This window comes from Antribacter soli, from assembly GCF_021568775.1.
Lineage (GTDB): Bacteria > Actinomycetota > Actinomycetes > Actinomycetales > Cellulomonadaceae > Antribacter > Antribacter soli.
In genome coordinates this window covers 1-106,752 of sequence record NZ_JAKGSG010000050.1, presented here as the reverse complement: position 1 = coordinate 106,752, position 106,752 = coordinate 1, and the positions used below count along the sequence as shown (strand labels likewise).

Annotated in this window: 85 protein-coding genes and 1 pseudogene; 23 read left to right on the top strand and 63 right to left on the bottom strand. The window is 73.2% G+C overall.

Going from position 1 to position 106,752, the window contains the following annotated elements:
* Positions 1-117 precede the first annotated feature (117 nt).
* The 8 genes from L1785_RS18220 to L1785_RS18185 form a co-directional block, all read right to left on the bottom strand.
* Complete coding sequence (locus tag L1785_RS18220; RefSeq protein ID WP_236090711.1) at positions 118-660, bottom strand: DivIVA domain-containing protein; 543 nt, start codon at positions 658-660, stop codon at positions 118-120.
* 5 nt (positions 661-665) lie between these two features.
* Positions 666-1,760: a dual-specificity RNA methyltransferase RlmN gene (rlmN, locus tag L1785_RS18215; RefSeq protein WP_236090722.1), complete on the bottom strand. Its 1,095-nt coding sequence runs from the start codon at positions 1,758-1,760 to the stop codon at positions 666-668.
* A gap of 122 nt (positions 1,761-1,882) precedes the next feature.
* The gene (locus L1785_RS18210; RefSeq protein WP_236090721.1) at positions 1,883-2,680 is read right to left on the bottom strand and encodes a phosphatidate cytidylyltransferase; all 798 of its coding nucleotides are present in this window, start codon (positions 2,678-2,680) and stop codon (positions 1,883-1,885) included.
* 605 nt (positions 2,681-3,285) lie between these two features.
* Complete coding sequence (gene frr, locus L1785_RS18205) at positions 3,286-3,843, bottom strand: ribosome recycling factor (RefSeq protein WP_236090710.1); 558 nt, start codon at positions 3,841-3,843, stop codon at positions 3,286-3,288.
* Between the two features lie 88 nt (positions 3,844-3,931).
* The gene (gene pyrH, locus L1785_RS18200) at positions 3,932-4,657 is read right to left on the bottom strand and encodes a UMP kinase (RefSeq protein ID WP_236090709.1); all 726 of its coding nucleotides are present in this window, start codon (positions 4,655-4,657) and stop codon (positions 3,932-3,934) included.
* A 349-nt stretch (positions 4,658-5,006) separates the two neighbouring features.
* Entirely contained in the window at positions 5,007-5,849 is an 843-nt protein-coding gene (gene tsf / locus L1785_RS18195; protein ID WP_236090708.1) for a translation elongation factor Ts, read from the bottom strand.
* Positions 5,850-5,945: 96 nt separating this feature from the next.
* The gene (gene rpsB, locus L1785_RS18190; RefSeq protein ID WP_236090707.1) at positions 5,946-6,893 is read right to left on the bottom strand and encodes a 30S ribosomal protein S2; all 948 of its coding nucleotides are present in this window, start codon (positions 6,891-6,893) and stop codon (positions 5,946-5,948) included.
* Between the two features lie 338 nt (positions 6,894-7,231).
* The gene (locus tag L1785_RS18185; RefSeq protein ID WP_268915449.1) at positions 7,232-7,870 is read right to left on the bottom strand and encodes a YoaK family protein; all 639 of its coding nucleotides are present in this window, start codon (positions 7,868-7,870) and stop codon (positions 7,232-7,234) included.
* Positions 7,871-8,038: 168 nt separating this feature from the next.
* Here L1785_RS18185 and L1785_RS18180 point away from each other — a divergent pair, with 168 nt between their 5' ends.
* Positions 8,039-8,680, top strand: a complete 642-nt coding sequence (locus L1785_RS18180) for a M23 family metallopeptidase (protein WP_236090704.1) — start codon at positions 8,039-8,041, stop codon at positions 8,678-8,680.
* Positions 8,681-8,691: 11 nt separating this feature from the next.
* On the opposite strand, the gene L1785_RS18175 is transcribed toward L1785_RS18180, so the two are convergent.
* The 38 genes and pseudogenes from L1785_RS18175 to L1785_RS17990 form a co-directional block, all read right to left on the bottom strand.
* Positions 8,692-9,645 (bottom strand): tyrosine recombinase XerC, encoded by a 954-nt coding sequence (locus tag L1785_RS18175; protein WP_236090703.1) that lies wholly within the window; start codon positions 9,643-9,645, stop codon positions 8,692-8,694.
* Between the two features lie 167 nt (positions 9,646-9,812).
* The gene (gene dprA, locus L1785_RS18170) at positions 9,813-11,183 is read right to left on the bottom strand and encodes a DNA-processing protein DprA (RefSeq protein ID WP_236090702.1); all 1,371 of its coding nucleotides are present in this window, start codon (positions 11,181-11,183) and stop codon (positions 9,813-9,815) included.
* Positions 11,176-12,708 (bottom strand): YifB family Mg chelatase-like AAA ATPase, encoded by a 1,533-nt coding sequence (locus L1785_RS18165; RefSeq protein WP_236090701.1) that lies wholly within the window; start codon positions 12,706-12,708, stop codon positions 11,176-11,178. Before L1785_RS18165 ends, dprA begins: the two co-directional genes overlap by 8 nt.
* Positions 12,709-13,095 carry a YraN family protein gene (locus L1785_RS18160; RefSeq protein ID WP_236090700.1) on the bottom strand — a complete coding sequence of 129 codons (387 nt, stop codon included), beginning with the start codon at positions 13,093-13,095 and terminating at the stop codon, positions 12,709-12,711. It abuts the gene before it with no gap.
* Positions 13,096-13,313: 218 nt separating this feature from the next.
* A complete protein-coding gene (locus L1785_RS18155; RefSeq protein WP_119137991.1) occupies positions 13,314-13,613 on the bottom strand; it encodes a DUF2469 domain-containing protein in 300 nt (99 codons plus the stop codon).
* The gene (rnhB, locus tag L1785_RS18150) at positions 13,610-14,566 is read right to left on the bottom strand and encodes a ribonuclease HII (protein ID WP_308113371.1); all 957 of its coding nucleotides are present in this window, start codon (positions 14,564-14,566) and stop codon (positions 13,610-13,612) included. The genes L1785_RS18155 and rnhB overlap by 4 nt, the downstream gene beginning before the upstream one ends.
* On the bottom strand, positions 14,563-15,357 hold the full coding sequence (lepB, locus tag L1785_RS18145; protein WP_236090699.1) for a signal peptidase I: 795 nt from the start codon (positions 15,355-15,357) through the stop codon (positions 14,563-14,565). Before lepB ends, rnhB begins: the two co-directional genes overlap by 4 nt.
* Before the next feature lie 228 nt (positions 15,358-15,585).
* A complete protein-coding gene (gene rplS, locus L1785_RS18140; RefSeq protein ID WP_236090697.1) occupies positions 15,586-15,939 on the bottom strand; it encodes a 50S ribosomal protein L19 in 354 nt (117 codons plus the stop codon).
* A 238-nt stretch (positions 15,940-16,177) separates the two neighbouring features.
* The gene (trmD, locus tag L1785_RS18135; RefSeq protein WP_236090695.1) at positions 16,178-16,966 is read right to left on the bottom strand and encodes a tRNA (guanosine(37)-N1)-methyltransferase TrmD; all 789 of its coding nucleotides are present in this window, start codon (positions 16,964-16,966) and stop codon (positions 16,178-16,180) included.
* A gap of 1 nt (position 16,967) precedes the next feature.
* Positions 16,968-17,624 carry a ribosome maturation factor RimM gene (rimM, locus tag L1785_RS18130; RefSeq protein ID WP_236090694.1) on the bottom strand — a complete coding sequence of 219 codons (657 nt, stop codon included), beginning with the start codon at positions 17,622-17,624 and terminating at the stop codon, positions 16,968-16,970.
* Between the two features lie 206 nt (positions 17,625-17,830).
* Complete coding sequence (locus L1785_RS18125; RefSeq protein WP_236090693.1) at positions 17,831-18,070, bottom strand: RNA-binding protein; 240 nt, start codon at positions 18,068-18,070, stop codon at positions 17,831-17,833.
* A complete protein-coding gene (rpsP, locus tag L1785_RS18120; RefSeq protein WP_236090692.1) occupies positions 18,070-18,489 on the bottom strand; it encodes a 30S ribosomal protein S16 in 420 nt (139 codons plus the stop codon). The genes L1785_RS18125 and rpsP overlap by 1 nt, the downstream gene beginning before the upstream one ends.
* Positions 18,490-18,738: 249 nt before the next feature.
* Entirely contained in the window at positions 18,739-19,860 is a 1,122-nt protein-coding gene (locus tag L1785_RS18115) for an amidohydrolase family protein (RefSeq protein ID WP_236090691.1), read from the bottom strand.
* Positions 19,861-19,992: 132 nt separating this feature from the next.
* Complete coding sequence (gene ffh / locus L1785_RS18110) at positions 19,993-21,615, bottom strand: signal recognition particle protein (protein WP_236090690.1); 1,623 nt, start codon at positions 21,613-21,615, stop codon at positions 19,993-19,995.
* A 45-nt stretch (positions 21,616-21,660) separates the two neighbouring features.
* Positions 21,661-23,451, bottom strand: a complete 1,791-nt coding sequence (locus L1785_RS18105; RefSeq protein ID WP_236090689.1) for a [protein-PII] uridylyltransferase — start codon at positions 23,449-23,451, stop codon at positions 21,661-21,663.
* Between the two features lie 9 nt (positions 23,452-23,460).
* Positions 23,461-23,799: a P-II family nitrogen regulator gene (locus L1785_RS18100; RefSeq protein ID WP_236090688.1), complete on the bottom strand. Its 339-nt coding sequence runs from the start codon at positions 23,797-23,799 to the stop codon at positions 23,461-23,463.
* Positions 23,800-23,836: 37 nt separating this feature from the next.
* Positions 23,837-25,087 (bottom strand): ammonium transporter, encoded by a 1,251-nt coding sequence (locus L1785_RS18095; RefSeq protein WP_236090687.1) that lies wholly within the window; start codon positions 25,085-25,087, stop codon positions 23,837-23,839.
* Positions 25,088-25,424: 337 nt separating this feature from the next.
* Positions 25,425-26,615: a signal recognition particle-docking protein FtsY gene (gene ftsY, locus L1785_RS18090; protein ID WP_236090685.1), complete on the bottom strand. Its 1,191-nt coding sequence runs from the start codon at positions 26,613-26,615 to the stop codon at positions 25,425-25,427.
* A gap of 91 nt (positions 26,616-26,706) precedes the next feature.
* A complete protein-coding gene (locus tag L1785_RS18085; RefSeq protein WP_236090684.1) occupies positions 26,707-27,150 on the bottom strand; it encodes a hypothetical protein in 444 nt (147 codons plus the stop codon).
* 151 nt (positions 27,151-27,301) lie between these two features.
* A complete protein-coding gene (smc, locus tag L1785_RS18080) occupies positions 27,302-31,072 on the bottom strand; it encodes a chromosome segregation protein SMC (RefSeq protein WP_236090683.1) in 3,771 nt (1,256 codons plus the stop codon).
* Positions 31,073-31,148: 76 nt separating this feature from the next.
* Positions 31,149-31,622, bottom strand: a complete 474-nt coding sequence (gene ndk, locus L1785_RS18075; protein ID WP_236090682.1) for a nucleoside-diphosphate kinase — start codon at positions 31,620-31,622, stop codon at positions 31,149-31,151.
* A 59-nt stretch (positions 31,623-31,681) separates the two neighbouring features.
* A complete protein-coding gene (locus tag L1785_RS18070) occupies positions 31,682-32,128 on the bottom strand; it encodes a DUF4233 domain-containing protein (protein ID WP_236090680.1) in 447 nt (148 codons plus the stop codon).
* A pseudogene (locus L1785_RS18065) lies at positions 32,125-33,800 on the bottom strand (MDR family MFS transporter). The gene L1785_RS18070 and the pseudogene L1785_RS18065 overlap by 4 nt, the downstream one beginning before the upstream one ends.
* A 112-nt stretch (positions 33,801-33,912) precedes the next feature.
* Positions 33,913-34,524, bottom strand: coding sequence for a TetR/AcrR family transcriptional regulator (locus L1785_RS18060; RefSeq protein WP_236090679.1), 612 nt, complete (start codon positions 34,522-34,524; stop codon positions 33,913-33,915).
* A 94-nt stretch (positions 34,525-34,618) separates the two neighbouring features.
* Positions 34,619-35,401, bottom strand: a complete 783-nt coding sequence (locus tag L1785_RS18055) for an HPr family phosphocarrier protein (RefSeq protein WP_236090677.1) — start codon at positions 35,399-35,401, stop codon at positions 34,619-34,621.
* Positions 35,398-36,084 carry a dihydroxyacetone kinase subunit DhaL gene (gene dhaL, locus L1785_RS18050; RefSeq protein WP_236090676.1) on the bottom strand — a complete coding sequence of 229 codons (687 nt, stop codon included), beginning with the start codon at positions 36,082-36,084 and terminating at the stop codon, positions 35,398-35,400. Before dhaL ends, L1785_RS18055 begins: the two co-directional genes overlap by 4 nt.
* Before the next feature lie 94 nt (positions 36,085-36,178).
* Entirely contained in the window at positions 36,179-37,174 is a 996-nt protein-coding gene (gene dhaK / locus L1785_RS18045) for a dihydroxyacetone kinase subunit DhaK (protein ID WP_236090675.1), read from the bottom strand.
* A gap of 128 nt (positions 37,175-37,302) precedes the next feature.
* Positions 37,303-38,658, bottom strand: coding sequence for a bifunctional folylpolyglutamate synthase/dihydrofolate synthase (locus L1785_RS18040; protein WP_236090718.1), 1,356 nt, complete (start codon positions 38,656-38,658; stop codon positions 37,303-37,305).
* A 208-nt stretch (positions 38,659-38,866) separates the two neighbouring features.
* The gene (locus L1785_RS18035; RefSeq protein ID WP_236090674.1) at positions 38,867-40,210 is read right to left on the bottom strand and encodes an HNH endonuclease signature motif containing protein; all 1,344 of its coding nucleotides are present in this window, start codon (positions 40,208-40,210) and stop codon (positions 38,867-38,869) included.
* Between the two features lie 121 nt (positions 40,211-40,331).
* Positions 40,332-41,504: a MarP family serine protease gene (locus L1785_RS18030; protein WP_236090673.1), complete on the bottom strand. Its 1,173-nt coding sequence runs from the start codon at positions 41,502-41,504 to the stop codon at positions 40,332-40,334.
* 623 nt (positions 41,505-42,127) lie between these two features.
* Positions 42,128-42,436 (bottom strand): hypothetical protein, encoded by a 309-nt coding sequence (locus tag L1785_RS18025; protein WP_236090672.1) that lies wholly within the window; start codon positions 42,434-42,436, stop codon positions 42,128-42,130.
* A 346-nt stretch (positions 42,437-42,782) separates the two neighbouring features.
* Positions 42,783-43,616 carry an aldo/keto reductase gene (locus L1785_RS18020; protein WP_236090670.1) on the bottom strand — a complete coding sequence of 278 codons (834 nt, stop codon included), beginning with the start codon at positions 43,614-43,616 and terminating at the stop codon, positions 42,783-42,785.
* A gap of 265 nt (positions 43,617-43,881) precedes the next feature.
* Positions 43,882-44,400, bottom strand: coding sequence for a TrmH family RNA methyltransferase (locus tag L1785_RS18015; RefSeq protein WP_236090669.1), 519 nt, complete (start codon positions 44,398-44,400; stop codon positions 43,882-43,884).
* 229 nt (positions 44,401-44,629) lie between these two features.
* Positions 44,630-47,968, bottom strand: coding sequence for an isoleucine--tRNA ligase (gene ileS, locus L1785_RS18010; protein WP_236090668.1), 3,339 nt, complete (start codon positions 47,966-47,968; stop codon positions 44,630-44,632).
* Between the two features lie 289 nt (positions 47,969-48,257).
* Positions 48,258-49,697: an MFS transporter gene (locus tag L1785_RS18005; protein WP_236090667.1), complete on the bottom strand. Its 1,440-nt coding sequence runs from the start codon at positions 49,695-49,697 to the stop codon at positions 48,258-48,260.
* 103 nt (positions 49,698-49,800) lie between these two features.
* Positions 49,801-51,435 carry a molybdopterin-dependent oxidoreductase gene (locus L1785_RS18000; protein ID WP_236090664.1) on the bottom strand — a complete coding sequence of 545 codons (1,635 nt, stop codon included), beginning with the start codon at positions 51,433-51,435 and terminating at the stop codon, positions 49,801-49,803.
* A gap of 91 nt (positions 51,436-51,526) precedes the next feature.
* Positions 51,527-52,285, bottom strand: coding sequence for an SDR family oxidoreductase (locus L1785_RS17995; protein WP_236090663.1), 759 nt, complete (start codon positions 52,283-52,285; stop codon positions 51,527-51,529).
* Between the two features lie 9 nt (positions 52,286-52,294).
* A complete protein-coding gene (locus L1785_RS17990; RefSeq protein ID WP_236090662.1) occupies positions 52,295-53,656 on the bottom strand; it encodes an aspartate aminotransferase family protein in 1,362 nt (453 codons plus the stop codon).
* Between the two features lie 247 nt (positions 53,657-53,903).
* Between L1785_RS17990 and L1785_RS17985 the strand changes: the two genes are divergently transcribed.
* From L1785_RS17985 to L1785_RS17965, 5 genes are all read left to right on the top strand, one after another.
* Positions 53,904-54,917: a putative F420-0 ABC transporter substrate-binding protein gene (locus L1785_RS17985; RefSeq protein WP_236090661.1), complete on the top strand. Its 1,014-nt coding sequence runs from the start codon at positions 53,904-53,906 to the stop codon at positions 54,915-54,917.
* A 56-nt stretch (positions 54,918-54,973) separates the two neighbouring features.
* Positions 54,974-55,975: a putative F420-0 ABC transporter permease subunit gene (locus L1785_RS17980; protein WP_236090716.1), complete on the top strand. Its 1,002-nt coding sequence runs from the start codon at positions 54,974-54,976 to the stop codon at positions 55,973-55,975.
* Positions 55,972-56,805, top strand: coding sequence for a putative F420-0 ABC transporter ATP-binding protein (locus L1785_RS17975; RefSeq protein WP_236090660.1), 834 nt, complete (start codon positions 55,972-55,974; stop codon positions 56,803-56,805). Before L1785_RS17980 ends, L1785_RS17975 begins: the two co-directional genes overlap by 4 nt.
* A gap of 59 nt (positions 56,806-56,864) precedes the next feature.
* Complete coding sequence (locus tag L1785_RS17970) at positions 56,865-57,275, top strand: PNPOx family protein (protein WP_236090659.1); 411 nt, start codon at positions 56,865-56,867, stop codon at positions 57,273-57,275.
* Positions 57,276-57,453: 178 nt separating this feature from the next.
* Complete coding sequence (locus L1785_RS17965; RefSeq protein WP_236090658.1) at positions 57,454-58,917, top strand: AAA family ATPase; 1,464 nt, start codon at positions 57,454-57,456, stop codon at positions 58,915-58,917.
* Positions 58,918-58,924: 7 nt separating this feature from the next.
* Here L1785_RS17965 and L1785_RS17960 read toward each other — a convergent pair whose 3' ends face one another.
* Positions 58,925-59,485 carry an AMIN-like domain-containing (lipo)protein gene (locus tag L1785_RS17960; RefSeq protein WP_236090657.1) on the bottom strand — a complete coding sequence of 187 codons (561 nt, stop codon included), beginning with the start codon at positions 59,483-59,485 and terminating at the stop codon, positions 58,925-58,927.
* 210 nt (positions 59,486-59,695) lie between these two features.
* On the opposite strand from L1785_RS17960, the gene L1785_RS17955 reads away from it, so the two are divergent.
* A complete protein-coding gene (locus L1785_RS17955) occupies positions 59,696-60,262 on the top strand; it encodes an HhH-GPD-type base excision DNA repair protein (protein WP_236090656.1) in 567 nt (188 codons plus the stop codon).
* Positions 60,263-60,278: 16 nt separating this feature from the next.
* Here the strand turns inward: L1785_RS17955 and L1785_RS17950 are convergent, their stop codons facing one another.
* Positions 60,279-60,731 (bottom strand): anthrone oxygenase family protein, encoded by a 453-nt coding sequence (locus L1785_RS17950; protein WP_236090655.1) that lies wholly within the window; start codon positions 60,729-60,731, stop codon positions 60,279-60,281.
* A 114-nt stretch (positions 60,732-60,845) separates the two neighbouring features.
* Positions 60,846-61,220, bottom strand: a complete 375-nt coding sequence (locus L1785_RS17945) for a VOC family protein (RefSeq protein ID WP_236090654.1) — start codon at positions 61,218-61,220, stop codon at positions 60,846-60,848.
* Between the two features lie 52 nt (positions 61,221-61,272).
* Here L1785_RS17945 and L1785_RS17940 point away from each other — a divergent pair, with 52 nt between their 5' ends.
* From L1785_RS17940 to L1785_RS17925, 4 genes are all read left to right on the top strand, one after another.
* Positions 61,273-61,869 carry a DUF4126 domain-containing protein gene (locus tag L1785_RS17940; RefSeq protein ID WP_236090653.1) on the top strand — a complete coding sequence of 199 codons (597 nt, stop codon included), beginning with the start codon at positions 61,273-61,275 and terminating at the stop codon, positions 61,867-61,869.
* A 169-nt stretch (positions 61,870-62,038) separates the two neighbouring features.
* Complete coding sequence (locus tag L1785_RS17935) at positions 62,039-62,842, top strand: amino acid ABC transporter substrate-binding protein (RefSeq protein ID WP_236090652.1); 804 nt, start codon at positions 62,039-62,041, stop codon at positions 62,840-62,842.
* Positions 62,843-63,058: 216 nt separating this feature from the next.
* A complete protein-coding gene (locus L1785_RS17930) occupies positions 63,059-63,718 on the top strand; it encodes an amino acid ABC transporter permease (RefSeq protein WP_236090651.1) in 660 nt (219 codons plus the stop codon).
* Complete coding sequence (locus L1785_RS17925) at positions 63,705-64,502, top strand: amino acid ABC transporter ATP-binding protein (RefSeq protein ID WP_236090650.1); 798 nt, start codon at positions 63,705-63,707, stop codon at positions 64,500-64,502. The genes L1785_RS17930 and L1785_RS17925 overlap by 14 nt, the downstream gene beginning before the upstream one ends.
* A 180-nt stretch (positions 64,503-64,682) precedes the next feature.
* On the opposite strand, the gene L1785_RS17920 is transcribed toward L1785_RS17925, so the two are convergent.
* On the bottom strand, positions 64,683-65,924 hold the full coding sequence (locus L1785_RS17920; protein ID WP_236090649.1) for an FAD-dependent oxidoreductase: 1,242 nt from the start codon (positions 65,922-65,924) through the stop codon (positions 64,683-64,685).
* A gap of 112 nt (positions 65,925-66,036) precedes the next feature.
* Between L1785_RS17920 and L1785_RS17915 the strand changes: the two genes are divergently transcribed.
* The 3 genes from L1785_RS17915 to L1785_RS17905 are packed head-to-tail and all read left to right on the top strand — an operon-like array spanning position 66,037 to position 67,887.
* On the top strand, positions 66,037-66,486 hold the full coding sequence (locus L1785_RS17915) for a TIGR03668 family PPOX class F420-dependent oxidoreductase (RefSeq protein WP_236090648.1): 450 nt from the start codon (positions 66,037-66,039) through the stop codon (positions 66,484-66,486).
* A 44-nt stretch (positions 66,487-66,530) separates the two neighbouring features.
* Positions 66,531-67,343, top strand: a complete 813-nt coding sequence (locus tag L1785_RS17910) for a DUF8814 domain-containing protein (protein WP_236090647.1) — start codon at positions 66,531-66,533, stop codon at positions 67,341-67,343.
* Positions 67,344-67,395: 52 nt separating this feature from the next.
* A complete protein-coding gene (locus L1785_RS17905; protein ID WP_236090646.1) occupies positions 67,396-67,887 on the top strand; it encodes a YbaK/EbsC family protein in 492 nt (163 codons plus the stop codon).
* Positions 67,888-67,889: 2 nt separating this feature from the next.
* Here L1785_RS17905 and L1785_RS17900 read toward each other — a convergent pair whose 3' ends face one another.
* The 3 genes from L1785_RS17900 to L1785_RS17890 all read right to left on the bottom strand — a co-directional run bounded on the left by L1785_RS17900 (position 67,890) and on the right by L1785_RS17890 (position 69,961).
* Complete coding sequence (locus tag L1785_RS17900) at positions 67,890-68,654, bottom strand: hypothetical protein (protein WP_236090645.1); 765 nt, start codon at positions 68,652-68,654, stop codon at positions 67,890-67,892.
* Positions 68,655-68,821: 167 nt separating this feature from the next.
* The gene (locus L1785_RS17895) at positions 68,822-69,190 is read right to left on the bottom strand and encodes a DUF1232 domain-containing protein (RefSeq protein ID WP_236090644.1); all 369 of its coding nucleotides are present in this window, start codon (positions 69,188-69,190) and stop codon (positions 68,822-68,824) included.
* Between the two features lie 84 nt (positions 69,191-69,274).
* Positions 69,275-69,961 (bottom strand): YdcF family protein, encoded by a 687-nt coding sequence (locus L1785_RS17890; RefSeq protein ID WP_236090643.1) that lies wholly within the window; start codon positions 69,959-69,961, stop codon positions 69,275-69,277.
* 209 nt (positions 69,962-70,170) lie between these two features.
* Here L1785_RS17890 and L1785_RS17885 point away from each other — a divergent pair, with 209 nt between their 5' ends.
* A complete protein-coding gene (locus L1785_RS17885; protein WP_236090642.1) occupies positions 70,171-70,536 on the top strand; it encodes a PH domain-containing protein in 366 nt (121 codons plus the stop codon).
* A gap of 131 nt (positions 70,537-70,667) precedes the next feature.
* Here L1785_RS17885 and L1785_RS17880 read toward each other — a convergent pair whose 3' ends face one another.
* Positions 70,668-70,907, bottom strand: coding sequence for a helix-turn-helix transcriptional regulator (locus L1785_RS17880; RefSeq protein ID WP_236090641.1), 240 nt, complete (start codon positions 70,905-70,907; stop codon positions 70,668-70,670).
* Positions 70,908-71,083: 176 nt separating this feature from the next.
* Here L1785_RS17880 and L1785_RS17875 point away from each other — a divergent pair, with 176 nt between their 5' ends.
* Genes L1785_RS17875 through L1785_RS17865 form a run of 3 tightly spaced genes read left to right on the top strand, consistent with a single transcriptional unit; the run spans position 71,084 to position 76,568 of the window.
* Positions 71,084-72,463: a DUF3375 family protein gene (locus L1785_RS17875; RefSeq protein ID WP_236090640.1), complete on the top strand. Its 1,380-nt coding sequence runs from the start codon at positions 71,084-71,086 to the stop codon at positions 72,461-72,463.
* Positions 72,460-73,206, top strand: coding sequence for a DUF4194 domain-containing protein (locus tag L1785_RS17870; RefSeq protein WP_236090639.1), 747 nt, complete (start codon positions 72,460-72,462; stop codon positions 73,204-73,206). The genes L1785_RS17875 and L1785_RS17870 overlap by 4 nt, the downstream gene beginning before the upstream one ends.
* Positions 73,203-76,568 carry an ATP-binding protein gene (locus L1785_RS17865; protein ID WP_236090638.1) on the top strand — a complete coding sequence of 1,122 codons (3,366 nt, stop codon included), beginning with the start codon at positions 73,203-73,205 and terminating at the stop codon, positions 76,566-76,568. Before L1785_RS17870 ends, L1785_RS17865 begins: the two co-directional genes overlap by 4 nt.
* Positions 76,569-76,613: 45 nt before the next feature.
* Here the strand turns inward: L1785_RS17865 and L1785_RS17860 are convergent, their stop codons facing one another.
* From L1785_RS17860 to L1785_RS17850, 3 genes are all read right to left on the bottom strand, one after another.
* Positions 76,614-86,609 carry a calcium-binding protein gene (locus tag L1785_RS17860; protein ID WP_236090637.1) on the bottom strand — a complete coding sequence of 3,332 codons (9,996 nt, stop codon included), beginning with the start codon at positions 86,607-86,609 and terminating at the stop codon, positions 76,614-76,616.
* 259 nt (positions 86,610-86,868) lie between these two features.
* Positions 86,869-87,690 carry a coenzyme F420-0:L-glutamate ligase gene (gene cofE / locus L1785_RS17855; RefSeq protein WP_236090636.1) on the bottom strand — a complete coding sequence of 274 codons (822 nt, stop codon included), beginning with the start codon at positions 87,688-87,690 and terminating at the stop codon, positions 86,869-86,871.
* Between the two features lie 70 nt (positions 87,691-87,760).
* Complete coding sequence (locus L1785_RS17850) at positions 87,761-88,753, bottom strand: TIGR03557 family F420-dependent LLM class oxidoreductase (protein ID WP_236090635.1); 993 nt, start codon at positions 88,751-88,753, stop codon at positions 87,761-87,763.
* Between the two features lie 125 nt (positions 88,754-88,878).
* On the opposite strand from L1785_RS17850, the gene L1785_RS17845 reads away from it, so the two are divergent.
* From L1785_RS17845 to valS, 4 genes are all read left to right on the top strand, one after another.
* Positions 88,879-91,257, top strand: a complete 2,379-nt coding sequence (locus tag L1785_RS17845) for an FdhF/YdeP family oxidoreductase (protein ID WP_236090634.1) — start codon at positions 88,879-88,881, stop codon at positions 91,255-91,257.
* Between the two features lie 13 nt (positions 91,258-91,270).
* A complete protein-coding gene (fdhD, locus tag L1785_RS17840; protein WP_236090715.1) occupies positions 91,271-92,071 on the top strand; it encodes a formate dehydrogenase accessory sulfurtransferase FdhD in 801 nt (266 codons plus the stop codon).
* Between the two features lie 80 nt (positions 92,072-92,151).
* The gene (locus L1785_RS17835; RefSeq protein ID WP_236090633.1) at positions 92,152-95,730 is read left to right on the top strand and encodes an ATP-binding cassette domain-containing protein; all 3,579 of its coding nucleotides are present in this window, start codon (positions 92,152-92,154) and stop codon (positions 95,728-95,730) included.
* Positions 95,731-95,864: 134 nt separating this feature from the next.
* Positions 95,865-98,618 carry a valine--tRNA ligase gene (gene valS, locus L1785_RS17830; RefSeq protein WP_236090632.1) on the top strand — a complete coding sequence of 918 codons (2,754 nt, stop codon included), beginning with the start codon at positions 95,865-95,867 and terminating at the stop codon, positions 98,616-98,618.
* 282 nt (positions 98,619-98,900) lie between these two features.
* Here valS and L1785_RS17825 read toward each other — a convergent pair whose 3' ends face one another.
* The 3 genes from L1785_RS17825 to L1785_RS17815 all read right to left on the bottom strand — a co-directional run bounded on the left by L1785_RS17825 (position 98,901) and on the right by L1785_RS17815 (position 101,403).
* Positions 98,901-99,410, bottom strand: a complete 510-nt coding sequence (locus L1785_RS17825; protein WP_236090631.1) for a DUF1877 family protein — start codon at positions 99,408-99,410, stop codon at positions 98,901-98,903.
* A gap of 300 nt (positions 99,411-99,710) precedes the next feature.
* A complete protein-coding gene (locus L1785_RS17820) occupies positions 99,711-100,910 on the bottom strand; it encodes a baeRF2 domain-containing protein (protein WP_236090630.1) in 1,200 nt (399 codons plus the stop codon).
* A 160-nt stretch (positions 100,911-101,070) separates the two neighbouring features.
* The gene (locus L1785_RS17815; RefSeq protein ID WP_236090629.1) at positions 101,071-101,403 is read right to left on the bottom strand and encodes a chorismate mutase; all 333 of its coding nucleotides are present in this window, start codon (positions 101,401-101,403) and stop codon (positions 101,071-101,073) included.
* Between the two features lie 185 nt (positions 101,404-101,588).
* On the opposite strand from L1785_RS17815, the gene L1785_RS17810 reads away from it, so the two are divergent.
* Positions 101,589-103,442, top strand: a complete 1,854-nt coding sequence (locus L1785_RS17810) for an AMP-dependent synthetase/ligase (protein ID WP_236090628.1) — start codon at positions 101,589-101,591, stop codon at positions 103,440-103,442.
* 90 nt (positions 103,443-103,532) lie between these two features.
* Here the strand turns inward: L1785_RS17810 and clpX are convergent, their stop codons facing one another.
* The 3 genes from clpX to L1785_RS17795 all read right to left on the bottom strand — a co-directional run bounded on the left by clpX (position 103,533) and on the right by L1785_RS17795 (position 106,490).
* On the bottom strand, positions 103,533-104,822 hold the full coding sequence (clpX, locus tag L1785_RS17805; RefSeq protein WP_236090627.1) for an ATP-dependent Clp protease ATP-binding subunit ClpX: 1,290 nt from the start codon (positions 104,820-104,822) through the stop codon (positions 103,533-103,535).
* A gap of 299 nt (positions 104,823-105,121) precedes the next feature.
* Positions 105,122-105,832, bottom strand: a complete 711-nt coding sequence (locus L1785_RS17800) for an ATP-dependent Clp protease proteolytic subunit (protein WP_308113368.1) — start codon at positions 105,830-105,832, stop codon at positions 105,122-105,124.
* A gap of 43 nt (positions 105,833-105,875) precedes the next feature.
* Positions 105,876-106,490 (bottom strand): ATP-dependent Clp protease proteolytic subunit, encoded by a 615-nt coding sequence (locus L1785_RS17795; protein WP_236090713.1) that lies wholly within the window; start codon positions 106,488-106,490, stop codon positions 105,876-105,878.
* Positions 106,491-106,752 lie beyond the last annotated feature (262 nt).

Below are 106,752 nucleotides of genomic sequence, written 5' to 3'. Positions count from 1 at the left end.
CTAGGCTCCTGCCCCGGGTGGTGTTGCGTTCGGGGGCCGGGGGGGGGGGGCGCGCCCCCCCCACTTCCATACCCACAGCGAATGCGCCGGCGCCGGCGGTACGGCACCGGGCGAGCGTCACTCGACGCCGAGCAGAACCTCCACGGCGCGGCTGAAGAACGCGTCCACCGGGGCCTCGGCGTAGCCGTCGGCGCCCTTGGCCCGGCCGAACACGGCCGAGCGAACCTCGCCCGCGTTGAGCGGCTCCTGGCGGTCGAAGTACGCGACGAGGCGGTCGCACAGGTCGTCGACGTCGTCCTTGTCGTAGCCCTGCTGGCCCGGCGCGGCGGGGGCGAACTTCTCCCCGTCCGGGCGGCCCAGACGGCCGTACAGCGTGCGAGCACGCTCGGCGAGCGCGTTCATCCACGCCTGCTGGCCGTGCGCGGAGACGAACTCTGCCCGCTGACGCTGGATGAAGGCCGCCTCCAGGCGGTCGAGGGCCGCGTCGACCTCGTGCGTGTTGTATCCCCCGCGCACCAGGTCGAAGGTCGACGCCTGGATGTCGGCGCTCGTCAGCCGCTCCGCCGTGCGTCCCTCGTACGCCTGCCGCGCGTGGTCGAAGAACTCGTCGACCTCGTCCTTGTCGTACCCGGTGCGGACCTTCGGAACGCTGTTGAACATGCCACTCACTCGTCGTCCTCCTCGGCAGCCAGCTGCCCGCAGGCACCGTCGATGTCGCTGCCGCGGGTGTCACGGATCGTGGTCGGGATGCCGTGCCCGCGCAATCGTGCCACAAACTCGTCCTCGACCGAGCGGTCGCTCGCGGTCCAGATCGAGCCGGGCGTCGGGTTGAGCGGGATGGGGTTCACGTGCACCCAGCCGCGGCCGCGGGCGTTGAGCTTCTCGCCGAGGAGGTCGGCCCGCCAACCGTGGTCGTTCATGTCCTTGATCAACGCGTACTCGATCGACACGCGACGGCCGGTGACCTCGAAGTAGTGCCGTGCGGCGTCGAGCGCCTCGTCCACCGACCACCGGGTGTTGATCGGCACGAGCTCGCTGCGCAGGTCGTCGTCCGGGGCATGCAGGGACAGCGCGAGCGTCACGGGGATGCCCTCGTCGGCGAGCTTGCGCATCGCCGGGACGAGGCCCACCGTCGAGACGGTGATGTTGCGGGCGCTCATGCCCAGGCCCTCCGGCTGCGGTGCGACCAGGGTGCGCACCGTCTCCATGACGGCCTTGTAGTTCGCGAGCGGCTCGCCCATGCCCATGAACACGAGGTTGTTCAGGCGCGCCGGGCCGCCCGGGATCTCGCCCTGAGCGAGCGACCGGAACGCGGCCCGCACCTGCTCCAGGATCTCGGCCGTGGACAGGTTGCGCGTCAGGCCGAGCTGGCCCGTGGCGCAGAACGGGCACGCCATGCCGCAGCCGGCCTGGCTCGACACGCACAGCGTGGTGCGGTGCGTGTAGCGCATGAGCACCGACTCGACCTTGGCGTCGTCGAACAGGTGCCACAGCGTCTTCACCGTGGTGCCGCCGTCGGCCTCGAGCCGCCGCGTCGCACGGATGAGCGGCGGGAACATCGTCTCCGCCAGCGCGGCGCGGCTGCTCGCCGGCAGGTCCGTCATCTGCTCGGGGTCGCTCGTGAAGTGCGTGAAGTAGTGCGTCGCGAGCTGCTTCGCCCGGAACGGCTTCTCCCCCGCCTCGACGACCGACGCGACGCGCTCCTCCGGCGTCAGGTCCGCGAAGTGACGCGGCGGCTTGCCGCGCCGGCGGGGCGCCATCTGCAGCGGGAGCGGGGCCGTCTCGTCGCCGGGGCGCACCACGGGCTGACCGGCGGCGCGGACCGGCGCACCGGCGACCGGGAGCGTGCGGCGCCCGGCCGGGGCGGAGGGAGGGACAGTCATCAGGCAACCACCGAGAGCACGAGGTAGACGAAGGGCGCGGTCAGCAGGAGCGAGTCCAGCCGGTCGAGGACGCCCCCGTGCCCCGGGAGCAGTGTGCCCATGTCCTTCAATTCTAGGTCGCGCTTGAGCATCGACTCTGCGAGATCGCCAATGAGAGCCGTCACAGCGCTCAGCACGCCCAGCGCCACCCCGAGCAGGACGCTCTCCTTCAGGAAGACGACCGAGCCGACGATGCCCACCGCAGTGGCGAGCACGACCGAGCCGGCCAGACCCTCCCACGACTTCTTCGGGCTCACCGTCGGGGCCAGCGGGTGCCTGCCCAGCATGACGCCCGCGATGTAGCCGCCGGTGTCGCCCGCCACGGCGAGCAGGATGAACAGCGCCACCCGGATCTCGCCGTCGGGCTGCGTCAGCAACAGCACCACGAAGCCCGCCATGAACGGCAGGTACGCCGCGGCGAACGTCCCCGCCGCCGCGTCGCGCACGGCCGCCGAGCCCGAACCGTCCAGCGCGCGCCACACCACAGCGCCTGCCACCGTCAGGACGAACGCCACCAGCAACGCCTCCGGCCCCTGCTCAGGGCCTGAGAAGAACGCCGAGACCTCCATGCCGGCGGCGCCGACCATGAGCGGCAGCATGGGCAGATGGATGTCGCGACGCGCGAACGCCTGGCGCAGCTCCCACAGCGCGGCCCACATCACGATCACGACGAAGGCGACGAACGGCTCCGGCCGGAACCACAAGGATGCAGCGACGATTCCGAGCAGGCCGAGGCCGACCGCGATCGCGGCGGGCAGGTTCCGGCCTGCGCGGGACTTGCGGGGCGCTGCGCCGTCGGATGCGGACGCACCGGAAGCGCCACCAGCGGGACCACCGGGCGTGCCGGCGCCACCTCCCGGCGTGCCGCCGGGGAAGCCGCCGCCCGGGAAGCCGGCACCAGGGAATCCGCTCCGGCCGCGGGCACCCGCTCCGGGGACGCCTGCGGCGGGCGTGCCGGACCGGTTGCCAGTCCCTCGTGCTCGACGGCCCGACGGGCCTTCCGGCCGACCGGCTCCCGTCGGCTTCGACACGCTCACGGAGTCACCCCGGGCCTGCACATTCTGGGCTTCCGCCCGCCATGGTTCGCCTGGACCCTCGCGGGAGGCGCGCGTCAGGACGTTCTGGGCTTCCGCCCGCCATGGTTCGCCTGGACCCTCGCGGGAGGCGCGCGTCAGGACGTTCTGGGCTTCCGCCCGCCATGGTTCGCCTGGACCCTCGCGGGAGGCGCGCGTCAGGACGTTCTGGGCTCCCGCCCGCCATGGTTCGCCTGGACCCTCGCGGGAGGCGCGCGTCAGGACGTTCTGGGCTCCCGCCCGCCATGGTTCGCCTGGACCCTCGCGGGAGGCGCGCGTCAGGGTGGCCATCAGACCTCGAGCAGCTCGCTCTCCTTGCCGGCGAGGAGCTGGTCGATCTGCTCGACGTGGCTCTTCGTGAGGATCTCGAGCTCCTTCTCCGCCCGGGTCACCTCGTCCTCGCCGGCCTCGCCGTCCTTGACGATGCGGTCCAGCTCTTCCTTGGCCTTGCGCCGGACGTTGCGCACGCTGACGCGCGCCTCCTCGGCCTTGGTCTTGGCGAGCTTGACGTAGTCACGGCGGCGCTCCTCCGTGAGGGAGGGCAGCACGACGCGGATCGAGACGCCGTCGTTCGACGGGTTCACGCCCAGGTCGGACTCGCGCAGGGCCTTCTCGATCGTCGTCATCGAGCCCTTGTCGAACGGCGAGATGAGCACGGTGCGTGCGTCCGGGATGTTGAACGAGGCGAGCTGCTGCAGCGGCGTCGGCGCGCCGTAGTACTCCACGGTGACCTTGCTGAACATGCCGGCGTTCGCGCGCCCGGTGCGGATTCCCGCGAAGTCCTCCTTGGCGACCTCGATCGCCCTGTCCATCTTCTCCTCGGCCTCGAGGAGGGTGTCGTCGATCACCGGTGCTCCATTCCTGGTCTGGGTCGTGCGGGGGTCACTTTACGGAAGTCTGCCAGCAGCGGCGCCACGGCCGGTGCCACGACCGACGTCAGGCGGCCGTGACGAGGGTGCCGAGCCGCTCCCCGAGAAGGGCGCGAGTCACGTTGCCCTCGTCCTCGAGGCCGAACACGCGCATGGGCACGTCGTTGTCCCGGCACAGGCTCAGGGCGGTGGCGTCCATGACTGCCAGGCCCTGCACCAGGGCGTCGGTGTAGGTGAGGTGCTCGAGCTTGCGGGCGGACGGGTCCGTGCGCGGGTCCGCGGTGTAGACGCCGTCCACGCCGTTCTTGCCCATGAGGACCAGCTCGCAGTGCGTCTCCAGCGCCCGCTGCACGGAGACCGTGTCCGTGGAGAAGTACGGCATGCCTGCGCCGGCGCCGAAGATGACGACGCGCCCCTTCTCCAGGTGGCGGATGGCCCGCAGCGGGATGTAGGGCTCGGCAACCTGGCCCATCGTGATGGCGGTCTGCACCCGCGTCTTCACGCCGGCCTGCTCGAGGAAGTCCTGCAGGGCGAGGCAGTTCATGACGGTGCCGAGCATGCCCATGTAGTCGGCTCGCGCCCGGTCCATCCCGGCCTGCGACAGCTCGGCGCCGCGGAAGAAGTTGCCTCCGCCGACGACGATCGCGACCTGCACGCCCTCCCGGACCGCCGCGCCGATCTCCTTGGCGACGCGCCGCACCACGTCGGCGTCGAGGCCTACGCTCCCGCCGCCGAACGTCTCGCCCGACAGCTTCAGCAGGACGCGCCGGGCAGGCCGTCCCTGGTCGTCCACCGCACGCGTCCCTTGCGTCGCTACCACGTCCACCGCTGCGCCACCCCTCGTCCCGTCGTCCTCGTCACCCGGCCCTGGGCTGCGCCCTCCCGGGGAAATCCTGCCCGACGCACGGCCCGCCCGCCTGGGCGGCCCGCTTCGCTCCAGCTCCGCCACACCTCAGGTGGCCGACGCCGGAGCTCGCCTTCCGTACGCGAGGCACGCTCCGTCGTCGGGCACCCGGAGCGCCAAGGCCGCACGTACGCGGTGGGCGCCGGCGCCCGGCCCCCCCCGGGCGGGCGCCCCCGGCCCCCCGTCCGGGGGGGCCCGCCCCCGGCCCCCCCGCGGGCCCGGGGCCACCAGGGTTGCGTCAGGAACCGACGCGGAAGCGCACGAACGACGTGAGCGAGCCGTTGACGCCGGCCACGTGCTTGGCGACCGTCGTCTTCGGGTCCTTCGCGAGGGGCTGGTCCTCCAGCACGACCTCCTTGAAGAAGCCGTTCAGGCGGCCCTCGACGATCTTCGGCAGCGCGGCCTCCGGCTTGCCCTCGTTGCGCGAGGTCTCCTCGGCGATCGCACGCTCCTTCACGACTACGTCGGCGGGGACGTCGTCGCGCTTCAGGTACGTCGGGGACATCGCGGCGATGTGCTGCGCGATGTCCTTCGCGACCTCGGCGCCCGCGACGTCCGTGGCGACCAGCACGCCGACGGCCGGCGGCAGGTCCTTCGCGGTGCGGTGCAGGTAGGCGGTGACGCGCTCGCCCTCGACGCGGGCGACACGGCGCAGCGCGATCTTCTCGCCGAGCGTGGCGGCGTTGGTGTCGATCACGGTCTGGACGGTCTCGCCGTCGACCGGCGCCGCGAGAGCGGACTCCAGGTCGGTGGCACCCGCAGCGGCGACGGCCTTGAGCACCGTCTCGGCGAGGGAGATGAACTTCTCGTTCTTCGCGACGAAGTCCGTCTCGGAGTTCAGCTCGATCATCGTGGCGGCCTGGCCGCCGGTCGCGGTCTCCTCGATCTCGACGGCGACGAGGCCCTCGGACGTGGCGCGACCCTCACGCTTCGCGACGCCCTTGAGCCCCTTGACGCGGATGATCTCGAGAGCCCTCTCGGCGTCGCCGCCGGCCTCGTCCAGAGCCTTCTTGACGTCGAGCATGCCCGCGCCGGTGCGCTCGCGCAGGGCCTTGATGTCGGCGGCGGTGTAGTTCGCCATGGTGGTGGTCCTCCGTGCTGGTTGGCTGGTGGAGAGTGAGGGCGCGGGCCGGTCCGGCGGCCGTTCCCGGCTACCGGAGCCGGCCCGCGCCGTCCGTCACTCGGACTCGGTCGTGGCCTTCTCGGCCTCGGCGGCCGGGGCCTCCTCGACGGGAGCCTCGGCGACGACCTCGGCCTCGGCCGGGGTCTCGACAGCGGTCTCGGTCTCGACGGGGGCCTCCGCGACGACCTTGGCCTCGGCCGGGGTCCCGGCGACGACCTCGGCCGGAGCCTCGGCGCCGGCGAGGAGCTCGCGCTCCCACTCGGCCAGCGGCTCGGCCGCCGGCTCCGCCTCGGTGCCGGTCGACTTGCCGGAGTGGCGCTGCATGAGGCCCTCGGCGACGGCGTCGGCGATCACGCGGGTGAGCAGCGTGACGGAGCGGATCGCGTCATCGTTGCCCGGGATGGCGTAGTCGACGACGTCCGGGTCGCAGTTCGTGTCGAGGATCGCCACGACGGGGATGCCCAGCTTGCGCGCCTCGTCGACGGCGAGGTGCTCCTTGTTCGTGTCGACGATCCACACGGCCGAGGGAACCTTGGCCATGTCACGGATGCCACCGAGGGTGCGCGCGAGCTTGTCCTTCTCGCGACGCAGGACCAGGAGCTCCTTCTTCGTGAGGCCCGAGGCGGCCACGTCGTCGAAGTCGATCTCCTCGAGCTCCTTGAGGCGCTGGAGGCGCTTGTGCACGGTGGTGAAGTTGGTGAGCATGCCGCCCAGCCAGCGGTGGTTCACGTACGGCATGCCGACGCGTGCGGCCTGCTCGGCCACGGGCTCCTGCGCCTGCTTCTTGGTGCCGACGAAGAGGATGCTGCCGCCGTGGGCGACGGTCTCCTTGACGAACTCGTACGCGCCGTCGATGAACGACAGCGACTGCTGGAGGTCGACGATGTAGATGCCGTTGCGCTCCGTGAAGATGAACCGCTTCATCTTCGGGTTCCAACGGCGGGTCTGGTGCCCGAAGTGGACACCGCTCTCGAGGAGCTGGCGCATGGTCACGACGGCCATGACACGTCCTTTCGGCGCGGCCAGGATCCTCCCGGTGCCCGCGCACTGTTCAGGCGGCCGCTGGGCTCGAGAGCCCGGGGCCGCGGTTACGGTTGCCGGCATCCGTCTCGTTGACGGACACCCCTGGCGCCACCCCGTTCCCGGACGCCGGACCCCTGCGGGGCCCGGACCGTTGCCCGGTGCGGGAGAACGTGACGCGCGACGTCGGCCAGGCGTGGTCCACCCCCGGATTCGGGGAGGGAGAGCGCACGCCGGTCGCGGCTGAAAGTCTACCCGAAGCAGGCCTGGGGCGGTGACCGGCGGGATGTGAGGCGCGCCGGCGGTCCGCGGGCCGTGCGTCAGCGGTGGATCACGTGCCCGACGATCGTGACCACCAGGCTGAGCACGCCCGCGACGAGCATGCCGACGCCGATCCCCGAGGCGCCGCCCACGGCGAGCAGCACGGCCCCGACGCCCGCCCCGGCAAGGATCAGCGCGACGGCGAGCAGGCGCCGCGGCCAGCTCGCTCCGGTGCCCCCGGCCAGGCGGGAGTCCGCGGCGAGCCCCGTGAGCGTCGAGGTCACCACGACCGTCGTGACGTCCTTCACGGCGAGCCGCCGCGCGGCCGCCGCCTGGATCCCCATCGCCAGCGCGAGCACCCCCGTCACGACGAACGCCCAGATGGTCCCCTCCTCCGGCGGGCTCACGAGCGAACCGAGCCCCAGGCCCGTGGCCAGGACACCCGTGAGCCCGAAGGCCCACGTCGAGGCCCGCACCCAGTCGGCAGGCGCCCTGTTCACGAGCCGACCGCCCAGCATCGCGCCGAGGAAGAAGCCGCCGAGCGCGAGCGCAGGGCCGAGGACGGGCAGGTCGTCGCCGCCGGCGAGCGCCATGCCCAGGATGACGACGTTGCCCGTCATGTTCGCGGTGAAGACGCGGTCCAGGCCCAGGTAGCCGACGGCGTCCACGATTCCCGTGGTGAACGTGAGCACGAGCATGAGGGTGAGGTGGATCGTCGCCGGGGCGGGCCGGGACGGCGTGGGGAGGGTCACGGCGCCATGGTAGGCGCCGCCGGGAGCCCGACCACAGGAGCCGTTCCCGGGTACGTGTCCACCGCTGCTGCCCGGGGGACCACGCCGAGGGCCGGGGCGCGCGAGGCTCGGCGCATGACACGCGTCGTCCGCTCCCTTGTCCTCGTCCTGGTCCTCGCCCTCGGTACGGGGCCGGCTGCTGCCTCGTCAGGAGGGGTGGCTGACGCGCCGGTGCCGGCTGCCCAGCCCGCAGGGATGGCGGACGCGCCGGTGCCGGCTGCCGCCCCGGCGCTCGGCGCGGGCGGGCAGCCGTCCGTCGCCGGTCAGGCGACCGGATACGTCCCGCCCGTTCCGGGGGTCGACCCGCCCCACGGGGTCGTGCGGCACTTCGACCCGCCCGAGGAGGACCGGGGCCCCGGGCACCGCGGTGTGGACCTGGCGTCGGCGCCCGGGCAGGCGGTGGTCTCCCCCGGTCCTGGCGTGGTGACGTTCGCCGGGCAGGTGGCCGGGCGGGGCGTCGTCGTGCTGACCCACCCGGACGGGCTCCGGTCAAGCCTGGAGCCGGTCGTGGCGAGCGTCCCGGTCGGGACCGCCGTGGCGGCGGGCGGTCCGGTGGCGAGCGTCGAGGGAGCCGGCTTCGTGGGCGGGGCGGGCGCGAGCCACTGCGCCCCGGACACGTGCGTCCACTGGGGCGTGCGACGCGGTGAGCGGTACCTCGACCCGCTGACGCTGCTGGACCGGCCGGTCATCGTGCTGCTGCCGGACTCATCGGGGTAGGTGAGCGGGGATCAGGCGCGCGGGAAGGCCTGGGCGTAGACGCGCTGGAGGCGTGCCGCGTCGACGTGGGTGTACCGCTGGGTCGTCGCGAGGTTGGCGTGGCCGAGGACCTCTTGGACTGCGCGCAGGTCGGACCCGCCCTGGAGCAGGTGCGTCGCCGCAGAATGACGCAGGCCGTGGGGCGCGACGTCCTCGACGCCGGCGAGCGCCGCCAGCCGGTGCACGGCCTCGCGCACCTGTCGCTGTCCCCAGCGGCCGCCCCGCTCTCCGACGAGGAGCGCCGACCCGCTCGCGCCCGTGACGAGGGCCGGGCGACCGGCGGACAGCCAGGCCTCCACCGCCCGCGCCGCCGGGATGCCGAACGGGACGACCCGCTCCTTGCCGCCCTTGCCGAGCACCCGGACGAGGCGCTCTCGGGGGTCGACGTCATCGACGTCGACGGAGACCAGCTCGCCGACGCGGATGCCCGCACCGTAGAGCAGCTCCGCCGCGACCCAGGTGCGCAGGGCGGACGGGCCGGTCGCCTCGTCGGCCGCCTCGGCGGCGGCGCGGGCCGTGTCGAGGAGCCGGGCGGCCTCGTCGACCGCGAGGACCGTCGGCAGGGTGCGCGGCACCTTCGGGCTGGCGAGCCTCGTCGACGGGTCCGTCGGCACGAGCCCGGCCCGGTGCGCCCAGCGCAGGAACGCCCGCGCCGAAGCACCCCGCCGCGCGAGCGTGGATCGCGCCAGCCCCCGCTCGGACTGCGCGGCCAGCCAGCCGCGCAGCACCGTGAGGTCGATGGCGGCAAGCCCCGCGCACCCGTGCCGGACGGCGAACCGGAGCAGGTCCGTCACGTCGGCGACGTACGCCCGGCGCGTGTGCGCCGAGTGGCCGCGCTGGGCGTCGAGGTGGACGCCGAAGCGGTGCACGGCGTCGGCCAGGTCCGCGGGAAGGCGAGGTAAGCCCGACAGGTCGGTATGGTCCACGTTCGCCAGTGTGCACGCCCGGTCCGGGTTCGCCCCAGGATGACGCCCGGCGTGCCGCGCCTCGGGTTGACGCACCTGCCTGGCCGCAGAGCCGGCGCGTGGCTCGCCGGCCCCACGGAACCGCGCGGGCTTGCGGGGTCACCGTCCGGTGTACCCGGCCACCGCGGTCAGGCGGGCCGACGCATCCGCCACCGTCCGCCCTGCTGCTCGGCGAGCCCGACCAGCTCGAGGATGCCGAGCGCTCCGAGCGTCTCGCCGACGGCGAGCCCGGCGACGCGTGCGAGCCCGTCCACCGTGGCGTGGCTGCGGACCGGCAGCGCGTCGAGGACTGCCCGCTCGACGGCACCCAGGTCGTCACCGGGGCGTGTCTCGCCGATCGGCGTGGGTGCCGCATCCACGCCCACCTGGCCGGCGAGCTCGGCCGCCTCCGCGGCGTCCGTCACGCAGACCGCCGCGCCCTGGCGCAGCAACTCGTGGCAGCCGGACGACGCCATCGACGTGACCGGCCCCGGCACCGTGCCGAGCGGGCGCAGAAGAGCGGTCGCGTGGTTTGCCGTGGACAGCGCACCCGACCGCAAGGCCGCCTCGACCACCACGGTCCCGCCGCTCGCGGCCGCGATGAGCCGGTTGCGCTTGAGGAACCGCTGCCGGCCGGGCACCGACCCGGGCGGCACCTCGCTGACGACCGCTCCCTCCTCGGTCAGGCGGCGCAGCAGGTCCTGGTTGCCGGGCGGGTAGAGCCGGTCGACCCCGCCGGCGAGGAACGCGATGGTCCGTCCGCCCGCAGCGAGCGCCCCCCTGTGCGCGGCGGCGTCGATCCCGTACGCGCCCCCGGAGACGACGGTGAACCCGCGGTCGGACAGCCCGGACCCGAGCTCGGTCGCGACATGAGTGCCGTACTCCGTGCACGCCCGCGATCCGACCACCGCCACGGACCGCTCGGTGAGCACGCGGAGGTCGGCCCGGCCGCGGACCCACAGGGCCAGCGGCTCACCCGGCCCGAGGTCGGCGAGCCCCGTCGGCCACCGAGGATCACCGGGCGCGAGGAACGTTCCGGCGTACCGGTCGAGCACCTCGAGGTCACGGGCCGGGTCGAGCACGGCGACACGCGGTCCCCAGCGACGCGCGGCCGCGAGCAGCGCAGCCGCAGCCCCGCCCCTCTCCCGTGTCGCGCCGGCCACCGACGCCTGGCCGTCCACCGACGCCTGGCCGGCCGGGCGCGGCACGATCCGCCCCGGCGCGTCCGCGGGTGCCCCGACAGGCACGGCCACGCCGCCGATCCGCCGCAGCGCGGCGGCGGCGCGCTCGGGCGAGCGCACGGCGTCGAGCAGCCAGTCGAGCGCCTCGACCGGGCCGAGCGCCTGCACGAGCGCCCCTGCCACGACGTCACCGGGCTCGGAGAGACGACTCCAGGCGGCACGCGCGAGCACCGGGTCCGCGGGGTCGAACCGGAGCCGGGCCACCGCACCGGCACCCGGCCCGGCGCCAGCACCCGCACCGGCACCGGCACCGGCCAGCTCGAACAGCGCGTCAGCCATGGTGCCCCCTCGTGCGGAGCAGGAGCGCCTGCCCCATGTCTGCGACCGTCGGTGCGTCGTGCCCCGCCAGGTCGGCCAGGGTCCACGCGACGCGCAGCACCCGGTCGACGCCGCGCAGGCTCAGGGTCCCGGCGTCGAGCGCCGCGTCGATGGCGCCGAGCATGCGGTCCCGGGGCCGGAGCAGGTCGCGCAGCCACCGGCCTGGTACCTCGGCGTTCGTGGTCCAGGGCGTCGCCGCGAGCCGTGCCCGGGCTGCCGCCCGCGCTCCGGCCACCCGGGCCGCCACGACGGCGGTGGGCTCCCCGGGCCCGCCTTCCCGGTCGGCGCGAGTGACGGGCAGGACCTCGACCTGGACGTCGACCCGGTCGAGCAGCGGCCCGGACAGCCGGGCGAAGTACCGGCGCCGCGCGGTCACGGAGCAGGTGCACGCGGTCCCCTTCCCGACCGCCATGCCGCACGGGCACGGGTTGGCCGCGAGGACCAGCTGGAAGCGGGCCGGGTACCTGGCGGCGCCGCCCGACCGGTGGATGACGAGCTCGCCGTGCTCGAGCGGCTGCCGCAGCGTCTCGAGGACGCGTGGCTGGAACTCGGGGCTCTCGTCCAGGAGCAGGACGCCCCGGTGGGCCCGGGAGGCCGCTCCGGGGCGTGGCACGCCCGTCCCTCCACCGACGACGGCCGCGGGCGTCGCCGTGTGGTGCGGCGCCTCGAACGGCGGCCTGCGGATGAGCCCGCGCGCCGGGTCGAACGTCCCGGCGACGGAGTGCACGGCGGTCACCTCGACGGCCTCCGCGTCCGTGAGGTCGGGCAGGATCCCGGGCAGCCGCGAGGCGAGCATCGTCTTGCCCGCACCTGGGGGCCCGACGAACAGCAGGTGGTGCCCGCCCGCCGCCGCCACCTCGAGCGCCGCCCGAGCGGTGTGCTGCCCGAGGACGTCCGACATGTCCGCCTCCGGCCGGGGCGGCAAGGTCGGCTGCGGCCGCCGGACCGGTTCGACCTCCCGCACGAGGTCGGCCGAGCCACCGTGCAGCGCGATCACCTCGGCCAGGCTGGCGGCGCCGACCACACGCGCACCCGGCACGAGCCGCGCCTCCTCCGCGTCGCCCGCCGCCACGACGACGTCGCGATACCCGGCGCGCACCGCCGCCAGGACCGCCGGCAGCACGCCGCGCACGGGCTGGACGCGCCCGTCGAGCCCCAGCTCGCCGACGTGCACGATCCGCTCGAGCCCGGCCGACGCGATCGTCCCCGCCCCGGCCAGGATCGCGACCGCCACCGCGAGGTCGTACCCGCTGCCGTGCTTGCGCAGCGAGGCGGGCGACAGGTTGACGGTGATCTTCTTGACGGGCCACGGGAGCCCCGTCGACGTGACGGCGGCCTTGACGCGGTCTCGCGACTCGCTCAGCGCGGCGTCGGGCAGCCCGACGATCGTGAACCCCGGGACGGACGCCGCCAGGTGCGCCTGCACCTCGACGACGTGCCCCGAGAGGCCCACCAGGGACACCGCGAGCGTCGTGCCGAGGCCCACTCAGACCACCCCCTCGAGGTGCTCCACGACGGCCGCCCCGGCCCCCGGGAGCGTCACCGCGACCACGTCGATGCGGACGCCCGCGAACCGCACGGGCAGGTCGGCGCCCTCGGCGCAGCGCTCGCGATGATGTGTGAGGTACTGGCCTGCGAGCGTGCGCAGCCGCGCCAGCTTGCGCGGTGTCACCGCCTCCGCCGGGTGCCCGAACCTCGTTCCCCGCCGGGTCTTCACCTCGACGACCACGAGCACGTCGCCGTCGACCGCGACGAGGTCGAGCTCGCCGCTCTTCCCCCGCCAGTTGCGGTCGAGCAGTCGCCAGCCACGAGCGGCCACATGCCGGGCCGCCACTCTCTCGCCGTACTTCCCGACGCCGTCCTTCGCGCGCATCGCTCACCTCCGTGACCACCCTCGGTCACGCAGGAGGAGCCGTGCGGGGTCCCGGCGACGGCCTGTGCACAGGTACCGCGATCGCCTCGTTGTGGTCGGGCTCCCGACCCGGCACCACCACGATCAGGGTTGCAAGGACCGGCCGGGCAACATGCCGAGGCGACGCGCACGCCCGGGGCGAGCGACCGGCGTCGGGCAGCGGAGGCCCGCCGGACGCCTCAGAGCGCGAGCTCGGCCTTGGCCAGCTCCTCGACGTTGACGTCCTTGAACGTCACGACGCGCACCGACTTCACGAACCGGGCGGACCGGTACACGTCCCACACCCACGCGTCGCCGAGCCGCAGCTCGAAGTACACCTCGCCCGCGGCGGACCTGACCTGCAGGTCCACCTGGTTGGCGAGGTAGAACCGACGCTCGGTCTCCACCACGTACGAGAACAGGCCCACCACGTCGCGGTACTCGCGATAGAGCGCGAGCTCCATCTCGGTCTCGTAGTTCTCGAGGTCTTCGGCGCTCACGTCGTCATCATCCCATCCAGCCGCAAACGCTCCGCCCCGGAGGCGTCGGGCACCTCGACGAGGACGGCCTGCTCGACGCCGGTCGCCCCGGCCGCTTCCGTCACCTCGTCGAGGAGCTCTTCGTCGAGGACGCCCTCGTCGAGGAGCTCCTCGAACGCCTCGGCCGCGACCCCGGGCAGGCTCCACGAGCGCCGGTGCAGCTCGGTCGGCCCGTGCAGCCGCAGCGCCTCCATGTGCGCCGGAGCGCTGTACCCCTTGTTCTGGTCCCAGGCGAAGGCCGGGTGCTCCGCGGCGAGCCGCGTGAGGATGCCGTCGCGCTCCACCTTGGCGAGCACGCTGGCGGCCGCGACGGACGCGCAGCGCAGGTCGGCCTTGACCATGGTGCGCACGACGGGCTCGCGCTCCGCGCCGCCCCCGGGCGCGTCCCCCGGCGCGGGCGCCGCGACCCCCGCCGCCTCGAAGAGGTCCATGCCGGGGCTGGTCAGCCAGTCGTGCGACCCGTCCAGCAGCACGAGGTCGACGTCGCCGCACGCCTCACGCACCTGGGCCAGCGCCCGCTGACCGGCGAGGCGCAGGGCAGCGATGATGCCGTGCTCGTCGATCTCGGCCGACGACGCATGACCCACCGCGTACGCCACCGCCCACCGCCGCAGCGCGGGCACGAGCGACTCGCGGGCGGCGGCAGTGAGCAGCTTCGAGTCCGCCAGACCCTTCGGAGCCGTCCGGGTGGCGGCGTCGACCACGGCGACGCCCACGCTCACCGGCCCGGCCAGCGCGCCCCTGCCCACCTCGTCCATGCCCGCGACCAGTCGAGCGCCCGTGGCGAGGAGCGCGCGCTCCTGGCGGAGGGTCGGCGGGCGACGGGTGGTAGCGGGGCGGGCAGCCTCACCGGCGGTCGGACGCTGCGTCGTGCGTGCGCGGGCCGCGGTGGCGTCGGGCACGGTCGACGTCACAGCGCCGCCTCCTCCCGGCGGACGACGAGGCCGAGCGCGCTCGCGTCGTCCGCGTCGGGCACGTACTCGAACACCTCCGACGGGTTGGAGAGCCAGGTCGCGCGGTCGAACGGCCACACCGTCGCGAACGCCGCGCCGACCACGTTCTCCACCGGCACGAAACCGCCGCCGGGCTTGCTCGTGTTGTAGCGCGAGTCCTGGGAGTTCTGGCGGTTGTCACCCATGACGAACAGCATGCCCTCCGGGACGACCGTGTCGAAGGGGTCCTGGCTCGGCACCGAGCCCGGGGCGATGTACGACGTCTCGGTCAGGTCCACGTCGTTCACGGTCACCCGGCCCTCCGCGTCGCAGCACACCACGTGGTCGCCGGGCAGGCCGATGACGCGCTTGATGAGGTGCTCGCCCGTGTCCTGCGGCAGCAGGCCGACGAACGTCAGGCCCGACGTGATCGCGTTGCCCACGGGGCCGCGGTCCGGCGGCACGTAGGGGCCGAGCCAGCCGCCCGGGTCCTTGAAGACGACGATGTCGCCGCGACGCAGGTCGAACGGGCCGGGCGTGAGACGGGAGACCATCACGCGGTCACCGACCTCCAGCGTGTCCTGCATCGAGGCACTCGGGATGAAGAACGCCTGCACCAGGAACGACTTGATGATCCACGACAGCACGAGCGCGCTGACGACGATGATCGCCGTCTCCTTGAGCATCGCCAGGAACCCGCCCGACCGCTCCGCCCGAGGGTCCTCCTGGCGGCTCTCCTGGGCGGATGCCGCCCACGGATCTGCGTCGGTCACGGGATTCCCCTCGTTCGGGGCGGTCTGCGCCACGCTGTCGGAATTCATCATCACGGGGTCACTCTTCCACCCCGGAGGGGCCAGGGCGAAACGACCCACCCGAGCAGCACAGTCTCCTGACGAAACCACCCACACTGCCGTTCGCGAGCGACCAGCCGGTACGACGACGGACCGGTCACCTCCCGTACGGAAGGTGACCGGTCCGTCGTGCGATCGGGGCGAGCAGGCTCAGGCCGTGCGGTCGCGCTTCTCCTTGATCTTGGCCTTCTTGCCGCGAAGGCTGCGGAGGTAGTACAGCTTGGCGCGACGGACGTCACCGCGGGTGACGACCTCGATCGACTCGATGGTCGGAGCGTGCAGCGGGAACGTGCGCTCCACGCCGACGCCGAAGCTGATCTTGCGGACCGTGAAGGTCTCGCCGATGCCGCCGCCGTGGATGCGGATGACGACGCCCTGGAACGCCTGGACGCGAGAGCGGTTGCCCTCGACGACCTTGACGTTGACCTTGAGCGTGTCGCCGGGGCGGAAGCTGGGGATGTCCGAGCGCAGCGAGGCTGCGTCGACGAAGTCGAGAGTCTGCATCGTTTCTCTCCGGCCTGCCACAGGTCAGGCGCGAATCTCGTGGCCCGCGTGAGCGGTCCGGAACGTCAGGTGAGGTTGGTGCGGCATGGAGCACGGTCGAGGGGCCCTGCGAACAAGGTCCCGGTCGTCCCCTGTGGCAGAGACCTGACCGGCGGCGCACCGTCGCACCATTCTGCCACACCCCGCCCCCCTTCCTCGCTGTCGGTGGAGCGGGTGCCGCGTCACACGGCGCAGCGGGTCAGGCCGGGGTCCGGGCCAGGCGGCCGTCCGCCACTGCCCAGCCGAGCTCGGCCAGGAGCCGCAGGTCGTGCTTGTCGAGCGTGGCGGGGTCCAGCGCCTCGATCATGTCCGGCCGCCGGGCCGACGTCCGCGTGATCGCCTCGTCGCGACGCCACCGCTCGACCCGCCCGTGGTGGCCGGAGAGCAGCACCTCGGGCACCTCGAGCCCGGCCCACTCCGGCGGCTTGGTGTAGACCGGGTACTCCAGCAGGCCGGCCGCGCCGTGCGACTCCTCCACCAGCGACTCGGGGTTGCCCACCATGCCGGGGACCAGCCGCGCGACCGCCTCGATCATGACCAGCGCGGCGACCTCGCCGCCGTTGAGCACGTAGTCGCCGATCGACAGCTCGCTGACCGGCACGCCGGCCGCCCGGTAGTGCTCGGCGACCCGCGCATCGATGCCCTCGTACCGGCCGCAGGCGAACACCAGGTGCTCCTCGCCGGCCAGGGCCTCGGCGTGCCGCTGCGTGAACACCTCCCCTGACGGGGTGGGCACGACGAGCCGCGACTGCGCCGGCGGGCCGCCGAGGACGTCGTCGAGCGCACGACCCCAGATGTCGGGTCGCATGACCATGCCGGCCCCGCCGCCGAAAGGCGTGTCGTCGACGGTGCGGTGCCGGTCGGTGGTCCAGTCGCGCAGGTCGTGGACGCGCAGGTCGAGCAGGCCGGTCCGCCGGGCCTTGCCGACGAGCGACAGGTCCAGCGCCGCCAGGTAGTCGGGGAAGATCGTGACGACGTCGATCCGCACGTCAGTCCTCCACCGCGTCCGGACCGGAACCCCCGTCGCCGGCGCGGGCGGGTCGCCCGGGCGTACCTGTCGCGCCGGCCTCGGGAGCCGACGCCGGGGACGGCGCCGGGCCCGGCGTCGGCTCCGGCTCGGGCCGGTCGATGATCGCGTTCTCCGCGTCGCGGGCGAGGAGCCCGCCCGGCGGGTCGAGCACGACGCGACCGCCCGCGACGTCCACGACGGGGACGATCGCGTGGACGAACGGCACGAGCGTGCGCTCGCCGCCCGTCTCCTCGATGAGCAGCGCGTCGTGCGCCGGAAGGTGCTCGAGCGCCGCGACGCTCCCGACGAGGGTGCCGTCGGTGAGCTCGGCCCGCAGGCCGACGAGCTCGTGCGGGTACCAGGCGTCCTCCTCGTCGGAGGCGTCCGCCTCGACGACGAGCTCGACGCCGCGCAGCTCCTCGGCCGCCGTCCGGCCCGTCACCTCGGCGAAGGTGACCAGCCAGCGGTCCTGGTGGACCCGCGTGCGCAGCACCGTCAGGGGCCCCGCGGACGCGGGGACCGTGGCCAGCACCTCGCCGACGGCCAGCCGCGACTCGGGGTCGTCGGTGCGCAGGTCGAGGGCCACCTCGCCCTTGAGTCCGTGCGCGCGCCCGACGAACGCGACCGTGAGCTGCATGTCTCTCCTTAGTGCTGCCGTCCGGGCCTCGCGACCAGGTACCTGTTCACGTCCTGAGCGCCGGAAGATGAACAACTACATGGTCGCGGCGCCCGCGGGTCCCGGGAACGGGCTCTTCGAACGAGCGAGGCCCGGTCCGCAGCGGACCGGGCCTCGCCTCGGGTGTGTACGCTCCGGCGCCTCAGCGGGTGCGACGCTCCGGCGCCTCAGCGCCGGTCGACGTCCACGACGTCGACCCGCACCGGGCCGTCGGTCGCCAGCGCGCCGACGACGGTGCGCAGGGCACGTGCCGTCCGGCCGCCGCGACCGATGACTCGGCCGAGGTCGTCCGGGTGCACGCGGACCTCGAGCAGGTCGCCCCGGCGCAGCGTCTTCGCGGACACGCGGACGTCGTCCGGGTTGTCGACGATGCCGCGCACCAGGTGCTCGAGGGCCTCGGCGAGCATCAGGCCTCGTCGCCCTCGGCGGCCGGCTCCGCGGCGGGAGCGGCGGCGGCCTTCTCGGCGGCGCGGGCCTTGGCCTTCTCGGCCTCGAGCGCGACGGCCTCGATCGCCGAGGCGGCGTCGGCCTTCTCGCCCTTGACGCGCAGGGTGCCCTCGGCGCCCGGCAGGCCCTTGAACTTCTGCCAGTCACCGGTGATCTTGAGGAGGTTCAGCACCTGCTCGGTCGGCTGCGCGCCGACGCCGAGCCAGTACTGGGCGCGCTCCGACGTGATCTCGATGAGCGACGGCTCCTCGGTCGGGTGGTACTTGCCGATCTCCTCGATCACGCGGCCGTCGCGCTTGGTGCGCGAGTCGGCGACGACGATGCGGTAGTACGGCGCACGGATCTTGCCGAGGCGCTTGAGGCGAATCTTGGTGGCCACGAAGTGGTCTCTCCTGGTTCTGGAAGGATGACCCGCGCCCGCCGCATCGTGGGGCGGAGCGGAGGGAGGGGGTCGGGACACGACGGGCACAGGAGAGAGGGGCCTGGGCACGCCGAGTACCCGGTCATTGTGCCAGACCGGGCAGGGGCCCACCAACCGCGATCGTGCCGAAGCGGTCGGCCCGTCAGCCCGGAGGGCGAGAGACCGATCACATCCGCGGACGGATCGACCACCTGGGCGCAGAGGCGCTCAGCGCGTGAGGTCGTAGACCTCGCCGCGCAGCACGACCGCCGTCGGGTGCCGGAGCACCTCGATGTCCTCGCGCGGGTCCGCCGGGTACACGACCAGGTCGGCGGACGACCCCTCGACGACGCCGCCGAACCCCAGATACTCGCGCGCCCGCCAGGAGGCCGCGGCGACGACGTCGGCCGCGGGGATGCCCGCCGCGACCAGCTCGGCACACTCGTCCGCGACACGTCCGTGCGCGATGGTGCCGCCGGCGTCGGTGCCGACGAGCAGCGGGACGCCGGCCTCGTGCAGCGCGCGCACCTGCTCGTACCGGCGGGCGTGCATGGCGCGCATGCGCGCCGCGTACACGGGGTACTTGCTCTCGGCCTGGGCCGCGATCGACTCGAACTGCGCGACCTGCAGCAGGGTCGGCGTCACGCGAACGCCCGCCGCGGCGGCGGCCGCCATGTGCGCTGCCGTCATGCCCGTGCCGTGCTCGATGGAGTCGACGCCGGCGGCCAGGAGGCCGGGGATCGTCTCCTCGGCGAACGCGTGCACCGTGACACGCGCCGCCTCGGCGTGCGCCACCTCGACGGCCTGCGCGAGCACGTCGTCCGGCCAGAGGGGCCGGAGGTCACCGTCGGCGCCGAGCGAGCGGTCGATCCAGTCGCCGACCAGCTTGACCCAGCCGTCGCCGCGCCGCGCCTCCGTCCGCACCACCTCGGGCAGCGTCTGCGGGTCCTCGATCTCGAGCCCGTAGCCGCGCAGGTACCGCTTCGGCCGGGCGATGTGCCGGCCCGCGCGCAGGAGGTGCGGCAGGTCGCCGCGCTGCTGGACCCACCGCGTGTCGGCCGGGGATCCGGCGTCGCGGACGAGGAGCACTCCGGCATCGCGGTCGGCCAGCGCCTGCTTCTCCGCGACCTCGGGCGCGATGGCGCCCTCGGCGTCCAGCCCCACGTGGCAGTGCACGTCAACGAGCCCCGGCAGCGCCCAGCCCTCGAGGACGCGCATGTACGTGCCTGGCGCGGACGGGCGCGTCAGGGTCACTCGCCCCTCGCGCACCCACAGCTCGCCCGCCTCGCGGTCGTCACCCAGCAGGACGTGCCCGCGCACGTGCACGGACGGGCCTTCCAGCGCGGACATGGTCCTCCCAGCAGAACAGCACAACAGTCGACGACGTCGCGTCGCCGGGCGGTCTCCTCACCTGCACCTTGGTATCACCAGGAAGATACCCGTTGCTCGTGACCCGGACATGACGCCCGGGTCACCGCACCGTCACCGGCCCAGGAACTTCTCCAGACCAGGGGGCAGCTCGAGGTTGCTCAGGTCAGGTGCGCCGTCGGCCTCGCGCTCGCCGCCCGCGGGGACCCCGAAGGCCGAGCCGGGTGCCGAAGGCGTGGCGGCCGGGCCCCCGAGAGCACGCTCGAGCGCCTCGCGCTCCTGCGCCGCCCGCTTCGCCGGGTTCCCCGACTTGCCCTTGACCTTCCGGGCCGGCTGCTGCTTGCCGCGCGACTTCTTGCCGACGCCCATGCCCGGCCCGCCGGGCAGCGCCGGCATCCCGTTGGGCCCGCCGCCGCGTGACATCTGGCGCATCATCTTCTGCGCGCCCTCGAACCGCTCGAGGAGCTGGTTGACGGCCGTCGTCGTGGTGCCCGAACCGCGGGCGATGCGCGCGCGGCGCGAGCCGTTGATGATCTTCGGGTTGTCCCGCTCCGCCGGCGTCATCGACCTGATGACGGCCTCGATGCGGTCCACCTCGCGCTCGTCGAACGAGTCGAGCGCCTCCCGCATCTGGCCCATGCCCGGCAGCATGCCGAGCATCTTCTTCATCGAGCCCATGTTCTTGAGCTGCTGCATCTGCACGAGGAAGTCGGCGAGCGTGAAGTCCTGGCCCGTCGCGACCTTCTCGGCCATCTTCGCGGCCTGCTCGGAGTCGAACGCGCGCTCCGCCTGCTCGATCAGGGTCAGCACGTCACCCATGTCGAGGATGCGGGAGGCCATGCGGTCGGGGTGGAAGACCTCGAAGTCCGTCAGCTTCTCGCCCGTGGACGCGAACATGATCGGCCGGCCGGTCACCTTCGCGACCGACAGAGCCGCGCCACCGCGCGCGTCGCCGTCGAGCTTGGACAGCACCACGCCCGTGAAATCGACGCCGTCGGCGAACGCCTTGGCCGTGTTCACCGCGTCCTGGCCGATCATCGCGTCGATGACGAAGAGGACCTCGTCCGGCTGGACGGCGGCGCGGATGTCCGCCGCCTGGCGCATGAGCAGCTCGTCGATGCCGAGACGGCCGGCCGTGTCCACGATCACCACGTCGTGCTGACGTGCCCTCGCGGTGGCCACGCCGTCACGTGCGACGGCGACGGGGTCGCCGTCCACGATCGCGTCGTCGACGGCGCTCGTGTTGCCCGGGTGCGGCGCGAACACCGGAACGCCGGCGCGCTCGGCCACCACGGCGAGCTGGTTGACCGCGTTGGGGCGCTGCAGGTCCGCCGCGACGAGCAGCGGCGTGTGGCCCTGCTCCTTGAGCGCGAGCGCGAGCTTGCCGGCCAGGGTCGTCTTGCCCGCACCCTGGAGGCCCGCGAGCATGATGACGGTCGGCGGGACCTTGGCGAACGTCAGCGCGCGCGTCTGGCCGCCGAGGATCTCGACGAGCTCCTCGTTGACGATCTTGACGACCTGCTGGGCCGGGTTCAGCGCCCCCGAGACCTCGGACCCGAGCGCGCGCTCGCGCACCGCGGCCGTGAACTCGCGCACCACGGACACCGCGACGTCCGCGTCGAGCAGCGCCCGGCGGATCTCGCGCACGGTGGCGTCGATGTCCGCCTCGGAGAGCCGTCCCCTGGTGCGCAGGTTCTTGAACGTCGAGGTAAGCCGGTCGGACAGGGAGTTGAACACGGGTCAAGCGTAGACGAGGCCAACGACAGACCCGACGCCGAACGCCTACGAGAGGGCGTCGCGGGCGCGTTGCGTGAGGTCGTCGACCAGCCTCGCGCGCCACGTCGTCCAGCCCTTGGGCCCGAGCGAACCCGAGTCCGCCTCGGTGAGGATGCGCAGCACCTCGAGCAGGTCGCGGCGCCGGTCGACGGCATCCAGCAAGGTCACGACGGTGGCCGGGTCGTCCGGGTCGGCGCCCACGGCGAGCTCGGCAAGGGTCAGGTGATGCTCCACGAGTCGCGTGACGTCGTCGACCACCTGGCGCTCGAAGCCCATCCGGCGCAGGATCCCCGGCACGATGCGTGCGCCCTCGAGGGAATGGTCGGTGGCTCCACGAACCTTGCCGATGTCGTGGAAGACGGCGGACAGGAGGAGCAGCTCCGAGCCCAGGGGTCCCTCCCGCGCGGCGACGCGGCGCAGCCGCCCGGCCCGCGCCGCCGTCTCGACCAGGTGCCGGTCGACCGTGTGCCGGTGGATCGCGGCACGCTGCGGGCGGTTGCGCACCGCCGCCCACTCGGGGATCCACGTGGTGACGATGCCCGCGAGGTCGAGCGCCTCCCACACGGCCACCTGGGCGGCGCCCGCTCCGAGGAGGCCGAGCAGGTGGGCCCGGGCGGCCTTCGGCCACGGTTCCGGCAGGGGCGGGCACTGCGCCAGGCTGCGGATCGTCACGGGTGACAGGACGAGACCGGTGCGTGCCGCGGTCGCGGCGGCACGCAAGGACAGGAGCGGGTCGTCGGCGGGACGGGCGTCGACGCCGAGCACCAGCTCGCCGTCGTGCTCCACGAGGCCCTCGCCGACCGAGCGCAGCTTCGGCGGGGTGCGCCGGCCGCGCACGAGGACGGGGCGGCCCGACGTCGCGGGGCGCTGCAGCGCCTGCCGCGCGCGGCGCACCGTCATGTCCAGCGCGTAGGAGATCTCGCGGCCCGACTCGGCCAGCGACGCGAGCAGCTCGTCGGGGTCGTCGAAACCGCACTGCTCGGCGACCTCGTCGAGGTCCGCCAGGATGAGGCGCGTGGTGCGGCGCCGGGTGACAACCTGGAGCGTGTCCCGCACGTCGAGCAGGTGGGCGTACGCCTGGTCGACGCTGCCGTGCGGGCGGTCCGTGAGCCAGGTCGCGGCCAGCGCGGACAGCACCACGGCGTCGCGGATGCCGCCGCGCGCCTCCTTGAGGTCGGGCTCGATGAGATAGGCCAGCTCGCCCGAGCGCGTGGCGCGCTCGCGCGTCGACGACAGCAGCTCCGGGAGGCGGCGGCGCGCGGCAGCGCGCCAGTCCGTCAGCACGGCGGAGGCAGCACGGTGCACGACGACGGCGTCGCCCGCGACCGCGCGCACGTCGAGCCAGCTGATCGCCGCGGGGAGGTCCTTGGCCGCCACCTGGCGCGACTGGCTGAGCGAGCGCACCGCGTGGTCGAGGTCCAGGCCCGAGTCCCACAGGGGGTACCAGAGCCGCTCGGCCACGGCCTGGATCTCCTGCGGGCCGTGCGACCGGCCGTCGTGCACGAGCACGAGGTCCAGGTCGCTGAGCGGACCGAGCTCGCCCCGGCCGAGGCTGCCGACGGCGGCGAGGGCGAGACCCTGCGGGTCCACGCCGGCCGTCGCCTCGGCCCACAGGCCGGTGAGACGCTCGGTGACGAGCTGCACGAGAGCGGAACGGCGGGCGACCCCGGAACGTCCGGGGCCGGTGAGTCCTGCGGCGGTCGCCAGGAGGGCGTCACGGAGGCCCCGCACCCCGAGGGTGGGGTGCGGGGCCTCCGCGTTCCCCCCGTCGCCGTCAGGCAGCGGGTGGTCGGTCATGCTGCCGGACTACAGGGCGGCGTCGCCGTGCTCGCCCGTGCGGACGCGGGCGACGTCCTCCACGGGCACGACCCACACCTTGCCGTCACCGATCTTGCCGGTCTGCGCGGCGCCGATGATGGCGTCGCTGACCGCGGTGACGTCCTCGTCGGAGACGAGCACCTCCACGCGGACCTTGGGGACCAGGTCGACCGTGTACTCCGCACCGCGGTAGACCTCGGTGTGACCCTTCTGCCGGCCGTAGCCACTGGCCTCGCTCACGGTCATCCCGCGGACACCCGCAGCCTCGAGGGCCGACTTCACTTCGTCCAGACGGTGCGGCTGGATGACTCCCGTGACGAGCTTCATGCGCGTACCTCCTTAACAGTCGGGCGTGACCGGAAGGTCAGCGCACCTCGGTGATGGTCTCGTAGCCGGACTCTCCGTGGACGGCGAGGTCGATGCCGCCGACCTCGTCCTCCTCCGTCACCCGCCAGCCCGCGATGACCTTGAGCAGCAGGGCGATGAGGAAGGTGACGACGAAGCTGTAGACCACGGACATCAGCGCCGCGACGACCTGCGTGACGAGCTGGGTTGCGCCGCCGCCGTAGAAGAGGCCGTCGAGCGAGCCCTCGAAGTAGAACGACCCGAGCACGCCGTTGGTGGCGAAGAAGCCGATCAGGATCGTGCCGACGAGGCCGCCGACCAGGTGCACGCCGACCACGTCGAGCGAGTCGTCGTAGCCGAACTTGTACTTCAGGCCCACGGCGAGCGCGCAGAGCACGCCGGCGACGAGGCCGATGACGATCGCGCCGACCAGCTGGACGGTGCCGGCGGCCGGGGTGATGGCGACCAGGCCGGCGACCACACCGGAGGCGGCACCGAGCGAGGTGGCGTGGCCGTCACGGAACTTCTCCGTGAGGAGCCAGGCGAGCATCGCGACACAGGTGGCGATGAGGGTGTTGACCCAGGCACGGCCGGCCGTGGAGTCGGCAGCGAGCTCCGAGCCGGCGTTGAAGCCGAACCAGCCGAACCACAGGAGGCCCGCGCCGAGCATGACGAACGGCAGGTTGTGCGGGCGCATCGGCTCGGTGCCGAAGCCCTTGCGCTTGCCGATCACCAGGGCGAGGGCGAGGCCCGCCGCACCGGCGTTGATGTGGACGACGGTGCCACCGGCGAAGTCGATGGGCAGCGAGAGCGCGTCGACGATCGGGCCGACGCCCAGGAGACCGCCACCCCAGACCCAGTGCGCGATGGGCGCGTAGACGAGGGTGACCCACAGCGCGGCGAAGGCGATCCAGGTGCCGAACTTCACGCGGTCGGCGATCGCGCCAGAGATGAGCGCCACGGTGATGATGGCGAACGTCGCCTGGAAGCCGGCGAACACGAGCGCGGGGACGCCCGTGATCGAGGCACCCCACCACTCGGCGTCGTCCAGCGAGAGCAGCAGCGCGTCCGCAGGGTTGCCGATGAAGCCACCGGCGGTCGTGCCGAACGCAAGGCCGTAGCCGTAGACGGCCCAGACGAGCCCGGCCACGCCGATGGCGCTGAAGCTCATCATCATCATGTTGAGGACGCTCTTGCCACGCACCATGCCGCCGTAGAAGAACGCCAGGCCTGGCGTCATCAGCAGCACGAGCGAGGAGGCTGTGAGCATCCAGGCAGTGTTGCCTGTGTCCAGAACGAACTCTTCCATCCTGATTGCCTCTCTCCCCGGACCTGCCACAGCGGCTGGTCCGGGACAACGGTGGCGGCGGGTCGTTACGCGGGGCCTGCCTTCAGGTTACGGATTTGTGACGCACGCCGGAAGCATGTAAACGTTCCGTTTCATGTCCCGCATGGGTGAAATGTCAAGACGTATCGTGACCCGATCGTGATCCCCCCGCGATCGATACGTGACATCACACCCCGTCCCCAAAAGACTCTCACGAACCGCCGCGGACCGTCACCGGAACGCCACGAACAAGGCCGCCCGCGTCCAACCGGCCCGAAGGTCAGCCAAGGATCCCGTCGACGAACTGCTCGGCGTCAAACGGCGCGAGGTCGTCTGGCCCCTCCCCAAGGCCCACGAGCTTGACCGGGACGCCGAGCTCACGTTGCACCTGCACGACGATGCCGCCCTTGGCCGTCCCGTCCAGCTTGGTCAGCACGATGCCGGTGACGCCCGCGACCTCACCGAAGACACGCGCCTGCGTGAGCCCGTTCTGACCCGTGGTCGCGTCCAGCACGAGCAGCACCTCGCTCGGCGCCACGACCTTGCTCGAGACCCGGACGATCTTGCCGAGCTCGTCCATGAGGCCGGCCTTGTTCTGGAGACGGCCCGCCGTGTCGACGAGCACCACGTCCACCTTCTCGTCACGGCCGCGCGTCACGGCCTCGAACGCGACCGAGGCCGGGTCCGCGCCGTCCCGGTCCGACCGCACCGTCGGCACGCCGACGCGCGCGCCCCACGTCTGGAGCTGGTCCGCCGCGGCCGCGCGGAACGTGTCCGCCGCGCCCAGCACCACGCTGCGGCCCTCGGCCACGAGCACGCGGGCCAGCTTGCCCACCGTCGTGGTCTTGCCCGTCCCGTTGACACCCACGACCAGCATCACCGCGGGCAGGGGCGTGCCGTCATCGGTCGTCGGACCTGTCGTGCGCAGGGAACGGTCGAGCGCCGGGTCGACCAGCTTCACCAGCTCCTCGCGCAGCAGCGTGCGCACCGCGGCGGGCTCCCCCACGCCCAGGACACGCACCCGCGTGCGCAGCGCGCCGAGCAGGTCCGCCGTCGGACCTGCGCCCACGTCCGCGAGGAGCAGCAGCTCCTCCATCTCGTCCCAGTCGTCCTCGGTCAGGCTGTCGCGCGAGAGCACGGCCAGCAGCCGCGCGCCCAGCGGCGAACCCGACCGGGCCAGGCGGTCGCGCAGGCGCACCATGCGGCCCGCGACCGGCTCGGGCCGCTCGAGCTCCGGCTCGGCCACCAGCGTGCCCGACGCCGGTCCGGTCACCTCGGGCGCGGCCTCCTCAACCTCGGGCCGCTCCGCCTCGATCGTGCCGGTGCCGGACCCGGCCCGTGTGTCCGGGCCGCCCTCGCCCGGGGTGCGCGACCGGCGTCGGGCACGGGGAAGCAGGTACGCGAGAGACGCGCCGCCGCCCGCGGCGACGACGAGGCCGACGATGATCTCGATCCAAGGGATGTCGTTCACGAGGAGGATTCTCCCAGACCCTGCCGGGCACGCCCGGGCCGATCGGGCCCACGGGTCATCTCAGGCGTCTACTGGTGGCGGCGGTGACGGGTCAATGGGGGCGCGAGATCGTGCCCAGCGGCACGTGCAGCGTGCGGGACGCCTGCACGCGGGCACGCTGCAGGGCGACCGTCAGCTCCTCGGCGTCGACGTAGCCGGGCTTGGACTCGATCGTCGCCGCGAAGAACTCGTCCATCAGCATGTCGACCGGGGCCCCCGGCCGGGCCGTGCCGCGGCCACGGTCCGGGCGCTGCAAGCGGCCGACCCACACGGAGGGCGCGCCGACCGCGTGGTGCGCCACGGCCGTGCGGCCGCGGGAGCGGCCGGGGATCCGGGCCTCGCGCTGCGCCCGCAGGTGCCGCAGGCCCGCGAGGAACCGCTGCCACCCCGAGCCCCCGGCCGCGCCGGCGGCGGGCACGTCCATCACGCTGGCGACGAGGAACACGCCGGCGGCCAGGAGGAGGCACACCACGAGCAGGGTGAGGGACCAGAGCATGCCCCGATTCTCCCGTGCGCATCTGCAACATGCCGGGCGACGCGCCGCACGACACGCCAGCGAGTACGACGTCACACCGAACCCTCACACGTCGGCCCCGTTTGGCCGTCAGACCTCGCTGCGCTCCGGGTCAGACCTTGGTGCTTCCGGGTCAGACCTCGGCCGGCTCCTGGTCGCGCAGACGCTGGCTGATCACCGTCGTCACGCCGTCGCCCCGCATCGTCACGCCGTACAGCGCGTCCGCGACCTCCATGGTCCGCTTCTGGTGCGTGATCACGATGAGCTGCGAGTCGCGCTGCAGCTCCCGGAAGATCTCGATGAGCCGGCCAAGGTTCACGTCGTCCAGCGCGGCCTCGACCTCGTCCATCACGTAGAACGGGCTGGGCCGGGCCTTGAAGATCGACACGAGGAACGCCACCGCGGTCAGCGACCGCTCGCCGCCGGACAGCAACGACAGCCGCTTCACCTTCTTGCCCGCCGGCCGCGCCTCCACCTCGATGCCCGTGGCCAGCAGGTCCGACGGGTCCGTCAGCACCAGCTTTCCCTCGCCGCCCGGGAACAGGCGCGGGAACACCTCGAGGAACTTCTCCGCCGTGTCGCGGAACGCCTCCGCGAACACCTGCTCCACGCGCTCGTCGATGTCCTTGACGATCTGCAGGAGGTCCTGGCGCGACTTCTTCAGGTCCGCGAGCTGCTCCACGAGGAACGTGTGCCGCTCCTCCAGCGCCGCGAACTCCTCCAGCGCCAGCGGGTTCACCGCCCCGAGGCGGGACAGCGCGCGCTCAGCCTGGCGCAGCCGCTTTTCCTGGTCCTCGCGCACGTAGGGCACGGTCTTGGCGGGGGCGTCCTCCCAGTCGTCCTGTCGCCCGACGTCGGCCCGGTCGCCCTCGGCGGCCCCATCACCCTCGCCAACCACGACCCCGGCGTCGTCGTCCGGGCCGGTTCCGCGACCAGGGTCCTGGCCGGTCGACCCGTCGGCGTCCTCGTACTCGATCGGGTTGCCCTCGTCGTCCCGCTTGACGACCTTGCGGCGGGGACGCACGGGCGGCGCCGCCTCCGCGTCGAACACCGGCACCGGCTGGTGCGGTCCGTACTCCTCGACCAGGGTGCCCGGGTCGATGCGCAGCTCCTCCACCGCCCGCGCCTGGAGCTGCTCCAGCCGGAGCTGCTGCTGCGCCCGGGCGACCTCGTCGCGGTGCGCCACGTCCGTCAGCTCGCGCAGCTCGCCCGTGAGGGCCTCGACGGTGCCCCGGATCCCCGCGAGCTGCTCGCTGCCTGCCGCGCGGGTCTCCTCCCACTCGGCGCGCTCCGCGGCTGCCCGCTCGAGCGAGCGGGCGATCGCCTGCAGCGCGACCGCGGCCGCCTGCCGCACCAGCACCGCGCGCTCGGCGTCCCGCCTGCGGGACTCCTCGCGGGCCGCGGCCTGGGCACGGGCCTCCCGTTCCTGCGCGGCGGCACGGGCCAGGGCCTGCGCTCGCCCCGACACGGCGCGGGACCGCTCCTCCGCGGTGCGCAGCGCCAGACGGGCCTCGGTCTCGCGCGCCCGGGCCGCGCTCGCCGCCGCCGTTGCCGCGTCGCGGTCGCCCTGCACCTGCTCCAGGGCTTCGGCGGCCTGCTCCGGCTCCTCCTCGGCCACGTCCAGCCGCTCGACGAGCGCGGCGAGCTCCAGCTCGTCCTCCTCTCGGCGGCCCTGCGCCTGCTCGAGGGCTGCCCGGTGCCGGTCTGCCTCCGCACGCCCGGCCCTGGCCGACGCGCCCAGCGAGCCGAGCTGCTCCGCGACCGCCGCGAGGGCCGCGTCGTTCGCGCTGAGCTGCTCCTGCGTCTCGTCCTGCCGTGTCTGCGCCGCCTCGAGCTCCGACCCTGCCGCCGCCAGCTCGTCCGTCGTGCGCCCGAGGCGCTCCGTCGCCTCCTCGAACGCCGCGCGCGCCTCGTCCAGCGCGGCCTGCAGGTGGAGCACGCTCGGCGCGGCCGCCGAACCGCCCCATGCGCGCATCCCGCCGAGCAGGTCACCCGCACGGGTCGCGGCCACGACCTCCGGGTGCTCGCGCACGAGCGCGCGGGCGTACGCCAGGTCGTCGACCACGACGACGTCCCGCAGCAGCGAGCGCAGCGACGCACCCGCCGGGCCCGACACCGTGACGACCTCCGTCGCCCACCGGGCTCCCGCCGGGAGCCGGACCGGTGCACCCGGGCGAGCTCCGTCGTCGGACACCGTGGCGCTGCCGACGACGAGCGCCGCCCGGCCCGCGTCCTCGTCACGCAGAAGTCGCAACGCGTCGACGGCGCCGTCGAGGTCCGCGACGGCGACCGCGTCGGCGAGCGGGCCGAGCGCCGCAGCGACCGCGTCCTCGAAGCCGGGCTCGATACCGAGCAGCGCCGCGACCGAGCCGAGCACGCCCGACTGGTCCGCCGCGAGCAGCGTGCCCGCGCCGTCCTTGCGGTCCAGGCTCATCTGCAGGGCCTCCACGCGAGCGCCGGCCGCCGAGCGGTCCCGCTCCGCAGCGCCCTTGCGCTCCTGCAGCTCCTGCACAGCGGCACGCGCGAACTGGAGCTGCTCGGACGCCGCTTCGAGCTCCACGTCCAGGGCGACCCCGCCCTGCGTGCCCACGACCTGCGTCTCCAGCGCCGCGAACTCGCGCGACGCCTCCTCGGCACGGTGCTCGGCGTCGAACACCGCCTCGCGCAGGCGGTCCAGCTCGGCCTCCGCCGCCTCCACGCGGGAGCGGCGGGCCGCGACCTGGCCCGCGAGTCGCGCCAGGCCCTCGCGGCGGTCGGCCGCGGCGCGGAGCAGGGCCGCGTGCGACCGGTCGGCCGCCTGCGCCGCCGCCTCCGCCTCGGACCGCGCGTCCACCGCGTCCTCGACGAGCTCGCGCGCGATCGCGACCTCCGTCGCGAGCTCCTCCTCGCTCGCGCGGGCGCGCGCCGCCTGCGCCTCGAGGTCGTCCGGGTCCTGGCCGCGCACCTGCGGCTCGGCCGTGCCGAGGAGTCTGGCGCGCTCGTCGGCCAGGCTCTCCAGCGAGCGCAGCCGCTCACGGGTCTGCGAGAGGGCGAAGTACGTGTCGCCCGCCCGGCTCACCTGGGAGGTCGCCGCCGAGGCCTCCGCCTCCAGGCGGGCCAGCCGGGCACGGGCCTCGGCCAGCGCGGCCTCCGCCTGCTGCTGGCGGGCCCGGAGCTGGGACTCGTCGGCCCGCTCCTGCTCCATCTGCGCCTGGAGCTGGGCCAGGTCGTCGGCGAGGAGGCGTGCCTTCGCGTCGCGCAGGTCGCGCTGGACCGTCTGCGCCTTGCGGGCCGCCTCCGCCTGCCGGCCCAGCGGGCCGAGCTGGCGGCGCAGCTCCGCCGTCAGGTCCGACAGGCGGGCCAGGTTGGCCTGCATCCCGTCGAGCTTGCGGAGCGCCTTCTCCTTGCGCTTGCGGTGCTTGAGGACGCCTGCGGCCTCCTCGATGAAGCCGCGGCGCTCCTCCGGGGTCGCGCGCAGCACCGCGTCGAGCTGACCCTGGCCGACGACGACGTGCATCTCCCGCCCGATGCCGCTGTCCGAGAGGAGCTCCTGGATGTCCAGCAGCCGGCAGGAGTTGCCGTTGATGGCGTACTCGGAGCCGCCGCTGCGGAACAGCGTGCGGCTGATCGTCACCTCGGTGTAGTCGATCGGCAGCGCACCGTCGGTGTTGTCGATCGTCAGCGAGACCTCGGCCCGGCCGAGCGGCGCGCGGCCCGACGTCCCGGCGAAGATGACGTCGTCCATCTTCCCGCCGCGCAGCGACTTGGCGCCCTGCTCGCCCATGACCCAGGAGAGCGCGTCGACCACGTTCGACTTGCCGGAGCCGTTGGGGCCTACCACGCAGGTGATGCCCGGCTCGAAGTTCAGGGTGGTCGCCGACGCGAAGGACTTGAAGCCCCGGAGCGTGAGCGTCTTGAGGTGCACCCGGAGAGCCTAACGGTCAGCGTACGTGGATCGCGGGACCTGCGGCCCGGGACCGGGCGGCCGCGGGCCGCGCAACTCAGACCAGCTCGGGGAACCAGAGCCCGATCTCCCGCGCCGCCGACTCCGTCGAGTCCGAGCCGTGCACCAGGTTCTGCACGACCTTCAGGCCCCAGTCGCGCCCCAGGTCGCCGCGGATCGTGCCGGGTGCGGCGACCGTCGGGTCGGTGGCGCCGGCGAGCGAGCGGAAGCCCGCGATGACGTTGTTGCCCTCCGCCACCACGGCGAGGACCGGGCCGGACAGCATGAAGTCGACCAGCGGCTGGTAGAACGGCTTGCCCTCGTGCTCCGCGTAGTGCGCTGCGAGGAGCTCCGGGGTCGCGTCCATGAGGCGCACGGCACGCAGCGTGTAGCCCTTCGCCTCCACGCGGCGCAGGATCTCGCCGGACAGGCCGCGGCGCACGCCGTCGGGCTTGACCAGCACGAGCGTGCGCTCGGCCACGGGGAGGATCGAGGGCTCGGCGGGCAGGGTCTTCTCTGCGACGTCGGTCATGGCCTCACCCTATCCGGGCGGACGGCCCGCCCCCGACCACGGCCGGGGGCGGGCTCGTCCTACGACGCGTCGAGGTTGGGCGCGGTGTCCGGGTGCTCGGCGTCGTACGCCGCCCGCTCGCGGTCCACGCGGATCCCGAGCCGGAGGGCCATGACCCACAGCACGGCGAACACGATGTTCACCACGAACGCGAGCGGCACCACGAGCCCGGTCGCGACGACGACGACCTGGGCAATCGTGCCGCCCACGATCCCCGCCGGCCGCTTCGTGAGCCGGGACAGCACGAGGAGCAGCAGCGCGATCCCGCCCCCCACGCCCCAGATCAGTGCGGCGGAGTCGGTCTGCACCGGCCCGCGGCCGAAGGGTGACCCCCGCAGCCCGAACGCGGAGAGCGCGACGAAGAGCACCAGGAACGCCTCGCACGCGAGGACGGTCGAGGTGAACTGCACCAGGGCGGACGGCTTCGGCTTGATCCGGTCACCGGGGACGGGTCGGTCCTTGCTCACCTCTTCACGATATCGGGCTCGCCGGTGGTCTCGGTGATCGCGGAGGCGTCGTCGGGCACGTCGCCCGTCGGCTCGCCGTCACGTGGCGCCCCCTTCGGCGGGGCTGCCACGGCCTCGCCGCGGGCGACCATCCCCGCCTCGTCGGAGAGCTTGACCTCCTTGAGGAACAGGGAGAGCACGAACCCGAGCAGGACGAGCGGGATCAGGTACCAGAAGGCGGGTGCGAGGGCGTCGGTGAAGGCGTCGATCACACCGGTCTTCAGAGGCTCCGGCAGCGCCTGGACGGCGTCGGGCGTGAGGCCGGAGCTGCCGTCCGCGGGCGCGCCGCCGGCGGGGACGCTCGCGAACACGCCCTCGAGGTTGTCCGTGAGGCGCGAGGTGAAGATCGTCGTGAAGAACGCGGTTCGACGGCGGCGCCGATCTCGCGGAAGAAGTTGTTCGCGGAGGTGGCGGTGCCGAGCTCGTGCGGGTCCACCGAGTTCTGCACGGCGAGCACGATCGTCTGCATGACGAGGCCCATGCCGGCGCCGAGCACGAAGATCATCGCGCCGAACAGCCACATGGACATGTCGCCCCTGATCGTGGTGAGCCAGGCCATGCCGAGCGCCGTGATCACGAGGCCCGCCACCGGGAACAGCTTGTACCGGCCGGTCTTGGTGATCGCGATACCGGAGCCGATGGCGGTGGCCATGACGCCGACCATCATCGGGAGCATGAGGTAGCCCGACTCGGTGACGCCGGCGCCGGTCGACATCTGCAGGAACGTCGGCAGCATCGCCATGGCGGAGAACATGCCCATGCCGAGCACGAGACCGATGAGGGTGGTGATCGTGAACGTCCGGTTCTTGAACAGCCGCAGCGGGATCAGCGGCTCCTTGACGAGGAGCTCGGTGAGGATGAAGAGCGCCACGGCCGCGACGGTGCCGCCCGCGAGGCCGAGGAGCTGCGGCGACGACCAGTCGTAGTGGTCGTTGCCGAGCGACTGCCACGAGGTGAGCAGCACGATCCCGGAGGTGCCGAGCATCATGAACAGGATGCCGAACCAGTCGATGGGGCGGCTGGAGCGGTGCGACGGCAGCTTGAGCGTGAACCAGGCGACAAGGATCGCCGCGACGCCGACGGGCACGTTGACCCAGAAGGTCCAGCGCCAGCCCGGGCCCTCGGTCAGCCAGCCGCCGAGCAGCGGGCCGATCACGGCGGAGAGGCCGAACAGCGCCCCCATCGGGCCCATGTACTTGCCGCGCTCCTTGGCGGGCACGATGTCGGCGATGATCGCCTGGGACAGGATCATGAGGCCGCCACCGCCCAGGCCCTGCACGGCGCGCGCGGCGACGAGCTCGGGGAACGTCTGGGCGAAGCCGGCGGCCGCGGAGGCGACGGTGAAGAGGCCGACCGCCACGAGGAACGGCCAGCGGCGGCCCCAGAGGTCGCCGAACTTGCCGTAGAGCGGCATGGCGACGGCGATCGCCAGGATGTACGAGGTGATGACCCAGCCCTGGTGCTCCACGCCGTCCAGCTCGCCGACGATGGTCGGCATCGCGGTGCCGACGATCGTCTGGTCGAGGGACGACAGGAACATGCTGGCCATCAGGGCGCCGAAGATCAGCCAGATCGTGCGCTGCGTCAGCACCACCAACGGCTTGTCAGGCGCCGTGGGGTCGGCGTGGCTCATGGAGAGGACCTTTCGTTCGGGCATGACGGGGTAACCGCCAGGGTGCGGTCGTCAGCGCTGGGGCGGGAGCTGGGGTCGATACGGGCCGGGCGGTGGAGGTGGGGGGCGCCGGTCAGGCCCCCGGTTCGAGGTCGCTCGCGACGACGTGGATGAGCTGGGCCACGGCGTCGGACAGGTGGCTGTCCAGGTTGCCCTGGTGGCCGGAGCGCTCCCAGGACGTGGTCGCGGTGCGCAGGAGCAGGAGGACCAGCATCAGGAGCAGCTCGTTGTCGGCGCTGAAGGGCCGCACGGCACGGCGTGCCTCGAACAGCTCCCGCAGCTCAGCCTTGTGCCGGTCCACCCACACCATGTGCCGCTGCAGCAGCCGCGGCTCCGACTCCATGATGCGGAACGCCTGGACGGCGCGCTCGTGCTGGCCGGCGAAGGACTCCAGCAGCACGCCGACGAGAACCTGCAGGTCCGTCAGCAGCCGTCCGCTCGGACCTCCGGCGGCGAACTCGCGCGCGGCCGCCGGGGCGATCCCGGTGTCGACCAGGCCGAGCACCGCGTCGTCCTTGGTCTCGAAGTAGTTGAAGAAGGTCCGCGCGGAGACGCCGGCCTTCGCGCTGATCATCTCGACGGTGACGGCGTCGAGGCCGTGCTCGGCCACGAGCGCCTGGGCGGCGTCGACGAGCGCGTCCCGACGGGCACGCTTGTTCGCCTCACGCAGTCCGGTCACCACCACGTGACAATCTTGCACTCACTGCAATTTTCGATCAAGTGCGCGGATGTGACCCTGCTCACATCGGGCCTCCGCCTCGGTTTGCGGAAGGCGCGCGTCAGATCTCGCCGAAGCCGCCCTCGATCATCCCCACGACGACCCGCACTGCTTCCGCCGCCCCAAGCCCCTCCGCCTCGACGGTCAGCTCGCGGCCCTCGATCGCGCCCAGGGCCATGAGCTGCAGCACGCTCGACGCGTCGACGCCGTCCACGCGCACCTTCGCCCCCAGCTCCGCCACCTTGCGCGACACCAGCGCGGCGGGCCGCGCGTGCAGCCCCAGCGGGTTGCGGACGGTCACCCGCCCGGTCACGGTGTCCGACGCCGGCCGCTCGCCTCCGGCGTCCGCCTCACCGCCAGCGCCGCCCGCCCAGGCCGGCCCGCCGGCGCCGCCCGGGGTCCCGGCCGGGGAGAAGGAGTGCGCCGCGTCCAGGGCTGAGGCCACGACCTCGTCGAGCGTCGCCCCGCCGTGCGCGGTCACCGCCGCCGCGACCGCGCCCTCGACGAACGGGCCGCGCGCCAGCACGACGCTGCCGGCCAGGGACTCGTCCAGCTCGAGGACCGTCTCGACCGTCAGCACCGACGACCCGAGGTCCGCGAGGACCACGACGCCGCCGCGCGCCCGGGGCGACCCGCCGTCGTCGGGCACGGTGGCGCCCACGGTGTCGAGCGCCGCCGTGATGGCCGCCTGCACCGTGTCGAACGAGGTGCCCAGGCCGCCGTCGGGGCCACCGGCCGCGGTGCGGATCACCACGTCCGGCGCCATCTGCGCGGCGAGCTCCGCCACGCCCCGGGCGAGGTACGTCGAGTGCGAGACCAGGACGAGCGCGACCGGCGCGCTCATGCGGCGCCCCCCGGGCCCGCGAGCGCCGCCGCCATGGCCGCGCCGAGCAGGAGCGCCGTCGAGCGGGCGCCCGGGTCCTCGTGGCCCCGGCTGCGCTCGCCCAGGTAGGAGGCACGACCCTTCGTCGCGAGGAGCGGGATCGTGCCGAATGCGGCCTTGTCCGCCGCCTCCGCCGCGGCGCGCAGGACGGCGACCTCGTCGCCGCCGTCCCGGGCGGTGCGCTCGGCGGCGTCCACGGCCGCCGACCAGGCGTCCACCATCGTCTTCTCCCCCACGGTCGCCTTGCCGCGCGTCGTGATGCCTTCCAGCGCCGCCTCCAGGAGCGCCACGATCGACGACGGGTCGAGCAGCGGTCGGCCGGACACCTTCGACGCCCGCAGGAACGCCGTGCCGTACAGGGGACCTGAGGCGCCGCCGACCGTCGACATGAGCGTCGTGGCCACGGTCTTGAGGACGTCGCCGACCTCCCGGGCGCTGCCGCCAGGTGCCGCGGTGTCGGAGCCGGTGTCCGCCGCGGCCGCGTCGAGGCGGGCGACGACAGCCTGGAACCCGCGGTGCATGTTCTCGCCGTGGTCGCCGTCGCCGATCTGCCGGTCGAGCTCGGTCAGCTCGTCTTTGGCAGCCTCGACGGCCTCGGCGGCCCGGCGCACCCAGCGCTCGGCCCAGTCGGCGTCCAGCGTCATGTCGCAGAAACCTTCCCTCGATCGGTCACGCCGGCGCACCGCGCCGACGGCCACCCCACCAACCCGAGCGCGTCCCGGACTCACACCCAGGACGTCACCAGCGCATGGCCGCCGTGTGCACGGGGGCGTCCCACAACGCCTCCAGCTCGTCGTCCAGACGCAGCACCGTCACCGACGCGCCCTGCATCTCGAGCGACGTCACGTAGCTGCCGACGAGCGAGCGGGAGACCGTCACACCGCGCTCCTCGAGCAGCCGCCGGGCCCGACCATAGACCACGTAGAGCTCCGACAGAGGCGTGCCACCCATTCCGTTGACGAACAGCAACACCCGGTCCCCGCGGACCAGGGGCAGGTCGTCCGCGACGGGGTCGAGCAGCATCTTCGTGATCTCGTCGGCGGACGCCATCGGGACCCGGTGACGGCCCGGCTCGCCGTGGATGCCGATGCCGATCTCGATCTCGTTCTCCTCGAGGTCGAAGCTCGGCTTGCCGACGTGCGGCACCGTGCACGCGGTCAGCGCGACGCCCATGCTGCGCACGTTCGCCACGACCTTGCCCGCGACCTGGGTGACCGCGCCCAGGTCTGCACCGCGCGCCGCCGCAGCACCCGCGATCTTCTCCACGCACACCGTTCCGGCGACGCCGCGGCGGCCCGCCGTGTACAGGGAGTCCTCCACCGCCACGTCGTCGTTGACGAGGATGCTCGAGACGTCGATGTCGTCCGTCTCGGCGAGCTCCACCGCTGTCTCGAAGTTCAGCACGTCGCCCGTGTAGTTCTTGACGATCACCAGCACACCCGCGCCGCCGTCCGCGGCCTGGATCGCGGGCAGGATCTGGTCCGGCGTCGGGGACGTGAACACCGCGCCGGGCACCGCGGCGTCGAGCATCCCGTCACCTACGAAGCCCGCGTGCAGCGGCTCGTGGCCCGACCCGCCCCCGCTGACCAGGCCCACCTTGCCCGTGATCGCGCCGTCCCTGCGCACCACGTACACGGGCGCGTGGTGGACCTGCACGAGGTCGGCGTGGGCGAGTGCAAATCCTGCGAGGGAGTCGGTGACGGCGTTCCCGGGGTCGTTCAGCAGCTTTTTCACGGCTCGGTCCTCCTCGGTGGCCGGCGCCAGCGGGCGGCCCCGTCGCCGTCCGCGCGCACAGGCCTCATGGGACTCCATACAACACCCCTGGCGTCCGACTCGGCCACCCTCGTCGAGTCCTGGGTGTCTCAGCCGCGGCCCAGGAGGATACGCGCGTCCGCGACCGTCACCACCGAACCGGTGACGAGCACGGCCGTGCCCGAGCCGACGCCGATGCGGTCCCCGGACTCCGCGAGGTCGGCCGCGACCTGGAGCGCCTCGTCGAGCCGGTCGGCGACGTGCACGCGGTCCTCGCCGAAGACGTCGCGCGCCACCTCGGCGAGCTCCTCCGGGTCCGTGCTGCGCTCCGACGAGTTCCGCGTCACGACGACCTCCGCCAGGACGGGCTCCAACGTGGCCAGCAGGCCCTCGGCGTCCTTGTCGCCCATGATCGCGACGACGCCGACGATGCGCTCCAGGTCGAACGCATCCTCCAGGCCCGCGACCAGCGCCTCCGCGCCGTGCGGGTTGTGCGCGGCGTCGACGATCACGGTCGGGCTGGAGCGCACCACCTCGAGGCGTCCCGGCGAGTCGACGTCGGCGAAGGCCGCCTCCACGATCTCGGCGCCCAGTGCGCCGCCCCCGGTGATCAGGGCCTCCGTCGCCGCAAGTGCGAGCAGCGCGTTGTGGGCCTGGTGCTCGCCGTGCAGCGGGAGGTAGATCTCCGTGTACACGCCGGCGGGGGTGCGCAGGTCCATGAGCTGGCCGCCGACGGCGAGCCGGCGGTCCACGACCTCCAGCTCGACGCCCTCGCGGACGAGGCTGGCGCCCACCTTCAGCGCCCGCTCCCGGATGACGTCCTCGGCGTCGTCTCGCTGCTGCGCGCTGACGACCGTGGCGCCGTCCTTGATGATGCCCGCCTTCTCGGTGGCGATCTCCGTGATCGTGGAGCCGAGCCACCGCTCGTGGTCGGCCGCGATGGGCGTGATCACGGCGATCTCACCGTCCACCACGTTCGTGGAGTCCCACGTGCCGCCCAGTCCCACCTCGATCACGGCGACGTCCACGGGCGCGTCCGCGAACGCCGCGAACGCCATCACGGTCAGGACCTCGAAGAAGCTCAGTCGCGGGCCGCCCTGCTCCTGCGACTCGCGGTCCGCCACGCCGATGTACGGGGCGACGTCCTCCCAGACCTCCACGAAGCGCTCCGGGGTCAGGGGCTCGCCGTCGACGGCGATGCGCTCCGTGACGCTCGTGAGGTGCGGGCTGGTGAAGCGGCCGGTCCGCAGGCCGTACTCGCGGACGAGGCGCTCGATCATCCTCGACGTGGAGGACTTGCCGTTCGTGCCCGTGATGTGGATGGTGCGGTAGGCCCTGTGCGGGTCACCGAGGAGCTCGAGGACGCGCTCCACGCGGGAGAGGGTGGGGTCGATGTCGTGCTCCGGGGCGCGGGACATGATCTCCGCGTACACCGTGTCCAGTGCCCCCTGGATCGCGGGATCCACCTTCTCGGCGCCGCGGCTCGTCGCGCGCCGGTTCTTCCGGCCGGCCTGGAGGGACTTGTCGAGAGGCTGGTTCACGCACTGAGTCTAGTTTTGCGTGGGGCGGGGCACCGAACGGGTCGCCGACGGTGGACGGGCCGGCACAGCGCTGTCGGTGGCATCTCGACGACCATTGGTCAGGGTCCGGGCGCTCTACTTCGTCGCCAACGGGTCACAGGCGTGCGGGGTCGACGATGGTGGCGGGGCGGTGGTGGAGGCGCCCGGTGGGTGAGGTCCAGGTGGTGGTCCCGGTGGCGGGGTCACGTTCGGGTCGCCAGCGGCCGTGGGTCTTGGCGCGGTGGTGTCGGCGGCACAGGGCGTGGAGGTTGTCGGCTCGGGTCTGGCCGGGTGTGTGGTCGCTCGGGTGGTGGTGGTTGAAGGGTGTGATGTGGTCCAGGTCGCCGCGTTCGGCGGGGCGGTCGCACATCGGGAAGGTGCAGGTGCCGTCGCGTGCTTCGACGGCGCGGCGCAGGACCTTGCCCGGGGTGTAGGTGGTGGTGGACCAGTCGATCAGGACGCCGGTGACCGGGTCGGTGAGCAGCCGTTGCCAGGTGCCGTCCTGGGCCAGGGTCCGGGCTGCCTCGGCGGTGACGGGTCCGTAGCCGGTCAGGTCGCCGGGGGCGTTGTCCAACCCGAGCAGGGTCGCGGCCGAGACCGTGACGCGGACCTGGGGGCGGACCTCGACCACCCGCAGCGCGGTGCCGGTGTCGGTGTCGTGCCCGGCAGGGACGGACCGGCCGGTGGCCAGGGCGACGAGGGCGTCGGCGCGGGCCTGGCCCAGGGTGCGGGTCTCGTCCGGCGTGCGGTGGATCGCCGTGCCCGCGTCGTCGATGGCGGACCACACGGCCGCGGCGTCGGGCGCGGGCAGGTAGGCGGTGAGGTAGGCCATGCCGTTCTCGACCGGCTCCAGGCGGACGTGCCTCTGCTCGGCGGCGGCCTTCCGGTTGACCTCGGCTGCCTCGGTGCTGACGGCGGCGGCCTCGGCGAGCATGCGCCGGCGCAGCGACCGCAGACCCAGGCGGGGCGCGCCGGCCAGCACGCGGGCCGTGGCGGCCCGCCGGTCCTCGACGGTGGGGAAGGCCCCGGTGAACGCGAGCACGTCCGTCTTTCTCGCGCAGACGTCGCCGGCGGTCAGGGCGTCGCGGACCTCGGGCAGCTCAGCCAGCGCCTCACCGCGCGCGACCAGGGTCTGGCCCACGTTCGCCGAGTGACCGATCGCCGCAGCCAGCTCATCGCCCAGGTGCTCACGCTCGGTCGACCACGCCCGCCGCGCAGCGAGCTCACCCGCGGCAGCCGCCTGACGCGCGGCAGCGAACGCCATGACCCGCTCCCAGGCAACCACGACCTCCACCAGCACCGAGTCCGGCTCGTCGGCCGGCTCCAGGCCCGCCAGCACCCCGACCAGACCAGCCCCCGGAAGCAGGCTCCCCAAAGGCACCTCGGCGCCATCGAACACCGGCCCGCCGGGCACCCCGCCCGGCAGGCCGGACCCACCCGGAACCCGCTCCCCCTGCATCCCACGATTCTATCGAACAACTGTGCGAGACGCTCGGTGAGGGAACGTGATCCTTGACCCGGTTATCTGCTCTGAGCAAAGGCGCTGAGCCGCCGTCACTCCTGCGGGTTCGTCGGGATGGTCAGGCCGCGCAGCGTCCCGACGACACCGGGTCATCCAGGCTGGCGGCCTGGGCCGCGACCGGGCGCAGCTCGGCGTCCGTCATCGCGTAGCCGATGTCGACCTCGGAGTCGGCGCGGGCGAAGATCACGCCGGCGACCTGGCCATCGGTCGTCAGGAGCGGTCCGCCCGAGTTGCCGGGGCGCACCACGGCGGCAAGTGAGTAGACCTCGCGGTCGGCCCCGCCGCCGCCGTACGCGTCCGGCACGCGGGCGGTGCTGACGCCGAGCACCCCGGCGCTCGTCGAGGTGAACGGGCCGCCGTACGGGTAGCCCTGGACGACGGCGGGGTCGCCCACCGCGAGGGTCGGCGCGATGTCGAGCGGATCGGCGGCCAGGCCCTCGACGGCGATGACGGCGAGGTCGTCGACGGGGTCGAAGTACACCACGCGCCCCTCCCGGGCCGGGCTGTCGGGGAGCTCGACGACCGGCCGGTCCACGCCGGCCACGACGTGCGCGTTGGTCACCAGTCGGTCGGGCGCGACGACGAACCCCGACCCGGTCGAGCTCGTCCCGCACGCGTACGCGATTCCCGAGATCCGGGCCACCGACTGCGCCGAGGCCTCCAGCTGGGTGTTGTCGAGGTCGACGGCGGGCGCCACCGGTGCCTGCCGGGGGACCAGCAGGATGTTCAGGCGGGGAAGGCCGTCGTCGAGCACCATGGCGCGCATCTGGGCGAGCGGGCGGCCCACCGCGGGCGGGGTCAGGTCGTCGATGGTGCGCAGGAAGGCGGAGGACGAGACGGCCGAAGCCACGCCGGGCGTGCCGGTGGCGGTGACCGCGTTGCCGACGAACGACAGCGCGAGGGCGGCGACGCCCACGTTGGCCACGCCGCCGAGGAACCGCTCGACAGGGCGCAGTGCGGTGCGGTCCACGCCCCGGCGCAGGCCGCGTCCCATTCCGGCACCGAGGGAGGCGCCGAACAACGGCAGCAGGACGGCCGCGGCGATGGACACCAAGCCGCGCCACTGCGGGGTCGGCAGCATGTCGTTGATGGCCGGGACGGCCCAGAACGCCGCGAGGCCGCCGAGGGTGAGGCCGACCAGTCCACCGAGCGTTGCCAGCAGGCCACGGCTCAGACCGGCGGCGAGGGCGGCGATCAGCACCAGGAGGAGCGCGAGGTCGAGAAGCGTCACGGGGGCTCCTTCAGAGGTGACAGACGGCAGGCGTGCGGCGGTCAAGGGCGAGAGACGAGATGACGGTAAGGGCTGAACCTGGGTGCCGGCGGGCGCCATCCACGTTCGTCACTCGATCCGCAGATCCGCTGCCAGAGGTTCTCGTCGTCTGGCTCACAGCCATGCCGACCCACGAGTGGACCCTCCGCCCGGCAACCCCGGCCGACGCCGCCGCCTGCGGCCACGTGCACTTCCAGTCGTGGGTGGAGACGTAGACAACTACGGCTTCGCGCCCGCCCCTTCTACGAGCGCAACGGCTTCCGGGCCGACGGCGCCGCGGACCCCGGCGACTCGTTCGGTGGCATCACGGCGGTCCGCATGGTGCCCTGACACAGCGCGAGCCCGGGTCGCCTACTGGCTCCCGGGCTCACTTCTCAGGGTTTCAACTCATCTCACAGGGTTTCCGCCCTGGGCGCCTCAATTCTAACTCTGCAACGCCCGACGCGCGAGGCCTTCGACCCCGGAGTCTGGGTCGCGGTCCGCGCGGGTGCTGACGTGCGCGAAGGTGCCCGACGTCGGACCGGTCGCGTCGTGCGGAGGCGACCGGTCTGCGTCGGGCGTCAGAGCAGGGCCGGTTCGGGGCACTACTCCACGAACTCGATGTTGCCGCGGCAGGCGTCGCCGGGGCTCGGCACGATGCCCTTGAAGCCGTTGGCCACCCACCTGCCGTAGCTCTGGGCGTGCCCGTCCGTCACGAAGTCGTCGTTGAACTCGGGCGGCTGGTTCTCCTCTTCGTCGGGCAGGTCCTGACCCGAGAACGCACACACCGAGCTGGCGTTGTGCGCACCTGGGATGGGATCACCGTTCCCGTTGGTCTCGCCCGCCTGTGCAGACATGGCACCACCCAGGCTCAGCCCCGCTGCGACGACGAACGTCATGATGACGCGCTTCATCTCACCACCTCCTTGTGGTGAAGGGCGTCCGGGTACGTCGGGCGAACCCGGTCCGCCCCCCCCGAAGCCTCCAAGTTACGCCGCGGCCGCCTCCGTGACAGTTCGGGGCGCCGAGATCACCCATCGGCTCCGTGGCCGACGGCGCTGCCGACCCAGGCGACTCGTCCGGCGGCTTCGCGGCGATGCGCATGGTGCGCCAGACAATGCGAGCCCGGGTCGCCTACTGGCTCCCGGGCTCACATCCTCAGGGTTTTCACCCTGGGTACTCTCCATTCTAGTCCTCCGTCGCGCGGCACGCCAGACTCCCCGCCGAGCAATCTGCGACGCCGGTCCGGTCGCCAAGCACTCAACGGTCGGTGCGGTTCTCGTGGTCCGGGTGCGAGCCGATCCTCGTGTCCCGGTCGAGCGCCGTGATCGCCGCCATCGCGGTGTCGTCCAGCACGAAGTCGAAGATGGCCGCGTTCTCCGCGATCCGCGCCGGCGTCGCCGACTTCGGGATCACGACGTCACCGCGCTGGACGTGCCAGCGCAGCACGACCTGCGCGGGTGAGCGCCCCAGGTCGGCGGCGATGCGGAGAACCTCCTCGTCCTCGAGCACCCGTCCCCGGCCGAGCGGGGACCAGGCCTCGGTCACGATCCCGTGCGCCGCGTCGTACGCCCGCACCTCCTGCTGCACGAACCAGGGGTGCATCTCCACCTGGTTCACCGCCGGCACCACGGTGCCCTCCGCGAGGATCCGGTCCAGGTGGTGCGGCTGGAAGTTCGACACGCCGATCGCCCGCGCCCGCCCCGACGCGTAGATCTCCTCCAGCGCCCGCCACGCCTCCACGAAGCGGCCGAAGGCGGGCAGCGGCCAGTGGATGAGGAACAGGTCGACGTGCTCCAGGCCCAGGTCGTCGAGCGTGCGGTCGAACGCTGCGTGCGCCTCGTCGTACGCGTGGAACGCGTTGTTCAGCTTGCTCGTCACGAAGACCTCGTCGCGCGGCAGGCCGGAGTCGAGCACCGCCCGGCCGACGGCGGCCTCGTTGCGGTACATCTGCGCCGTGTCGACGTGCCGGTACCCGGCGTCGAGCGCCCGCAGCACGACCTCCCGGGTCTGCACGGGCGGCAGCTTGTACGTACCGAAGCCGAGCTGCGGGATCAGAACGCCGTTGTTCAAGGGGATCGTGGGGGTCGTCACGGGACCAGTCTCCCCCGCCGGCCCGAGCGCGATTCGCGTCCGACGACTCGTCCGGCGGCTCCGCCGTGAACCGCATGGTGCTCCAGACAAACGCGAGCCCGGTGCCAATTGGCTCCCGGGCTCACTTCTCAGGGCTTCCGCCCTGGGCACCTCTGATTCTAGTCCTCCGTCTTCCGGCGCGCCAGGCCTTCCGCCGAAATGACGACGCAGGTCCGGTCGCCTCGCGCGGAGGCGACCGGACCTGCGACGGGCATCTCGCGACATCTCAGGAGAGCCCGGCGAGGCGGTAGACCACGAGGCTCCCCGCGACCGCGACGTTGAGGCTGGCGCCCAACCCCGTCATCGGGATCTCGATGCACTCGTCGACGTCGGCCAGCACGTCGTCGGGTACGCCGTGGTGCTCATGGCCCAGCAGCAGGACCGTCGGGGTGCGAGCGGGCTCGAGGCGCGGCAGCGGGGTCGCGCCATCGGCGAGCTCGACGGCGACCATCCGGAACCCGGCCGCTCGCTGCTCCGCCAGCCACGCCTCCTTTGACGGCGCCACCCAGTGCAGGCACGGGCGCCGCGAGCCGAGGGTGTCGCCCCGGGCGAGGGCGGCCTGATAGTGCGGGGTGCGCGGAACTGCCAGACACGCGCCGACGGCGTCACAGGTCCGCAGGAGCGTCCCCAGGTTGGCGTCGTACGCGACCCAGAGTGGTGCGACGACAAGGTGCCCCCAGCACCCGTGCCGCCGACTGCGTCGCTGCCGCCGGAGCTCGGCGGGCTTCGTCTTCGCCCCGCTCACCGGAGCGGGGCGGGGTCTCCTGGAACAGTCGTCATGAGGAGGCGCCTTTCATCGGCGGCGCCGGGCCATCGTCGGACCGCGCGTTCACGGTCGGGAGGGCGAGCCTAGCGAGCGACGGCAGCCCGGCGCCAGGGCTTTGCGGAGATGCCAGCGGCCGGCTGGTGGCCCGGCCGAAGGAGAACGAAGCGAGCGCGGCCGGGAGGATGCCTCCTGGCCGCGCTCGTCCGTTCTACTTCGCGAGGTCGGCCTTCGCGACCGTCACCGTGCGCTCCGCGCCCGCCGTCACGGTCAGGGAGACCGCCAGCGTCTCCGACGCCAGCAGCTCCCGGTGCGCATCGACGGCCGCGACCCACTCGGCCGGCACCGTCAGAGCGAGCGCGATCCGGTCCGAGACCTGCAGCCCGGCCGCCTTGCGGGCGTCCTGCACGTCGCGGACGGTGTCGCGGGCGTAGCCCTCGGCGAGGAGAGCCTCGTCGAGCGCGAGGTCCAGCACGACGAACCCGCCGGTCGCCAGCACGGCGGCGGCCACGTCCGAGCCCGCCGCCTCCGACACCACGGTCGCCAGCTCGTACTCGCCGGCCTCCAGGGGGACGTCGCCGTCGTCGGTGTGCACGACGACGGCCCCCGTGTCCGCCGTGGTCCAGGCGCCCGCCTTCGCGGCCTTGATGACCGTCTGGACGCCGCGGCCGAGACGCGGCCCGGCGGCGCGCGCGTTGACCGACAGGCGCTCGGTGACGCCGTACTCCTCCGCGACGGCGGGCGAGAACTCGACGAGCCGCACGTCCTTGACGTTCAGCTCTGACGCCAGGAGCGCCGCGAACGGCGCCACGCCCTGAGGGTCCGTCACGGCCACCGTCAGCGCCCGCAGCGGCTGGCGCACGCGCAGCTTGTTCACCTTGCGGAGCGCGAGGGTCTGCGAGACGACGGTGCGGGCGGACTCGACGGCCGCGACGAGCGCGTCGTCGGCCACGAGGACGTCCGCCTCGGCACAGCGCATCGTCGACCCCTCGGGGGCGCCGAGGCTCGGCCAGTCCGTCAGGTGCACGGAGCGCCCACCGGTCAGCCCGCGCCACACCTCCTCGGTCAGCAGCGGAGCCAGCGGCGCCATCACCCGCGTGAGCACCTCGAGCGCGGTGTACAGGGTGTCGAACGCGTCGGCGTCCTCGGCCCAGAAGCGGTCCCGCTGGGTGCGGACGTACCAGTTCGTCAGCGCGTCGAGGTACTGGCGCACCGACTCGCAGGCCCCCGCGATGTCGTAGCCGTCGAGCTGCTCGGTCACGGTCTCGACCAGCCCGCGCGTGCGTGCGAGGAGGTAGCGGTCCATCACCGGGAGGTCCGCGACCCGATCGGGCGAGACGCCCTGCGCGAGGCGCCCGGCGCCGCCGTCGGCCCCGGACGCCCCGGTACCGGACGCCGCGTTGGCGTACAGCGTGAAGAAGTAATAGGTGCTCCACAGCGGCAGCAGCACCTGGCGCACCGCGTCGCGGATGCCGTCCTCGGTGACCACGAGGTTGCCGCCCCGCAGGATGGGAGACGCCATGAGGAACCAGCGCATCGCGTCGGAGCCGTCGCGGTCGAAGACCTCGTTGACGTCCGGGTAGTTGCGCAGGGACTTCGACATCTTGCGGCCGTCGGAGCCCAGGACGATGCCGTGCGACACGGCGGTCTCGAACGCCGGCCGGTCGAACAGGGCCGTGGCGAGGATGTGCAGCGTGTAGAACCAGCCGCGGGTCTGCCCGATGTACTCGACGATGAAGTCGCCCGGGTAGTGGTTCTCGAACCATTCCGAGCTCTCGAACGGGTAGTGCACCTGGGCGTACGGCATGGAGCCGGAGTCGAACCAGACGTCGAGGACGTCCTCGACGCGCCGCATGGTCGAGCGACCCGTGGGGTCGTCCGGGTTGGGGCGGGTCAGGTTGTCGACGAACGGCCGGTGCAGGTCGGGGTTACCGGCGCCGTCCAGCGGCAGCGTGCCGAAGTCGCGCTCCAGCTCCTCGAACGACCCGTACACGTCGATGCGCGGGTACGCGGGGTCGTCGCTCTTCCACACCGGCACGGGCGAGCCCCAGAACCGGTTGCGCGTGATCGACCAGTCGCGGGCGTTCTCCAGCCACTTGCCGAACTGGCCCTGCTTGATGTGGTCCGGCACCCACGTGATCTGCTCGTTCAGCTCGAGCATGCGGTCCTTGAACTTCGACACCTCGACGAACCACGACGACACGCCCATGTACATGAGCGGCTGCCGGCAGCGCCAGCAGTGCGGGTACGAGTGGGTGTACTGCTCGCGGCGCAGCAGCACCGTGCCGGGCGTGGTGGCGGCGGCCTCGGCGTCGCCGCGGGTGCGCGCCTTGAGGTGGTCGATGATCAGGGCGTTCGCGTCGAACACCTGCACGTCGGCGTAGTCGTTCACCGGGTAGGTGAAGCGGCCGTCGGCCCCGACGGGGATCACGGGGGCGACGCCCTCGCGGTCCGAGACGGCCTTGTCCTCCTCGCCGAACGCGCCGGCGTTGTGCACCAGGCCCGTACCGTCGGTGGTGGTCACGAAGTCGGCCTCGACGACGCGGTGCGCGCCCTCGTGTCCCTCGAAGTACGCGAACGGCGGGGTGTAGCGCAGGCCGACCAGGTCCGAGCCCTTCACGCGCGCGACGACGTGCGGCGCCTCCGCGCCCTCGTCCGTCAGCTCGCGCGCGTAGTGCTCCAGGCGCGCCTCGCCGAGCACGTACCGGCGCGGCTCACCCGTGTACGACGACTCCACGACCACGTAGTCCACATCCGGCCCCACCATGACCAGCAGGTTCGACGGCAGGGTCCACGGGGTCGTGGTCCACACGAGGAGCAGGTCGCCGTCCTGCACCGGCCCGCCGGCGGGCGCGCCGGTGACGGCGAAACCGACCGTCACCGCCGGGTCCTGGCGCGGCTGGTACACGTCGTCGTCCATGCGCAGCTCGTGGTTCGACAGCGGCGTCTGGTCGTTCCAGCAGTACGGCAGCACGCGGAAGCCCTCGTACACCAGGCCCTTGTCGTACAGCGACTTGAACGCCCAGATCACGGACTCCATGTACGTGGGGTTGAACGTCTTGTAGTCGTTGTCGAAGTCGACCCAGCGCGCCTGGCGGGTGACGTACGTGCGCCACTCGTCGGTGTACTTCAGCACGGACGAGCGGCAGGCGGCGTTGAACTTCTCGATGCCCAGCTCGAGGATCTCGTCCTTGGTCTTGATGCCGAGCTGGCTCATGGCCTCCAGCTCGGCCGGCAGCCCGTGGGTGTCCCAGCCGAAGCGCCGCTCGACGCGCCGGCCGCGCATCGTGCGGTAGCGCGGCACGACGTCCTTCGCGTACCCGGTGAGCAGGTGGCCGTAGTGCGGCAGGCCGTTGGCGAACGGCGGTCCGTCGTAGAAGACGAACTCGTTGCTGCCGTTCTCGCCGGCGTCGCGCGCCTCGATGGAGGCGCGGAAGGTGTCGTCCTTCTCCCAGAAGGAGAGGACCTCGCGCTCGAGCGCGGGCAGGTCGGGCGAGGCGGCGACGCCCTCGGCGTCACGGTGCAGCGGGTAGCGCTCGGGAACGGCCATGATCGTGAAGGCTCCTGGCAGCAGGGTCGGTTCGGCACATCTGCTGCGAGGACGACACGCCGAGACGTGCCGCGGTACCACCCCGCTTGCAGGCGCACGCGCCTGCCGCTCGTTGACGGCTGTGACGGGCCTTCCCGTCCGGTTCTACTGGGGTGGCCCGCCGAGGTCCATCGGACCGACGAAGCACCTGTTCTTCCGGAGGCTCACCGGTGATAGCCGGGTCGATGCCTGTGCCTCCATGGTACCGACGGGCGCAACCCGTTTGTCCGGCGGGCGACGGAACCGGGCGTCACGCCTCCTGGTACCGGCGGCTCAGCAGCCGGTAGTACTTGCTCGACAGGGCGTAACCCGTCAGCAGCAGCCCCAGGAACGCCGTCACGACGAAGACCAGCGCGATCCCCCGCTCCTGGCCCGTCCCGAACCAGTCGCCGATCCACCGGGCCCCCGCCCCGTCCGTCATGAACGGGATGAAGAAGAACTGGGTCAGCGGGCTGATGAGGAACGCCGTGAGCGGCGACGCCGCCATCTCGACGCTCTGCGCGAAGCCGAAGACCCGGCCCTGCCGCTCGTAGGGCACGACCTTCTGCAGCACCGTCTGCTCGGAGGCCTCGACGTACGGCATGGCCACCATGTAGACGGCGAGCCCGGCCACGAGCCACACGACGGAGTCGCGCAGCGGGAAGACGACCGTGACGGTCCACATCGCGATGTTGACCAGCAGGATCAGCCGCACGGGGTTGGACGAGAGGCCCGTGCGGGTGATGAGCAGCCCGCCCATGATCATCAGCGCGCTCAGCCCGCCCCAGACCAGGCCCCACGCCTGCACCGACATCATCGACAGGCCGTACGCGTCCATGAGCGCCATGAAGACCCCGCCGAGCAGGTTGTTCAGCGCCGCGAACACGATGAGCGCGATCATGCCCGGGATGGAGCGCACGACGGCGATCGTGCCGCGCAGGTCCACGCGCTTCGACTCACCCTCGGCCGCGGCGTGCTGCAGCACGTCCGGGATGCGAATCGTCTGCAGGTGCACCAGCGCCACAGCGAGGATCCCGACAGCGAGGATCAGGACCCAGAGCATCCCGCTCGAGCCCACCAGCAGGCCGCTGATCACGGACGTGACCAGGAACGAGATGCCCATCACCGTGCCGACCAGGCCGTTGGCGCGGTCGCGCAGCCGTTCGTCGAAGAGCGCGGTGACGACCGTGGGCAGGGCGATGCTGCGGACGTTACCGGCGATCACACCGCCCATGAGCAGCAGGACGAAGACCCACAGCCGGACGCTCGTCGGGTCCCGCCAGGTCGACGCCGGCGTGGTGAGGTAGAGGGTCAGGCTCGCCGCGTACAGCACGAGCGAGATCACCGCCGACACCTGCATGACCGTCTTCTTGCGGTGATGGTCCACCAGGCTGCCGAACCAGACGCCCGTCGCGACGGTGGCGACGAGGAAGATGCCCGAGATCATGCCCGTCGCGAAGACCGACCTGGTCTGCAGGTAGACGTAGAACGTGATCGCGAACCAGACCGTGAAGTTCATGACCGACACCAGCAGCACGTTCAGCAGGAGCTGGACGAACGTGCGCACCGTCGGGTCGGACAGGTGCAGGCGCGGGCGGTCCTTCGCAGCCTCCTCCGACACCGCCACCGTGGCGACGTACCGGCCCGCCACGGTCGGCGGCTCGGGGTGTTCGGGGTGTTCGGGGTGTTCGGGGTGTTCGTCGTGGGACATCACGTGCTCCGTCCGGGCTCAACCAAGATCCTGTACCCGTGACGACGACGTGGTCCACCGGAACTCATCGGACCCGGCTGTCCGGTCCGTCAACGCCCCCGGTTCACGCCACCGAGACCGTCACCGTGTGGTGGCCCGTCGCACCGTCGGGGGCCGGCGGGGCCTCGTCGGCGGTCTGCACCAGGCCGTCCGTGTCGGTCGCCCGCACCGACAACCGGTGCTCGCCGGGCTCGGCGTCCCACGCGTACCACCACTGCCGCCAGGTGTCAGGCCCCGTGGTCTCGGCGAGGGTCGCCGGCCGCCACGGCCCGTCGTCGGCCCGCACCTCCACGCCCGAGATCCCGGTGTGCTGGGCCCAGGCGACCCCGGCGACGACGACCGTCCCGGCAGCCCGCGACGCCCCCGGCCGCGGCACGTCGATGCGCGACTGCAGCTTGATCGGCCCCAGCGCCGACCAGCCGCGCGGCGTCCAGTAGCCCTCGTCCGCCGCGAACCGGGTGACCTTCAGCTCCGTGACCCACTTCGTCGCCGAGACGTACCCGTACAGCCCCGGGACGACCAGCCGGGCCGGGAACCCGTGCTCGGCCGGGAGCGGCTCGCCGTTCATCCCGACGGCGACGAGCGACGCCCGCTGGGGATCCAGCAGCACGTCGAGCGGGGTGCCCGCCGTGAACCCGTCCACGGACCGCGAGAGCACCATGTCCGCTCCGGCCTGCGGGCGCGCCCGCTCCAGGAGCGTCCGGACCGGGTGCCCCAGCCACAGCGCGTTGCCGATCAGGTCGCCGCCCACCTCGTTCGACACGCACGCGAGGGTGACATGGTGCTCCTCCATCGGCAGGGCGAGCAGCTCGTCCCACGTCAGGGTGAAGGGCTCGTCGACCAGGCCCGTGACGGTCAACGACCAGTCCGCGGGGTCGACCTGCGGGACGCGCAGCGCCGTGTCGATGCGGTAGAACTCGACGTTCGGCGTGATGTAGGGGGCGAGCCCGTCGAGGTCGCCCGGGGCGAGGTCGACGTCGCCGTCGGCGGCCGCGGCGGCCAGGTCGGCTCCCTGCGGGACGGGCTCGGCCGGGGCGGTCGGCGCGGGCAGCCGCACGGCGTCGCGGACCGCCTGCACGCCGCGGCTCGCGGCCGACACGGCGCGGGACGCCGCCAGCGCGATGATCGCGGCCGCCGCCGACAGGCCCGTCACGGCGAGGAACCGGCGCCGGTCGAGGTCCCGGCCCGGTGCACCCGGGCGAGCGGCCGCCGTCGGGCCGCCGGCGGTCACGGGTGCGGCCGAGCCCGGGGCCCAGGCTCGCAGGCGGGCCGCGGCCGCCCGCAGGAGGGCCATGCCCACGGCGATGCCGAGCAGGCTGGGCAGGGCCCAGAGCACGGTCGCGCCGGGGCGGAGCGTCGCGACGACCGCCGCGACCACCCCCACCGCGCCCAGCAGCAGGCTGCCCGACGGCGGACGCCGCACCTCGAGCACCCCCGCGAGCGCCGCACCCACGGCGAGGACCACTCCGATGGTGCCGAGGAGGACCGCCTTGTCGGCCGTGCCGAACCACGCGACGGCGAGGTCCTTGAGCCAGCCGGGAACCGCGTCGACCACGGCGGCGCCCCCGGCGAACACGGGGCTCGCCCCGGTCGCAAGGAAGGCCGCGAACAGCTCCGCGACCGCGAGCCCCGCGCCACCGGCGACGACGCCCGCGAGCGCCGCCCACCCGAGGGACCCTGACCAGCCACGACGTGTCATGAGGCCAGCGTGCCACCCCCGGGTGCACCTGCCCAGGCGGAGCCGGGGAACGTCACCAGGACGTAAGCCGGACCGGCCGCCGCGGGAGCCGTCAGACGCCCGTGCGGGCGATCTTCGTGTGGCTCGCCTGCGCCCGTGGCCGCACGATCAGGAGATCCACGTTGACGTGCGGCGGCTGGGTGAGCGTCCACGCGATGGCCTCGGCGATGTCTTCCGCGACGAGCGGCTGGAAGCCTTCGTAGACGGCGGCAGCACGCTCGGTGTCGCCGGCGAATCGGACCAGGGAGAATTCCTCGGTCGCCACGGCACCGGGAGCCACCTCGATGACGCGGACCGGCTCGCCGACGATCTCCAGGCGCAGCGTCGTCGACAGCATCCGCTCGGCGTGCTTGGCGGCCGTGTATCCGGCGCCGCGCTCGTAGGCGCCGTGCGCGGCGGTGGACGTGACGACCAGGACGTCGCCCTGGGCGGCCCGGATCAGCGGCAGCACGGCCTTCGTGACGCGGAGCGTGCCGAGCACGTTCAGCTCGTACATCTGACGCCAGCCCTCGATGTCGGCGTTCTCGACGGTGTCGAGCCCGAGCGCGCCGCCCGCGTTGTTGACGACGACGTCGAGGCCGCCCGTCGCGGCGAGGTGCTCGGCCAGCGCGGTCACCTGCTCGTCGCTCGTCACGTCGAGCTCGTACGCCTCCGCGCCCGACTCCTGCGCGAGGGCGTCGAGACGGTCCTTGCGCCGCGCCGCGGCGACGACGTCCCAGCCCTCGGCACGCAGCCGGCGCACCGTCGCCGCCCCGATGCCCGACGACGCCCCGGTCACCAGGGCGCGCTTGTTCCGTTCTCCAGTGCTCACGCGCGCAATCTACCTCTCGGCCGGGGCCGCGACGCGGGCCGTTCCGGCGGCCGCGACGTCCGACAGGACCCCCGCCAGGAGGTCCAGTCCCTGCCGCGCCTCGTCGGGCGTGATCACGCACGGCGGGACCACGTGGACCCGGTTCTCGGCGACGAACGGAAGGTATCCGGCGGCGAGCAGGCGGGACTTGACGTCCGCCATGGTGGCTGCGCTGACGGGCTCGCGGGTGTCGCGGTCGGACACCAGCTCGACCGCCCAGAAGACGCCCGTGCCGCGCACCTCGCCCACCAGGGGGTTCGTCGCCGCGAGTGCCGCGAGGCCCGGCCCGAGGACGTCACGGCCGACGCGCGCCGCGTTCTCGACGATCCCCTCACGCTCCATGGCGTCGAGCGTCGCGACGATCGCCGCCATGGCGAGCGGGTGCCCCGAGTAGGTGAGGCCGCCGGGGAACACGCGCTCGTCGAAGGTCGCGGCGATCTCGGCGCTCACCATGACGCCGCCGGCGGGGACGTAGCCGGAGTTCACGCCCTTGGCGAAGGCCACGAGATCGGGCCGCACGTCGTGCTGGTCGAGGGCGAGCCACGATCCGGTGCGCCCGAACCCGGCCATGACCTCGTCCAGGATGAGGACGATGCCGTACCGGTCGGCGATCTCGCGCACCCCGGCGAGGTACCCGGGCGGCGGGACGAGCACGCCCGCGGTGCCGGGGATGGTCTCCAGGAGGATGGCGGCGACCGACGTCGGCCCCTCGGCCTGGATGACGCGCTCCAGGTGGTGCAGGGCGCGGTCGCGCTCCTCCTCCACGGTGGTCGCCCAGAACTCCGAGCGGTACAGGTACGGGCCGAAGACGTGCACGTGCCCGCGCGCGAACTCGTTGGGGATGCGGCGCCAGTCGCCCGTCGCGACGACCGCGGCGCCCGTGTTGCCGTGGTACGACCGGTACGTCGAGACGACCTTGTCGCGGCCCGTGTGCAGCCGCGCCATGCGGATCGAGTTCTCGATCGCGTCGGCGCCGCCGTTCGTGAAGAAGACCTTGCGCATGCCCTCGGGTGCGCGGGCCAGGATCCGCTCGGCGGCCTCGGCGCGGGTCCTGTTGGCGGTCGACGGCGCGATCGTGGTCAGCACGGACGCCTGCTCCCGGATCGCCTCGACGACGGCGGGGTGCTGGTGACCGATGTTGGTGTTCACGAGCTGCGACGAGAAGTCGAGCCAACGCCGGCCCTCGTGGTTCCACACGGTCGAGCCGAGCCCGCCCGCGACCACGAAGTCCGGGAGGTGCGCCTGCGCCGACCAGGAGTGCAGCACCCGGTCGTGGTCTGCCGCGACGACGCGCGCGTCGAGGGCGGCACCCTGCAAAGTCGGATCGCTCATGACCACAGTCTTGCGCGTCACGCGTTTCGTGGGTGTGACGTGCCCGGGAGGCCGGCCGTGTCGGCGGGTCGTTGTATCGTCTCCTCCGGATCGCGGGTCCTCATTCTGACCCGTCGGGGCGGCCTCTTCTTGGGGCCGCGGGTCCGTCCGGTACGCGCCTGCCGTGCCGCTGCTCCCCCAGGTGGAAGGGTGCGCCCATCGCGCGCTCCCGACGCCCGGGTCCCAGACGACCTCAGGAGATCCTCCCGTGCGCACTTCCCGTGTCCCCGCGGCGCTCATGCTCACCGCGTCGCTGGCAGCCTCGCTGGCCGCCTGCTCCGCCGACGCCCGGGGCGAGGTGCCCGCGGAGGCGACCACTCCGGCGTCGGGCACCGCGTACCCGCTGACGATCGACAACTGCGGCTTCGAGACGACGATCGAGAGTGCGCCCGCGAAGGTCGTGACGATCAAGTCCTCCACGACGGAGCTCCTGCTGGCCCTCGGGCTGGGCGACCGGATCGTCGGCTCGGCGTTCCTCGACGGACCCGTGCCCGCGACCCTCCAGGAGGCGGCGGCCGCCGTCCCGGCCGTGGCCGAGCCGCTGGCCGAGCAGGTCCCCGGCGCGGAGGCGGTGCTCGAGCTCGAGCCCGACCTCGTGTACGCCGGCTGGGAGTCGAACCTCACCGCGGAGACCGCGGGCGACCGCGAGACCCTCGCGAGCCTCGGCGTCGCCACGTACGTCGCGCCCGCCGCCTGCAAGGACCCCGCGTACATGCCCGACCCGCTGACCTTCGACTCTGTGTTCGCCGACATCGAGCAGGTCGGGGAGATCTTCGACGTGCAGGACGCGGCCACGGAGCTGGTCGAGGCGGAGCAGGCCAAGCTCGCCGCCGTCGAGCCGGACACGCGCGGGCTCACGGCCCTGTGGTACTCCTCGGGCGACGACGTGCCGTACGTCGGCGCGGGCATCGGCGCGCCGCAGATGATCATGGACGCCGTCGGCCTGGAGAACGTCGCGGGCGACGTGCACGACACCTGGACGCCCTACGCCTGGGAGTCCGCCGTCGAGGCCGATCCCGACGTGATCGTGCTGGTCGACGCCGCGTGGAACACCGCCGACGCGAAGATCGAGCGCCTGGAGTCCAACCCCGCGACCGCCGAGATGACGGCTGTCAAGGAGTCGCGATACCTGCTGCTGCCGTTCCCCGCGTCCGAGGCCGGCGTGCGCAACGTCGACGCCGTCGTGGACCTCAGCAAGCAGCTGGAGGAGCTCGGCCTGTGAGCGGTACGACGGCGGACGGGCCGGGCGGGGCCGAGCGGCGTCCCGCGCGGGGTGCCGTGTGGCTCCCGGCCGCCGTCGTCGTGCTGGTCGGGACCGTGCTCGTCGCGGTCACGATCGGCCCCGCCGAGCTCGCCGTGACCGAGGTGTGGCGCTCGATCGCGACGCACCTCGGGCTCGGCGACGGGCTCGGGCTCGAGCCGCTGTCGCGGATCCGGGACGGCATGGTCTGGCAGCTCCGCCTGCCGCGGATCCTGACCGCGGCGGCGGTCGGGGCCGGGCTGGCGCTGTCGGGCGTCGTCATGCAGTCGCTGACGCGCAACCCGCTGGCCGACCCGTACCTGCTCGGGCTGTCGTCCGGGGCCTCGCTCGGTGCGGTGCTGGTCCTGCTGCTCGGCGTCCCTCTGCTGCTGCCGGTCGCGGCGTTCGGCGGGGCCGTCGCCGCGCTGGCGGCGGCGCTCGGCCTGGCCGGGGCGCTCGGCGCGATCACTCCGACACGCACCGTCCTGGCCGGACTCGCGATCAGCCAGCTCTGCTCCGCCGCCGTGTCGTTCGTCATCTTCTGGGCCGTGAAGGGCGACGCGTTCCGCGAGGTCCTGTCCTGGCTCATGGGATCCGTCGCCTCGGCGACCTGGATGTCCGTCGCGATCACGGGCGTCGCCGTGCTCGTGCTCGGCTCCGCGCTCTCGCTGACCGGGTCCGTGCTCGACGCGTTCACGTTCGGCGACACCGCCGCCGCGGCGCTGGGGATTCCCGTCAACGCCGTGCGGTGGGTGCTGCTCATCGGGGTCGCGTTGCTCACCGGCACGCTCGTCTCGCAGAGCGGGTCGATCGGCTTCATCGGGCTGATCCTGCCCCACGCGGTGCGGCTGCTCACCGGCGCGCGGCACCGCCTCCTGCTGCCGCTGTCGGCGCTGCTCGGGGCGTCGTTCCTGGTGTGGGCCGACACGCTGGCCCGCACCGTGTTCGAGCCCCGTGAGCTGCCGGTCGGGATCGTGACGGCCGCCGTCGGCGCGCCGGTGTTCGCGCTGCTGCTCTGGCGAGGAAGGTCCCGGGCATGACCACCGACGAGCAGGGCACCGCGCACCTTGGTGCCGACGCGGGGCTCGAGGCGTCGCGCGTCTCGTGGGGCGTGGACGGCCGGCTCATCCTCGACGGCGTGGACTGCACCGCTCCCCCAGGCGCGGTCACGGGCCTGCTCGGGCCTAACGGCTCGGGGAAGTCGACACTGCTGCGCGTGATCGCGGCCGTGCAGCCGGCGGGCAGCGGGACGGGCGAGCCGGGCGTGCGGTTCGGCGGGGAGGACCTCGCGGCGCTCTCCCGCCGTCGTCGCGCCCGGGTCCTGGCCCTCGTGGAGCAGGACGCGACGACGGACCTGCCCGTCTCCGTGCTCGACGCCGTGCTGCTCGGGCGCATCCCGCACCGCTCGCTGCTCGCGGGCGACTCCGCGGCCGACCGCGACGTCGCTCAGCAGGCCCTGGCGACCGCCGGGGCGCTGGAGCTGGCGGGCCGTGCGGTCGCGACGCTGTCCGGCGGCGAGCGGCAGCGCGTGCACATGGCTCGCGCCCTCGCCCAGCGGCCGCGCCTGCTCCTGCTCGACGAGCCGACCAACCACCTCGACATCGCCGCTCAGCTCCACGCGATGCGCGTGCTGCGCAGCCTCGCCGACGACGGCGTGACGGTGCTCGCCGCGCTGCACGACCTCAACCTCGCCGCCGCCACCTGCGACCACGTCGTGCTGCTGTCAGGCGGGCGGGTCGCCGCGGCGGGGGCGGTCGCGGACGTGCTCGTGCCCGAGGTGATCGAGCCGGTCTACGGCGTGCGGTGCGAGGTGCTGACCCACCCGCGCACGGGCCGCCCGGTCCTGACCTTCGAGCCCCGGACGGCCTAGCGCCCGCCCCAGGCCGGCGGCGCGGTGGCGGGGCGCTCGCGTCGGAGCATGATGGGTGCATGGCTGCTCCCGAGATGATCGTCCGCGCCGCCAAGCGGTTCAACCCCTACGCGCTCAAGATGTCGTCGCACCTGCCACCGTGGGCGACCGTGCACCACGTCGGCCGGCGCAGCGGCAAGCAGTACGCGACACCCGTCGTCGCGTTCGCCGCCCGCGCCGTCGGCACGCCCGACATCCAGGTCCTGACTCCGCTGCCGTGGGGCGCGACCACCGACTGGACGCAGAACGTGCTCGCGGCCGGCTCGTACCGGATGACACGTGACGGGGTCGACTACCGGGTGGACCGGCTTCGGCTGGTCGACAAGGACGAGGCGGATCCGCTGCTCGCGACCGCACAGCGCACCCTGTTGTCGCTGATCGGCGTCGAGGAGTACGTGGCCGGACGGCTGAGCCGGGAGCCCACGACCTGATCGCTGCCGGACGGCGGGGTCGGTCCGCGGCGCGAACCTGCACGTGCTCCTGGTCCATCACGGGGTCGTACCCGATCGCCCGTACGCCCGGTTGGACACGGGGTTGAACGACGTCGGTAGTGGTCAAACACTCTGGTAACGGTCCAGCCGAGGCAAGCCGGCAAGCAAAGGAGCGCTGATGGTCTCGGTAGGCGTGAAGCAGATTCGGTTCCTCGATGGTGCCGTCGCGAACATTCCCCCTGCCGGCCTCGCGGTCATTGTCGGGCCGAACAACGGCGGAAAGTCGGTCCTGCTCGGCGAGATCGCCCAGTCGCTGGAGCGAGGCAGCCCGTTCGCCCCCGCAGAATGGGTCAGCGGCGTGGAGCTGGAGCGGACGGGGAGCCCGGCGGAGCTCGAAGAGTGGTTCCGCCTCCGGGCCCGGCTGGCGCCCGACGGGGAAGCATACGGCGGCCAGCTCGTCATCGGCGATGCCATGGAAGGCCCTCGGCTGACGCTCAACAAGTGCCTTCTCTACTGGCAGGGCGCGAACGGGCTCGGACCGCTGGCGTCCCACTTTGCCGGGTTCCACGATGCGATGTCGCGGGCGAACCTCTTGCAGATCGCAGAAGCGCGTAACCCGATGATCTCGGCCCGGAGCCCGCTCCACCGCGTCTGGGACGACCGGGAGCTGGAGGCCCACCTGGCTCGGCTGACGCGACGCGCTCTCGGCTTCGACGTGAGCATCAATCGCTATGCGCAACAGCTCGAGCTCCTGATGGGGAAGCCGACCCGGCCTGACGAGACCCTGCCGCCCAGCCCGGCACTGCTCGAGGAATATGCGCGGTTGCGCGTGGTACGGGACCAGGGCGACGGGATACGCAGCTTCGTCGGCCTCTTGCTTGCCTTCCTGGCCTCCGGGAACTGCATCACCATGATCGACGATCCCGAAGTGTTCCTGCACCCACCACAGGCGCGCAGCCTGGGTCGGTTTCTTGCCCAGGAGTCACCGCCGACGACCACTCAGGTATTGATCGCGACGCACAGCGAGGACCTGCTCGAGGGTGTCCTCGAGGGTGCCGCTGACCGGGAGGTCACGATCATTCGGATCTCCAGCACGCGGACGTCCGGCATCCGGAAGAAGAATGCGCTCCCGGCCGAGCGCGTGAAGACGGTCTGGACGGACCCGCTCCTTCGGTACTCGCGCCTGCTGGACGGGCTGTTTCACCAAGGGGTCGTCGTCTGCGAGGCGGATGGCGACTGCAGGCTCTATGAAGCCGCACTCGACGCGCATCTCGCGGCGCGAGCCGAGCACGACCTGGTCTTCACCCATGTCGGCGGGAAGGACCGGCTGCCCTTGGCCCTTGCGGAGCTCAACAGGCTCGCGCTGCCCGCGGCGGTGATCGCCGGTCTTGAGGTGCTCGACGATCAGCGCATGGTCGCAGCCCTGGTCGAAGCCGGCGGCGGCGACCCCGCCTCGGTTCTCGACGACCTTCAACGCGACGCCCCGGCGGCGGCTGAGCAGGTGCTCGGCTACCTGCGCAGCCTTGGGATCTTCCTGGTGCCGGCGGCGGGCGCGCCCGCGCCGGCCGGCGCGCTGGAGCCCTCCCCTGATCTCGCCACCCTTCTCGACCAGGTTGCCGCTCACTTCGGGATTGCTTCCTAGATCACGCTCAACAGACGACGTGGCCTGGCGCGCACCACCGATGCCCGACGTCGACCACGAGCCGGGACCCGGTACCAGGCCCGGCCAGGACGAACGTGCGGAACGGCAGCCGCGCCCGCACGCCGAGCCCGATCGTCGTCACGCCCTCGAAGCTGCCGGCCCAGGCGACGTGCCGGAAGGTCGTGTAGCCCGTGGTGTCGACCAGGGTGCCCGGGCCGACGAAGAACGCGTCGGTCGGGATGACGCCGACCCGCGCGACGACCTCCAGGCGCGCCCCGCCACGGACCGGTACGACCGCCCCCGAGCCGTCCATGACGACCTGGTCCACGTAGCGCACCGACCAGCCGGTGAGCGGCGCGTCGATGTCGAGCACGAGCCGGTCGAAGCAGGGATGGCGTCCGGCGCGGACGTCGAAGAGCTGTCCGGCGGACATGCCGGGCGCGCCCTTGGCGAGCGAGCCCCACACCTGCCCGCAGTACGGATGAGCCGTCGCCGCTGGAGCCGTGATCACGGTTCCCGTGAGAAGCAGCGACAGGACGGACATCAAGATGAGCAGTCTGCGACGCATGGTGTACTCCCTCGTACCGGTTTCACGATCCTCGTGCCCGTGGGCACCGTCAAGGCCCTCTCGTGGGCTTCGCCGGCACGGAGGAGCGCAAGCCGCTCGCGCCTGTCATGCTTCAAGACAGCGTCGGTACGCGCTCTTGAGGCTGACCTCTGTTCCATGCTGCTTGGCCAGCTCACCTGGTGATCAACAGACCTGCCGGAGGTGACGACGATGTCGTTCTCGGTCACGGGCATTCCTGAGGCCGACGCGGTGCTGGACGAGCATTCGTTCGCGGTCCTCGCGGGCATGATGCTGGATCAGCAGTACCCCATGGAGCATGCCTTCCGCGGGCCCTGGAAGATCCTCGAACGGTTCGGGACGCTCGACCCTGCGGCGATCGCGGCGGCCGACCCGGAGGAGTTCATGCAGCTCGCCACCACTCCCCCGGCCATCCACCGGTACGGCCGCTCCATGGCGGCACGGGTCCAGGACCTCGCGCGGGTCGTCGCGGAGGAGTACGACGGCGACGCCTCCCGCATCTGGACGGAGGCGGCCACCGGTGGGGACCTGTTGAGACGGGTACAGGCGCTGCCCGGCTTCGGGGCACAGAAGGCCAGGATCTTCGTCGCGCTGGTCGCCAAGCAGCTCGGTGTCAAGCCTGAGGGGTGGGAGCAGGCCGCAGGCGACTACGCCCTCGACGGCTACCGGTCCGTCGCCGACGTCACCAGCCCCGAGTCCCTCCAGAAGGTCCGCGACTTCAAGAAGGCGAAGAAGGCCGCCGCCAAGGCAGCCGGCTGACCGCGGGCACGCCGGCCTACAGCAGCCCCACCACCGCGAGCGCCGCCGCGATCGTGGCCGACACCGTCCGCACGTGGTTCCACCGCGTCCACGGCCCGTGGAAGTCGCGCCACCCCTCGCCCACGTCGGGCGCGACGAGCAGCCCGTTGTTGAGGGGCACGTTGAGCACGACCGTGACCCCGAACGACCCGAGGGCGTACAGCGCGGTCGCTGCGAGGAACCACGCGGCTCCGGCGTCGTCCTGCGCGTACGCCCACACTGTCGTGGCGAGCGGCACGAGCAACGCCCCGCCGAACACGACCATGAAGGGTGGCCGGACCGCCTCCGCGTTGATGCCGTTCATCACGGCACCGGCCTCGGCATCCTCGGCACGGCGCAGGCCGGCCACCACGAACGTCGAGAACGCAAAGAACACCCCGGCCGACAGGCCGAGCACCACGACGGACAGGACCGCCAGCACATCGAGCATCTCGCCACCTCCTGCCCCCAGTCTGGTGCCCGACGCCGGTCGTGCGGGGTTCAACCCGCCGACCAGGACCAGGGCAACCGTCCGGGGTCTGGCCGATCTGGGCGCCGCGCCCGGTCAGTTCCCGGCGGGCTCGAAGTCCACGAGGCCGACGACGTTCCCCTCGCTGTCCCGGACGAACGCCTGCCACTCGTCGTGCCCGGCGGGGCCGAGGGTGTCGTCCTCGTGGGTGAAGATGACGTGCGGCTCGGACTCGATCGTCACCCCGGCCGCGCGCAGCTCCTCGACCCGCGCCCGCAGCCCCGGCACGCGCAGGTAGATCAGGGCCGACGGCGCGCCACGTTCGAGCATGAGCCGCACGTCGCCGAGCGCGTGGAACAGCAGGCCTGGCGGGTCGAACCGCGCGGCGGGCGGGGTCCCGAGCAGAGCGGTGTAGAACGCTCCCGCACGATCGAGGTCGTCGGCCCGCTGGGCGATCTGGACAAGGTCCATGACCTCATGAAACACCCTCAGGAGTGTCGGTGTCCCGTGCCACACTATGTCCATGCTCGAGCTCGCCACCGGCAGCGGCCTGGCCATGGCTGCCGGCCTCAACGCCTGGATCCCGCTGATCCTGCTCGGTCTCCTGTCCCGGTTCACCGACCTCGTCGAGCTGCCGGGCGCCTGGTCCTGGCTGGAGAACCCGTGGGTCCTGTGGATCCTGGGCGTCCTGCTCGTGGTGGAGGTCGTCGCGGACAAGATTCCCGTGGTCGACAACATCAACGACGTCGTGCAGACGGTGATCCGGCCGACCGCGGGCGGCATCGCGTTCGGCGCGGGCGCGGGCTCGGAGACCGTCACGGTGACGGACCCGCAGACGTTCCTCGAGTCGGGCCAGTGGCTGCCGGTGGTGCTGGGCATCGTGCTCGCCCTGGGCGTGCACGCCACGAAGGCCGGCGCGCGCGTGGTCGCGAACACCGCGACCGGCGGGGCGGCGGCCCCCGTGGTGAGCACGGCGGAGGACATCGGCTCGGTCGGCTTCTCCGTCCTCGCCCTGCTGCTGCCGATCCTCGTGGTGCCGCTCCTGCTGGGGCTGGTCGCGTGCATCGTGCTGGTGGTGCGTGCCTGGCGACGGCGTGGCAACCTCAAGGGAGCCTTCTAGCGCTCCTGGAAACCCCGCCGGGGCGGCGCGAGTGACGAGTCCCACGGTCCAGGCCTGCCGAACCGCGCGACGTATCGGCTAGGTTGATACGACACATATGCGGGGTCGATCAGTGGTCCCGCCCGCCCGGCCTACCGGCCAGGTACTCGTACGAAACGGAGCCCTCACCATGTCACGCACCCGCGCACTCGTCACGGTCGCCGCGGCCTCAGCCGCCCTCCTGGCGCTCGCCGCGTGCGGCGGCGACGACACCGCCGGCGACGCCGGCGGAAACGACCTCGGCCTGGTCTCTGCCGGCACGCTGACCGTCGCCACCGAGGGCACGTACCGCCCGTTCAGCTTCCACGAGGACGGCTCGGGCGACCTGGTCGGGTACGACGTCGAGGTGGCCGAGGCCGTCGCAGACAAGCTCGGCCTGGAGGTCGAGTTCCAGGAGACGCAGTGGGACGCGATCTTCGCGGGCCTCGACGCCGGCCGCTTCGACACCATTGCGAACCAGGTCTCGATCACGCCCGAGCGCGAGGAGAAGTACCTCTTCTCCGCCCCGTACACGATCTCGCGCGGCGTGGTCGTGACGACCACGGACAACACGTCGATCACGAGCCTCGCCGACCTGTCCGGCAAGACCACGGCGCAGTCGCTCACCTCGAACTGGTACGAGCTGGCTCAGGCCAACGGCGCGAACGTCGAAGCGGTCGAGGGCTGGGCCCAGGCTGTCGCGCTGCTCCAGGAGGACCGGGTCGACGCCACGATCAACGACCAGCTCACCTACCTCGACTACGTCAAGGAGAACGGCGAGTCCGGCCTGAAGGTCGCCGTCGAGACGGACGACACCTCCGAGTCCGCGTTCGTCGTCACCCAGGAGCGGGCCGCACTCGCCGAGGCGATCGACGGCGCCCTGGAGGAGCTGCGCACCGAGGGCGTGCTCGCCGAGCTCGGCGACAAGTACTTCGGTGCGGACGTCTCGCAGTGACGCCTGCGGCTGACGCTGCCCGACGCCGAAGGCGCCCTGGGGTCCCCGCGAAGTATTCCGCAGCGAAGCAAGGAAACTTCGCGGGGTGTGGGCGCCGGACTGGTCGCCTCCCCCGGGGGGCGGCCAGTCCCGCGTGGCAGCCCCGGGGCGACGACGCGGCCCCGGTGCCGTGCGGCCCGGCTCCGTCGGGCACCACCCGGACGGTGGGGTGACGGCGTGGACTGGAACCTCGTCTCCGAGTCGTTCTGGCCCATCACGCTCGGCGGCCTGAGAGGCACCCTGCCGCTCGCCCTGATGTCGTTCGCGATCGGCCTGGTCATCGCGCTCGGGGTGGCTCTGCTGCGCCTGTCGCCGAACCGGCTGCTGTCGGGGATCGCGCGGGCGTTCGTGTCGGTCGTGCGCGGCACGCCTCTGCTGGTGCAGCTCTTCGTCGTGTTCTACGGCCTGCCGTCGGTCGGCATCGTCGTGGACCCGTGGCCCAGCGCGGTCATCGCGTTCTCCCTGAACGTCGGCGGCTACGCGGCCGAGGTGATCCGCGCCGCGATCCTGTCGGTGCCGAAGGGTCAGTGGGAAGCCGGCTACACCGTCGGCATGTCGAACGCGCGCACGCTGCGCCGCATCGTGCTGCCGCAGGCCGCGCGCGTGTCGGTACCGCCGCTGTCGAACACCTTCATCTCGCTGGTGAAGGACACGTCGCTCGCGTCTCTGATCCTCGTCACGGAGCTGTTCCGTGAGGCGCAGCAGATCGCGGCGTTCTCCAGCGAGTTCATGCTCCTGTACCTGGAGGCGGCGCTCGTCTACTGGGTGTTCTGCACGGTGCTCGCCACCGGGCAGGACCTGCTCGAGAAGAGGCTGGAACGCTATGTCGCGCACTGAGCCCGCCGCCGACCGCGCCCAGGACGCGTCGCCGCTCCTGGAGGCGCGCGGCCTGCGCAAGTCCTTCGGCGCGCACGAGGTGCTCCGCGGCGTGGACCTCACGGTCCGCCGCGGCGAGGTCGTGGCGCTCATCGGGCCGTCGGGCTCGGGCAAGACCACCGTGCTGCGGTCGCTGAACGGCCTGGAGACGCCGGACGCCGGTACGCTGGAGCTCACCGGCGGCCCGTCCCTCGACTTCGCCGAGCCGGTGCCGAAGGCGCGGCGGTTCGCGCTGCGCGACCGGTCGGCGATGGTGTTCCAGCACCACAACCTCTTCCCGCACATGACGGTGCTCCAGAACGTCATCGAGGGCCCCACGCAGGTCCGGCGCGTCCCGCGCGCCGCCGCCGTGGTGCGGGCGGAGGCGCTCCTCGCCCGCGTCGGCCTCGCCGACAAGCGCGACGCCTACCCGCACCAGCTCTCGGGCGGGCAGCAGCAGCGGGTCGGCATCGTCCGCGCGCTGGCGCTCAGCCCGGACCTGCTCCTGTTCGACGAGCCGACGAGCGCGCTCGACCCCGAGCTCGTCGGCGAGGTGCTCACGGTGATGAAGGAGCTCGCCGACGAGGGCTGGACCATGGTGGTCGTGACGCACGAGCTCGCGTTCGCGCGGGCCGTCGCCGACGAGGTCCTGTTCCTCGACGGGGGCGTCGTCGTCGAGCGCGGGACGCCTGCGCGCCTGTTCACGCAGCCGGCCGAGGAACGGACCCGGCGGTTCCTGCACCGGCTCCTGCACCCGCTCGACTGAGCCGGAGGTGCAGCGCAGGGTGAGGGCCGAGGAACGAGGCACTCGCCCGTAGCGGAACCGCAGGCTCAGTCGATGGAAACTCGACTGAGCCGGAGGTGCAGCGCAGGGTGAGGGCCGAGGAACGAGGCACTCGCCCGTAGCGGAACCGCAGGCTCAGTCGATGGAAACTCGACTGAGCGGTCAGGCCGTCGCAGCCTCGGCGGCGCCAGTCCGGGCAGCGGCGACGCCGGCGACGATCCGGTTGACCGCTTCGCGCCCCGCGCGGTTCGCGCCCACCGTGGACGACGACGGCCCGTAGCCGATCAGGTGCACACGCGGGTCGTGGGCGACCTGGGTGCCGTCCATGACGATCCCGCCGCCGGGGCCACGCAGGTGCAGAGGCCGCAGGTGGTCGAGAGCCGCACGGAACCCGGTCGCCCACAGCACGACGTCGGCGCGGACGAACGACCCGTCCGCCATCCGCACCCCCTCCGGCTCCATGGCTGCGAACATCGGGTGCCGTTCGAGCACGCCCCGCTCCCTCGCGGCGATGAGCGTGGGCGTCCAGATCAGCCCGGTCACCGACACGACGCTCCGCGGCGGCAGTCCTTGTCGCACGCGCTCCTCCACGAGAGCTACGGCGCGGCGCCCGGCGTCGCGGTCGAAGTCGGCGTCGCGCCACTCGGGCTCGCGCCGGGTGACCCACGTGGTGGTCGTGACGCGGGAGATCTCGTCCAGGAGCTGCACGGCGGAGATCCCGCCGCCGACCACGACGACGTGCTTGCCCGTGAAGTCCTCGGCGCGCACGTAGTCGGCCACGTGGAGCTGGATCCCGCGGAACGAGTCCTGACCCGGATAGCGCGGCCAGAACGGCCGGGTCCACGTCCCGGTCGCGGTGACCAGCCACCGCGCAAGGACCTCGCCCCGCTCCCCCGCGCCCGTCTCGTACACGACGCGGAGGCGCCCGTCGTCGGCGTCGGACACCGCGGTGACCCGGACGGGGCGCAGCACGGCGAGCCCCGTCGTCTGCTCGTAGTCGGCGAAGTAGCGCGGCAGCGCGTCCGCGCTCGGCTCGGCCGGGTCGACGTCGGGCTGCGCCATGCCGGGCAGGTCGTGGATGCCGTTGACCGTGGCCATGCGCAGGGAGCGCCAGCGGTGGCGCCAGGCGCCGCCCGGCCCGTCCTCGGCGTCGAGCACCAGGTACGTCCGGGGTGTCCCCTCGTTGCCCGACGCCGGTGGCTCGCCCTGCGCGGTCGGCTCGCCCAGGGCGCTGGTCGCCTCACCCAGGGCGCGGTTCGCCCGGGTAGCCCGGTGCAGCCGGACGAGCGGGACGTCGTCGGGCAACGGTGCGGGGACGAAGCCCCGCCGGCGCAGGTGGTACCCGGCCGACAGGCCTGCCTGACCCGCGCCGATCACGACCACGTCGGTCTCGAGCGTTCTCACACCCGCGCAACGCCGGGCGCGACGGCGTCCTTCCCGAACCGGCCGCGAAGCGCAGTCTCGTTCGCCACGTTCTCCTTCGGCACGTCCTGCTCCGGCAGGTCAGGATGGTGGCGTGCAGCTCGATGCAGGGACCTGCCGTGCGCGGTTCGCGGCGGCCCGTTCGGCCCACCTCGCGACGACGGGCGCGGACCAGGCCCCGCACGTCGTCCCGGTGACGTTCGCGCTGATGGGCGACGAGGTCGTCATCGCCATCGACCACAAGCCGAAGACGACGGGGAGCCTGCAGCGGTTGCGCAACCTCGCCCAGAACCCCCGCGCCGCGCTCCTCGTGGACCGCTATGACGACGACTGGGCCAACCTGTGGTGGGTGCGCGCCGACGGGACCGCGACCGTCGAGCACGACGGGCCCGGGCACGAGGAGGCGATCGACGCGCTGGCCGCCCGCTACCCCCAATACCTCGCGGACCGCCCGCACGGTCCGGTGATCCGCGTGCGGGTGGAGCGCTGGTCGGGCTGGGCATTCACCGACCCTCGGCAGCGCCCGGCCGGGGACGTGTCATAACTTTCCCGTGGCGGGTGAAGTTTTGGTCAATTAGCGTCATCGGCATGAACCAACCGGAACAGAGGACTCGCCTCCGCGTCGTCCTGGCGGGCACCGTCGCCGCGCTCACCTGGACCGTCGTACCGCCGGCCGCCGCTGCAGGCGACCCCGTGGGCAGCGAGTCCACCGCACCCACCTACCGCGTGTTCGCCACCCGCGAGGGACTCGTGGGCCGCACCACCGCGAACGGCCACGTCATCACGGAGCGCGACCACTTCGTCGCCCTCCCCTCCCGGCTGGCGCTGTCCGCCGACCAGTCCGGCACCTACACCGTCCGCGTCTGCGCCCCCTCCACGGGGCGCTGCGAGTACGCGCCCGTCTGGGACGTCGGGCCGTGGAACACCACCGACGACTACTGGAGCACCGCCCGCCACGCGTCGATGGACCTTCCCCGCGGCCTGCCCGAGGCGCAGGCTGCGTACCAGCAGGGGTACAACGGCGGACTCGACCAGTTCGGGCGGCAGGTGCTCAGCCCGGCCGGCATCGACCTCGCCGACGGCATGTTCTGGGACGGGCTGCGCCTGACCGACAACTCCTGGGTCGACGTCTCCTACCTGTGGGTGGGCAGCGGGCCGCGCGGCACCGTGCGGACCAGCGGGTCACCCCTCAACGTGCGCGCGTCGGCCAGCACGAGCGCGCCGCTCGTGGGGGTTGCCGCCAACTGGTCCAACGTCGTCGTCGAGTGCACCGTCCGCGGCACCTGGGTCAACGGCTACCTCGGCAGCACCAACCTCTGGAACCGCATCGGACCGGGGCACTTCGTCTCGGACGCGTACCTGCAGACCGGCACCGGCAACCCCATCGCTCCGGCCTGCTGACCGCCGGAAAATCCGCGGGCCGACCCGGCCGGGCCCACCGTAGGATCCGGTCATGTCCGTCCCTACCCCCGTCCACCCCGCCGTCGAGCGGGTCGCGACGGCCCTCACCGAGCACGGCGTGACGGGCGAGATCCACTGGCTCGACGACGCCGTGACGACGGCCCAGCTCGCCGCCTACGCGCTCGACGTGGAGGTCGGCCAGATCGCGAACTCGCTCGTGTTCCTGCTCGACGGCGAGCCGGTCCTCGTTCTCACGTCCGGCGCGCACCGCGTCGACACCGACTGGCTCGGCACCCGCCTCGGCGGGGTCCTCTCCCGTGCGACCAAGGACGCCGTCAAGGACGCCACCGGCCAGGTCATCGGCGGCGTCGCGCCCGTCGGGCATCCGGTGCCCGTCCGGACCTTCGTCGACACCGCGCTCGCGCGGTACGACAAGGTGTGGGCCGCCGCTGGACATGCCAAGACGGTCTTTCCGACGACGTTCGACGAGCTCGTGCGGATCACCGCAGGCACGGCCACGCCCGTGGAGCCGGCCGGCGTCTGACGTCAGCCGGCGATCTGACGGCAACGGGTGACCCGCACGCCGCCCGGAACCTGCTCCACCGTCATGTGGTACGCGCTCGAGCCGTCCGGCTCTGCCAGGTGCACGGTCGCCTGCCCGGCCTCTGTCTGCACCGACCGGACCCGCAGCGACGGGCCGTCCGTCCCGTACATGACGGCCACGCGGTAGCGGCAGGCGTACTCCGCGTCACGGGCCGTGAGCGGCGCGCGGGTGAATCTCGCCGGGCGGACGACGTGCACCGGCTCCGCCGGCTCGAACACCGCGGTGGCGTCCAGCGACGGCTGGGCGAGCGGCTCCGCCTGCGCCACGAGGTCGCGCGGGATCGAGAGGTACCCCGTCTGGGTGTCCACCCACTCGTCGCCGTCGGCGGAGTCCGCTTCGGGGAGAGGACGCGAGGGCAACGCCGGGACGGCATCGATGATGACCCTCGACTCCGGCTCCGGCTCCGGCACGGGCGCGGGCGCGGGTTCAGGGTCCGGCTCGGGGTCCGGCTGGGGCTCGGGATCGGGAGCGGGCTCCGGCTGGGGCTCCGGCTCGTGCGGGTCCGCGAAGTGACGACCGCGACGCGTCCCGGTCACGACGCCGGGAGCGCCGGCGCCACCGTACGGCTCCAGCTGGTCGACGACGGGCGCGACGACGACTGGCGGGTCGACGACGGGTGGGTCGGCCACAGGCGGGTCGACGACGGGCGCGTCGGCCACCAGTGCGCCGGCCTCCGGATCGTTCGCCTCCGCGGTCCGTCTGGGCACGTCAACCGGCGAAACGTCGAGGTCTGGCAGGAACGGCCTGAGGGGCGCAATCTCGTCCGCCTCGAGGATCAGCTGGCCGACGTATTCGTCTGTCGCGTTCTGTCCCATAGACGCAGATTCTCAGCGGACGACGGCCACCGCCACCGGAAGGTGTGAAGTCGCGCGGCTCAGCGGGCGTGCGGCTTGCGCGACGGACCGGGCGTCGGGTCCTCGGGGTCCACCACGACACGGTGCCCCGCGGACCCCTTCCCGCCAGGGGTCCTGCCGGGCGTCTCACCGCCGGCCGCCCCGCCCCCGGAAGCTCCCGGCTGCGGCCTGCCGCTGCGGAACTTGCGGACCGCGGAGAACAGCGTCACTGCGGCGATCACGACGGCGACGGCGTCGTCACCGAGCCCGAGCGGGCCGAGCACGGCCTCCGAGAAGAGGTCGACGGGGCTCGCCACGTATCCGAGCGCGCCGACGACCGTCACGATCTGCTTCCACGAAAGCGAGAACTTCCGCGGCGGGGTCTGCGACGAGTCCTTGGGCTGAGCCATGCCGTGAAGGTAGCCGATCGCCTGGCACCGCCGCCACGATCACGGCGCCCGCGCCCCCGCGGGACCGCCTATCTGGCAGGACGTTCAGGCCGTCACCGGGTCGCGGGTGTCGGGGACGAGGCGCCTGGTGTAGCCGGCGGCGACGAGGCGCTCGTAGGCGACCCGGACGCCGTCGGGCAACGCCTGGGACTCGGCGATGAAGCCACGGTCTGCGTAGACGGACAACCGCTGCGTCTCCCCCACGATCATGTTGATGACGCGGTCGGCGTCACCGATGTGGTGCACGTAGTCGTCGAGCCCGAGGCGCCGGGAGACGCACACGACGTCGACCTCCGGCCATAGCTTGGCGGCCGTCGCGTAGGCGCGGCGGCTCTGGTATGGCCGGGTCACGAGGATGATCGAGCGGGGCACGATCCCGGCGTCGGCGAGGACCTTGCGACTGAGCTCGAGGTTCTCGCCCGTGTTGGTCGCGCGGGGCTCGATCAGGATCGCGGCCTCTGGAACACCGAGCGACACAGCGTGGTCCCGGTAGCCGTTGGCCTCGCCGTCGGGAAATGCGTGGACGGTCGTGGCCGCATTCGCGCCAGAGAACACGATCCAGGAGAAAAGGCCCTGGTGGTAGAGCTCCGCGGTGTAGTCGGGAACCACGCTGTCATGCCCGCCCAGGCCGATGCACACGTCGACGGGGCGGGGCTCGTGCCGCAGGTCGTGATAGGCCCACAGCGTCTCGACGTCCTCCCGCGCGGCGGCGGGGATCATGACGGTCGGCATATGGGGACCATACGGCTCAAAGCGTTTCGAGGCACCATCGGGCCGAGTATTCGGTGATGCGCAATGCCGGGTTTGTGCCGAATATCACGGCGACTAGAGCGAAAACCCGCGGTTCGGTAGCGCATGGCCGGACACCGTAGCGGAAGCCGCGATCGAGGCACGACCTCCACCCTTCCACCCGGACCGCACAGGGCGCTAGGTTGAGCGCCGTGACCGAGGCGCAGTACGACAAACGGGACCAGTACGACAAGGTGGCGTCGATGCTGCTGCAGGGCGAGCGCATCCTGGCCGTCTACGACTGCGTGGGGGTGGGCACGGGCTTCGTCGGGCTCACCGACAAGCGCGTGGTTCTCCAGGACAACTCGTTCGTGGGAAAGCAGGTGGCTCTCACGTCGCTGCCGTACTCGAAGATCACGTCCGTCGCGTTCGTGGCCGACCGGTCGATGCTCGGCAAGTTCGCGTCGTCGTCCACCGTCGCGATCGCCGTGGGCACACACATCCACGAGGCGTCGTTCCGCGGGGACGACAAGGCGCGCTACGTCCACGACGTCGTGCTGCACCACATCGTCGGCTGAGCCGGAGGTGCAGCGCAGGGTGAGGGCCGAGGAACGAGGCACTCGCCCGTAGCGGAACCGCAGGCTCAGCCGATCAACAACGTCGGCTGAGCCGGAGGTGCAGCGCAGGGTGAGGGCCGAGCCGGAGGCGATCAGAGGAACACCTCCCACGGGCAGCCGGCCTGGTCCGTCGTGTCCGCGACGCACAGGGTGAGGCGGTAGCCGGCGCCCTCCGCCACCCGGCTCAGCGTGTCAAGAGACGGCTGGATCTTGCCCATCTCGATCCGGCTGACGGTGGACGTGGGCACGCCCGCGAGCACCGCGAGCGAGCTCATGCTGAGGTCGCGCTCCGCGCGGATGCGCGCGACGATCTCGGCGGCGGACAGGGACACGGGCAACCTCCCGGGGGCTCGGGCCGTGAGCACGACAGGGTCCGCCGGTGGGTGTTACCCGGCAGACCCTGTCTGCTCTAGACCCTATACCTCTAGTCGCTGCCGCGCGCGTTCGGCAACGATGTGTCCAGGACACGTTCAACGCCTGTCACCTGGGGCCGATACTCTCTGCGGTCATGAGCACGCTCTCCGTGGCGCGCGACGCACGGCGCCTGGCACAGGAGCACCCCGCCTGGGTGCTCCTGCGGTCGCGCCATGCCGCGGTCGCCGTGCCGCTGCTCGCCCGCCGGCTCGGCGGTGAGACCGTGCGCCTGCCAGAGGCGGAGCTCGTCGTCGTGCTGGAGGACGACCTCGCAGGGCTCCGCGACCACGGCTTCGACGCCCCGCCCGCCGCGGAGCTCGTCCACGACTGGCTCACGGACGGGATCCTCGTCCGCCGCCTGACCGGTCGGGAGGAGACCGTCGAGCTCTCCGCGGGAGCGCAGGAGGCCCTGGCGTTCGCGGGACGGCTCGAGCGCCCGCAGCCGCTGCCGACGACCCGCCTCGCGACGCTGACCGACCGGCTGCGCGCCCTCGCGGGGTCCGGCACCGCCGACCGTCTCGAGCACGTGCGCGAGCTCCTCGCGCTGGCCGCGGACCTGCCCGCCGCCGTCGCGCGCCTGCGCGCGGACCTGGAGCGCACCGATGCCGGCCTGCGGGCCCGCCTGGGCGCGACGCTCGCGACGGACGCGCCGGGGGCGCCGGGGGCGCCGGGGGGCACGTCACCGGAGGCCCTGCGCCGAGACGACTTCCTCGACGACGTGTATCGCGGGGTCGACCACCTCGCGGCCTCGCCCGCGGGCCGGGCGGTCACCGAGCTGACCCGCCTGCTGCGCGAGCACGGGCACGTCCTGGACGACGCGCCGCTCACCGCCCAGGGCCTCGACCTCGCGCCGGCGGAGGCCGAGGCGCTGCGTCGCCTGGGACCCGCGGTCCGGGACGCGGCCGACGACGCCGCCGCAGCCCTCGCGAGCCTGCGCCGCGGCCTGGTCCGCTTCGTCCGGGCGGGTGAGGTGCCGGGCGACCGCACCCTGCACGCCCTGATGCGCGCCGCCGAAGCGGCGGCCCTCGCCGCGGCCGAGGACATCCCGCTCGACGCCCCCGTCCACCTCGCGCTCGAGACCGGCGCCGTCGACCCCGCCACGCCCGCCGCGCTCGTCCCGCACCGCCCGGAGGACGACGCGCCCGCCCCGCGGGTGTTCAGCCACGCGGGCCGGAGCGCCGGCCTCGACGCGGCGGCACTTCGCGCGCTCGCCCGCGAGTCCGAGATCGACGTGGCCGAGCTGCGCGCCCACGTCAACGCCGTCGTGGCCCGCCGCGGCCAGTCGTCGGTCGCGGACGTGCTGGAACGGCACCCGGCCAGCCAGGGCCTGGCCGGCGTGCTCGGCCTCCTCGTCCTCGCCGACCAGCACGGCCGCCGCGCGGCCGGCTCGGAGAACGTGGCCTGGCAGTCCGAGTCCGGCCACGCCCGCCGCGCCACCGTGCCCCGCCACCTCTTCGAGGAGCCCGTCCCATGACCGAACTCAGCACGTCACGCCCGGGCGGCGCGAGCACGTCGCCCACGCGCACGGGCGCGTTCCCCACTCTGCCCGACGCCGGTCACGGGCCCCGGGCGGCCGCCTCACCTCTCACAGTCGCCGGCCCGGGCGCCACGGTGTACGCGGGCGAACCGGCGTCGGACGAGGTGGTCGCGCTGTGGCCGGGCGACCGTGGGGCTCTGCGGGCGGCGACCCGAGGCGCGCTGGCGCGCCTGGTGCGCGGGCCGTACGTCTCGGCGGAGAAGGACCCCGAGGCGTGGCGAGCCCTGCTGGCCGGCGAGGAGCTCGTGCGCTCGCGCCTGGCCGACCTGTACCTCGAGCTCGTGCTCGACACCGACACGGGCGTGGCGTTCGTACGACGGGCGCCGACCGACGAGGCGATGGACGCGGTGCGCGAGCTGCCGCTGACCTTCCTCGACACCGCCCTGCTGCTGCACCTGCGCGGACGCCTGCTCGACGCGGCGGACGGGCGTGCGGTGGTCGGACGGGACGAGGTCGGCGACGCGCTCGCCGGGTACCGGCGCAGGTCCGGGGTTGACGGGGCCGAGTTCGCTCGGCTGCTCGACGCGTCCTGGGACCGGATGTTCGGCCGCGGCCTGCTCGAGCCGACCACGACCGAGGGCCGGTTCGAGGTCTCCCCCGTCCTGCGGGTGCTGTTCGGCGCGGAGCAGGTGGCGGCCGTCCAGGCCGAGTACGCGCGACTCGCGAAGGAGAAGGCATGACCGGCAGCTCGATCGGCACCGTCGCCCACCCGGGACAGTGGCGCCTGGCCCGGGTCGAGGTCGTCAACTGGGGCACGTTCTCCTCGCACCACGCCGTCACCGTGGCCCGCGACGGGTTCCTGCTCACGGGCCACTCCGGCTCCGGCAAGTCCTCCCTCGTCGACGCCGTCGCGGCCGTCCTCACTCCCCCGGAGTCGCTGCGGTTCAACGCCGCCGCCGCGGGGGCCGGCGGCGCCGCGGGCGAGGCGCGTGGCGGAGACCGTGACGTCCTCGGCTACGTCCGCGGCGCCTGGCGGCACCGCGCCGACGACGCCACCGGCGAGGTCGTGCCCGACCACCTGCGGCCCGGCACCACCTGGAGCGGCGTCCTGCTGCGCTACGAGGACGGCACCGGCGGCGTGGTCACGCTCGCCTCGTTGTTCCACGTCCGGCGGGGGTCGGCCGACGTCGCGCAGCTCCACGTCCTGCTGCCCGGCGATCTCGGCCTGCTCGAGCTGGAAGGGTTCGCCCGGTCGGGCCTCGACGCGGCCGGGATCTCCGGCCGGTGGCCCGAGGCCGCCGTCACCGACCGGCACGCGTCCTTCGCCGCGGCGTTCACCCGTGCCCTCGGGCTGGCCGGCGAGAACGCGCTCGTGCTGCTGCACCGCACGCAGTCCGCGAAGAACCTCGGCAGCCTCGACGACCTCTTCCGCGGGTCGATGCTCGACGAGCCGCGGACCTTCGGGCTCGCCGAGGCAGCGGTGGACCAGTTCGCCGACCTCGCCCAGGCTCACGCCCGCCTCGTCGAGGCACGCAACCAGGAGGCGCAGCTCGCCCGGCTCGTGCCGCTCGTGCATGCCTACGACGACGGCGTCGCCTCCGCCGTCCAGGCCGCCACCGTGCGCGGCGCCCTGGAGACCTTCAAGGAGACGTGGAAGCTCGAGCTCGCGCGCGCGGAGCTCTACGACGCCCGCCACGCCGAGGACCTCGCAGAGCACCTGCGCGACCGCGACGACACCGAGGTGCTGCAGGCGACGAGCGCGCACCAGCAGGCGCTGCTCGTGCTGCAGACGCGCGGCGGCCAGGCGCTCGCCACCCAGGCCGACCGCCTCACGCGCGCCGGTGAGATCGCCGCGCTCGCGCGCAACCGCCGCGCCGAGCTCGCCGAAGACCTGGCGGCGGGCGGGATCGAGTTCCCCGGCACGTTCGAGGGGTTCGCCGAGCTGCGCGCCACAGCGCGGCGGGTCCTCGCCGGCAACGACCCGGTGCTCGAGGAGGCCGTGAACGACGTGCGGCGCGCGCACGAGGAGCGCACCGTCGTCCGGCAGCGGCGCGACGCGCTCACCGCCGAGCTCGACGCGCTGCGCGACGGGACCTCGTCGAACGTCGGCGCCGCGCTGCTCGCCGCGCGCCGCAAGGTCGCCCGCGCTGCAGGCCTGAGCGAGGCCCAGCTCCCGTTCGCCGGCGAGCTCGTGCGGGTCCGCGAAGAGCACGCCGTGTGGCGCGGCGCCGCCGAGCGCGTCCTGCGCGCGCTCGCGACGACGATGCTCGTCCCCGCCGCGCACCGCGCGGCCGTGACCGCCGCCGTCGACGCCACGCACCTCGGTGCGCGACTCACCCTCGAGATCGTGGGCGTCCGGGTCGACTCACCGAGGGCCACCTCGGCCGACTCGCTCGTGCGCAAGATCGAGGTCAAGGACGGCCCCATGGCCGGCTGGCTCAACAAGCGCCTCGCCGACCAGTACGACTACCGCTGCGTCCTCGACGCCACCGTCCTGTCCGAGGACGAGCGCGGCGTCACCGCCGACGGGCTCGTCACCCGCGGCGACGGGCGCCTGGAGAAGGCCGACGACACGGCCGCGGACGACCGGTCCGCCTGGGTCCTCGGCTGGGACAACCTCGACAAGCTCGACCACCTCCTCACGCAGGTCGGCGAGGCCCAGGCCGCCGCCGACGCGGCCGACCATGCGCTCGAGCAGGCCGAGCAGCGCGAACGTGACCAGCGCCGGCGCCGCGACGGCCTGCGCCAGGTCGACCGGCGCGACTGGGCCGAGGTCGACATCGAGACCGCCGAGCGGACGCTCGTCGACGCGCAGCGCGAGCTCGCGTCGCTGCTGGCCGGCACGCAGGACCTCGCCGCCGCCGCGCAGGACGTCACCGAGGCGATGACGTGGCTGGAGCATGCCCGCGAGAAGGCAGCCGCCTCCGCCGACGCCCTCGCCGAGGCGCGGGCCGTGCGCCGCGCCGTCGAGCGGGTGGTGGACGAGCTGGGCGCCGGCCCCATCGCGGCGTTGCCGCTCGCACAGCGCACCGAGCTCGAGCGTCGCTACACGGCCCTCGACCGCACGATCACCCACGCCACCATCGACGACGTGTCGCTGCGGGTGGCCCACGGGATCGACGCCGAGCGCGAGGCCGGGCTGCGCAGCGCAGGCGCCGCCGAGCGGGAGATCGCCACGGTCCTCGCCGAGTTCAAGCGGCTCTGGCCGGCCGTGGCGCGCGACCTCACCGACCAGGTCGGCGATCGCACCGGCTACCTCGACCTCCTCGAGGCCCTGCGCGTCAAGCGGCTGCCCGTGCTCGAGGGCCGGTTCTTCGACCTGCTCGCCAACGAGTCGCGGCGGGACCTCGAGCGGCTCGCCGCCGAGATCCGGCGCGCGCCCGCCGAGATCCGCGAGCGCATCACGCCTGTGAACGCCTCGCTGATGCGATCCCCGTTCGACACCGGGCGGTATCTCCAGATCCGGGTCAAGGACCAGCACCCGACCGCCGTGCAGCAGTTCCTCGTCGACCTCGAGGCGATGTCCGTCCCGTTCACGCTGGACGACCCTGCCGCGGCCGAGCGCTCGTTCGCCGTGCTCGAGCGGCTCATGGGGCGCCTCACGTCGGCCGAGCCCGCCGATCGTGCCTGGCGGGCCCTGTGCCTCGACACCCGCAGGCACGTGCGGTTCACCGGCGTGGAGGTCAACGAGTCGGGCATGGTGCTCGACGTGCACGACTCGTCCGCCGGCCTGTCCGGGGGCCAGCGCCAGAAGCTCGTCGTGTTCTGCCTGGCCGCCTCGCTGCGGTACCAGCTCACGTCCGGCGACGGCGACGAGCCCGCGTACGGGTCCGTCATCCTCGACGAGGCGTTCGACAAGGCCGACACCGAGTTCACGCGCACCGCGATGGACGTGTTCCGGGCCTTCGGGTTCCACATGATCCTCGCGACGCCGCTCAAGCTGCTGCAGACGCTCGAGGACTACGTGGGCGGCGTGGGGCTCGCGACGTGCCGCGACTTCCGCGACTCGCGCGTCGACGTGGTCGTGCTGGCGCCGGTCGAGCAGGCGCCGGAGGACCCGCTGCTGCCCTCGTGGGACGACGCCGCGGAGCTGCCGAGGTAGTGGGTCCGTCCGGACGGACCCACTACCTCGGCATGGTCTTCCCGGTCAGCCGGCCGGGCAGGCCGTCGGGTCGTCGAAGTGGCCCGGCGTCGTCGGGAACGCCTTGCCGGTACCGTGCTGGTTGTTGTCCGACGGCCGCACGAGGGCGAGCTCGACGAACGCCGAGCTGCCCGGCGTGGTGACGTCGTCGGCGTCCCGGCCGGCGCTCATCCCGTAGGCGAGCGACTGCAGGAACGACACCATGGACGGCGAGTGCTGCCGCACGTCGTTCCACCCGCCGTAGCCGGCGTTGCAGTGCGAGTACAGGTTGTACGCGCCGTTCCAGTCGATCAGGCGGTCCTCCTGGGCGCTCGGCCCGTTGGCTGACTCGTTGCCCTGCATCACGTCGCGGTCCCAGCCGCCGTACAGCCAGTCGGTCCCGTGGTGGTGCTGGTCGTTGCCCGGGTCTGCGTCGTCGGTGGACGTGTGCCCGAACCACGAGCACGGGTCGACGACGGTGCCCGGCACGTCCTGCGGCGCGTCGCCCGCGGCGCACGTGACGCCGGGGTCGGCGGCCGAGCCGCGCGGGTTCCAGTCGATGACGTCGGCGCCGAGCACCGACGGTGTCCCCGACCCGGCGACGGACGCGCCACCGAGCACGTGGTCGACGTACACGTCGCCGACGCCCCGGTCCGGGGAGCCGTCGGGGTTGCCGCGGCCGCCCCACAGGACGTCCGCGCCGTTCCCGCCGAGCACCTCGTCACCGCCGTTGTCGCCGTTCGCCAGGTCGTCGCCGGCGCCGCCGTGGATCGCGTCGCGGTCGTCTCCGCCACGGATCCGGTCGTCGCCACCCGTCGTCAGGCCGGGGTACGGCATCGGCTCGGCGTCGGTGTCCACCCAGGCGCGGTCCTCGACGTCGGACAGCAGGTCCACACGCCGGTCGAACGACCCGACGGGCAGCCCCGTGTACGTGTCCTGCGGGACCCCGCTGAGCGTGACGGAGAACGTCCCCTCGGCAGGGGAGTCGATCCACGCGCCGACGACGCCGCCTCGGTCGCCCAGGATCGTGTCCTGCCCGGCGTCGCCGGACAGCTCGTCGTCGCCGAGCTCGCCCACGACGTCGTCGGCCCCAGCCCCGCCGCGCATCGCGTCGTCGCCGTCCCCGCCCCAGAGCCGGTCGTCGCCGTCGCCGCCGCCGATCGTGTCGGCGCCGTACGAGCCGGCCGGCTCGCAGGTGTCGCGGTCGTCCACCTCGGCGCAGAACCGGGTGGTGCCGTCCTGGCCGTCCGGCACGCGGGCCGGGTCGTGGAGGCGCACCGCGAACAGGCGCGCCGGGTAGGCCGGGTCGGCGGTGTCGGCCGGGTAGCGGTCCGGCTCGACCCGGTCGGTCCAGGTTCCGGCCGACTCCGCGGGATCGCGGAGCAGCGTGCCGTCGTCGCCGAGCGCTACGTCGGACTCGCCGTCGCCCTCGATCGTGTCGCCGCCGTCCCGGAAGCCGGAGCGCGCGGAGCCGCCGATCAGGTCGTCCTGGCCGTCCGGCCCGGTCTCGGGCACCACGGCGGTCGTTCCGGGCCACGCAGCAGCCGGGACCGGCACGCCGGGCACGCCGGCGTCCGGCACCCCGCCCTCGGTCAGCGTGAGCACCGGGTCGTCGCCGCGGACCACGTCGCCCGCGCCGTTGCCCTCGGCGTAGTCGTCGTCGGGACCGCCGGAGATCGCGTCGGCGGCGTCCTGGCCCCACAGCGCATCCACGCCGTCGCCGCCGAGCACGTAGTCGCCGCCGCCCATCGGTGCGCCGAGGTCGTACGGCACCACGGTGCGCTGCCGCACCAGCGTGCCGTCCGTGGAGCTGCGCACGAGCACCGACGCGTGGGCCCCTGCAGAGCGCAGGAACACGCCGTTGTCGCCGAGCGCCGCGTCGTCGCCGCCCTGGCCGAGGATCACGTCCCCGGCGTCGGGCTGGCCCGTCGAGGCCTCGGTCCCGGTGCCGGGCTCGTCCGACTCGGGGTCGGCCGCAGGCGTCGTGGAGCCGCCGACGAGGTCGTCGTCCCCGCCGCCGCCCTCGAGCCAGTCGGTGCCCGGGCCGCCCTCGGCCGCGTCGTCCGCCGCGCCGCCCTGCACGCGGTCGTCGCCCGACTGGCCGAGCAGGACGTCCTCGCCGTCCTCGCCCTGCACCAGGTCACCGCCTGAATCAGCAGACCCGGCGTCGGCGCCGAGGTCCAGCAGCCGCAGCACGCGCGGCGCCTGCGTGGCACGCTCGCGTCCCGCGAGCAGCGGGCTGGGCACGGCCGGCACGCCGGCCGCCACGGTGACCACTGCGTTGTCGCCGAGGGCGACGTCCCCGTCGGTCCCGCCGACGACGGTGTCCCCCGCGTCCGGCTGGCCGTCGGCGCCCGGGCCGCCCGGCACCGTGGTGCCGACGGGCGTCACGGAGCCGCCCACGAGGTCGTCCCGCCCGGCGCCGCCGAGCACGATGTCCGTGCCGCGGCCACCGCTCGCGAGGTCGTCGCCGTCGCCGCCGGAGACCTCTGGGTCGTCGGCGCCCTGGGCGAACAGCGCGTCGTCCTCGGGGCCGCCGCGTAGTACGTCCGGCCCGCCGTGCTCGGCCGGCGAGTCGGCCGCGGTGTCGAGCTCGGTGACGGTGTGGCCCGCCGTGGCGCGGCCCGCGAGCACCGGCGTGCCCGCCGGGTCCACCGCGACCGGCACGACCGACGCGTTGTCGCCGAGAGCGACGTCCGCGCCCGCACCGCCCTCGACGACGTCGCCGGCGTCGGGCGCCGGGACGAACGAGCCGCCCACCAGCTCGTCGCCGCCGGCGTCGCCGAGGACCGTGTCCGGCGAGCCCGCCGGGTTGGGGCCGCCCTCGAGGTGGTCGGCCCCGGCCTGGCCGGACACGAGGTCCGCGCCGAGCCCGCCGTACCCGAGGTCGTCCTCCGCAGCACCGAACAGGCGGTCGTCGCCGCCGGCCGTTGCCGGGCCGGTCAGGTCGAACGGCCGGTACCCGAGCGGCGCGGCCGGGTCGGCCGCTCCGTTGTCGCCGATCAGCGCGTCCGTCCCGGTGTCGCCGTACAGGGTGTCTCCCGTGTCGTCGCGACCCGTGGCCCGCGTGCCGCCCACGAGGAGGTCCTCCGCCGCGCCGCCGAACAGGCTGTCCGCGCCCGCGTTGCCCTCGATCGTGTCGGTGCCCTCGCCGCCGAAGGCGGTGTCGGTCCCGGCGTTGCCGTACAGCTCGTCGGCGCCTTCGTCGCCGGTCAGCAGGTCGTCGCCGCTGCCGCCCCAGACCCGGTCGGGCCCGTCGCCGCCGCCGAGGTCGTCCGGCCCGGACTGGCCGCAGCCGCGGTCGGCCGCCCCGTCGAGGCGTGCCCGGTCCGCGCCGCCGCCGGCCCGGACCACGTCCACGCCCCGGCCGCCGACGATGTCGTCGCGGTCGTCCTCGTAGTCGGCAGAGTCGACGTCGGCCGTCTCGTCCGCGCCGGAGGTGTCACCGTCGCTCGCGACCGGCTCCCCGGCGGTGCACAGCTCCGCGGGGCGGTAGGCGTCGCCCCAGGCCTGGGCACCGCCGTCGCCGCCGACGACGTGGTCGCGCCCACCGCCGCCGACCAGCAGGTCGGACTGCGGGGTCTCGCCCGCCGGGAGCGGGAGCACCGTGATCGTCCGCTGCGGCCCGAAGACCCCCGGCCCGGACACGCCGCCGACCTCGGTCGGCTCGGCGAGCACGTAGTCGTCCGCCGGCCCGCCGAACACCTCGTCCGAGCCGAAGCCTCCCGCCAGGACGTCCTCCGCGCCGCCGCCGAACAGGTAGGACGTGGTCCCGGCCGAACCGAGCGACCCGGACCGCACGACGTCGGCGATCTGCGAGCCGACCACGAGGTCCGCCCCAGAGCCGGTGTCGACCAGGTTCACCGTGCCCGCGTCGGCGGTTCCGGCGTCGTCCGCGAGGAAGCCGCGCTGGGCGTCGGTGAGCCCGTCGCCCGGGGTGTAGGCCTCGCCGTCGATGTCCAGGAGGCCACCCGAAGGCGCCGTGCCGGGGTAGACGACGTCGTTCCCCGGCCCTGCGGTGAGCACGTCGTTGCCCGTGCCGCCCACCAGGACGTTCGGGCTGCCGGAGCGCTGCGCGCCCTGCTGGCCGACGACGCCGGCGCGGTCGGCGCCGCCGTTGCCGAACAGGGTGTTCGTGCCGGTGCCCGCGGTGACGACGTCGTTCCCGTCGGCATCGTCACCGTCGCCGTCCTCGCCCGCGCCGGGAGCGTCGACCGCCACCGGGAAGTCGTGCCCCCCGGCGGAGACGGTTGCGGTCACGGGCAGGTCGGAGTCACCGGCCACGACCGAGTCGCCCTGGCCGCTCGTGATCCGGTCGACGCCGGGGCCGCCGGCGAGGAGCGCGGCGCGGCCCACCGGGTTGGCGGCGGTCACCACGTCGTTGCCGCGCCGGGCGTCGACGGATGCCGCACCCTCGTCGGTCTTGATCTCGTCGTCGTGCTCGGAGCCGAAGACCACCACGTCGGTACGGAAGCCCGCCTGGCCCGCGTCGGGGTCCTCCTTGTCCGAGTCGCCGAGGAACGTGAGCTGGAAGCCGGTCTGGCTGTCCCGCCCGTCGACGACGACGCGTGCCTTCACCCCCGGGAACTCCTGGACGATTCCGAGGCCCTCGACGGCATACCCCGTGACGGGCCACCCGCCCTCTGGCTCTGCGTCGCCGGAGAAGTCGTGCCGCTCGTAGACCTTGAACACCTCGGTGTCCCCGGAGTCCGCACCCCACGAGCCGCCACGGAAACCGTCCGTGCCGGCCGCGCCGAGGTGCACGACGAGCGTGTCGCCGGCCGCGGTGGCCAGGACGGGCGGCTCGGGGTCGCAGTCCGGCTCGGCCGTGAAGTCGAGCAGCGTCACCTTCGCGATCGTCACGTCGAACGACACCGAGAAGATGCTGATCCCGATCGTGATGCCCAGCTCGAGGAACAGGTAGAGCCGGCCGCCGGTGCGGAACAGGCAGATCGGGCTGATCTTCGCCTGCTCCCCGAACTCGAAGAACCGGAACTTGCCGTCGTCGTTCGGGTCGTTCCAGTAGAACGACACGGTCAGCCCGAACCCGCCACGGACCTCGACGCTGATGATGACGATGCTCACCGCCAGTCCTGCGGCCAGCTCGCCGTAGAACTCGAGCACGGGAACCTGTCTGCCCTCGAGGTCCGTGGTCGCCAGGTACAGGCCGTCGAGGATGCGGATCGCGTCGGACAGCTCGCCGCTCTGGAACGCCGCGACCGCGTTGCGCAGGCCGAGGGTGTCGAACCCGACGATGACGCGCGCCCTGACGCCCGCCGCGCCGGACAGCGTGACGAGCAGCGGCGGCGGCGCGTACACCGGGCCGAACGACTGCTTGAAGGAGAAGCCGAGCTCGAGCGTGCCCGAGTCGAACCGCACCAGCTCGACGTCGCCGTTGAGGAGCAGGTCGGCCAGCAGCTCCGGGTGCTCCAGCAGCGTGAACGTGAACCCGAACCCGTCCGTGTCGTGGACGGCGGTGCCGGTCAGGCTGTTGCGGATCGCGGTCGACTCCTCGGTCGGGTCGGCGGGGTCGAACCCTCCGGGCGCCTTGAGGGCACTCACCTGGTCCGGCGTGGCCGCCGTTGTCAATGCCCTGGTGCCGTCGAGGGTCAGGTCGCCCACTGGCAGCGCCACCGAGCCGCCCGCGAGCTGTCCGACCAGGTCGGCGACGGTGCTCGCCGTTTCGACCACCTGCAGGATCGTGCGGACCATGGTCGTGTCGGTGCCACCCGCCAGGGTGTTGTACGCCTCGGCGATGCTCACGAGCGACACCTCGTCGCCACCCGCCATCTTCGAGAGGTCGGTCAGCACGGGGATCGGCGCGTACAGGGTCTCCAGGACAGGGCGCAGCGGGTCGATCACCCGGTTGACCTCCTCGAGCGCGGGGCCGACCTGGCTCTCCAGGAAGGTGCCGAGGTCGAGCGAGATGTCCGTGAAGGCGATGCTGGGCGTCGTCCCGACGGCAGGCGTCGGGTCGCCGAACTGCGGCTGCGCGTCGCCGACGCCGGCGGACCAGCCGAGCGCCAGGTTCGCCGAGATCCCGGGCAGGGTCTGCCCCGCGACGCCCGGCGCCGCGGTGAGCTCCCAGTCGACGTCGACGGCGAAGGTGGCGCCCACGTCGATGACCTCGCCGGGGCTGGTCAGGAGCTGGTCGAGGCCCACCGCGTTACGCGTGGTGCCACCCACCTCGGTGGGCTCGCCGACCAGGTCGACGTAGAACTCGCCGGAGACCTCCTGCGCGTCCGGGTCCGCCTTCTCGACGTCCATCTGCAGGATCGCGAGCTGCGCCGTCAGGTCGGGCTCGTCCTCCCCACCGACCGGCAGCAGGTTCACGGCCGCACCGACGTGCGCCTCGCGGTCACCCTCGTCGCCCGTGAGGATCACGAGGCCGGCGGTCTTGTCGAGCGCGACGGAGACGCCGAACCCGTAGTCGAGGCTGGCCTGCAGCCCGCCGTCGGTGCCACCGCACTCCCCGGTCGCGGGGTCCTTGCCGGCGCGCAGGGCGAGGCCCGGGATGCCGACGTCGAGCGGGATCACCTCGCACAGCTCCGGGTCGCCGCCGGGGCCGTTCGGGTCGAACTCCCACTCGACCACGAGCGTCTCGATCGCGAGCGGGTTGCTGACACAACCGGTGATCGGCGCGGGCTCGCCCGGGTCGGCGGGCGCGGCCTGCGGTGTGGCGGTGCCGTCGTCGGTGAACTCGGTGCCGGTCACGTCGGCGACCTGCTGCCAGGTGGCGCCACCGTCGGTCGAGCGGAGCACGAGATATCCGTCCGCACGGCCGTCGGCCGCCCACGTCACGTGGTTGCTGTTGTCCGTGCTGAGCACGGCCTCGTTCTGCGCCGAGTCAGGTGCGGAGCGCACCGTCGGCGTCGTTCCGGTCCGGCCGACGACCACGTACGAGTACTCGACCTGGGGGTCGCCCGACGGGGCGTCCGTCGTCGCGACGACCTCGACGTCCGTCGTCGCCTGCAGCACGCCGCAGTGCTCGGTGATCGTGGCGCCGAGCGCGGTCTCGATCTGCGCCTTCGCGTCGGCGTAGGCCGTCTCGCCCAGGTCACCGAGGCCTTCGATCGCTGCGCGGGCGTCGGCCACGACCTGCGCGGCCTCGACGAGCTGGTCGCCGAGGAGCGGCACCGAGCCGCCCAGGCTCGCAGCCTGCAGCCCCTGTTGCAGCAGCCCGAGGTACGTGAGGATGCCTGACGGGAGGGTGTTCAGGTCGAACGGCGTCGAGTACAGCAGAGCAGCGAGCGCACCCGTGTCAGGCAGCGTGACCGTGGTGCCGGCGAGCGCCGCGGCGAGCGAGACGTCGTCGGGCACCGCGACCACGAGCGAGCCGTTCGTCGCGGAGATCGGGTTGCCCAGCACGTAGACCGGCAGGTCCGCGCAGAGCAAGGTCGCGCCGCTCCCGCAGTCGGCCGTGCCGACCACGGTCGGGTCGAGCGCCAGGAGGCCACCCAGGGTGGTCGCACCGGTCGCGCCGAAGGTCGCGGTGAGGCCGAGCTGCCCCGAGACCTCGTCGCCCTCGGCACCGAGGGCCGCGGTGAGGCCGGCGAGGGACACCTCGAACGTGCCGTCGAGACCGGCGGACACGGACGCGCTCACGCTCGGGTCGACGAGCCGCACCAGGCCGGCCGCGCCCGCGACGGGCTCGGCGAGCGGGACGGCCACACCGGCGGAGACGTCCACCGAGGCCGCCACGTCGACCGTGCCCGTGGACGTCGCGCCGACGAGCGGCACGCCGTCGAGGTCGTAGGCGAGGGTGCGGGTCGTCGTGTACTCGCGCTCGAGGGCGAGGTCCACGACGAGCGACGGGGACCCGTCCACCACCTGGTAGCGGGCGCCGAGCGGCGCCTCGTCCGGGAGCCCGAGCGCGTCGCTCAGGTCGCCCAGCGTCTCCTGCAGCGTGACCGGCGGGGTGTCAACCAGACCCTGCACCGCGCCGGTCAGGGCCGTCGCGGTGGCGAGGCCGTCCTGGGCGCCGGCGAGGACGTCCGCGACGGACGTGCCGACGAGCGGCAGCGGCGTGCGCGCCGCGTCGCCGAGGAGGCCGGGCGACCGCAGGCCGGAGTCGGCCAGCAGGAGGGTGTCGGCGACGCGGCCCAGCAGGGCCCGCGGCTCGGCCGCGTCCACGTCGAGAGCGAGCAGGTCGGCGAGGCCGGTCAGGTCGGGCGCGCAGCCCGCCGGCGCCGCCGCGATGTCGCACGGCGGGACGGACCACGTCGCGGCCGACGGCAGGAAGTCCGGGAGGCCGGTCACCGTCACCGCGCCGTCCGTCACGGACGCCGCGACGTTGAGGTCGACGTCGAGGGCGGCCGGGGCGTCGTCACGCAGCTCCGCGAACAGGTCGCCGACGGGGCGGTAGTCCGTGCCCGCGACCGCGAGGGTCAGCATGGGGGCGTCCGCGGCCGCCCGGCCGACGGCGATCTCGCCGGTCACGTCGACCTCGACGAAGCCCACGAGCCCGCTCGCGGCCACCGGGGTCGCGATCGGGAAGTCGGCTGTCGCCGTGGCGCTGCGGAACAGGGTGCGGTCGACGCCGATCGGCGTCTCGTCGAAGAACGCGACCGAGCCGTCGTCGGCCGTCACCTGGAGCGGCGGGTCGTGGGCCACGGAGGGGCGCAGGTCGAACGCGAGCTCGACGGTCGCGGTGTAGTCCAGGGAGGCCGTCGCCTGCGGCGAGTCGCCCAGGACGTTCTCGACCGCCCGGCCCGAGCCGTCGGTGAGCAGGTTGTCCAGCTCCACGAGGCCGGGCTTGAGGTCGTTGTCCCCCACGACCTCCCCTTCTTCCGCCGTGGGCGCCGTGTAGACGGCTACGTCCTGCGCGGAGCGCGCCGTCGTCAGCGTGAACGGCAGCCGGTGGGTGGCCGGGTCGTACGCGCCGACCTCGACCGACAGCCCAGGCACGTCCTCCAGCGCGGCGAACAGCCCCTGCAGGCTCGACCAGGTGGGCTGCCCGTCCTCGGGATCGGTCACGTCCTCCTCGGCCTGGTTGATGTTCGTCGTGAGGAACGTGACGAGCTGCTCGTTCAGCACGAGCACGTCCGCGACGCTGCCGCGCAGGAACGGCAGGTCGAGGTTGCCGGTGGGGCCGCCTTCGTCGAGCTGCGCGCGCTGCACGGCCGCGAGCGCCGACTTCACGAGCACGAGGCCCTCTGCGGTGTCGCGGACCGTCAGGTTGAGGAAGTCGGTGACCGCGTCGAAGCCGTCGGGGGTCACCGTCAGCCCCGAGGGGTCGGTGAGGTCGGGCCAGGCGAAGTCGACGGTCGCGGACACCGGTTCGGCGAACGCGTCACCGGCTGACGTGACCGCCAGCGCACCGGACGTGGACCCGCTCGCGAGCGTGACATCGGCGAGCCCCGTGGCGGAGCCGGCGGTGGCCAGCTCGCCGTCGTCCGGCAGGCCGCCGGGATCGTCGAACGTGAGGCGGCCGTCGCCGTCCGGGTCGGCCACGGTGCCGCCGTAGGAGGCGGTGAACGCGACCGGGTCCGCGCCCGCGCGCTCCGTCAGGTCCACGCCCAGCACGCCGACCGACGCCGGCACGGCGCCCGGCAGCCCGGCCACCGTGACGCTCGCGGTCACGGCGGGCGCGTCAGCCCCGGCTGCGACGACGTACCGGTAGGACGTGTCGTCGTCCACCGCCCCGAGGCCCAAGGTGAACTCGACCCGCACCGTGACGTGCGCGGTCAGGGCCGCGCTCGCCGTGGTCAGCCCGAAGGCGGGCTCCAGGGAGAGGACGGCTGGGACGTCGTCGGACACCTCGAGGGTGTAGCGCGACCCGTCGCGCGACAGGTCACCGCCCAGGGTGGGGTCCGCCGCGGCGAGGAGGCCGCCGGGCGCGACTCCTACCACGGGCAGGGGCGCGGCGAGCGACTCCTCCTGCGCGAGGCCGACCGCCCAGGCGGCGACCTGCTCGGCGAAGACGTCGTCCTCGTCGGCGACGACGGGCGGCGCTGTCAGCACGCCGGCCGCGACCAGCGCGGCGGTGGTGACGGACACGACGGGCACACGAAACGCGCGCATGGACAAGCCCCCTGGCTCAGACGTCGAAATGGGTGTGGCCCGCCCTTGGTGGGCGTGCGGTTCCGGCTCCGGCCTCCGGCGGCTGTGCCGGTGACGTCAGAACCTCCTCGTAGCTGTGACTGTGGTCACACCCAGATAACGAGTCTCAGAGGACACCCCAGTGACATGCAGGGCAAACCCAGGCTCAAATTTCACCCGCTCGGGGTGGCAATTCACCCGGGCGAATCAGGCGTCCTTCGTTTTTTCACCCGGTCGGCGCCTACGGCGCCGGGGTGGCGCGGACCGGGTCCGGCCCGCCCGGCGCGCCGGCCGAGAGCCCGTCGGCGAGCCCGGTCGCGTAGCCCCGCGCGTACGCCTCGGCCGAACCCTCCCGGAAGAGGTCGTCGGCGCTCGGCCGCACGAGGGCCCGGGCCCCCGGCCCGTCGGCGTCTCCCACGAAGCGGGCCAGGCCACGCACGACGGCGACCGCCCGGCCGGTCGCCTTGCCCCGCACCAGCTCGCTCGCAGAGGCGACCTCGTCCACCACCGCGGTGACCGTGACCGACAGGGGCCGCCCGTGGGCGTCGACGCCGCCCCGCAGGTCGTCCACGACCTGGATGCCGGCGGCGCCGATGGCGATGTCCACCAGCGCGTCGCGCCACGGTCGCCCCGCCGTGTCCGTCACGACGACGCCGAGCCGGTCCACGCCGAGGCGCGCGCGCAGGGCGGCCCGGATGCGTCGCGCCGACGCGTCCGGGTCCTGGGGCAGCAGCAGCACCGTGCCCTCCGGCGTGTTCGACGCATCCACCCCGGCCGCGGCCATGACCAGCCCCAGCCGGTTCTCCACGATCCGCAGCGGCGGCAGCCCGGGCCGCTCGCGCGTCGCGACGACGCGGACGGTCTCGGCGGTCACGGCGTCCTCGCGGTCGTCCGCGGCGACCACGCGGCCCTCCGCCTTCGACACGATCTTCGACGTCACCACGACGACGTCGCCCTCCGCGAGACCCTCGCCCGCCAGGAGGTCGCCCACGAGGACGCCCAGGTCGTCGCCCGGCCGCACCTCGGGCAGGCCGTCGGGGGCCCAGATGATGAGTCGCTCCACGGGAGAAGTGTCCCCCGGCGCAGCGCGCGGCGATGCCCGGCGACCGGCCGCACCAGGCCGTTGCGGGCCGTCAGACCAGCTTCGGCAGGACCTCGCGGCCGAAGACCTCGATCCACTCGCGCTGGTTGCGCCCTGCGTTGTGCAGGTAGATCCGGTCGAACCCCAGGTCGAGGTAGCCCTGGATCACCGCGCGGTGCTCGTCCGGGTCGGCGGAGACGAGCAGGCGGCCCTCGAAGTCCTCGGCACGCACGTGCCGGGCGACCTGCGCGAAGTCGTGCGGCGACCGGATGTCCGACCGGTTGAACCGCATCCCGCCGTTCGGCCACTCGGTCAGCGCGTTCGCGAGCGCCTCCTCGTGGGTCGGCGCCCAGGACAGGTGGAGCTGCAGCACGCGCGGCATGGCCTGCGGGTCCCGCCCGGCCTCGCGCGCGCCGTCGGCGAACCGGGCGAAGAGCAGCTCGATCCGGTCCGGCGGGGCCGCGGCGGTGATCAGCCCGTCGGCGGTGCGGCCGGCCCGGCGCGCGGTGACCGGTCCCGCCGTGGCGACCAGGATCTCCGGCGGCGTCTCGGGCATGGTCCACAGGCGCGTCGACTCCAGGCGGTAGAACGGCCCGGAGTGCTTGACGTCGCGTCCGGCCACCGACGCCGCGAACAGCTTCTTGATGATCTCGACGGCCTCGAACATGCGGTTGATCCGCTCCGGCGCCTCGGGCCAGTACCCGCCGACGACGTGCTCGTTCAACGCCTCGCCGCTGCCCACGCCGAGCCAGTGCCGCCCGGGGTTCATGGCCGCGAGCGTCGCGGACGCCTGTGCCACCACCGCTGGGTGCCAGCGGAAGGTGGGCGCTGTCACCGGGCCGAGGTCGCCCGTGGTGCGTTCGCCGAGCGCCCCGAGCACGTTCCAGACGAAGCCCGCCTGGCCCTGCTGCGGCACCCAGGGCTGGAAGTGGTCCGCCGCCATGACCCCGCTGAACCCGTGCTGCTCCGCGTACGCCGCGAGCTCGACCGCCTCGCGGGGCGAGAACTGCTCGAGCATCGCCGCATAGCCGACGGAGGACCTCATGCGCCGACCCTAAGCCGGGGAGCCCCCGGACCGTGCATCCTCCACGGCGTGCGGCCGGGGCCGCCGGGCCGCCATGCCCCCGGTAAGGTGGCGCCGACCACGATCCTCGACGCGGAGGACACGCCATGAGCGGCCCGGCACCGGAGCAGGACATCGACGAGGCCGGCCTGCGGGTCGGCCCGCCGCAGGACCATGCGGCCGGGCCGACCGGCGTGGTCGTCGCCCTGCAGCACGCGACGCGGCAGATGGGGGTCCGGCGCACCGTCGAGGTGCTGGCCCGCGTCAACCAGAAGGACGGGTTCGACTGCCAGGGGTGCGCCTGGCCGGACCCGGAGGGACACCGCCACGCCGCGGAGTTCTGCGAGAACGGCGCCAAGGCGGTCGCCGAGGAGGCCACGCGGCGGCAGGTCGGTGCGGCGTTCTTCGCCGAGCACCCCGTTGCCGAGCTCCGCGAGCGCACCGAGTACTGGCTGGGCCAGCAGGGCCGGCTCGTCGAGCCGATGGTGCTCCGGCCGGGCGCCACGCACTACGAGCCCATCCCGTGGGACGACGCGTTCGCCCTGGTGGGCGGGGCGCTCCGCGGCCTGGACAGTCCGGACGAGGCCGTCTTCTACACCTCCGGCAAGACGTCGAACGAGGCCGCGTTCGCCTACCAGCTCCTCGCGCGCACGCTCGGCACGAACAACCTCCCGGACTGCTCGAACATGTGCCACGAGTCGACGTCGGTGGGACTGGCCGAGACCATCGGCATCGGCAAGGGCTCGGTGCACCTGACGGACCTGCACGAGGCCGAGCTGATCGTGGTCGCCGGCCAGAACCCGGGCACCAACCACCCCCGCATGCTCGGCGCGCTGGAGACGGCCAAGCGCAACGGCGCTCGGATCATCGCCGTCAATCCGCTGCGCGAGGCGGGGCTGGTTCGGTTCAAGAACCCGCAGCGGCCCAGCGGCGTCGTCGGGCACGGGACCGTCCTGGCCGACCTGCACCTGCCCGTGCGCCTCAACGGCGACCTCGCGCTCTTCCGCGGCATCGCCGCCCGGCTGCTCGAGTGGGACGCCCTGGACCACGGGTTCGTCGCGGAGCACACGCACGGGTTCGACGCGTACGCGCAGGTGCTGCGGGACGTGGACTGGGCCGAGCTCGAGCGCGCCTCCGGTCTCACGACCGCGCAGATCACCGAGGCCGCCGAGTACTTCCGCGACTCGCGCGCCACGGTCCTGTGCTGGGCCATGGGAATCACGCAGCACCGCAACGCCGTCGCCGTCGTGAAGGAGCTCGTCAACGTCGCTCTGCTGCAGGGCAACGTCGGCAAGCCCGGCGCGGGACTGTGCCCTGTGCGCGGGCACTCCAACGTGCAGGGCGACCGGACGATGGGCATCTGGGAGCGGCCTGCGCCGGTCTTCCTCGACAACCTCGCCGCGGAGTTCGGCTTCGAGCCGCCGCGGGCGCACGGGTACGACGTCGTCCACGCGATCCGCGCCTTCCGCGACGGCCGGGCGAAGGTCTTTGTCGGCATGGGCGGCAACTTCGTCTCCGCCGCCCCCGACACCGAGGTGACCGAGACCGCCCTCGCCCGGGCCGACCTCACCGTCCACGTGTCGACCAAGCTCAACCGGTCCCACCTCGTGACGGGCCGGACCGCGCTCATCCTGCCCGCCCTGGGGCGGACCGAGCGCGACCTGACCGGCGGCCGCGAGCAGCGCGTGTCCGTGGAGGACTCCATGTCGGTCGTCCACGCCTCGCGCGGCCGGCTCGCGCCCGCGTCGGTGAACCTGCGGTCCGAGGTGGACATCGTCTGCTCGATCGCGAAGGCGGCCTTCGGGGTTCCCGACGAGGTGCCCGACGGCGGCGACACAGCTCCGCGCGAGGGCGCGCCTCCACCGTCGGCCACCCTGGGCGAGGCCGGGGCTCGCGTCCCCTGGGCCGTGTTCCGCGCCGACTACGGCGAGATCCGGCACCGGATCGCGCGCGTCGTCCCGGGCGCCGTCGACTACGACGAGCGGGTGACCCGCCCGGGCGGCTTCGTCATGCCGCACCCGCCGCGGGACTCGCGCACCTTCCCGACGGCGGTGGGCCGGGCGGTGTTCACGGCGAGCCCGCTGGAGGTGCTGGAGGTGCCCGAAGGGCGCCTCCTGCTGCAGACCCTCCGGTCGCACGACCAGTTCAACACCACGATCTACGGGCTCGACGACCGGTACCGCGGTATCCGCGGCGGGCGGCGCGTGGTGTTCGTGCACCCGGCGGACGCCGAGGCGCTCGGGTTCGCCGACGGCGACCTGGTGGACCTGGTCAGCGAGTGGACGGACGGGGGCGAGCGGCGGGCGCCGTCGTTCCGCGTCGTGGCGTACGAGCAGCCGCGCGGCTGCGCCGCCGCCTACTACCCCGAGACCAACCCGCTGGTCCCCCTCGACTCGGTGGCGCTCGGCAGCGGGACGCCGACGTCGAAGTCCGTGATCGTGCGGCTGGAGACGGCCGCCGACCCGACCCCGCGGACCGGCAGGTGACGACGTGTCCGCGATGACGACCCGCCGGGCCATCCTGCGCCGCGGCCGGGAGCGCGCCGACGACCTCGCCGTCGAGGCACCGCTCGTGCTCGCCCTCGACGGCGAGGTCCTCGCGACGCTCATGCGCACGCCCGGCCACGACCTGGAGCTCGCCGCCGGGTGGCTCTGCGTGGAGTCCGGGGTCGCGGCGGCGGACGACATCGTGACGCTGCGGTCGTGCTGGGAGGACGACACCGACCGCGTCCACGTGACCCTCGCGCCAGGCGTCCGTGCGCCGCGGCCGCGTGCGTTCGTGACCAGCGCTGCCTGCGGCGTCTGCTCGGCGGACGTGCTGGACCTGTCGCCGCTGCGGCGCAACGCCCCGCACACACCGGGCTGGACCGTGGCGCACGACGTGCTCGCCGCGCTCCCGGACACGATGCGGGCGCGGCAGCGGACGTTCGACCGGACGGGCGGCGTGCACGCGGCGAGCCTCGCCCGGGCCGACGGCTCCCTCCTCGGCGTCTTCGAGGACGTCGGCCGGCACAACGCCGTCGACAAGGCCGTGGGCCGTGCCCTGCTCGACGGCGCGCTGCCCGCCACGGACCTGCTGCTCGTCGTCAGCGGCCGGGTGTCGTTCGAGATCGTGCAGAAGGCGGTGGCGGCGGGGGTCGCCGGCATCGTGGCGGTCTCCGCGCCGTCGTCGCTCGCCGTGGACCTCGCCCGGGAGCACGGGCTGCTCCTCGCAGGCATGGTGCGGGGCGGTCAGCTCAACGTGTACGCGGGGCGGGAGCTCCTGCGCGACGACAGCACGTCGGCCGGCCTCTCCGGCTGACGCCTCCCCGGGGACCCGGCGCCGTGGACCCCGGGGGCGTCCTGGGCTCCATGTGGGTGGCGGCTGAGAAGGTGTGTGTCATGCCGCACACCTCTCGAACGCCGCGCGCGCCCCGTCCCGGCAGGCTGCCGCGCCGGCTCGTCGTGCCCGCGTCGCCGTGGCGGCGGCTGGTACTGCGGACGGCCGCCGTCGTCGTGCCGGCGGCGCTGGTGGCCGCGGGGGCGTCGTCGTACCTGGCGGTGGTGACGGGTGAGCTCGCGGCCGACCCGGGCCGGCGGGCGCTGACCGTGTTCGCCGTGGTCACGGCCGTGGCCGTCGGCTTCGACGCCGTGACCACGCTCCTCGTCCAGCGGGCCGCGGCACGCGCCGAGACCGCACTACGGGCGGAGCTCGTCACGGCAGCCCTGTCGCAGCCGCTGCCTGCGCTCGAGGACCAGGGCGTGGGCGAGCTGCTGGACCGGGTGGACGACGACCCGGCGACGCTCACGTCCAGCGTCGCGTGGCTCGGCGTCGGGGCCGGGCAGGCGGCGATCACCGCCGTCGTCTCATGGGTGGTCGCCGGGGTCACGTGGTGGCCCGCGTGGGTCGCGTTCCCGGTGGTCGCGGTCGTGGTGATCCTGCTCGCGCGCCGCGCGGCGCGGCCGCTCAAGGAGGTCCAGCGCGAGACGGAGGAGGCGATGTCCGACCACGTCTCCCAGCTCGAGGAGGCCGTCACCGCGCGCGACGACCTGCGGACCTCGCTGGGGCAGGCGTTCGTCCTGCGCGGGTACGCCGAGCGGGCGGCCCGTTTCCTCGCGCTGCGCGACCGGTGGTCCGAGGTGTTCAGCCGCGTGCGGCTGCGGATCGAGCTGCCGCTCGACGCCCTGGTCGGGGCCGTCGTCGTCGGCGGGATGTGGGCGGTCGTCGGCGGCCGGCTCGACGTGGCTCGGCTCGTCACCGTCTGGGTCCTGGTCACCGGCTTCACCGGCCGGCTCGAGACGATCGCCGGGATGATGCCGGCGGTCGAGGAGGCCCTGGGCACGCTGCAACGGGTCCGGTCGCTGCGGGAGGCGGCACGCGAGCCTGTCGGCGGGGCGCCGTTCCCGGGTTCGGCCGGCGGCGCCGGGGGGCCCGGAGCACCCCGCGCCGTCGACGTCGAGCTCCGGGACGTGACCTTCGGGTACGACGGCGGCTTCGTGCTGGGGCCGCTGTCGCTGCGGGTCCCGGCCGGCTCGACCTGCGCGCTCGTGGGCCGCACCGGCTCGGGCAAGACGACGCTCACCAAGCTTCTGTCCCGCGCGGTCGAGCCGCCGCCGGGGACCGTGCTGCTCGACCGCGTCGACGTGCGCGACCTCGACCTGCAGGACCTCCGGCGGCACGTGGGCGTCGTCGGGCAGCGGACCGAGATCCTCGCGGCGACCCTGCTCGAGAACGTGACCCTCTTCGCGCCCGTCCCACGGGCGAGGGTCGACACGGCGCTCGACGCGCTCGGGCTGGGCGGGTGGGCGGCCTCGCTGCCGGACGGCCTCGACACGCGCCTGGGGCCCGCCGGCGTGACGCTGTCGGCCGGCGAGGAGCAGCTCGTCGCGTGCGCCCGGTTGCTGGTGCGGGACGTGTCGGTGGTGGTGCTCGACGAGGCGACCGCACGGATGGATCCGGCGACGGCCGAGCGCGTGGCGCAGGCGACCCGGGCGCTCCTCGCGGGGAGGACCGCCGTCGTGGTGGCGCACCGGCTGTCGACCGTGCGGCACGCGGACCTGGTCGCCGTGATCGACGAGGGCCGGCTGGTCGAGCACGGGCCGTGGGCCGATCTCGCCGCGCGCGACGGGCGGTTCACGCGCCTCCTGGGGGCCGCGGCGCTGGACGAGGGACCGGACGAGGCGCCCGCCGACGTCGCCGTGGGCGTGCGGTCCGCGCCGTCCGCGCAGCCGGACGTCACAGGGCCGGGGGCCCCTGGACGCCACCCGGGCCGGAGCTCCGCGGGCCGGCCGTCGCTCGCCCGTGCGATCAGGGAGGTCCTGCGGGCGCGGTGGACGTGGCTGATCGGCATGGTCGTCCTGTGGGGGCCGGTCGGCTACCTCGCGACGGGCGGTCTCGTCACCGGCTGGCTCTGGGCGTCGCTCGTGACGGCGCTCGACGACGGGAGGACGCCGTGGCTCCTCGCCGCCGGCATCGTCGCCGCGATCCTGACGAACTCGCTCCTTCCCCTGCTCATGCGCAGGTTCAGCGCCCGGTGGTGGGCGGAGTCGCGGGCGCGCCTGCGGCTCGACCTGCTGCGCGGCCAGACCGCCCAGCGCCGCAGGCCCCGCGACGCGCCCGGTGAGATCGTCGCGCGGGCCCAGGAGGACGGGCGCCTGCTGGGGCACTCCTGGGACTGGGCCGAGCTGGCAGTGGTGCCCCTGAGCGTCGCAGTCCTCGCGGCGACCACCCAGAACGCGCTCGCGGCCGCTCTCGGGTGCGCCGCCGTCGCGGTCACGTTCGGCGTCGCCGTGGTGGGCCGGCGGGCCGTCGCGCGATCGGCCCGCGAGGCCGGCGACTCCCGCGCGGAGCTCGGCAGGCTGCTCGGCTCCGCGTTCGACGCCGTGCGCACGCTGAAGCTCGCCGCCGCGGTGCCCGGCGTGCTCGACCGGGTCGCCCAGGTCGACGCACGGCGGGTCCGCGCAGCCCTCCGCGAGGACGTGGCGAAGTTCGCCGTCTCGCTCTCGCCCCGCGTCATGACCCAGGTCCTCACCGTCGTCGCCTGGGCGCTGCACGTCGCGGGCACCTGGCCGCTGCTGACCACCCTCGTCGTGACGACGGCGATCGGCAGGTTCGGCTGGATCGGCAACGACCTCGGCTGGATGGTGACGCAGGCGCCCGTCGCCCGGCGGTGGCTCGAGATCGCCGCCCGGGTCGCCGGTACCGACCGGCTGGCACGCCTCCCCGCGGACGTCGACCTGTTCGGCGGCACGGCCACCCCTCCTGCCCCCGTGCGCCGGGCCCGCGCCCCTCTCGCATCGTTCGTCCTGCGGGACGTGACCGCGGTGCACGACGACGGCACGCCCGGCGTGACGGGCGTCGACCTGGAGGTGCGGCGCGGCGAGCTGGTGCTGGTCGTCGGCCGCGTGGGGTCGGGCAAGTCGTCGCTGCTCGCGGGGCTGGCCGGGCTCGTGGACCTGCACGGGTCCGTGACCTGGAACGGGACCCAGGTGGCCGACGACGAGCGGGAGGTCTTCCTCCGTCCGCCGCACGTCGCGTACGTCGCCCAGGTCCCGCACGTGGTCTCGGGAACGATCGAGGAGAACGTGCGCCTCGACCACGCCGGGCGCCCGGTCACGGCACCGGTCGATGCGGCGGCGCTGGCCCCGGACGTCGTGGCGGCGGGCGGGCTCACGACCGTCGTCGGGCACCGTGGCGTGCGGCTGTCCGGCGGGCAGGCGCAGCGGCTCGCGCTCGCCCGAGCCCTCGCGACGGGCTCCGACCTGCTCGTGGTGGACGACGTGTCGTCCGCGCTGGACGCCGGCACCGAGGCTCAGGTCTGGGCGGGTCTGCGCGCCTCCGGCGCGACGGTGGTCGGCTCGACCAGTCGCACCGCCACGCTCGCTGCCGCCGACCGGGTCGTCGTTCTCGAGGGCGGACGCCTCGTCGCCACCGGCCCCTGGTCCGGGCTTCGCGGCGACTGGGGGCACCTCGCGGGCTGAGCACACGCAATCCCTGCGTGCAGCGCCCCAGCCGGGAGACCTGCTGCGCCGGGCCGGAGGAGGGCTGATCGGACCCGGTCCAGGCTGTGGAAAACGTGCGTTCCGGGTTGCCTGGATCTGGGACACTGGGACGCATGAGTACTCCTACCTCCCCGGGGCCGCTGGACGCCCCTGAGACCACCTCCGCCACGACCGCCCCGGCCACCTCCGTAGCCGGTTCCGACGTCGTCCGCGCGGTGGTACGGGAGGTACCCGACAAGGTCAGCCTCGACGGCCTGGAGACGCGGTTCGACGAGCGCTGGTCGGCCGAGGGCACGTTCGCGTTCGACCGGACGAAGACCCGCAACGAGATCTTCTCGATCGACACCCCGCCGCCCACGGTGTCGGGCTCGCTGCACGTGGGCCACGTGTTCAGCTACACGCACACGGACGTGGTCGCCCGCTACAAGCGCATGCAGGGCCTCGAGGTGTTCTACCCGATGGGGTGGGACGACAACGGCCTGCCGACCGAGCGCCGGGTGCAGAACTACTTCGGCGTGCGCTGCGACCCGTCGCTGCCCTACGTCGAGGGCTTCGAGCCGCCGCACCAGGGCACCGACGGCAAGAACGTGAAGCCGGGCGACCAGGTGCCGGTCAGCCGTCGCAACTTCATCGAGCTGTGCGAGCGTCTGACGGCGGAGGACGAGCGGCTGTTCGAGGCGCTGTGGCGCCGGCTGGGTCTGTCGGTCGACTGGTCGCAGACCTACCAGACGATCGACGCGACCTCGCGGGCGACCGCGCAGCGCGCCTTCCTGCGCAACCTCGGCCGCGGCGAGGCCTACCAGGCCGAGGCACCGGGCCTGTGGGACGTGACGTTCCAGACGGCGGTGGCGCAGGCCGAGCTCGAGGCGCGCGACTACCCGGGCTTCTTCCACCGCGTCGCGTTCCACCGCCCCGACGGTGAGAAGATCTTCATCGAGACCACGCGCCCGGAGCTGATCCCGGCCGCCGTGGCGCTCATCGCGCACCCGGATGACGAGCGGTACCAGCACCTGTTCGGCACCACCGTGACGTCGCCGCTGTTCGGCGTCGAGATCCCGGTGCTCGCGCACCCCGGGGCCGAGCCGGACAAGGGCGCGGGCATCGCGATGTGCTGCACCTTCGGCGACCTGACCGACGTCACGTGGTGGCGCGAGCTGCAGCTGCCCACGCGCTCGATCGTGCAGCGCGACGGCCGCGTCACCCGCGAGGTCCCCGAGTGGATCTCGAGCGGGCCTGGCGAGCGGTTCTTCGAGACCGAGCTCACCGGGAAGACGACCTTCTCTGCCCGCACCGCGATCGTCGACGCCCTGCGCGAGTCGGGCGACCTGGACGGCGAGCCGGTGGCCACCCAGCGCAAGGCGAACTTCTACGAGAAGGGCGACAAGCCGCTCGAGATCGTCACGTCACGGCAGTGGTACATCCGCAACGGCGGCCGCGACGCCGCCCTGCGCGAGGAGCTGCTCGCCCGGGGCAAGGAGCTCGACTTCCACCCCGACTTCATGCGCGTGCGTTACGAGAACTGGGTGGGCGGCCTCAACGGCGACTGGCTGGTCAGCCGCCAGCGGTTCTTCGGCGTCGCGATCCCCCTCTGGTACCCGGTGCTCGCCTCGGGCGAGGTCGACCACGACCACCCGATCGTGCCGTCGGAGGAGTCGCTCCCCGTCGATCCGACGTCGCAGGCCCCGGCCGGCCACACCGAGGACCAGCGCGGCGTGCCCGGCGGGTTCGTGGGCGACGCGGACGTCATGGACACGTGGGCCACGTCGTCGCTCACGCCGCAGATCGTGGGCGGCTGGGAGCGCGACGCCGACCTGTGGCAGCGCGTGTACCCGATGGACCTGCGCCCCCAGGGCCAGGACATCATCCGCACGTGGCTCTTCTCCACGGTGGTCCGCTCGCACCTCGAGAACGGCGCCCTGCCGTGGAAGAACGCGGCGATCAGCGGCTGGATCCTCGACCCCGACCGCAAGAAGATGTCGAAGTCCAAGGGCAACGTCGTCACGCCGATGGACCTGCTCGTGGAGCACGGGTCCGACGCGGTGCGCTACTGGGCCGCGGCGGCACGCCTCGGCACCGATGCGGCGTTCGAGGTGGGCCAGATGAAAATCGGCCGCCGTCTCGCGATCAAGGTCCTCAACGCGTCGAAGTTCGCGCTGTCGTTCGGCGGCGGGGCGGGCTCGCAGATCACGCTCGACCCCGCAAAGGTCACCGAGCCGCTCGACCGAGCCATGCTCGCCGGCCTCGCCCGCGTGGTCGACCAGGCGACGGCAGCGCTGGAGGCGTACGACCACACGCGCGCCCTGGAGGTCACGGAGACGTTCTTCTGGACGTTCTGCGACGACTACCTGGAGCTCGTCAAGGACCGCGCCTACGGCGCGGGCACCGAGTCCACCGACGCCTCCGGGTCGGAGTCGGCCAGGACGGCCCTCGCGGTCGCGCTCGACGTGATGCTGCGACTGCTCGCACCGTTCATCCCGTTCGCCACCGAGGAGGTCTGGTCCTGGTGGCGGGAGGGCTCGGTGCACCGCGCCGCGTGGCCCGTCGCCGCGCCGCTGCGGGACGCCGCGGGCGACGCGGACGTGGTGGTCCTCACCGCCGCCGGGCACGCCCTGGCCGCGTTGCGCAAGGTGAAGTCCGAGGCGAAGGTCTCGATGCGTACGCCGATCCTCGGTGCCGAGCTCGCCGTCCCGGCGGCTGCCCTCGCGGGCGTCAGGTCCGCCGCCGTCGACGTGCGGGCCGCGGGCCGCGTGACCGGCGAGCTCGCGCTCGTCGCGGCCGGAGAGGGCCAGGGCGACCTGGCCGTCCAGGGCGGCATCGTCGTGACGCGCAGCGAGCTCGGCGAGCCCGAGGCGCGCAACAAGGGCTGACACGCCCGCCGGTGCGCCAGCACCGGCTCAGCGTCCGGGAGGGGTGGGAACCTACGGGTTCCCACCCCCCCCGCGGCCCCCACCCTGCGCTGCACCTACGGCTCAGGCGCTGGCTTCGTTCGCCCGAGCCTGCGGTTCCGCTGCGGGCGGGTGCCTCGTTCCTCGGCCCCCACCCTGCGCTGCACCTACGGCTCAGGCGCTGTCTTCGTTCGCCCGAGCCTGCGGTTCCGCTGCGGGCGGGTGCCTCGTTCCTCGGCCCCCACCCTGCGCTGCACCTACGGCTCAGGCGAGCAGCACCACGACGCCGTCGCCCGCCTCGGCGGACGCGGCGAAGAACGCGGTGAGCTCCTCGTACGGGACGCGAAGGCGGTCCGGCTCGTCGTCGGCGTGCTCGGACGGCTCCGGGCACACGTCGTCGTCGCACACGATGGCCACGTCGTAGCGACCGGCGATCTCCTCGAACGGCGTGGCACCCAGGACGTCCGCGGCCCTGCGCACCTCAGCGGGCTCGAGGTAACGCGCGGGTCCGAACCTAGGCTCGACCGGCAGCTCCAGCGCGGCCCCGCCCTGGATCACGTCGACCGGCAGGGCGGCGTCGGCCCGCAGCAGCCCGTGCAGCACGCCCCACGTGGTGCCGATGCTGAGATATCGCGCCTCGTGCGGCGGCAGGTCGAGCTCGGTCCACTCGGTCGCGAGTGCGTCGAGCCGTCGTTCCGCCCAGGCCGGCTCGGCCACGGCTCGCGCCAGCTCGGCTGCGTCGAGCCGGGCGTATTCGCAATGGATCATCCCCATGGCGGCACAACATAGCGGCAATGCCCCGGGCAACACATCGGTCTATTCCCGCCCTTTCGCTAGAAAACCAGCGCAAACGGGCGGACCAATTTCTGTTGCGGGCAGAGAATGTGCCGCTCCAACTCGGCAGAGAACGGCACATTCTCCGCCCACCGTGCGCGGGGCGACGGTGCGTCGCCCGCGCGGGGCGGTGCCGCCCGTGCACCGGGGGCGGGGGCGCGCCGATGCACCCGGGCGAGGGCGCGCCGGCGCACCCGGGCGGAGGCGCGCCGACGCACCCGGGCGGAGGCGCGCCGGGGATCAGACGAGGTCGCCCCGCCGCCGCATGTCGTCGCCGGACATCGAGTGCACAGCCTCGGTCGGCGTCCCCTCATCGTGCCAGCGCAGGGTCGCGCCCACCCCCTCGATGAGGTCGACGGACCCCTCGGGGGCGAAGGTGAGACCGGCGTCCTGGCCGATCGCCGACCGGACGAGCGCGATCGTCGCGGGGAGCTCCTCGAGCCGCTCCGTCACGCCGAGCGACTCGAGATCGCGGCGCGTGGGTGCGATGTCCAGCGGGCTGGGCCCGATCCACAGCTTGCGCGTGCCGAGCCGACCGTCCGTCGCGGCTTCGGTCGCGTACTCCTCGGCCAGCACCAGCTCCTTGACCTGCCCCCGCGCCAGGACCGAGACCACGTCGGCCAGCGACGTCACGGCTCCCGCCTCCCGGCCCAGCTCCTGGCGCAGCTCCGCCAGCACGAGCTCGCGCCGCCGCTCGCGGAAGCTGTCGAGCGCGTCCTCGACGTGTTCCTCGAACGTGTCGGCACGAACGCCCGCGCCGCGGCCGCCACCGTGCACCTCGACCGTGAGCTCGGCGACGGGTCGCACCAGCTCGGCCCGGACGAGCGGCACCGCGCGGACGTCACCGGTGAGCAGGACGATCTCCGGCCGGCCGGCCATGACCTGGCGCTCGACCTCGACGGCCACCGCCTCGGCGTTGCGCCCCCAGGAGTCCTCGGCACGCGACTCGATCCGGGCATGCTTCGTGTTGGGCGAGGACGTCTTGGCGATCTCGTCGTGCGAAGCCTCGAACGACCACGTCGTCTTGCCGCCGGTCCCCCAGCGCGCGAAGTCGGCGCCCTGCCGGTCCACGGTCACGCACAGCACCTCGACCGACTCGTCGGTGGCGAGTGCCGCCTGCAGCAGTGCCGGCACCGGCGCCCAGACGCCAGACGCGACCGCGGGCGGGCTCTTCACGACCCGGTCCACGAGCACACCGGTGTCGTCGGCGATGACGACCCTGCCGTGCGGGCCGCCGGCCCGGGTGGGCCGCAGGACCGCCGTCTCGACCTCGCCGAGGACGGCCTCGGGCGCTCCCTGGTGTACGAGGGACTTGCGCACCGCACGCCACCGGTTCGCCACGTCCCGGTCGCCGGCCTCCGCGGCCGGCGTTGCGTCGAGATAGAGGGTGGCGAACGGCCCCGGATGGCCGAGAAGGGGCTTGAGCCAGTCGATCTTCATACGCACCTCCCGAGGTGCGCCCGCCAGGTGCGGGCGTCCTTCCAGGGTGCGACGGATCGTCGCCAGGTGCCAACCCTGATCCGGTCACGGATCAGTACTCAATGTCCGATCTATCTCCAAGCGCGGGTCAAATCACCGACCGCGGTGGTCACAAGTCCCTTCAAGCGTACGTATCGAGCTCCGGAATGCCGGCGCCCTTGTGCTCACGCGCGATCCGCTCGTGGTGGCGGATGACCTCGTTCACGATGAACTGGCGGAACTGCACCGCGAAGTCGGGGTCGAGGCCGGACTCCTCGGCGATCCGCTTGAGGCGGTCGATCTGCTGCTGGTCGCGCGCCGGGTCGGCCGGCGGGAGGCCGCCCACCGCCTTGAGCTCGCCGACCTGGCGAGTGAGCTTGAACCGCTCCGCGAGCAGGTGCATCAGGGCGGCGTCGATGTTGTCGATGCTGCCGCGGAGCTGGAGGATCTCGGGCGGCATGCCGAACTGGGTCATGGGTCGAGGCTATCCCGGGGCACCGAGGTCCGGCCGGTCCGCTCAGGTACCGGCGGCGACCGTGCCGTGGGCCGGCGGGCGGCGGTACCACCAACCCGAGCGGGTACAGTCTCTCCCGGCGCGCAGGGGACCTGGCCAGCGCCGGCGCCGTTTCACCGCTCGACCAGACAACAGGAGACGACCGCATGACGACGCTAGCCTCGACGCCGGCCCTGGTGGATGTGCCCCCGAGCACGTCGATCAACACGATCCTCAGGGAGCGCGTGGCCCGGTCCGGCGAGGCGGTGCTGATCGAGCGGCGTGAGACGCCGTCAGGCCCATGGCTTCCGGTCACCGCGCGGGCGTTCGAGGACGAGGTGTTCGGCCTGGCCCGCGGCCTGGTGGCGCGCGGGATCAACCCGGGCGACCGGGTCGCCATCATGTCGCGCACGCGGTACGAGTGGACGCTCCTCGACTTCGCGATCTGGGCGGTCGGCGCCGTGCCGGTGCCCGTGTACGAGACGTCGTCCGCCGAGCAGGTGCAGTGGATCTGCTCCGACGCCGGCGTCCGGCTGCTCTTCGCCGAGTCGGCCCAGCACGCGGACGTGGTGGGCCGCGTGCGGCACAACCTGCCCCTGCTCGAGGAGATCCTCGTCGTCGACGACGGCGCGCTGACCGACCTGCGCGGCCTCGGCGCCCACCTGCCCGCCCTTGCCGTCACGGAGCGGCGTGACGCGGTCCGCCGGGACGACGTCGCCACGATCATCTACACCTCCGGGTCGACCGGCCGTCCCAAGGGCGCCGAGCTGACGCACGGCAACTTCGTGCACCTGGTGATGAACGCGGTGATCGGCGTGCCGGAGCTGCTGCGCGCCCCCGGCGCCCGCACGCTGCTGTTCCTCCCGCTCGCCCACGTGTTCGCGCGGTTCGTCGAGCTCGCCGTGATCGGTTCCCCGGCAGCGGTGCTGGCCCACTCCCCCGACGTGAAGAACCTCGTCGCGGACCTGGGGTCCTTCCGGCCCACGTTCCTCCTCGCGGTGCCGCGCGTCTTCGAGAAGGTCTACAACAGCGCCGAGCAGAAGGCCGGCTCCGGCCTCAAGCGGCGAGTCTTCCACTGGGCATCCGCGGTGGCCGGCCGGTACTCGCGCGCGCTCGACGCGGACTCCGTCTCCGCGGGCCTGCGCCTCCAGCACGCGCTGGCCGACCGGCTCGTGTTCAGTGCCCTGCGTACCGCCATGGGCGGCAGCCTGCAGTGGGCGGTCTCCGGCGGCGCCCCGCTGGGCGAGCGTCTGGGTCATTTCTACCGCGGGATCGGCATCACGATCCTCGAGGGCTACGGCCTCACCGAGACCACCGCCCCGACGTCCGTGAACCTGCCGGGTCGCACGATCATCGGCACGGTGGGCCCGCCGCTCTTCGGCACGGCGATCCAGATCGCCGAGGACGGCGAGATCCTGCTGGGCGGCCCGCACATCTTCCGCGGCTACCACAACCAGCCCGAGCTCACCGCGGAGGCGCTGGCCGGCGGGTGGTTCCACACCGGCGACCTCGGCTCGCTGGACGCGCATGGCTACCTGCGGATCACCGGGCGCAAGAAGGAGATCATCGTCACCGCCGGCGGCAAGAACGTCGCCCCGGCGGTGCTCGAGGACCGCGTGCGCGCGCACCCGCTGGTCAGCCAGGTCGTCGTCGTCGGCGACCAGCGCCCGTTCATCGGCGCCCTCGTCACGCTCGACGCCGAGATGCTGCCCGGCTGGTGCCGCACCCACGGGCTGCCTCAGCTCACCGTGGCGGAGGCGCGCGAGCATCCTGCCGTTCTCGAGGCGCTCGACCGGGCCGTCAACCACGCGAACGAGGCAGTGTCGAAGGCGGAGTCGGTCCGCAAGATCAGCGTGCTCGACATCGACTTCACCGAGGCCAACGGCTACCTCACGCCGTCGATCAAGGTGAAGCGGGCCGCCGTCATCGCGGACTTCGCCGACACGATCGACGCCCTCTACGGCGGCCCCGCGACGCCGACCGCCCCGACGACGGGCTCGCTGCGGGCGGTCGGTCGCTGACCTGCCCGCGGCCCTCTGCGGCCGAAGCAGTAACAAGACTGGAGCGGAGCCGGTCGGCTCCGCTCCAGTTTTCCTCGGTACGTCCTGCGGTCAGGCGCTCTTCTCGCGCGGGCGGGTGCCCCGGACCGGGCTCGTGCGCGGCACGATCGTCGGGTTCACGTTCTCCAGCACCACCTCGCGGGTGATGACCACGCGTTCGACGTCGTCCCGCGACGGCACGTCGAACATGACCTGCTGCAGCACCTCTTCCATGATGGCGCGCAGGCCGCGCGCCCCGGTGCCCCGCAGCAGGGCCTGCTCGGCGATGGCCTCCACGGCGCCCTCGTCGAACTCGAGCTCGACGCCGTCGATCTGGAACATGCGCTGGTACTGCTTCACGAGGGCGTTGCGCGGCTCGGTGAGGATACGCACGAGCGCGTCGCTGTCGAGCTGCGCGACGGACGCGATGACGGGCAGCCGGCCGATGAACTCCGGGATCAGGCCGTACTTCTGCAGGTCCTCGGGCCGGACCTCGGCGAAGAGGTTCTCGTCCGCGCCCGTCTCCATGGGGGCGCCGAAGCCGACGCCGCGCTTGCGCGACCGCGACGCGACGATGTCGTCCAGCCCTGCGAACGCGCCCGCCACGATGAACAGCACGTTCGTCGTGTCGATCTGGATGAATTCCTGGTGCGGGTGCTTGCGGCCGCCCTGGGGCGGCACGGAGGCGGTCGTGCCCTCGATGATCTTCAGCAGCGCCTGCTGCACACCCTCGCCGGAGACGTCGCGCGTGATCGACGGGTTCTCGGCCTTGCGGGCCACCTTGTCGACCTCGTCGATGTAGATGATCCCCGTCTCGGCCTTCTTCACGTCGTAGTCGGCCGCCTGGATGAGCTTGAGGAGGATGTTCTCGACGTCCTCGCCGACGTACCCGGCCTCCGTGAGCGCCGTGGCGTCCGCGATGGCGAACGGCACGTTGAGCATCTTCGCGAGGGTCTGTGCCAGGTACGTCTTGCCGGTGCCGGTGGGGCCGATGAGCAGGATGTTGGACTTCGCGATCTCCACGTGGTCCGTGTCGCTGCTGCTCGCCGTGCCGCGCGCCGCCTCGCCCGCCTGGATGCGCTTGTAGTGGTTGTAGACGGCGACGGCCAGGGCACGCTTCGCGTTGTCCTGGCCGATGATGTACTGCTCGAGGAAGTCGAAGATCTCGCGCGGCTTGGGCAGCTCCGTGAGTCCGAGCTCGGCTGCCTCGTTGAGCTCCTCCTCGATGATCTCGTTGCACAGGTCGATGCACTCGTCGCAGATGTACACACCTGGGCCGGCGATGAGCTTCTTGACCTGCTTCTGCGACTTGCCACAGAACGAGCACTTCAGCAGGTCCGCGCCGTCACCGATTCGCGCCACTACCCGTCTCCTCGCCTCAGCGCCCGGACCGGGCGTCCCGCGACCCGACCGGGCCTTGCGGATCCGCACCGTCAGGCGGTCCCACCACCATTCCACACCACCGGCGCCCTGTTGTCAGCCGGGCGCATCGGCGCGTCTCAGGTCCGCTTTTCACCACACCTGAGGAGTTTGTCACGCTGCAGGCGCTCTGTCGCCCTTTGCCCGCAACGCCGGTGGGCCGCCTCCGTGCGGGAGGCGACCCACCGGCGTCGGGCGCCACGTCACCGGCTGCCGACCGGCCGCTGACCGGCACGGACCGGTCAGCGAGCCGGGACAGGGAGCGGCTTGCGGCTCTCCAGCACCGTGTCGACCAGGCCGTAGTCCTTCGCCTGCGCGGCGGTGAGGATCTTGTCGCGCTCGATGTCGTCGCGAACCTCCTCGACCGTGCGGCCGGAGTGCTGCGACAGCGTCTCCTCGAGCCACTCGCGCATGCGGATGAGCTCGTTCGCGTGGATCTCGATGTCGGAGGCCTGGGCGTAGCCGCCGCCCTCCATCGCGGGCTGGTGGATCAGCACGCGCGCGTTAGGTAGCGCCAGGCGCTTGCCCGGCTGGCCGGCCGCGAGCAGGACCGCGGCGGCGGAGGCCGCCTGGCCCAGGCACACGGTCTGGATCTGCGGCTTGATGTACTGCATCGTGTCGTAGAGCGCCGTCATGGCCGTGAACGACCCGCCCGGCGAGTTGATGTACAGGATGATGTCGCGGTCCGGGTCCTGGCTCTCCAGGACCAGCAGCTGCGCCATGACGTCGTCCGCGGAGGCGTCGTCGACCTGGACGCCCAGGAAGATGATGCGATCCTCGAACAGCTTGGTGTACGGGTCCTGGCGCTTGAAGCCGTACGCGGTGCGCTCTTCGAACTGCGGCAGCACGTAGCGGCTGGACGGGGCGCCGTAGGGCAGCCCGAGGCCGCCCGGGCGGGCATAGCTGCCCGCGAGGCGCTCGGCTGCTGCGAGGAACTGGGACTCAGGGCTCACGGTGGTCTCCTCGAAAGTCGTGTCTGGTGAGGTAGGGGGCCGGTCAGGCGTTCATGCCGCCGCCGCCCGAGACCGCCGAGGCGTTCTCGACGACGTGGTCGATGAAGCCGTACTCGAGCGCCTCCGGGGCCGTGAACCAGCTGTCGCGGTCGTTGTCCTTGAGGATCTTCTCGAGCGGCTGCCCGGTCTGCTCCGCCGTGAGCTCGGCGAGCACCTTCTTCATGTGCATGATGAGCTGCGCGTTGATGCGCACATCTGTCGCGGTGCCGCCGATGCCGCCCGAGGGCTGGTGCATCATCACGCGGGCGTGGGGCGTCGCGTACCGCTTCCCCTTCGCGCCGGAGGAGAGCAGGAACTGGCCCATGGAGGCCGCCATGCCCATCGCGACGGTCGCGATGTCCGGCTTGATGAACTGCATGGTGTCGTAGATCGCCATGCCGGCGGTGATCGAGCCGCCAGGGCTGTTGATGTACAGCCAGATGTCCTTCTCGGGGTCTTCCGCAGCAAGGAGCATCATCTGCGCGCAGATGGCGTTGGCGTTCTCGTCACGCACCTCCGAGCCCAGCCAGATGATGCGCTCCTTGAGCAGCCGGTTATAGATGGAGTCGTTGAGGCCGAATCCCGGCCCGTCGGCCCGTGCCACCGGTCCGGCGTCCATCCGCAGCAGATCGTTCACGTCGAACTCCTCGGTTAAGACTTCCTGTGTCGATCGACCCTAACGTGGGAAGGGTCGCGGTCACTCCCTGTCACGGTGCCTTTTCGCCAACAGCGCATAGGTACCGCCCACGGCGAAATTCCGCCGTGTTCAGGCCCGTGCGGCGTCCGGGGCGTTGTCGCTGTGGGCGGAGAAGGTGCCGGGCCTGACGCCTTCAACCCGACACCATCGCCGCCCCCCGCGCGGGGCCGCACCCCCGGGCCGG

Coding starts and splice junctions, on each gene's coding strand:
- L1785_RS18220 (WP_236090711.1), bottom strand. CDS start 660: ATGTTCAACAGCGTTCCGAAGGTCCGCACCGGGTACGACAAGGACGAG.
- rlmN (WP_236090722.1), bottom strand. CDS start 1,760: ATGGCGCCCCGCCGGCGCGGCAAGCCGCCGCGTCACTTCGCGGACCTG.
- tsf (WP_236090708.1), bottom strand. CDS start 5,849: ATGGCGAACTACACCGCCGCCGACATCAAGGCCCTGCGCGAGCGCACC.
- rpsB (WP_236090707.1), bottom strand. CDS start 6,893: ATGGCCGTCGTGACCATGCGCCAGCTCCTCGAGAGCGGTGTCCACTTC.
- L1785_RS18185 (WP_268915449.1), bottom strand. CDS start 7,870: ATGCTCGTGCTCACGTTCACCACGGGAATCGTGGACGCCGTCGGCTAC.
- L1785_RS18180 (WP_236090704.1), top strand. CDS start 8,039: ATGACACGCGTCGTCCGCTCCCTTGTCCTCGTCCTGGTCCTCGCCCTC.
- dprA (WP_236090702.1), bottom strand. CDS start 11,183: ATGGCTGACGCGCTGTTCGAGCTGGCCGGTGCCGGTGCCGGTGCGGGT.
- L1785_RS18160 (WP_236090700.1), bottom strand. CDS start 13,095: ATGCGCGCGAAGGACGGCGTCGGGAAGTACGGCGAGAGAGTGGCGGCC.
- rplS (WP_236090697.1), bottom strand. CDS start 15,939: ATGCAGACTCTCGACTTCGTCGACGCAGCCTCGCTGCGCTCGGACATC.
- rimM (WP_236090694.1), bottom strand. CDS start 17,624: ATGCAGCTCACGGTCGCGTTCGTCGGGCGCGCGCACGGACTCAAGGGC.
- L1785_RS18125 (WP_236090693.1), bottom strand. CDS start 18,070: ATGCTCGCCGAGGCCCTCGAGCACCTGGTGCGCGGCATCGTCGACAAC.
- L1785_RS18115 (WP_236090691.1), bottom strand. CDS start 19,860: ATGTCCGCGCTGGAAGGCCCGTCCGTGCACGTGCGCGGGCACGTCCTG.
- L1785_RS18105 (WP_236090689.1), bottom strand. CDS start 23,451: ATGACCGACCACCCGCTGCCTGACGGCGACGGGGGGAACGCGGAGGCC.
- L1785_RS18100 (WP_236090688.1), bottom strand. CDS start 23,799: ATGAAGCTCGTCACGGGAGTCATCCAGCCGCACCGTCTGGACGAAGTG.
- L1785_RS18095 (WP_236090687.1), bottom strand. CDS start 25,087: ATGCTCACAGCCTCCTCGCTCGTGCTGCTGATGACGCCAGGCCTGGCG.
- L1785_RS18085 (WP_236090684.1), bottom strand. CDS start 27,150: ATGCTCTGGTCCCTCACCCTGCTCGTGGTGTGCCTCCTCCTGGCCGCC.
- ndk (WP_236090682.1), bottom strand. CDS start 31,622: ATGACCGACGTCGCAGAGAAGACCCTGCCCGCCGAGCCCTCGATCCTC.
- L1785_RS18055 (WP_236090677.1), bottom strand. CDS start 35,401: ATGAGCGCGCCGGTCGCGCTCGTCCTGGTCTCGCACTCGACGTACCTC.
- dhaL (WP_236090676.1), bottom strand. CDS start 36,084: ATGACGCTGGACGCCGACTGGGCCGAGCGCTGGGTGCGCCGGGCCGCC.
- L1785_RS18035 (WP_236090674.1), bottom strand. CDS start 40,210: ATGCAGGGGGAGCGGGTTCCGGGTGGGTCCGGCCTGCCGGGCGGGGTG.
- L1785_RS18025 (WP_236090672.1), bottom strand. CDS start 42,436: ATGAAGCGCGTCATCATGACGTTCGTCGTCGCAGCGGGGCTGAGCCTG.
- ileS (WP_236090668.1), bottom strand. CDS start 47,968: ATGGCCGTTCCCGAGCGCTACCCGCTGCACCGTGACGCCGAGGGCGTC.
- L1785_RS18005 (WP_236090667.1), bottom strand. CDS start 49,697: ATGTCCCACGACGAACACCCCGAACACCCCGAACACCCCGAACACCCC.
- L1785_RS18000 (WP_236090664.1), bottom strand. CDS start 51,435: ATGACACGTCGTGGCTGGTCAGGGTCCCTCGGGTGGGCGGCGCTCGCG.
- L1785_RS17990 (WP_236090662.1), bottom strand. CDS start 53,656: ATGAGCGATCCGACTTTGCAGGGTGCCGCCCTCGACGCGCGCGTCGTC.
- L1785_RS17975 (WP_236090660.1), top strand. CDS start 55,972: ATGACCACCGACGAGCAGGGCACCGCGCACCTTGGTGCCGACGCGGGG.
- L1785_RS17970 (WP_236090659.1), top strand. CDS start 56,865: ATGGCTGCTCCCGAGATGATCGTCCGCGCCGCCAAGCGGTTCAACCCC.
- L1785_RS17965 (WP_236090658.1), top strand. CDS start 57,454: ATGGTCTCGGTAGGCGTGAAGCAGATTCGGTTCCTCGATGGTGCCGTC.
- L1785_RS17960 (WP_236090657.1), bottom strand. CDS start 59,485: ATGCGTCGCAGACTGCTCATCTTGATGTCCGTCCTGTCGCTGCTTCTC.
- L1785_RS17955 (WP_236090656.1), top strand. CDS start 59,696: ATGTCGTTCTCGGTCACGGGCATTCCTGAGGCCGACGCGGTGCTGGAC.
- L1785_RS17950 (WP_236090655.1), bottom strand. CDS start 60,731: ATGCTCGATGTGCTGGCGGTCCTGTCCGTCGTGGTGCTCGGCCTGTCG.
- L1785_RS17945 (WP_236090654.1), bottom strand. CDS start 61,220: ATGGACCTTGTCCAGATCGCCCAGCGGGCCGACGACCTCGATCGTGCG.
- L1785_RS17940 (WP_236090653.1), top strand. CDS start 61,273: ATGCTCGAGCTCGCCACCGGCAGCGGCCTGGCCATGGCTGCCGGCCTC.
- L1785_RS17935 (WP_236090652.1), top strand. CDS start 62,039: ATGTCACGCACCCGCGCACTCGTCACGGTCGCCGCGGCCTCAGCCGCC.
- L1785_RS17925 (WP_236090650.1), top strand. CDS start 63,705: ATGTCGCGCACTGAGCCCGCCGCCGACCGCGCCCAGGACGCGTCGCCG.
- L1785_RS17910 (WP_236090647.1), top strand. CDS start 66,531: ATGAACCAACCGGAACAGAGGACTCGCCTCCGCGTCGTCCTGGCGGGC.
- L1785_RS17905 (WP_236090646.1), top strand. CDS start 67,396: ATGTCCGTCCCTACCCCCGTCCACCCCGCCGTCGAGCGGGTCGCGACG.
- L1785_RS17895 (WP_236090644.1), bottom strand. CDS start 69,190: ATGGCTCAGCCCAAGGACTCGTCGCAGACCCCGCCGCGGAAGTTCTCG.
- L1785_RS17890 (WP_236090643.1), bottom strand. CDS start 69,961: ATGCCGACCGTCATGATCCCCGCCGCCGCGCGGGAGGACGTCGAGACG.
- L1785_RS17875 (WP_236090640.1), top strand. CDS start 71,084: ATGAGCACGCTCTCCGTGGCGCGCGACGCACGGCGCCTGGCACAGGAG.
- L1785_RS17870 (WP_236090639.1), top strand. CDS start 72,460: ATGACCGAACTCAGCACGTCACGCCCGGGCGGCGCGAGCACGTCGCCC.
- L1785_RS17865 (WP_236090638.1), top strand. CDS start 73,203: ATGACCGGCAGCTCGATCGGCACCGTCGCCCACCCGGGACAGTGGCGC.
- L1785_RS17860 (WP_236090637.1), bottom strand. CDS start 86,609: ATGCGCGCGTTTCGTGTGCCCGTCGTGTCCGTCACCACCGCCGCGCTG.
- L1785_RS17850 (WP_236090635.1), bottom strand. CDS start 88,753: ATGAGGTCCTCCGTCGGCTATGCGGCGATGCTCGAGCAGTTCTCGCCC.
- L1785_RS17845 (WP_236090634.1), top strand. CDS start 88,879: ATGAGCGGCCCGGCACCGGAGCAGGACATCGACGAGGCCGGCCTGCGG.
- fdhD (WP_236090715.1), top strand. CDS start 91,271: ATGACGACCCGCCGGGCCATCCTGCGCCGCGGCCGGGAGCGCGCCGAC.
- L1785_RS17835 (WP_236090633.1), top strand. CDS start 92,152: ATGCCGCACACCTCTCGAACGCCGCGCGCGCCCCGTCCCGGCAGGCTG.
- valS (WP_236090632.1), top strand. CDS start 95,865: ATGAGTACTCCTACCTCCCCGGGGCCGCTGGACGCCCCTGAGACCACC.
- L1785_RS17825 (WP_236090631.1), bottom strand. CDS start 99,410: ATGGGGATGATCCATTGCGAATACGCCCGGCTCGACGCAGCCGAGCTG.
- L1785_RS17820 (WP_236090630.1), bottom strand. CDS start 100,910: ATGAAGATCGACTGGCTCAAGCCCCTTCTCGGCCATCCGGGGCCGTTC.
- L1785_RS17815 (WP_236090629.1), bottom strand. CDS start 101,403: ATGACCCAGTTCGGCATGCCGCCCGAGATCCTCCAGCTCCGCGGCAGC.
- L1785_RS17810 (WP_236090628.1), top strand. CDS start 101,589: ATGACGACGCTAGCCTCGACGCCGGCCCTGGTGGATGTGCCCCCGAGC.
- L1785_RS17795 (WP_236090713.1), bottom strand. CDS start 106,490: ATGGACGCCGGACCGGTGGCACGGGCCGACGGGCCGGGATTCGGCCTC.